Annotated in this window: 100 protein-coding genes and 2 pseudogenes; 35 read left to right on the top strand and 67 right to left on the bottom strand. The window is 35.6% G+C overall.

Annotated elements, in window-relative coordinates; all coding sequences use genetic code 11:
- Positions 1 to 661 precede the first annotated feature (661 nt).
- The gene (locus tag ILS93_RS24305) at positions 662 to 3,706 is read left to right on the top strand and encodes an efflux RND transporter permease subunit (protein WP_222661551.1); all 3,045 of its coding nucleotides are present in this window, start codon (positions 662 to 664) and stop codon (positions 3,704 to 3,706) included.
- Positions 3,707 to 3,749: 43 nt separating this feature from the next.
- On the opposite strand, the gene ILS93_RS24310 is transcribed toward ILS93_RS24305, so the two are convergent.
- The 4 genes from ILS93_RS24310 to ILS93_RS24325 all read right to left on the bottom strand — a co-directional run bounded on the left by ILS93_RS24310 (position 3,750) and on the right by ILS93_RS24325 (position 7,197).
- On the bottom strand, positions 3,750 to 4,274 hold the full coding sequence (locus tag ILS93_RS24310) for a P-loop nucleotide/nucleoside kinase family protein (protein ID WP_098849865.1): 525 nt from the start codon (positions 4,272 to 4,274) through the stop codon (positions 3,750 to 3,752).
- A gap of 135 nt (positions 4,275 to 4,409) precedes the next feature.
- Positions 4,410 to 5,330 carry a phosphate ABC transporter permease PstA gene (gene pstA, locus ILS93_RS24315; protein WP_098275264.1) on the bottom strand — a complete coding sequence of 307 codons (921 nt, stop codon included), beginning with the start codon at positions 5,328 to 5,330 and terminating at the stop codon, positions 4,410 to 4,412.
- Positions 5,331 to 5,332: 2 nt separating this feature from the next.
- Positions 5,333 to 6,223, bottom strand: a complete 891-nt coding sequence (pstC, locus tag ILS93_RS24320; RefSeq protein ID WP_000676675.1) for a phosphate ABC transporter permease subunit PstC — start codon at positions 6,221 to 6,223, stop codon at positions 5,333 to 5,335.
- 71 nt (positions 6,224 to 6,294) lie between these two features.
- Entirely contained in the window at positions 6,295 to 7,197 is a 903-nt protein-coding gene (locus ILS93_RS24325) for a phosphate ABC transporter substrate-binding protein PstS family protein (RefSeq protein ID WP_000245097.1), read from the bottom strand.
- A gap of 509 nt (positions 7,198 to 7,706) precedes the next feature.
- Here ILS93_RS24325 and ILS93_RS24330 point away from each other — a divergent pair.
- Genes ILS93_RS24330 through ILS93_RS24340 form a run of 3 tightly spaced genes read left to right on the top strand, consistent with a single transcriptional unit; the run spans position 7,707 to position 10,061 of the window.
- The gene (locus tag ILS93_RS24330; protein ID WP_000252989.1) at positions 7,707 to 7,964 is read left to right on the top strand and encodes a FeoA family protein; all 258 of its coding nucleotides are present in this window, start codon (positions 7,707 to 7,709) and stop codon (positions 7,962 to 7,964) included.
- Entirely contained in the window at positions 7,961 to 8,683 is a 723-nt protein-coding gene (locus ILS93_RS24335) for a FeoB small GTPase domain-containing protein (protein ID WP_046953769.1), read from the top strand. The genes ILS93_RS24330 and ILS93_RS24335 overlap by 4 nt, the downstream gene beginning before the upstream one ends.
- Positions 8,661 to 10,061 (top strand): nucleoside recognition domain-containing protein, encoded by a 1,401-nt coding sequence (locus ILS93_RS24340; RefSeq protein WP_222661552.1) that lies wholly within the window; start codon positions 8,661 to 8,663, stop codon positions 10,059 to 10,061. Before ILS93_RS24335 ends, ILS93_RS24340 begins: the two co-directional genes overlap by 23 nt.
- A 60-nt stretch (positions 10,062 to 10,121) precedes the next feature.
- On the opposite strand, the gene ILS93_RS24345 is transcribed toward ILS93_RS24340, so the two are convergent.
- The 8 genes from ILS93_RS24345 to ILS93_RS24380 all read right to left on the bottom strand — a co-directional run bounded on the left by ILS93_RS24345 (position 10,122) and on the right by ILS93_RS24380 (position 17,811).
- Positions 10,122 to 10,259 carry a hypothetical protein gene (locus ILS93_RS24345; RefSeq protein ID WP_000493996.1) on the bottom strand — a complete coding sequence of 46 codons (138 nt, stop codon included), beginning with the start codon at positions 10,257 to 10,259 and terminating at the stop codon, positions 10,122 to 10,124.
- 11 nt (positions 10,260 to 10,270) lie between these two features.
- Positions 10,271 to 11,437: a spore germination protein GerLC gene (gerLC, locus tag ILS93_RS24350; protein ID WP_222661553.1), complete on the bottom strand. Its 1,167-nt coding sequence runs from the start codon at positions 11,435 to 11,437 to the stop codon at positions 10,271 to 10,273.
- The gene (gene gerLB, locus ILS93_RS24355; protein ID WP_098275262.1) at positions 11,421 to 12,545 is read right to left on the bottom strand and encodes a spore germination protein GerLB; all 1,125 of its coding nucleotides are present in this window, start codon (positions 12,543 to 12,545) and stop codon (positions 11,421 to 11,423) included. Before gerLB ends, gerLC begins: the two co-directional genes overlap by 17 nt.
- Complete coding sequence (gene gerLA / locus ILS93_RS24360) at positions 12,546 to 14,024, bottom strand: spore germination protein GerLA (protein WP_222661554.1); 1,479 nt, start codon at positions 14,022 to 14,024, stop codon at positions 12,546 to 12,548.
- A 101-nt stretch (positions 14,025 to 14,125) separates the two neighbouring features.
- On the bottom strand, positions 14,126 to 15,598 hold the full coding sequence (locus ILS93_RS24365) for a sodium:solute symporter family protein (RefSeq protein WP_222661555.1): 1,473 nt from the start codon (positions 15,596 to 15,598) through the stop codon (positions 14,126 to 14,128).
- Complete coding sequence (locus ILS93_RS24370) at positions 15,595 to 15,792, bottom strand: DUF3311 domain-containing protein (protein ID WP_087983279.1); 198 nt, start codon at positions 15,790 to 15,792, stop codon at positions 15,595 to 15,597. The genes ILS93_RS24365 and ILS93_RS24370 overlap by 4 nt, the downstream gene beginning before the upstream one ends.
- Before the next feature lies 1 nt (position 15,793).
- The gene (locus ILS93_RS24375) at positions 15,794 to 16,969 is read right to left on the bottom strand and encodes an amidohydrolase (protein ID WP_222661556.1); all 1,176 of its coding nucleotides are present in this window, start codon (positions 16,967 to 16,969) and stop codon (positions 15,794 to 15,796) included.
- A 131-nt stretch (positions 16,970 to 17,100) separates the two neighbouring features.
- Positions 17,101 to 17,811, bottom strand: coding sequence for a C39 family peptidase (locus ILS93_RS24380; protein ID WP_088046958.1), 711 nt, complete (start codon positions 17,809 to 17,811; stop codon positions 17,101 to 17,103).
- 401 nt (positions 17,812 to 18,212) lie between these two features.
- Between ILS93_RS24380 and ILS93_RS24385 the strand changes: the two are divergent.
- From ILS93_RS24385 to ILS93_RS24420, 8 genes and pseudogenes are all read left to right on the top strand, one after another.
- Positions 18,213 to 18,427 (top strand): annotated as a pseudogene (locus ILS93_RS24385) (amino acid permease); the annotation flags it as partial.
- A gap of 288 nt (positions 18,428 to 18,715) precedes the next feature.
- A complete protein-coding gene (locus tag ILS93_RS24390; protein ID WP_001176181.1) occupies positions 18,716 to 19,591 on the top strand; it encodes a cytochrome aa3 quinol oxidase subunit II in 876 nt (291 codons plus the stop codon).
- Positions 19,592 to 19,624: 33 nt separating this feature from the next.
- Positions 19,625 to 21,559 (top strand): cytochrome aa3 quinol oxidase subunit I, encoded by a 1,935-nt coding sequence (qoxB, locus tag ILS93_RS24395; protein ID WP_048562936.1) that lies wholly within the window; start codon positions 19,625 to 19,627, stop codon positions 21,557 to 21,559.
- 13 nt (positions 21,560 to 21,572) lie between these two features.
- Positions 21,573 to 22,175, top strand: coding sequence for a cytochrome aa3 quinol oxidase subunit III (gene qoxC, locus ILS93_RS24400; RefSeq protein WP_048562935.1), 603 nt, complete (start codon positions 21,573 to 21,575; stop codon positions 22,173 to 22,175).
- Positions 22,176 to 22,487, top strand: coding sequence for a cytochrome aa3 quinol oxidase subunit IV (qoxD, locus tag ILS93_RS24405; RefSeq protein WP_063263756.1), 312 nt, complete (start codon positions 22,176 to 22,178; stop codon positions 22,485 to 22,487).
- Positions 22,488 to 22,708: 221 nt separating this feature from the next.
- A complete protein-coding gene (locus tag ILS93_RS24410; RefSeq protein WP_137051869.1) occupies positions 22,709 to 24,538 on the top strand; it encodes a monovalent cation:proton antiporter family protein in 1,830 nt (609 codons plus the stop codon).
- Positions 24,539 to 24,591: 53 nt separating this feature from the next.
- Positions 24,592 to 24,849 carry a DUF4022 family protein gene (locus ILS93_RS24415; protein ID WP_000926994.1) on the top strand — a complete coding sequence of 86 codons (258 nt, stop codon included), beginning with the start codon at positions 24,592 to 24,594 and terminating at the stop codon, positions 24,847 to 24,849.
- Positions 24,850 to 24,863: 14 nt separating this feature from the next.
- A complete protein-coding gene (locus ILS93_RS24420) occupies positions 24,864 to 25,301 on the top strand; it encodes a GNAT family N-acetyltransferase (RefSeq protein ID WP_064477058.1) in 438 nt (145 codons plus the stop codon).
- Positions 25,302 to 25,355: 54 nt separating this feature from the next.
- Here ILS93_RS24420 and ILS93_RS24425 read toward each other — a convergent pair whose 3' ends face one another.
- The 3 genes from ILS93_RS24425 to ILS93_RS24435 form a co-directional block, all read right to left on the bottom strand.
- Positions 25,356 to 25,769: a hypothetical protein gene (locus ILS93_RS24425; protein WP_222661557.1), complete on the bottom strand. Its 414-nt coding sequence runs from the start codon at positions 25,767 to 25,769 to the stop codon at positions 25,356 to 25,358.
- A gap of 4 nt (positions 25,770 to 25,773) precedes the next feature.
- Entirely contained in the window at positions 25,774 to 25,974 is a 201-nt protein-coding gene (locus ILS93_RS24430) for a helix-turn-helix transcriptional regulator (RefSeq protein WP_000301181.1), read from the bottom strand.
- 137 nt (positions 25,975 to 26,111) lie between these two features.
- Positions 26,112 to 27,404 (bottom strand): NCS2 family permease, encoded by a 1,293-nt coding sequence (locus ILS93_RS24435; protein WP_097815105.1) that lies wholly within the window; start codon positions 27,402 to 27,404, stop codon positions 26,112 to 26,114.
- 280 nt (positions 27,405 to 27,684) lie between these two features.
- On the opposite strand from ILS93_RS24435, the gene ILS93_RS24440 reads away from it, so the two are divergent.
- Together ILS93_RS24440 and ILS93_RS24445 are read left to right on the top strand one after the other, a co-directional pair.
- The gene (locus ILS93_RS24440; RefSeq protein WP_064477060.1) at positions 27,685 to 29,076 is read left to right on the top strand and encodes an amino acid permease; all 1,392 of its coding nucleotides are present in this window, start codon (positions 27,685 to 27,687) and stop codon (positions 29,074 to 29,076) included.
- Between the two features lie 181 nt (positions 29,077 to 29,257).
- Positions 29,258 to 30,805: a DNA-binding protein gene (locus tag ILS93_RS24445; RefSeq protein WP_088046961.1), complete on the top strand. Its 1,548-nt coding sequence runs from the start codon at positions 29,258 to 29,260 to the stop codon at positions 30,803 to 30,805.
- Between the two features lie 35 nt (positions 30,806 to 30,840).
- On the opposite strand, the gene ILS93_RS24450 is transcribed toward ILS93_RS24445, so the two are convergent.
- Positions 30,841 to 32,562 (bottom strand): DUF2339 domain-containing protein, encoded by a 1,722-nt coding sequence (locus tag ILS93_RS24450; RefSeq protein ID WP_222661558.1) that lies wholly within the window; start codon positions 32,560 to 32,562, stop codon positions 30,841 to 30,843.
- A gap of 132 nt (positions 32,563 to 32,694) precedes the next feature.
- Positions 32,695 to 33,996, bottom strand: coding sequence for a branched-chain amino acid transport system II carrier protein BrnQ1 (gene brnQ1, locus ILS93_RS24455; protein ID WP_064477063.1), 1,302 nt, complete (start codon positions 33,994 to 33,996; stop codon positions 32,695 to 32,697).
- A 252-nt stretch (positions 33,997 to 34,248) separates the two neighbouring features.
- Here brnQ1 and ILS93_RS24460 point away from each other — a divergent pair, with 252 nt between their 5' ends.
- Positions 34,249 to 35,634, top strand: a complete 1,386-nt coding sequence (locus ILS93_RS24460) for a peptide MFS transporter (RefSeq protein WP_088046963.1) — start codon at positions 34,249 to 34,251, stop codon at positions 35,632 to 35,634.
- A gap of 30 nt (positions 35,635 to 35,664) precedes the next feature.
- Here ILS93_RS24460 and ILS93_RS24465 read toward each other — a convergent pair whose 3' ends face one another.
- From ILS93_RS24465 to ILS93_RS24480, 4 genes are all read right to left on the bottom strand, one after another.
- Positions 35,665 to 36,297, bottom strand: a complete 633-nt coding sequence (locus tag ILS93_RS24465; protein ID WP_064477065.1) for a class A sortase — start codon at positions 36,295 to 36,297, stop codon at positions 35,665 to 35,667.
- 116 nt (positions 36,298 to 36,413) lie between these two features.
- Positions 36,414 to 36,887 carry a hypothetical protein gene (locus ILS93_RS24470; protein WP_061675087.1) on the bottom strand — a complete coding sequence of 158 codons (474 nt, stop codon included), beginning with the start codon at positions 36,885 to 36,887 and terminating at the stop codon, positions 36,414 to 36,416.
- On the bottom strand, positions 36,880 to 37,098 hold the full coding sequence (locus ILS93_RS24475; protein ID WP_000154014.1) for a helix-turn-helix transcriptional regulator: 219 nt from the start codon (positions 37,096 to 37,098) through the stop codon (positions 36,880 to 36,882). The genes ILS93_RS24470 and ILS93_RS24475 overlap by 8 nt, the downstream gene beginning before the upstream one ends.
- Before the next feature lie 112 nt (positions 37,099 to 37,210).
- On the bottom strand, positions 37,211 to 38,476 hold the full coding sequence (locus tag ILS93_RS24480; RefSeq protein WP_064477067.1) for a 3D domain-containing protein: 1,266 nt from the start codon (positions 38,474 to 38,476) through the stop codon (positions 37,211 to 37,213).
- 646 nt (positions 38,477 to 39,122) lie between these two features.
- Between ILS93_RS24480 and ILS93_RS29145 the strand changes: the two are divergent.
- Positions 39,123 to 39,641: pseudogene (locus ILS93_RS29145) on the top strand (methyl-accepting chemotaxis protein); the annotation flags it as partial.
- A gap of 134 nt (positions 39,642 to 39,775) precedes the next feature.
- Positions 39,776 to 40,588, top strand: a complete 813-nt coding sequence (locus ILS93_RS24490; protein WP_000434544.1) for an undecaprenyl-diphosphate phosphatase — start codon at positions 39,776 to 39,778, stop codon at positions 40,586 to 40,588.
- A gap of 118 nt (positions 40,589 to 40,706) precedes the next feature.
- Here the strand turns inward: ILS93_RS24490 and ILS93_RS24495 are convergent, their stop codons facing one another.
- Positions 40,707 to 40,910 carry a hypothetical protein gene (locus ILS93_RS24495; protein ID WP_001268332.1) on the bottom strand — a complete coding sequence of 68 codons (204 nt, stop codon included), beginning with the start codon at positions 40,908 to 40,910 and terminating at the stop codon, positions 40,707 to 40,709.
- 172 nt (positions 40,911 to 41,082) lie between these two features.
- On the opposite strand from ILS93_RS24495, the gene ILS93_RS24500 reads away from it, so the two are divergent.
- The gene (locus ILS93_RS24500; RefSeq protein WP_064477069.1) at positions 41,083 to 42,234 is read left to right on the top strand and encodes a VanZ family protein; all 1,152 of its coding nucleotides are present in this window, start codon (positions 41,083 to 41,085) and stop codon (positions 42,232 to 42,234) included.
- A 7-nt stretch (positions 42,235 to 42,241) separates the two neighbouring features.
- On the opposite strand, the gene ILS93_RS24505 is transcribed toward ILS93_RS24500, so the two are convergent.
- From ILS93_RS24505 to bdhA, 6 genes are all read right to left on the bottom strand, one after another.
- Positions 42,242 to 43,555, bottom strand: coding sequence for a D-arabinono-1,4-lactone oxidase (locus ILS93_RS24505; RefSeq protein ID WP_064477070.1), 1,314 nt, complete (start codon positions 43,553 to 43,555; stop codon positions 42,242 to 42,244).
- Entirely contained in the window at positions 43,543 to 44,715 is a 1,173-nt protein-coding gene (locus ILS93_RS24510) for an amino acid deaminase/aldolase (RefSeq protein ID WP_098102284.1), read from the bottom strand. Before ILS93_RS24510 ends, ILS93_RS24505 begins: the two co-directional genes overlap by 13 nt.
- 111 nt (positions 44,716 to 44,826) lie before the next feature.
- Complete coding sequence (gene sph / locus ILS93_RS24515) at positions 44,827 to 45,828, bottom strand: sphingomyelinase C (RefSeq protein WP_098537750.1); 1,002 nt, start codon at positions 45,826 to 45,828, stop codon at positions 44,827 to 44,829.
- A gap of 74 nt (positions 45,829 to 45,902) precedes the next feature.
- Complete coding sequence (gene cerA / locus ILS93_RS24520) at positions 45,903 to 46,754, bottom strand: phospholipase CerA (protein ID WP_000731009.1); 852 nt, start codon at positions 46,752 to 46,754, stop codon at positions 45,903 to 45,905.
- A gap of 264 nt (positions 46,755 to 47,018) precedes the next feature.
- A complete protein-coding gene (locus ILS93_RS24525; protein WP_000948235.1) occupies positions 47,019 to 47,363 on the bottom strand; it encodes a potassium channel family protein in 345 nt (114 codons plus the stop codon).
- A 118-nt stretch (positions 47,364 to 47,481) separates the two neighbouring features.
- The gene (gene bdhA / locus ILS93_RS24530) at positions 47,482 to 48,534 is read right to left on the bottom strand and encodes a (R,R)-butanediol dehydrogenase (RefSeq protein ID WP_000645834.1); all 1,053 of its coding nucleotides are present in this window, start codon (positions 48,532 to 48,534) and stop codon (positions 47,482 to 47,484) included.
- 226 nt (positions 48,535 to 48,760) lie between these two features.
- On the opposite strand from bdhA, the gene ILS93_RS24535 reads away from it, so the two are divergent.
- Positions 48,761 to 49,939, top strand: coding sequence for an MFS transporter (locus tag ILS93_RS24535; RefSeq protein ID WP_222661559.1), 1,179 nt, complete (start codon positions 48,761 to 48,763; stop codon positions 49,937 to 49,939).
- A gap of 283 nt (positions 49,940 to 50,222) precedes the next feature.
- On the opposite strand, the gene inhA2 is transcribed toward ILS93_RS24535, so the two are convergent.
- The 10 genes from inhA2 to ILS93_RS24585 all read right to left on the bottom strand — a co-directional run bounded on the left by inhA2 (position 50,223) and on the right by ILS93_RS24585 (position 61,506).
- Positions 50,223 to 52,622 (bottom strand): M6 family metalloprotease immune inhibitor InhA2, encoded by a 2,400-nt coding sequence (gene inhA2, locus ILS93_RS24540; RefSeq protein WP_222661560.1) that lies wholly within the window; start codon positions 52,620 to 52,622, stop codon positions 50,223 to 50,225.
- A gap of 317 nt (positions 52,623 to 52,939) precedes the next feature.
- Positions 52,940 to 53,587 (bottom strand): fructose-6-phosphate aldolase, encoded by a 648-nt coding sequence (gene fsa, locus ILS93_RS24545; RefSeq protein ID WP_000667669.1) that lies wholly within the window; start codon positions 53,585 to 53,587, stop codon positions 52,940 to 52,942.
- A 34-nt stretch (positions 53,588 to 53,621) separates the two neighbouring features.
- Complete coding sequence (gene rbsB, locus ILS93_RS24550; RefSeq protein ID WP_064477075.1) at positions 53,622 to 54,548, bottom strand: ribose ABC transporter substrate-binding protein RbsB; 927 nt, start codon at positions 54,546 to 54,548, stop codon at positions 53,622 to 53,624.
- A gap of 14 nt (positions 54,549 to 54,562) precedes the next feature.
- Positions 54,563 to 55,498 (bottom strand): ABC transporter permease subunit, encoded by a 936-nt coding sequence (locus ILS93_RS24555; protein WP_001074641.1) that lies wholly within the window; start codon positions 55,496 to 55,498, stop codon positions 54,563 to 54,565.
- Between the two features lie 2 nt (positions 55,499 to 55,500).
- Complete coding sequence (gene rbsA, locus ILS93_RS24560; RefSeq protein WP_064477164.1) at positions 55,501 to 56,985, bottom strand: ribose ABC transporter ATP-binding protein RbsA; 1,485 nt, start codon at positions 56,983 to 56,985, stop codon at positions 55,501 to 55,503.
- Between the two features lie 18 nt (positions 56,986 to 57,003).
- Entirely contained in the window at positions 57,004 to 57,399 is a 396-nt protein-coding gene (gene rbsD, locus ILS93_RS24565) for a D-ribose pyranase (protein WP_098103201.1), read from the bottom strand.
- Complete coding sequence (gene rbsK / locus ILS93_RS24570) at positions 57,396 to 58,292, bottom strand: ribokinase (protein ID WP_064477077.1); 897 nt, start codon at positions 58,290 to 58,292, stop codon at positions 57,396 to 57,398. The genes rbsD and rbsK overlap by 4 nt, the downstream gene beginning before the upstream one ends.
- A 13-nt stretch (positions 58,293 to 58,305) precedes the next feature.
- Entirely contained in the window at positions 58,306 to 59,277 is a 972-nt protein-coding gene (gene rbsR, locus ILS93_RS24575; protein WP_000104028.1) for a ribose operon transcriptional repressor RbsR, read from the bottom strand.
- A 137-nt stretch (positions 59,278 to 59,414) separates the two neighbouring features.
- Positions 59,415 to 61,028, bottom strand: coding sequence for an MDR family MFS transporter (locus ILS93_RS24580; RefSeq protein ID WP_064477078.1), 1,614 nt, complete (start codon positions 61,026 to 61,028; stop codon positions 59,415 to 59,417).
- A gap of 19 nt (positions 61,029 to 61,047) precedes the next feature.
- Complete coding sequence (locus ILS93_RS24585; protein ID WP_001132358.1) at positions 61,048 to 61,506, bottom strand: MarR family winged helix-turn-helix transcriptional regulator; 459 nt, start codon at positions 61,504 to 61,506, stop codon at positions 61,048 to 61,050.
- A 272-nt stretch (positions 61,507 to 61,778) separates the two neighbouring features.
- Here ILS93_RS24585 and glpT point away from each other — a divergent pair, with 272 nt between their 5' ends.
- The 6 genes from glpT to opp4A all read left to right on the top strand — a co-directional run bounded on the left by glpT (position 61,779) and on the right by opp4A (position 69,036).
- Positions 61,779 to 63,128: a glycerol-3-phosphate transporter gene (gene glpT, locus ILS93_RS24590; protein WP_048562905.1), complete on the top strand. Its 1,350-nt coding sequence runs from the start codon at positions 61,779 to 61,781 to the stop codon at positions 63,126 to 63,128.
- Positions 63,129 to 63,412: 284 nt separating this feature from the next.
- Positions 63,413 to 64,432, top strand: coding sequence for an ABC transporter ATP-binding protein (locus tag ILS93_RS24595; RefSeq protein ID WP_000795364.1), 1,020 nt, complete (start codon positions 63,413 to 63,415; stop codon positions 64,430 to 64,432).
- Positions 64,419 to 65,345 carry an ABC transporter ATP-binding protein gene (locus ILS93_RS24600; protein ID WP_222661561.1) on the top strand — a complete coding sequence of 309 codons (927 nt, stop codon included), beginning with the start codon at positions 64,419 to 64,421 and terminating at the stop codon, positions 65,343 to 65,345. The genes ILS93_RS24595 and ILS93_RS24600 overlap by 14 nt, the downstream gene beginning before the upstream one ends.
- A 14-nt stretch (positions 65,346 to 65,359) precedes the next feature.
- Positions 65,360 to 66,325 carry an oligopeptide ABC transporter permease gene (gene opp4B, locus ILS93_RS24605; RefSeq protein WP_033657692.1) on the top strand — a complete coding sequence of 322 codons (966 nt, stop codon included), beginning with the start codon at positions 65,360 to 65,362 and terminating at the stop codon, positions 66,323 to 66,325.
- Positions 66,326 to 66,342: 17 nt separating this feature from the next.
- On the top strand, positions 66,343 to 67,248 hold the full coding sequence (locus tag ILS93_RS24610) for an ABC transporter permease (protein WP_000880734.1): 906 nt from the start codon (positions 66,343 to 66,345) through the stop codon (positions 67,246 to 67,248).
- Between the two features lie 12 nt (positions 67,249 to 67,260).
- Complete coding sequence (gene opp4A, locus ILS93_RS24615; protein ID WP_098275233.1) at positions 67,261 to 69,036, top strand: oligopeptide ABC transporter substrate-binding protein; 1,776 nt, start codon at positions 67,261 to 67,263, stop codon at positions 69,034 to 69,036.
- Between the two features lie 100 nt (positions 69,037 to 69,136).
- On the opposite strand, the gene ILS93_RS24620 is transcribed toward opp4A, so the two are convergent.
- The 4 genes from ILS93_RS24620 to ILS93_RS24635 form a co-directional block, all read right to left on the bottom strand.
- Positions 69,137 to 69,262, bottom strand: a complete 126-nt coding sequence (locus ILS93_RS24620) for a DUF4027 family protein (RefSeq protein ID WP_000453509.1) — start codon at positions 69,260 to 69,262, stop codon at positions 69,137 to 69,139.
- A 208-nt stretch (positions 69,263 to 69,470) separates the two neighbouring features.
- Entirely contained in the window at positions 69,471 to 69,893 is a 423-nt protein-coding gene (locus ILS93_RS24625; RefSeq protein WP_000277996.1) for a universal stress protein, read from the bottom strand.
- 65 nt (positions 69,894 to 69,958) lie between these two features.
- Positions 69,959 to 71,410, bottom strand: a complete 1,452-nt coding sequence (locus tag ILS93_RS24630; protein ID WP_000487883.1) for a SulP family inorganic anion transporter — start codon at positions 71,408 to 71,410, stop codon at positions 69,959 to 69,961.
- 155 nt (positions 71,411 to 71,565) lie between these two features.
- Positions 71,566 to 72,819 carry a cell wall-binding repeat-containing protein gene (locus ILS93_RS24635; RefSeq protein ID WP_222661562.1) on the bottom strand — a complete coding sequence of 418 codons (1,254 nt, stop codon included), beginning with the start codon at positions 72,817 to 72,819 and terminating at the stop codon, positions 71,566 to 71,568.
- A 174-nt stretch (positions 72,820 to 72,993) separates the two neighbouring features.
- Here ILS93_RS24635 and ILS93_RS24640 point away from each other — a divergent pair, with 174 nt between their 5' ends.
- Positions 72,994 to 73,671 (top strand): response regulator transcription factor, encoded by a 678-nt coding sequence (locus ILS93_RS24640; RefSeq protein WP_222661563.1) that lies wholly within the window; start codon positions 72,994 to 72,996, stop codon positions 73,669 to 73,671.
- An 11-nt stretch (positions 73,672 to 73,682) separates the two neighbouring features.
- The gene (locus tag ILS93_RS24645) at positions 73,683 to 75,068 is read left to right on the top strand and encodes a sensor histidine kinase (protein WP_222661564.1); all 1,386 of its coding nucleotides are present in this window, start codon (positions 73,683 to 73,685) and stop codon (positions 75,066 to 75,068) included.
- A 19-nt stretch (positions 75,069 to 75,087) separates the two neighbouring features.
- Here ILS93_RS24645 and ILS93_RS24650 read toward each other — a convergent pair whose 3' ends face one another.
- Positions 75,088 to 75,609: a dihydrofolate reductase family protein gene (locus ILS93_RS24650; RefSeq protein WP_154131419.1), complete on the bottom strand. Its 522-nt coding sequence runs from the start codon at positions 75,607 to 75,609 to the stop codon at positions 75,088 to 75,090.
- Between the two features lie 108 nt (positions 75,610 to 75,717).
- Here ILS93_RS24650 and ILS93_RS24655 point away from each other — a divergent pair, with 108 nt between their 5' ends.
- Entirely contained in the window at positions 75,718 to 76,668 is a 951-nt protein-coding gene (locus tag ILS93_RS24655; RefSeq protein ID WP_222661565.1) for a helix-turn-helix transcriptional regulator, read from the top strand.
- 41 nt (positions 76,669 to 76,709) lie between these two features.
- On the opposite strand, the gene ILS93_RS24660 is transcribed toward ILS93_RS24655, so the two are convergent.
- The 16 genes from ILS93_RS24660 to ILS93_RS24735 form a co-directional block, all read right to left on the bottom strand.
- A complete protein-coding gene (locus tag ILS93_RS24660) occupies positions 76,710 to 78,128 on the bottom strand; it encodes an anti-sigma factor (protein WP_222661566.1) in 1,419 nt (472 codons plus the stop codon).
- Positions 78,094 to 78,651, bottom strand: a complete 558-nt coding sequence (locus ILS93_RS24665; RefSeq protein WP_064477084.1) for an RNA polymerase sigma factor — start codon at positions 78,649 to 78,651, stop codon at positions 78,094 to 78,096. Before ILS93_RS24665 ends, ILS93_RS24660 begins: the two co-directional genes overlap by 35 nt.
- A gap of 179 nt (positions 78,652 to 78,830) precedes the next feature.
- Positions 78,831 to 79,316, bottom strand: coding sequence for an HIT family protein (locus tag ILS93_RS24670; protein ID WP_098103693.1), 486 nt, complete (start codon positions 79,314 to 79,316; stop codon positions 78,831 to 78,833).
- Between the two features lie 11 nt (positions 79,317 to 79,327).
- A complete protein-coding gene (locus ILS93_RS24675) occupies positions 79,328 to 79,705 on the bottom strand; it encodes an OsmC family protein (RefSeq protein WP_064477086.1) in 378 nt (125 codons plus the stop codon).
- On the bottom strand, positions 79,689 to 81,107 hold the full coding sequence (locus tag ILS93_RS24680) for an amino acid permease (protein WP_064477087.1): 1,419 nt from the start codon (positions 81,105 to 81,107) through the stop codon (positions 79,689 to 79,691). Before ILS93_RS24680 ends, ILS93_RS24675 begins: the two co-directional genes overlap by 17 nt.
- Before the next feature lie 204 nt (positions 81,108 to 81,311).
- The gene (locus tag ILS93_RS24685) at positions 81,312 to 81,956 is read right to left on the bottom strand and encodes an amino acid ABC transporter permease (RefSeq protein WP_064477088.1); all 645 of its coding nucleotides are present in this window, start codon (positions 81,954 to 81,956) and stop codon (positions 81,312 to 81,314) included.
- Positions 81,957 to 82,613, bottom strand: a complete 657-nt coding sequence (locus tag ILS93_RS24690) for an amino acid ABC transporter permease (protein ID WP_222661567.1) — start codon at positions 82,611 to 82,613, stop codon at positions 81,957 to 81,959.
- Positions 82,614 to 82,713: 100 nt separating this feature from the next.
- On the bottom strand, positions 82,714 to 83,541 hold the full coding sequence (gene glnH / locus ILS93_RS24695) for a glutamine ABC transporter substrate-binding protein GlnH (protein ID WP_222661568.1): 828 nt from the start codon (positions 83,539 to 83,541) through the stop codon (positions 82,714 to 82,716).
- A gap of 12 nt (positions 83,542 to 83,553) precedes the next feature.
- The gene (locus ILS93_RS24700) at positions 83,554 to 84,285 is read right to left on the bottom strand and encodes an amino acid ABC transporter ATP-binding protein (protein ID WP_064477165.1); all 732 of its coding nucleotides are present in this window, start codon (positions 84,283 to 84,285) and stop codon (positions 83,554 to 83,556) included.
- A gap of 132 nt (positions 84,286 to 84,417) precedes the next feature.
- Positions 84,418 to 85,878: an alanine/glycine:cation symporter family protein gene (locus ILS93_RS24705; RefSeq protein ID WP_098103386.1), complete on the bottom strand. Its 1,461-nt coding sequence runs from the start codon at positions 85,876 to 85,878 to the stop codon at positions 84,418 to 84,420.
- 159 nt (positions 85,879 to 86,037) lie between these two features.
- On the bottom strand, positions 86,038 to 87,009 hold the full coding sequence (locus tag ILS93_RS24710) for a phosphotransferase enzyme family protein (RefSeq protein ID WP_064477092.1): 972 nt from the start codon (positions 87,007 to 87,009) through the stop codon (positions 86,038 to 86,040).
- 23 nt (positions 87,010 to 87,032) lie between these two features.
- Positions 87,033 to 87,719, bottom strand: a complete 687-nt coding sequence (locus tag ILS93_RS24715; protein WP_064477166.1) for a CPBP family intramembrane glutamic endopeptidase — start codon at positions 87,717 to 87,719, stop codon at positions 87,033 to 87,035.
- Between the two features lie 202 nt (positions 87,720 to 87,921).
- Positions 87,922 to 88,521 (bottom strand): TasA family protein, encoded by a 600-nt coding sequence (locus ILS93_RS24720; RefSeq protein ID WP_064477093.1) that lies wholly within the window; start codon positions 88,519 to 88,521, stop codon positions 87,922 to 87,924.
- 258 nt (positions 88,522 to 88,779) lie between these two features.
- Positions 88,780 to 93,021, bottom strand: a complete 4,242-nt coding sequence (locus tag ILS93_RS24725; protein WP_222661569.1) for a S8 family serine peptidase — start codon at positions 93,019 to 93,021, stop codon at positions 88,780 to 88,782.
- A gap of 390 nt (positions 93,022 to 93,411) precedes the next feature.
- Entirely contained in the window at positions 93,412 to 94,053 is a 642-nt protein-coding gene (locus ILS93_RS24730) for a response regulator (protein ID WP_000590680.1), read from the bottom strand.
- A gap of 1 nt (position 94,054) precedes the next feature.
- Entirely contained in the window at positions 94,055 to 95,878 is a 1,824-nt protein-coding gene (locus tag ILS93_RS24735) for a GAF domain-containing sensor histidine kinase (protein ID WP_154131414.1), read from the bottom strand.
- A 352-nt stretch (positions 95,879 to 96,230) separates the two neighbouring features.
- Here ILS93_RS24735 and gerKA point away from each other — a divergent pair, with 352 nt between their 5' ends.
- The 3 genes from gerKA to gerKC are packed head-to-tail and all read left to right on the top strand — an operon-like array spanning position 96,231 to position 99,925.
- Positions 96,231 to 97,733: a spore germination protein GerKA gene (gene gerKA, locus ILS93_RS24740; protein ID WP_098103384.1), complete on the top strand. Its 1,503-nt coding sequence runs from the start codon at positions 96,231 to 96,233 to the stop codon at positions 97,731 to 97,733.
- Complete coding sequence (locus tag ILS93_RS24745; protein WP_088046980.1) at positions 97,714 to 98,820, top strand: GerAB/ArcD/ProY family transporter; 1,107 nt, start codon at positions 97,714 to 97,716, stop codon at positions 98,818 to 98,820. Before gerKA ends, ILS93_RS24745 begins: the two co-directional genes overlap by 20 nt.
- On the top strand, positions 98,801 to 99,925 hold the full coding sequence (gene gerKC, locus ILS93_RS24750; RefSeq protein ID WP_064477098.1) for a spore germination protein GerKC: 1,125 nt from the start codon (positions 98,801 to 98,803) through the stop codon (positions 99,923 to 99,925). Before ILS93_RS24745 ends, gerKC begins: the two co-directional genes overlap by 20 nt.
- A gap of 32 nt (positions 99,926 to 99,957) precedes the next feature.
- Here the strand turns inward: gerKC and treC are convergent, their stop codons facing one another.
- From treC to treR, 3 genes are all read right to left on the bottom strand, one after another.
- Positions 99,958 to 101,619, bottom strand: coding sequence for an alpha,alpha-phosphotrehalase (gene treC / locus ILS93_RS24755; protein WP_064477099.1), 1,662 nt, complete (start codon positions 101,617 to 101,619; stop codon positions 99,958 to 99,960).
- 13 nt (positions 101,620 to 101,632) lie between these two features.
- A complete protein-coding gene (gene treP / locus ILS93_RS24760; RefSeq protein WP_088046982.1) occupies positions 101,633 to 103,060 on the bottom strand; it encodes a PTS system trehalose-specific EIIBC component in 1,428 nt (475 codons plus the stop codon).
- Between the two features lie 244 nt (positions 103,061 to 103,304).
- Positions 103,305 to 104,015, bottom strand: coding sequence for a trehalose operon repressor (treR, locus tag ILS93_RS24765; protein ID WP_088046983.1), 711 nt, complete (start codon positions 104,013 to 104,015; stop codon positions 103,305 to 103,307).
- A gap of 449 nt (positions 104,016 to 104,464) precedes the next feature.
- Here treR and ILS93_RS24770 point away from each other — a divergent pair, with 449 nt between their 5' ends.
- A complete protein-coding gene (locus ILS93_RS24770; RefSeq protein WP_064477102.1) occupies positions 104,465 to 105,862 on the top strand; it encodes an amino acid permease in 1,398 nt (465 codons plus the stop codon).
- A 28-nt stretch (positions 105,863 to 105,890) separates the two neighbouring features.
- Here ILS93_RS24770 and ILS93_RS24775 read toward each other — a convergent pair whose 3' ends face one another.
- Together ILS93_RS24775 and ILS93_RS24780 are read right to left on the bottom strand one after the other, a co-directional pair.
- On the bottom strand, positions 105,891 to 107,597 hold the full coding sequence (locus ILS93_RS24775; RefSeq protein ID WP_064477103.1) for a putative bifunctional diguanylate cyclase/phosphodiesterase: 1,707 nt from the start codon (positions 107,595 to 107,597) through the stop codon (positions 105,891 to 105,893).
- A 493-nt stretch (positions 107,598 to 108,090) separates the two neighbouring features.
- Positions 108,091 to 108,432 (bottom strand): hypothetical protein, encoded by a 342-nt coding sequence (locus tag ILS93_RS24780; RefSeq protein ID WP_064477104.1) that lies wholly within the window; start codon positions 108,430 to 108,432, stop codon positions 108,091 to 108,093.
- 388 nt (positions 108,433 to 108,820) lie between these two features.
- Between ILS93_RS24780 and ILS93_RS24785 the strand changes: the two genes are divergently transcribed.
- The 3 genes from ILS93_RS24785 to ILS93_RS24795 all read left to right on the top strand — a co-directional run bounded on the left by ILS93_RS24785 (position 108,821) and on the right by ILS93_RS24795 (position 113,258).
- Positions 108,821 to 110,350, top strand: coding sequence for a cardiolipin synthase (locus tag ILS93_RS24785; protein WP_064477105.1), 1,530 nt, complete (start codon positions 108,821 to 108,823; stop codon positions 110,348 to 110,350).
- Between the two features lie 127 nt (positions 110,351 to 110,477).
- Positions 110,478 to 111,371 (top strand): ATP-binding protein, encoded by an 894-nt coding sequence (locus ILS93_RS24790; protein WP_064477106.1) that lies wholly within the window; start codon positions 110,478 to 110,480, stop codon positions 111,369 to 111,371.
- A 3-nt stretch (positions 111,372 to 111,374) separates the two neighbouring features.
- Positions 111,375 to 113,258, top strand: coding sequence for a vWA domain-containing protein (locus tag ILS93_RS24795; RefSeq protein ID WP_064477107.1), 1,884 nt, complete (start codon positions 111,375 to 111,377; stop codon positions 113,256 to 113,258).
- A 39-nt stretch (positions 113,259 to 113,297) separates the two neighbouring features.
- Here ILS93_RS24795 and ILS93_RS24800 read toward each other — a convergent pair whose 3' ends face one another.
- From ILS93_RS24800 to ILS93_RS24810, 3 genes are all read right to left on the bottom strand, one after another.
- A complete protein-coding gene (locus ILS93_RS24800; protein ID WP_064477108.1) occupies positions 113,298 to 113,720 on the bottom strand; it encodes an NUDIX hydrolase in 423 nt (140 codons plus the stop codon).
- Positions 113,707 to 114,249: an orotate phosphoribosyltransferase gene (gene pyrE, locus ILS93_RS24805; RefSeq protein WP_142315095.1), complete on the bottom strand. Its 543-nt coding sequence runs from the start codon at positions 114,247 to 114,249 to the stop codon at positions 113,707 to 113,709. Before pyrE ends, ILS93_RS24800 begins: the two co-directional genes overlap by 14 nt.
- A gap of 111 nt (positions 114,250 to 114,360) precedes the next feature.
- Positions 114,361 to 115,326: an L-threonine 3-dehydrogenase gene (locus ILS93_RS24810; RefSeq protein WP_222661570.1), complete on the bottom strand. Its 966-nt coding sequence runs from the start codon at positions 115,324 to 115,326 to the stop codon at positions 114,361 to 114,363.
- Positions 115,327 to 115,343 lie beyond the last annotated feature (17 nt).

Raw genomic sequence — 115,343 nt, forward strand, 5'->3', positions numbered from 1 at the left:
GTCTGCCGCTCCAGAAGCGACTTCATCATATTAACATCTTCGTTTTTTGATGTCAACTAAGTTTTAAAATTTCTTTTTTGTCGTTTTCTGCGTTTCCGCATCAGCGACGTTTATTAATATACCATCATGATTTTTAAATAACAAGTGTTTTTTAAAAAAAACAAAAAAATATCCATCCTACTTTCTTCTATATAGAGACACCTCATCCCATCTATGGAAAACAGCTATTTAAATTGCATACCAATACACTCTAGTTAACCAAACTGTATTTCATAACCCCTTCCTAGCTTTTCATTCTCTTCTATATTAAAGCCTTGATCATTTACTTCTCTATAGACTAACAATATACAAAACAAATCAATCCAACCTTTTAAAAAATAGATTCACCACTTCCTACATAAAGCAAACATGCCGATTTTTAGTTTTGTTCCTCCACACAAACTATTAATTGAACGAATCGGTTGTTTACAGACAGCTCGATTAGGTAATAATCTTATCGCTCGGCGAATAGCGGAATAAATAACGAAATTCCAACAAAAACATTAACTTAAGATTATTGTTAGAATTTTTTTACATTTAATTAATGAAAGATATCCATTTTTTGTTATATAGTAAGAAAGGACGTACTCAACTATAAATAAACCAATGGAGGAATTACTTTATGGATAGGTTAACAAAGTTTTCATTAAAAAACCGCGCCGCTGTTATCATCATGGTTTTTCTCATTTCCGTACTTGGCGTTTATTCCGGATCTAAATTACCTATGGAATTTTTACCAAGCATCGATAATCCAGCAGTCACTGTCACAACCTTATCTCAAGGACTCGATGCTGAAGCGATGACAAAAGAAGTAACTGATCCCCTCGAAAAACAATTTCGCAATTTAGAACACATCGACAGCATCACCTCTTCTACGCACGAGGGATTATCACGTATCGATATCGCGTATACATCCAAAGCAAACATGAAAGACGCGGCACGCGAGGTTGAAAAGGCCATTAACACAATTAAATTACCTAAAGATGCAACGAAACCCATAGTTAGCCAATTAAATACTTCTATGATTCCACTCGCTCAAATTGCTATCCAGAAGCAAAACGGATTTTCAAAAGCAGATGAAAAACAAATCGAAAAAGAAATCGTACCACAACTCGAAAACATTGATGGTGTTGCCAACGTTATGTTTTTCGGAAAATCAGCCTCTGAATTATCTATCATACTAGACCCAAACCAATTAAAAGATAAAAACGTAACAACAGAACAAATATTAAAAGTTTTACAAGGAAAAGAAACTTCCACTCCAGCTGGAGCAATTACCGTTAATAAAGAAGAATATAACCTTCGTGTCATTGGGGATATAAAAAATGTAGATGATATTAAAAACATAACCGTTGCACCTCAAGTAAAATTGCAAGATGTGGCTCAAATCGAACTTAAACAACACTACGATACAATCTCGCATATAAACGGAGAAGAAGGAACCGGATTGATCATCATGAAAGAGCCAAGTAAAAATGCAGTTACAATCGGAAAGGAAATCGATAAGAAAATCAAAGATATAAGTAAACAATATAAAGATCAGTTTTCTATTAAACTTTTAGCCTCAACTCATGAGCAAGTTGAAAATGCTGTTACTAGCATGGGCAAAGAAGTAATTCTTGGAGCAATTGCTGCAACTCTAATTATCTTAATCTTTTTGCGTAACTTCCGAACGACACTCATCGCCGTTGTCAGTATTCCATTATCTATTTTATTAACACTCTTTTTACTACACCAATCTAACATCACACTTAACACCTTAACGCTTGGTGGTTTAGCAGTTGCAGTTGGACGTCTCGTTGATGATAGTATCGTTGTCATCGAGAATATTTTCCGTCGTTTACAAAAAGAATCTTTCTCTAAAGATATTATTCTTGATGCAACGAAAGAGGTCGCCGTCGCAATTACTTCTTCTACTTTAACAACAGTCGCTGTTTTCTTACCTATTGGCCTCGTATCAGGAGTAATCGGAAAATTAATGTTACCTATGGTATTAGCAGTTGTATATTCTATACTATCGTCCTTAATCGTTGCACTAACAGTTGTTCCACTTATGGCTTTTTTACTACTCAAAAAAACAAAGCACAAAAAGCCAAGTTCTTCACCACGATATGTCGCTACATTAAAGTGGGCTCTTTCGCATAAATTCATTATTCTACTTACTGCTTTTTTATTATTCGCAGGATCGATTGCAGCCTATGTATTACTACCGAAAGCGAACATAAAATCTGAAGACGACACAATGTTATCTATTAATATGACTTTCCCAGCTGATTACGCTCCTGAAACGCAAAAACAAAAAGCCTTCGATTTCGAAAAGAAATTACTTTCTAATTCGGATGTAACGGATGTTATTTTACGAATGGGATCTAGCGCAGAAGATGCACAATGGGGGCAAACGACAAAAAATAATCTTGCCAGTATATTTGTAGTCTTCAAGAAAGGCTCTGATATTGATCAATATATTAAAGAGTTAAAGAAAGAACATAAAGCTTTTGAGCCTGCTGAACTAGATTATATAAAAACGAGTTATTCAAGCTCTGGTGGTGGCAACAATTTGCAATTCAACGTAACAGCTACTAACGAAACGAATTTAAAAGAGGCTGCTACTATCGTCGAAACAAAACTAAAAGATATGACTGCTCTCTCTAAAGTAAAAACAAATTTAGAAGACTCTAAGAAAGAATGGCAAATCCATGTTGATCAAACAAAGGCCGAACAACTAGGCTTAACACCAGAATTAGCAGCACAACAAGTAGCATTCCTTATGAAGAAATCACCTATTGGTGAAGTTTCAATCAATAATGAAAAAACAACTATTATAATAGAACACAAAAAAGAAAACATCACTAAACAAGAAGACATTTTAAATACAAACATACTATCACCTAGCAATGGACCAATTCCTTTAAAAGACATTGCGACTATTTCAGAAAAGCAACTTCAAACAGAAGTCTTCCATAAAGACGGAAAAGAAACGATTCAAATTACTGCTGAGGCCTCAAATGAAGATTTAAGTAAAGTAAGCACAGAAGTAAACGAAACGATAGCTAACTTAGACTTACCTAGCGGCGCAAAAGTAACTATTGCAGGTGCAACTGAATCTATGCAAGAGAACTTCACAGATTTATTCAAAATTATGGGGATTGCAATCGGGATTGTATATTTAATTATGGTTATCACCTTCGGACAGGCACGCGCTCCTTTTGCAATTTTGTTCTCCCTGCCATTAGCTGCTGTTGGCGGTATTTTAGGATTAATCATTTCAGGAACACCCGTTGATGTAAATTCCTTGATCGGCGCATTAATGTTAATCGGTATTGTCGTTACAAACGCTATTGTATTAATAGAAAGAGTGCAACAAAATCGGGAACACGGAATGGAAACAAGAGATGCCTTACTAGAAGCGGGATCCACTAGATTACGTCCAATTATTATGACAGCTATAACGACAATCGTCGCTATGCTTCCTCTCCTATTTGGTCAATCGCAAGCAGGAAGCATGGTATCAAAAAGTCTTGCCGTCGTTGTCATCGGTGGTTTAGCAGTCTCAACCGTCCTTACGTTAGTAGTCGTTCCAGTTATGTATGAACTATTAGATAAAATCGGGAGAAAAAGACGCTCTCGTAGAAAGATAAGCACTTCCACAGAAACACCTGATATTTAAAGAAAAAGGCGTTATCTTCAAGAACGAAGATAACGCCTTTTCTCTACTTACTCATATAATCCATCATTTTTTGAGCATATCGCTCTAGAGGTTTACCAGAATCTACAATAAGACATTCACTATTTAAAGGTCTTTTACTACCATCTAACCACTTTTTAAAAGCTACTTCCGAATCGACTTTTCCAATCTGACTGATCATACGTTTACGTGTTTGTAACCTATTATTAATCTCCTCCATATCATTAAGATAGCATTCAATATATTTATATTTCACATCATGTTTATTAGACAGTTTCATTCCTTTTTCAACCATCCCTTCATATAAACATGGACTATCCAATATAACACTATGCCCTTGTTCTAAATAAGAATCAATCAATGCCCATTCAACATCGTATGATACTCCTCCAACAATTGTCGATTCAATCCCTTTCATTTCTAATGATTGTAACAATGCCGATTTCAAAACGTCATGATTTACAATTACAGCACCCGTTAACTTCGCTATATACTTAGAAACTGTCGATTTTCCCGATCCAGGAAAACCTGACATTTGCAGAAAAAACAAATTAACTTCTCCTCTCACCTGTACCTATTCATCTATATAATCAATTACAACTTCAACAATCATTACATCCATTCCTTCTATATTAAAATACAAAAAGAACTCTCTACTTATAAGTAGAGAGTTCCTCTTTATAATTTATGCCGCTTTTGCTTTCTTCGTCGTTTTATTTTTTCTTTTCGTTCCTGTAAAACGCTTGTGCAATATAGATGCTACCAAGCGTGAAATAACATTGAATAGTAATACCATAATAATTAATACAGCTGCAGATTTTGTCGCAATCAACTTTGCATCCGGAATAACTCCTTCAGAATTTAACTTCCAAATGTGAACCGCTAACGTTTCAGCTGGTCTAAATGGATTTAAAGGATGCGCAGGACTTGAGAAGTCCGCTGCTGAATTTAAAATCGGGGATGTTAAACCCGCTGTGTAAATTAACGCTGCCGCTTCACCAAATATACGACCCGCCGCTAAAATAATACCTGTAATAATTTGCGGTAATGACGACGGAATAATAATACGAGCAATTGTTTGCCATTTCGTTGCACCTAATCCAAGACTCGCCTCTTTTACATTATGAGGCACTTCTGAAATCGCATTTTCACAAACACGTGTTAAACCTGGTAAGTTTAAAATTGTTAAAGCAAGAGCACCGCCCATTACTGTGTATCCCCAACCTGTCATGGTAACGAACACTAACAAACCGAATAAACCAACAACAATCGAAGGTAAAGACGCCATTGTCTCAATACATAAACGAACAAAATTTAAAAAGCGCCCTTGTTTTGCGTACTCTGCTAAATATATTCCAGCACCTAACCCAAGAGGAATAGATATAACAAGCGTTATAACAAGCATGTAGAAGGAATTGAATAACTGTGGACCAATCCCACCACCAGCTCTTGTATTACTTGGTTCTCCAAACAAGAAATTAGGATCCCAAAATCCCCATCCCTTTTGCAGAATTTCAAACACTAAGAATACTAGCAGAGCTACAACTAAAGCTGCAACTGCATAAAAGATACCTGTCCAAATTTTATTTACCGTTCTTGCATTCATTATTATCGCTCACCTCTTTGCCCAATCGCTCGAATTACTAAAATAAACAGGAATGAAATAACAAGTAAAATCATTGCTAAAGTCCATAGCGCATTATTCCAAGCAGTTCCGTTTAATGTATTTGTCATGTCCATTGTCAAAATACCAGTTAACGTCGCTGTCGGGCTATATATTCCTTCTGGTAATTTAATTGTGTTCCCGATTACCATTTGAACCGCTAATGCTTCACCAAAAGCACGCGCTAAACCTAAAACAACACCTGTTAAAATCCCTTTTTTCGCAGCAGGAACAATCACTCGGCTAACCGCTTGCCATTTCGTTGATCCTAGACCATAAGAAGCTTCTAAATAATCAAATGGAACAGAGCGTATTGCATCAGAAGCGATACTAGCAATAGTAGGTAAAATCATAATACTTAATACAACAATACCCGCAATTAGACTAAATCCCACTCCCCCGAACGAATCACGTAATAGCGGCACTAAAATCGTAACCCCTAATAATCCGTATACAACCGACGGAATACCAACTAATAATTCTAAAACGGGCTTCAATACTTTATTTCCAAACTTCGGCGAAATTAAATTCATGAATATAGCAAGAGCTATAGCAATTGGCGCACTAATAATAACCGCACCTAATGAAACCACCGTTGAACCTACAATGAAAATCAAAGCCCCGAAGGTTCCTTCGTCAGCATTTGGATTCCATTTTGTCGATGTTAACATTTCAGTAAATGAAATACCACTTTGTGTAAAAGATTGAATACCTTTACCGCAAATAAACGCAATAATAGCTAATGTAATTAAAACAATAAAAATACCACAAAACGTAACAAGCGATCTTCCTATATATTCACTTTTTACGTAATTAATTTGTTTTTTCCCCTTCATCACAGGTCAGACCCCACTTCATAGATTGAAATGAACAGGACTGGCCTTGCAGCCAGCCCCATAAAAATTTATTACTTATTTAATTTAGACATTGGGATGTAACCCATATCTTCTACTTGCTTTTCAAAGTCTTTGCCTTTTACATAATCAATGTAAGCTTTCGTTGCTTCTTTCGCTTCACCTTTTGTTACCATGTACTCGTAAGACCAGAATGGATATTTACCAGACGAAATATTTTCAACTTTTGGTTCAGAACCATCAATTTTCACTGTTTGTAGCGCACCTTTTTTATCGCCAACCATGTAAGACATTGCTAAATAACTTACTGAACCTGGAGTAGAATTGATCGCTTGCTCTACTGCACCGTTAGAATCTTGTGTTGTACCAGTTCCATCATTAATTTTCGCTTCTTTCATAACTGTCTTTTCAAATGTAGCACGTGTACCAGATGAAGCCGGACGGTTAATTACGTTGATTTTTTCATCTTTCCCGCCTACCTCTTTCCAGTTTGTTACTTTCCCAGTGAAGATATCTTGTACTTGTTGCACTGTTAAGTTATCAACTTTTACATCTTTATTTACGACAAGTGCGAATGCAATACCCGCAACCTTGTTATCTACTAATTCTTTCGCTTTTTCAGCATCTTTTATTTTATCTCCCGACGGAACATCTGAATTACCAATTTGTACTGCACCCGATGCTACTTGGTTAATCCCAGTTCCACTACCGCCACCCTGCACTTGAATAGAAACTTTTGAATTTTTCTCCATGAATTTCTTTCCAGCTTCCTCCGCAAGAGGTAGAAGAGCTGTAGAACCAGCTGCTGCAATCGTACCTGATAATTCTTGTTTTGTATTATCGCTTCCTTTAGCAGTTTCTTTACTAGCTGTATCATCTGCTTTCCCACATCCAACTAACGCTCCTGCCACCACTAAAGCCGCTAAAGAAAATTTAATACCTTTTTTCATAACCATGTCTTGTACCCCCATTTGGATTATCACTTTTCGAATTCATTTTCTTTCGAACACAAATTCATTGTAGGACAACAATATTATGTGAGTGTTAAGCAATTTTTAATTTTAAGTAAATGACGATAATAATCCTTAAAAGCTAGGAATCCCAACATTTATAGTTAAAGATTCCAACAAAATCCACACGAATTAAGCTGTAATGTAAATTTATTCTTAACAATGTAAATTCAATGTAAATGTTTTTCGCTCTTTTCCCCTTTTAATTAAAAATACATTTACAAATCCATTGTATCTTTTAACTTTTACACTCTTACTTTATTTACATTCAACAGAATTTCAGTAATATTTTTTAGTACAACTAAATAAATTGGAACAATTCTAAAAATAAATGAATATTTTTAAAGTACCAATTGACAGCATCATTCAATGTAGTCTACTATATTACTAACAAAAAGTTTACCTAAGGAAACTTTTTAAACTTAAACTAACAATATAGAGATGAGGTAACTTTTATGGTATCGGCTAATACAAAACCACTTTCCGAATTTAAGACAGGAGAGTTTGTACAAATTGAGAAGATACAATTAGAAGGAACTATGAAACGACGTTTATTAGATTTAGGATTTATCCCTGGGGCAACGATTAAAGTATTACAACGCAGTCCACTTGGAGATCCGGTCGCTTATCAAGTAAGCAATACAACTATTGCACTACGTAAGGAAGAAAGTTCCCTTATTTTCGGGGTATTAATAGGAGATGATTTCAGATGAGCAAACATCGTATTGCTTTAGCTGGCAACCCGAACACCGGGAAAAGTACATTATTTAATACTTTAACAGGCTTAAAACAACACACTGGAAACTGGACGGGAAAAACTGTTTTAAAAGCTGAAGGGGAATATGAACATAACGGAAGTAAATATACATTAATAGATTTACCTGGAACTTACTCACTATATTCAAATTCTGCGGATGAAGAAGTAGCGAGAGATTATATTATATTTGAAAAACCAGAAGTAACTGTAGTTGTTATAGATGCAACTGCAATGGAAAGAAATTTAAATTTAGCCCTCCAAGTGATGGAAATGACAAGCAATGTAGTCATTTGTATTAATTTAATTGATGAAGCGGAGAAAAAAGGCATCGTTATTGATGAAAAGAAATTAGCAAAATCGCTCGGTGTACCTGTAGTTAAGATTTCTGCTCGTAACCGAGTAGGTATTGGGCATTTGCTAAGTGTTATCGCTAAAGTAGCAAATAAAAAATTAATTCCAACACCAATTAAAATTTCTTACAGTGAAAAAATCGAAAATATGATTCAGGAATTAGAACCACAAATTTACAAAGTGTTCGGTGATACGTATCCAGCACGTTGGATTGCGTTACGTATATTAGATGGAGATAAAAATTTCTTAACTACACTTCAAAAACACCATAATGAACCACTTGTAAGGGAGGTCGTAATGAATGGAATCTCACTCAGCCAGTAAAGCTCTTCCATTAGACTATATTATTCAACATGCACAAGCACTCTCAAAACAAGATATACGAGATGATATTGTCGGAGATATTTATCGAACATCTGCAAGCATATGTAAAGAGTCTGTCCAATATACAAATACTGATAAATTGTATCGTTCTGAAAAACTAGATAAAATTTTCACATCTCCAATCTGGGGATTTCCAATTATGCTCGGTATTTTATCTATTATTTTTTATCTTACAATTGCAGGCGCTAACGTACCATCTGATATGATTGCTGAGTGTTTCGGATGGGCCGAAGGATATTTAACATCTTGGTTCCAGGCAGCACATGCACCCGAATGGCTACATGGCATTTTAATACTTGGTTTATTCCGTGGTATCGGTGCTGTTATTAGCGTTATGTTACCACCTATGGCAATCTTTTTCCCTATGTTCGCACTATTAGAAAACTACGGATATTTACCACGTGTCGCTTTTAATATGGATCGCTTATTCAAACGCTCCGGTGCACATGGCAAACAATCTTTAACAATGGCAATGGGATTTGGTTGTAATGCAGCCGCTATTATGTCAACGCGTATTATTGAATCACCACGTGAACGTATGCTTGCAATCTTAACAAACAACTTCGTTCCTTGTAACGGTCGCTGGCCTATGTTAATTTTAATGGCTTCATTATTTATGGCTGCTGGTTATACAGGTAGTATGCAAACATTAGTTACTGCTGGCGTTGTAGTTGGAATGGTTGTAATTGGTGTTATTATGACATTAACTGTTTCTTGGGTACTATCAAAAACAGCTTTAAAAGGTGTACCAACTCACTACACTCTTGAGTTACCACCGTACCGTAAGCCAAAAGTTTGGAATACAATTGTACGTGCAACACTCGATAAATCAATTTATGTTTTAAAACGAGCTATCGTTGTAGCTGCCCCTGCGGCTGCATTAACTTGGTTACTAGCTAATATTTTCATCGGTGACACAAGCTTACTTATGTATTTTGTAAACTTCCTAGATCCGTTCGCTAAAATGTTAGGACTTGATGGATTTATTCTAGCTGCGTTCATTCTTGGACTACCAGCGAATGAAATTGTTATCCCTATTTTATTAATGTCTTATTTATCAACTGGAGCTTTAACTGAAATAGACGATTTTAATCAAATTAAAAATCTATTCTTAGAAAATGGTTGGACTTGGTTAACAGCGTTAAACACAATGTTGTTCTCACTTCTTCATTTCCCATGTGGAACAACACTGGTTAACATATATAAAGAAACAAAAAGTGCAAAATGGACATTCTTATCGTTTGCAATCCCTACCGTTATCGCCATTGTTGTGACATTCCTCTCTACACAATTGGTACATTGGTTAGGGCTTGTATAAAAGCAAAGCATACATAGAAGGTATCCCCCTTCATTTGCTTTGCACGAAAGAAACCTGAATTTATTTAGGTTTCTTTTTTTGTGCATCAGTATTCCAAGGCTGTGCTCCATACGTTGTAAGTTTCTTATGAATAAAGTATATGGTTCCCGGAAGAACCGCCATTAATATCGTGCAACTAATTCCTAATCCAGTAAACAACTTCCATCACCTTATTTCACTCTTTTGGGTAAAGCTGAACCAGAATGTTCAATTGTCGGATGAACATGAACAGTAATTTTAGCATTACTAAAGTAATTTTCGCCTTGATCCCAATTCTTACTTATCTTTTTCCACTCTTTATAATTATGCCGCTTATATATTTCCCCTAATTCTAATACATCTACCTTATATTTTTTTTGAACAAGCTTAATCGATTTTTGGATGCGTTTCTCCATTTCCTCCGAGATGTCCTTCTCTAAACGCTTTTCATTCAAAACCTTTTTATGATCACTAAAGTGTAACTCAGCCAATGTACCTTCCAAAGACAAGTGAATATTAAACTCTGGTTTTGTGACATTCGTTGTAGATACTTTAATTTTCCGATGCAACTTATGAATTTCATATGTAATAAGTTGATTTTTTTTACGAATGGTAAAAAAACCTCCAATTTTTTTACCTATTATATAATTCATTCCTAATGTTTCTTCCCCACTCAAACTGCCTACACACTTATTATCCTTTCCACGAAACAACGCTGCCCCGTTCATTTGTACCCCTTGTTTTGTTAGTTCGAGAATAGGTAGTACAAAACTTCGGTTGGAAATCATCTTTTCCTGGACTTCACCAATTCTTGCAGCCTCAACCATTTGGGCATTTTTCGGAGGGTGCTCAGCTAACATATCAATATACTGCGCCGGTAAATTTTCAGGTTTGGCACTCTGCTTTAAAATAGCCTCTGCATTTTTCGCAGAAACGAACAAACGAATATTTCTTCTCATCTCGTGATCGCGAATATATACATCTAACGTATTTTGTAAAACATATGGATTCGATAATAAATCTTTAGAAAAAATGATCACTTGTATGTGCGGAAAGAATAATGAGCGACTAATTTTTTTGGCGATAATTCGTATTTGCTCAAAGACACTATCTGCTTTCGCACTAACATTAATATAATTTTCACTATCTCCACCGCCTTGGCCACCTTGCTGCGCTAGCTTACTGGGAAGTACCATCTGATACGTCCCTTTCATAATTGGATTCGCTTTCTTTTTTTTCACAATATCATAAGCTGCGCCTACTACAAATCCTCTTTCTTCTATTTCTTCTAGCTCAGAGCACCCACTAATAGATCCAGCTAAAACCATAAGCATGATAATTTTAAGAAGGTGTTTCATTTCTACCATTCCTTCTTTTTATTTTATATACAATAAAAACGAGCAAAGGCGCTAACACAACAAACCCCATATCTATCCAAGCTAAATAAGTACCGTAATTTGACAAATCATTTAAATTACTCGGTATCATATTCACCATAAAAATAATAGGGGCACTTACGAAAATAAAAATATGTTTCTTCACTTTCGGAAACATAGCACAAAACAATAAAGATGCGACGTCATAATACATTGCTGTCGTGTTATAAATAGTAATAATCCAAGTCGTAAAAAAAATCGCATCAAATCTTTCTAAAAATCCTCCACCAATTTCAATTTCTTTCCCTAGTTCAATTGTTGGATATGTCAATCCACGTGTTGTCATATATGTAAAAACACTAATACAAGTTACATAAATTAAAATGTATGACAACACGTTTACTATCACCGCTTTCGCAACTGCCATTGGAGCTTTTTTCGCTGTTTTATCGTTTAACAACACCGCATAAAACAGAGCTACCTCAAATCCGATGAATGTAAAAATAGAATTTTTAACTCCTACAGCATATTGACTGACATTCGTTTGAAAAGCCGGCAGTAAATTATCTATTTCCATTAAGTTCACATTCAATAAAGAAAGAAGCACTATCGCAATTAAAACAATTGGCAAGAATAGAACATTTAACCTTAATAAAGCCGCTCTCGATCCTGCTACTCCATAAATAACAACTAATAAGAAGAAGAAAGACAGTAGTTGTATTGGTGTATCACTAAATAAATACGTTTGTGAAATAATTGCAATCATTCGTGACTCATATGCTGTCAAAGCAGCAAACGTTAATACTAAAATGCTACTAATTGTGTATGCAACAGGCTTTGTTAAATGCACACTCGTATATTGAACAAAGTTTTGTTTCGGGAATAAAATAGCTACCCTCGTTACAAACCAACCTAAAACTGCACATATCAATCCACCCAGAAGCAAAATAATCCAACCGTCTGAAAATAAAGTTTGGTTAGCTATATCTCTTGGCATAGACAATGCCCCTATACCAATAATTGTTGAAGATACCGCAAACCCAATTTCCCGAGATCCAATCTCTTCATCGCCATACTCAAATGGTTTCAATTACTCTCGCTCCTTTGGACGTAATGTAGCGTCTTTCGTTTGTAAATATTCCGGTCTCTCTTTCAACATCGATTTTGGCATACGAATAAGTTCTTCTTTCCAATCTTTATAAAATGCAGGAGCAATAGGCGTTGTGTACGGCACCCCGACACTCTTCAAATTCGTAATATGAACCGCAAGTGCAATAAGAGCTAAAATAATTCCATATAGCCCAAAAGCAGTCGCTGCTAATACAAAGACGAAAAGTAAAATCCGAAACGTAATTGTAATGCTATATACAGGGAGAGAAAAGGTAGCAATTGCAGTAACTGCAATAATAATTACTAAAAATGGATTTACAATCCCTGCGTTCACCGCAGCTTCTCCAATTACAAGACCACCTACAATCCCAATTGTTTGCCCCATCGGTTTTGGCAACCTAATTCCCGCTTCTCGTATTAACTCCATCGTTAATGCCATCATTAACGTTTCTATATATGCCGGAAATGGTACCCCCTCTCTCGCTCCCGCAATAGAATAAGCTAATTTAGATGGAATAAGCCCTTGATGATACGATACAAGTGCTACGTACATGGCAGGTAATAAAACAGCAGCAATCCCCGAACCCATCCGCAAAATTCTTAATAAAGTCCCAATTACCCAACGCTCATAGTGATCTTCCACAGATTGAAAAATATCAACAAATACTAGCGGAGCTATAAGGGCAAACGGTGATCCATCCACCAAAATAGCTGCCTTTCCTTTCGCTAATGAGGCCACAATATTATCAGGCCTTTCTGTATTCAAAAACTGCGGAAACGGTGACAAATTATTATCTTGAATTAATTGCTCAATCGTACCTGTCTCAAAAACGACATCTGTCTCTATTGATTGAAGACGCCGATCTAGCTCTTTCACAATATAAGGATTAATAATATCTTCTATATATACTAGGGTTACTTCTTTCTGCGATCGCTTCCCCATAATATAAGATTGAAACCGTAACTTCGGATCACGTAAACCACGGCGAATTAACATTTTATTCACATTAATATCTTCATTTAATCCAACTCTTGGTCCACGGATTAAATCTTCTGTTACCGGCGGTTCTAAACTTCTTTTTTCCCACGCTCTACTATTAATCACGATAGCGGTTGGAATATTATCAATTAATATAACTGTATCTCCCGCTAAAATCGCATTTATAATATCCGGAAACGTTGTCTTCTTACCAACTTCCGCAATAGAAATAAAACGATCCAATAATGTTTGAACAACAGCTTCTTCTTTTTGTACTTCTTCATATTGAAGTGTACGAACTACATATTTATAAACATTGTCCTTATCTGTTAACCCACATAAAAAAATAACAGCACAGCGTGTAAAACTACCAGCAAGGGCAACTTCCCTAATTGTTAAATCATTAGGCGAACCTAACTCATTCCTAATTTCTTTCATAACTTCAAATAAGTTACTTTTTAACTCTAACAATTCCCCCACCTAACTTCCTTTTCAACACGTTTTTAGTTAGATTCCGCTAAAAAAAGAAAATATATACAAAAAAGAGCTATCTCTTTTCAAAGATAGCTCTAGTACACGGATTACTTTTCTACTATTATATTGTCTGTCCTTATAGACACATTTCTCGTGAACCCACTAACGATAAACATCACAATCATATTCATCAACAATGCAACTATACCTACATTTAAATCTTTTATATATTGAGGGGAATCCGGAAACATCGTAGCTATAGTTGAACCCGATAAAGTAATATACGCGACCACTAACAACCCAATCCCCATTCCTGCAATTGCCCCTTGCTTCGTAATGATTTGACGTGGAAACAAACTACATACAAGTGCAGGGAACAGTTGTGTTACTATACTGTATCCCATTAAAAGAAGAGCCCCTATCGTTTCTCCACCTTTAAAAGTAAACAAAACAGCTACAAGCGTTACTACAGGCACAAATAATTTTGCAACTTTAGCAACTTGTCTATCTGAAGCTGATGGGACCATTGTTCGGTAAATGTTTTTTGCTAACAACGTAGATGCGGCCATTACAAGCATGGAACCTGGAACTAATGCTGTTAATACTCCTGCGCTACCAATAATACCAATAAACCATGGGTCAAAGGTTTGAAGAGCGAGACGGAATAACGAAAGGTCTACATCCCCTCCCTTTAACCCTGGAACTTGCAGTATTGCAGCAAAACCTGCAAAGAATACGAAAAGCAATACTAAAGAATAAAGAGGCATGATTGCCGCGTTTTTCCTAAATACTTTTTCATTTTTTGCAGAGAAAGCAGAAGCAAATGTATGGGGCCACATATAGAAACCGAGAGCTGTTAATACAATAGTAGAAACAAACCAAGAAATACTCATTCCTTCATCGGGTAAAGATAAAAATCCCGGTTGCGCCGCTTCCACCGCTTCGAACATCGGCTGAAATCCTCCGTAATAATGGTACGGTAAATATATACCTAAAAACATCACGATAAACAGGATCATAATATCCTTCAAAGCGGCTGTCCAAGCAGAGCCGTGTATGCCTGAAACCATTACATATATCGTTATGACAATCGCACCAATCCACACTGCAATAACTGGTGATACCCTTCCATAAGATGCTTCCGAAACGATAATACCTAATCCTTTTAACTGTAAAACAAGGTATGGGATAATCGAAATAACTCCAATGACAGAAACGATAATGCCAAGTGTCTGACTCTTATATTTCTTCACAAAAAAATCCGGCTGCGAAACAAGATTATGCTCTTTCGCATACTTCCAAACTGGCGGCAATAAAAAGTAAGATAAAATATAAGCTAACGCACCATAACCTAAAATATAGAAAGTAGGCGCTCCTTTACTATATGCCCATCCACTTCCGCCTAAAAATGTGAACGTCGTATAAATTTCACCTGCCATAAGAAGAAAAACAAAAATGGTGCCAAAACCTCTTCCTCCAACTGACCATTGCTCTAAACTCATATCTTTTCCATGTTGCGCCCGAATTCCTAAAAATAGTGCAAGAAACAAAAATAATATAATGATAAGTAATGCGATCATTTTACATCCCCCTTATTAGCAGGATCAAATACGTATACAAGTCCCATACAAAGAGACGTAATGAGCACCGATAATAATACCCAAAACAATAAAAATGGCATTCCTAATACGTAAGGAGTAACTGAATTAGCAAATACAGGTCCAATGACTAAACAAAAAACTGGAATAAGCGCTAATACGTGTATTTTCTTCATCTCATTCTCCTTTACTTATAAAATTCATAATGGATGATACGAAGACTTCCACGCCAATCGGTAATGCATCTTCATCAATCGTAAAACGAGGATGATGGTGAGGATATATAATCCCTTTCTCGTTATTTCCCGCTCCAATAAAAAAGAATGTACCTGGGGCCTTTTGTAAAAACGCTGAAAAATCTTCTCCAGCCATCGTCGGCTGTAAACGAGTAACTTGCTCTCTTCCATAAAGCTGTAATGCTGTTTGCTCAATAATCTCTGTAACTTCATAATCATTTACTACTGGTCGATATCCATATTCATAAGAAAATGTATATTTCGCCCCGTAAGATTCCGTCACATGCTTCACAATCCGTTCAATCCTTTTCTCTGTTTCTTCTCGCAACTCATGTCTTAAACTCCGCACTGTCCCTTCAATCTCCGCTTGTTCTGGAATCACATTATGGGTTATCCCAGCATGAAATTGCGTAACAGATACTACAAGGGAATCTAACGGATTCGTGAGGCGAGATACAATGTGCTGAAGTTGCGAAACGACTTGTGTACCGATTGCAATACTATCAACCGTTTCATGAGGGATTCCAGCATGTCCACCTTTTCCTTCTATCGTAATTTTAAAAACATCTGGGGCAGCCATTGCAGGACCATAAATTACACCTATTTTACCAACCTGTAACGATGCCCAAAGGTGGGCACCAATAATATAATCCACACCTTCCATTACACCCGCTGCAACCATTTCCTCTGCACCGCCAGGAAAGTTTTCTTCTGCATGTTGGAAGAGAAAGCGAATCTCTCCTTTAATCTTCTCTCTTTTTTCTACTAATTTATGTACGACCCCAAGTAATATCGCTATATGTCCATCATGGCCACATGCATGCATCACACCTGGATATGTAGAAATAAAATCAAACTCATTTTCTTCATGAATAGGAAGAGCATCCATGTCAGCACGAACCGCGATAGTTTTACCAGGTTGCTTACCAATTAACCTTGCCATTACACTATATTTAGTAGGTCTGGAAACTTCTAAATATGGGATTTTTCGAAGTATATCAAATACAAACTGTGACGTTTTTTCTTCTTGAAAAGATAGCTCTGGATACTTATGAAAATGCCTTCTCCACTCAATTAATTGATTTTTCGATAAAACCAGTTCCTTTGCAACATCCATTTTCCTTCGCCCCTTCTTCACCAAGTTAAATGTTATTATAACGTGAATTGTTTATTTTTGAAAGAATCTTCTGAATTTTCTATTATAGTAAATTAAAAATAAAAAGCCATCAAAAAGATGACTTTTCATTATTATAAAATAGTAATCGCTTGTTTCCCCATTTGCTCCCAAGCTTTCTCAAACTCTGCACGCGGAACAGCAAAACGTGGATTATTTTTAAGTGGATCATTTACATATATAAAGTTTTGATCATAGCCAACTATTACTACACTATGTTCATAATATGTAATTTTCACTTCGCCAGAGCTTGTATTCCATGTTTCAAAACTACTCTCGGCTAGTGGCTTAAACGTTGTATTAATAATGACCCATACTGGCGAACCGGAACTAACTACTTTATACATATCTTGCACGTCTCTACCTGTTAAATTAACTACTTTTTCAGGAGCATATTTTTCTGCTAAATTAAAAATGGGTTGATTATATACACCATATCCTGGCTTTGCCTTCGTATAAATATTTCCAACGAACCCCTCATAAGGATTTCCACGTAAACCATTTTGTTCAAATGGAACACGATGAATTTCGCTAGCAAGTTGCATCTTATCTACTTGTATACCTTTGTATTGTAGCAACATAGCCAAACTTGTAACTTCACATCCACGAGGTAATTCTGGTAACTGCTTTATAAATGGAACATTTTCAATCATAGTCGCTTCTTTCATTTCAGATAGAAACTCTAAACGGAACACTTGCGCCTTTTGTATAATTTTATCTTTCCCTATAAAAAACGCGGCAGCAAATATAATTCCAAAAACAAAAAGATATTTTAACTTTTTCATTTTAAACAAAACTCCATTAATTATTATTTTACAGACATACCTCTTATCATTGTACCTTTCTTCTTACTAGTTTGCTAGAAAGATTCTGTGAATTATTGTTCACACTTTAATTGTTATAAAAATCTAATTATTTTTAATAAAAAGAAAAAACAACATGCTTTTCTGAATCGTTTTGCTGAAACCAAAATAATTAACATAATTAATATATCATACCATTAACAAAAAGCACACTTAGAGCATTTAGTCATAGTTCGCATTTTTACATACTCCATTCATTTCATAATAAATAAGCCGAATATGTGTCACATCCCCCACTAATGTTTAAAAACTCGGAATAAACATCAGTTCATACATACAAGAAAATAACGGGGGAGGGACATATGAATCAACAAGTAGAACAAAATGATTTAAATTATCGCCACCATTTTATCCAATAGTTCCAATCTTAGCATTTTCACTCAATTTCATTACATTTGTTAGTTTAGCTTTCATTCCAGATTAGAGAATTGCTCTTTATTGCGGTATTCCATTTATGATCATTTGTTGCATTTTATACCAATTAAAATATAAAAAAGTTGTCACATTTGAACAACAAATAAATCTAAAAAAAGAAGTAAAATTAATATACAAAATATTCAGCTACCTTTCTTATGATAGGATAGTTTTTTTCTATTTCTTGGATATCTTGGTATAACTTTATTTATCTTAAAATTTCCACAATCACGTTTTTTACTGGAAAATGGTTTACAATGTTATCAAGTTACAAATGATATTCACCTTAAAAAGTGTGCATTTGTGTCTATTTTTTAACAATATCACAAAAACTATTGCCATCTATAAATTAATAGGTTTATATTGTTTTATTGGCATAGTTTCAATCCAAGGAGAAAGGAGATTTTCAATCGTGCAACTAAAGAAAACGTTTTGGAAGCTGGCTTCGCTTCTTCCGTTATCATTACTTCTGTTCCTCGGTGGCTGTGATAAGAAACTCGCAGTATTAAATCCGCAAGGACCTGTTGCAAAAGCACAGTATGATTTAATTGTTTGGTCATTCTTGCTTATGTCATTAATTATCGCAATTGTATTCATCTTGTTTACAGTCATCTTGATTCGTTATCGTGAAAAACCAGAGAATATGGACTACGAGCCACCTGAACAACACGGTAACACATTATTAGAAATTATTTGGACGCTTGTTCCTGTTATTATCGTTATCGCATTATCGATTCCAACAGTAAAAGCAACTTATGCTTCGGAAGAGGTTCCGGAAGAATCCAAACATATTAAACCAGTTGAGATTTATGTTACATCTGCAAACTGGAAATGGTTATTCAGTTACCCAGAGGAAAAAATTGAAACCGTTAACTATTTAAACATCCCAGCTGGTGTACCAATTCAATTCAAACTGACTTCTGTCGGTCCAATGAATGCTTTCTGGGTACCAGAACTTGGTGGTATGAAGTACACTATGGATGGCATGATTATGGATCTTTATTTACAAGCTGATAAGCCTGGTTCTTACCTAGGCCGTAGTGCGAACTTCTCTGGTGAAGGATTCACACATATGGAGTTCGAAGTTGAAGCAAAAACTAAAGAGAAATATGACAAGTGGGTTAAAGAAGTACAACAAACTGCTCCTAAACTAACAGAAGATAAGTACAACGAAATTGTTAAACCTGGTGTAGTTGGTCGTATGACATTCTCTAGTCACCACTTAAGTTATGTAGATCCAAAATCACTTGAATATTGTGATTACAACTACTACAAAAACAAAAAATAATAGCTATTATTCCAACAGATTGGAGTGAACACAGTGAAGCTTGATGAATTCTTTGTCACAGGTGACCCGATTATTTACGGTGCAGACGCTTCTATCGTTCTTGTGACATTAGCAATCATTTTCGTACTAACAAAGTATAAAAAATGGAAATGGCTTTGGGACGAATGGTTAACAACTGTTGACCATAAAAAGATTGGGGCTATGTATATTATTTCTGCGGTTATCATGTTATTCCGTGGTGGTATGGACGGTTTAATGATCCGTGCACAGTTAACATTCCCAGAAACAACTTATTTAAATGCTGAACACTATAACGGAATCTTCACAACACATGGTACAGTTATGATTCTTTTCATGGCGATGCCATTCGTTATGGGATTAATGAACCTTGTAGTACCATTACAAATTGGTGCTCGTGACGTTGCATATCCGTTCTTAAATGCTTTAAGTTTCTGGTTATTCTTTGTCGGAGCAATGTTATTCAACATCGCTTTCGTAATCGGTGGTTCTCCAGACGCTGGGTGGACTTCTTACTTCCCAATGGCAGGTACAGAGTTTACTTCTGGTGTAGGAAATAACTACTACGCAATTGCATTACAGATTTCAGGTCTCGGTACGCTAATGACCGGTATTAACTTCCTTGTTACTATCTTAAAAATGCGTACACCTGGTATGACTTTAATGAGAATGCCCATGTTTACTTGGTCAATCTTAATTACAACAGTTATCATTATTTTCGCTTTCCCAGTATTAACAGTTGCTCTTGCATTAATGACATTTGACCGTCTATTCGATGCTCACTTCTTTACGATGGCGAGCGGCGGTATGCCAATGTTATGGGCCAACCTATTCTGGGTATGGGGTCACCCTGAAGTATATATCGTTATTTTACCGGCATTCGGTATTTTCTCTGAAATCATTAGTACATTCTCACGTAAACGTCTATTCGGTTACAGTGCGATGGTCTACTCAATGGTTGCAATTTCTTTACTAAGTTTCGTCGTATGGCTTCATCACTTCTTCACGATGGGTGCAGGTCCAGCGGTTAACTCATTCTTCTCGATTTCGACAATGGCGATTTCGATTCCAACCGGGGTTAAGATCTTTAACTGGTTGTTTACACTGTATAAAGGACGTATTCGTTTTACAGTTCCAATGCTTTGGTCATTGGCATTTATTCCAAACTTCGTAGTCGGTGGGGTTACAGGGGTTATGCTTGGTATGGCAGCAGCTGATTATCAGTACCATAACAGCTACTTCTTAATTGCTCATTTCCACTACGTATTAATCGCAGGTACAGTATTCGCTATGCTTGCTGGATTCACATTCTGGTATCCAAAAATGACTGGTCATATGTTAAACGAACGCCTAGGTAAATGGACATTCTGGATCTTTATGAGCGGATTCAACATCTGTTTCTTCCCAATGTACTTCTTAGGTTTAGACGGCATGACTCGTCGTATGTACACTTACTCTGAGAGTCTTGGATGGGGATGGCTAAACCAAATCGCATCTGTTGGTGCGGTAATGATGGGTATTGGTTTCCTAATTCTTTGTTACAACGTAATTTGGAGTGCTCGTCACGGTGAACGTGACACAACTGGAGATCCATGGGATGGCCGTACACTTGAATGGGCAACTCAATCTCCTGTACAACATTACAACTTCGCGAAACTTCCTGAAATCAAAGAAGCTGATGCTTTCTGGTACATGAAAAAACGCGGAGAAACAGTTACACCAGCAGCAGAAGATTTAAAACCAATTCACATGCCAAGTAACTCTGGCGTGCCTATTATTGCGTCTTTATTCTTCGGTCTTGCAGGTTTCGCATTAGTATTTAGCTGGTTCTGGCTTGCAGCAATCGGCGGCGTTGGTATTTTAGCTTGCTTAATCTATCGTTCATTCGATTATGATGATGGCTACTACGTAAGCGTTGATGAAATTAAAGAAACAGAACATATAGCATGAGAGGTGAAATGATATGGCGGCTTTAGATAAAAGCTTACCTTTGGAATATCAATCCGAGCAAAGTAGATTGAATATCCTAGGATTCTGGATTTTTCTTGGGGCTGAAATTATGCTGTTCGCAACACTTTTCGCCTCTTATCTAGTACTTGCTGGTCGTACGGCAGATGGCCCAACTCCAGCGCAACTGTTTGAACTTAAAACGCTTTTAATTCAAACATTACTACTTTTAACAAGTAGTTTCACATGTGGTATCGTAATTCACGAAATGCGTAAGAACAACCAAAAAGCAATGCTTGGATGGTTCATCCTTACATTACTTTTAGGTGCAGGTTTCCTATTCTTTGAAATTGAAGAATTCATTATGTACATTGGTGAAGGCGCAACGCTTCAAACAAGTGCTTTCCTATCTGCATTTTTCGTTCTTCTTGGAACACATGGTGCCCACGTAACAGGTGGTATCATTTGGGCAATTTGTGTTATTATCCAAATTTTAAAACGAGGTTTAACACCAGTTACAGCTCGTAAAGTATTTATTATCAGCTTATACTGGCATTTCCTCGATCTTGTTTGGGTCTTTATTTACACACTAGTTTACTTGAACGGGATGGTGGCGTAAATGAGTCAAAATAACAATCAAGCAAATGGGCATGCGCATAGCGGATTCCCATGGTCACACGTTTTCGGATTTATTTTATCGCTTGCACTAACGTTCCTAGCTTTATACGTGGCACTTTATACAAACTTGCCACTTTCAACGATATTAACGTCCATTATCGCAATGGCTGTTGCGCAAGCGTTGTTACAATTAATTATGTTCATGCATTTAAAAGAAGGAGAAGGAAGAGTTCAAGTCCTTACAATGATATACAGTTTCTTCGTTGCAACTGCAACAGTTGGTTTAACTGTATGGATCTTCTTCTCAATGTAATGTACATGAAAAAGACTGCTGAGATTCCTCGGCAGTCTTTTTTTTATCCCCTCCCCTATTACATCCACATTACGGAATTAACAACAGAATCATGAAAAATATACTTATTATGACAAATCTTAAGAAAACTCTTTCTTTATGAAATCGAATCCATATGCGTTGCTTTTCTACCTATTATATGGCTAAATAGGTACTATATTTATTTGAAGGGAGAGAACGCAATGGAACATCATACTTCTGTTCTATCACTTATGGTTGTCGTTGCAATCGCGTTTTTCGTTCCCCTTTTGTTACAACGCTTTAAATTAAAAGCACTTCCTGTCGTTGTTGCAGAAATCATCGCAGGAATCTTTGTAGGTAAAAGTGGGTTTAATATTATTGAGCCAGATATGTGGCTTCAAGTCTTATCGACACTAGGATTTATCTTCTTAATGTTCTTAAGCGGTTTAGAAATTGATTTTTCTATCTTTAAACAAAAAGGGAAAAAGAATACGACAAACGAACCAAACACATTCCAAGCAGCGAGCATTATCTTCTTATTTATTTTCATCTTATCTTATGCCCTATCATTACTGTTCGTATGGCTAGGATTCGTGGATAATGCAATGTTTATGACTTTAATTATTTCAACTATTTCTTTAGGTGTTGTCGTACCAACATTAAAAGAGAATAACTTAGGAAAAACGGCAATTGGACAAATCATTTTATTAGTCGCTGTTATTGCAGATTTAGTTACAATGATTTTACTCGCTGTATTCGTCGGATTAAATTCCGAAAGCGGCCAAAGCATGTGGCTCCTTCTTCTTCTATTCGGCGCTGGTATTGTTATTTACTTCGTTGCAAAACGCTTTAAAAACATTCCATACTTAGATAGCTTAAAAGCTGGTAGTGTACAAATTGATACACGAGCTGTTTTTGCACTCATCTTAATATTAGTTGGGTTATCTGAATCTGTTGGAGCTGAAAATATTTTAGGTGCCTTCTTAGCGGGTGTACTTGTATCGTTATTATCACCAAATGAAGATATGGTTGAAAAACTGGATTCCATCGGCTACGGTTTCTTCATCCCTATTTTCTTCGTAATGGTTGGTGTGAATCTAGAAGTTTGGTCTATTTTTAAAGAACCTTCTAGCATGCTAATGATCCCAATTTTAATTGTGGGACTCTTTATTTCAAAGCTGTTACCATCACTCGTCTTACGAAAATGGTATCCACGTAATATCGTACTAGGAAGTGCCATCTTATTAACATCGACACTTTCTTTAGTTATTGCAGCTGCACAAATTGGTGAAAAACTAGGAATCATCAGTCCAAGTTTATCTGCTTCCCTTATTTTAAGCGCAGTTATTACTTGTATTTTTGCACCTATATTATTTAAAAAAATGTTCCCAAAAGTAGAAACACCAAAACCAAAAGTTTCTATTATTGGCGCAAGCAGAATTACCCTTCCGTTATCACTTGATTTAAAACGAGAAGATTATGACGTAACACTTTATATGATGCGTCAAAATAAAATAAATGATGAGGAAGCAAAATCACATGACTTCCCTATCGTAAAATTAGATGACATCACGATCGCATCATTAACTGAACAAACAGCATTTAACGCAGATCGCGTTGTTGTTGCAACAAGCGATGATGAACAAAACTTATTATTAGCAGAACATGCAAAAGAACTAGGTGTTGAACATGTTATTGCAAGTGTAGAAGATCCACTTCTACAAGAAAAAGCAACGCAAGAACATATCGCCGTATTCTCAACAATTAACTCTACACGCATTCTATTACGTGCACTAATTGATAAACCGAGTCTCGTTCGTTTAATTACAACAGCAAACGAAACAGTCCGTGAAGTGGAACTACGGAGTAATAAATATAACGGCGTTGCACTTCGTCGCCTTCCGTTTTTAGGCGATGTACTCGTCATTCAAATTTACCGCGGTAATAAAGCATTGATCCCGCATGGTGATACAAGCCTACAACACGGCGATACATTACTTGTAACTGGCTCAAAAGAACATATCGATACACTAAAAAGCATATTAGAATAGAAAAATGCCCCTCACATAATTGAGGGGCATTTTTTTCCATTTTATATGGTAAAATGTTACTATCACATATTATGAGGATGGATCACATTATGTCTATTGTAACTTTAGCTCTTTTATTATTAGCAGAAATACTCGTTGCCATTATTCTCATCGGTGTTAGCATTGAAATTTGTAGCTACGGATGGAAAAAATCGAATGGAATAAAATACTCCTGCCTCTTACTTTCACTCCTTCTCGGAACTGCTAGCATACTCGGACTTTTCGCCGCACCTGCCTATTTCTTTATACAACTAACAGAAAACGCCTTATAAGAAAGGATGTTAATATGATTACCGTGAAAAATATTGAGGGATCTGAAACTTACGTATTACGTCAAAAAATTTTACGCCCGAATCAAACATTAGCAGATTGTAAATACTCTTCCGACTATGAAACGGACACCTTTCACTTAGGCGCATTTATAAACGATGAACTAATTAGTATCGCTTCCTTCTCAAAAGAGATATACCCTGACTTACTAGCAGGTATTCATTATCGTCTACGAGGAATGGCCACATTACCTGAATTTCGAAACAAACGTGCTGGAAGCTCCTTAATTCAGAAAGCGGAGCAAGTCTTGCAAGAACGCCAAGCAAATATATTATGGTGTAATGGCCGAATTACTGTAGCTGACTATTACAAGCACTTAGGCTTCCAGGAACATGGTGAAATCTTTGAAATTGAACCGATTGGTCTTCATAAATTACTGTATAAAAGAATATAAGAAAAGCTTTCCCCATATTGGGGAAAGCTTTTCTTATATTTCAATCTTCACTTTTTATTTTTTCATATATATGTATATAAACAAACTAGGAACTAAAAAACAAGCAAACATAATAAGTCCTGTTATACTAATTTCTTTTATCGAAATACCCGGTGTTACAACGATACAAATAGCTAAAATCCCAATAACAATACCTACTGGAATGAATAATAGCTTCCTAAAATAACTACGAGATACTCCCCCTGTATGCTCATACACTTCCACCGAGTTTTTTAAGTTTAAAAAGTTAATAACTATTATCCCGACCATAAATACCATTAATAAATCTGAAACACTTTCATATCCTGCATCTTGCAAAACGTACCGATAAAAAACAACACCTAGTATGACGATATTTTGTAAGATGAAAACGAGTCTAATATGTTTGAGTCCCTCAATCATTAAACGTTCATCTTTCACGATCCTCATCCCCTCACTCCTCTTCCTCCCAAAATAAATCATTCAATGTTTTGTCTACCGCATAACAAATTTTCAAACATAAATCTAAAGACGGGTTGTATTTCCCCTTCTCAATTAAACTAATCGTTTGCCTTGTAACGCCTACTTTTTCTGCTAATTGTTGTTGCGTTAAATCTAACTGAACACGCGCGACTTTTATTTTACTTACAGCCATTCATGTTCCTCCTCTACCTATATTGTAACATATATATTCCATTAAGTAATTTATATTTTACGCCATTAATTTGATTTTCACCTTATTATACACAAAAAAGGAGCCTCTCATAAGAAGCCCCCTTTCCTATATCTATATTATAAGAATAAATGACATCCAAATAAAATTGTAAATAAGTATAGTAACGGATGTACTTCCATCCCTTTCCCCTTCACAATCTTTAAGACTGGATACACTAAAAATCCAATTGCAATTCCATTCGCAATGCTAGACGTTAACGGAATACCAACGAAAATTAAAAATGCTGGTAATGCATCTTCAAATTCATTCCAATTAATATCACGAAGACTTTGCGCCATTAAACTACCTACAATAATTAATGAAGGAGCTGTAATAGCGGCTACACTTGATAAAGAAGCAATCACAGGGCTGAAGAATGCCGTTATAATCGTTAGACCGACAACTACAATACCTGTTAATCCTGTTTTACCACCTGCAGCAATACCAGCTGATGATTCAATCGTCGCTGCTGTTGGGCTTGTTCCAAAAATAGAACCTGTAGTCCCACCAATTGCATCTGCAATAAACGCTTTACCAAAACGTTTCTCTGTATTATCTGTAATTAAACCCGCTTGTTTAATTAAACCGAGTAATGCACCTGTTGTATCAAATAACAGTACAAGTAAAAATGAAAATACAACACCATATAATCCGTATTCAATTACATCTGAAAAGGCATTGATTGGGTTTGAAACGATAATTCCCTCTGGTAAATGAGGCATCGCAACAATTTTATCCGTAAACTTCAGTTGCCCTGTAAAGAAGGCGATAACTCCTGTCACAATCATACTAATAAATAATGCACCGCTCACACGTAATGCCATTAATACCGCCGCTAATATTAAACCAATTAAAGTTAAAATAACGGCTGGAGAATGAAAATCACCAATCGTAACTAAATTAGATGGATGATCAACAATAATTCCAGAAAGGCGTAATCCAATAAAAGCAATAAATAGTCCAATTCCCCCTGCAATTGCATGTTTTAAACTATCAGGAATTGCGACAATTAGCTTTTGCCTAAATGAAGTGAAAGATAATAAAAGAAAAATGATACCTGTTACAAATACTGCTGAAAACGCAATGACATATGTAATCCCCTCTGCCTGTTGAACAACAGAATAAGCAAAATACGCATTCATTCCCATAGCTGGAGCAATAACAATTGGATAGTTAGCTAAAAACGCCATACATAGCGTCCCTATAACAGTCGCAATAATAGTTGCTGTAAAAGCTTGATCAAATGGTACACCTGCATCAGATAATATTTTCGGATTGATGACAAGAATATACGCAAATGTAAAAAAAGTTGTGATGCCAGCTAAAAGCTCTTGCTTCACAGAAGTGTTATATTTTTGTAATTGAAACATGGTTATGTACCCTTCCTACATCTGAATTATTATCACATATTCTTTTCTTACTAGTATATGAGAAAATATAATACTTAATCTTAACAATCAATAAAAAGAAGAGTCAATATATTCACTAATAGTTCGAATTTTAAGTTTAAGTCTGACAAGTACAGATATAGTACAGTTAATCATGTTTATTTTTGTAGCATAACAGATAGAAATGTTTTATAATTTGAAATAGTTAAACATTTAGCAAACGCATTCAAATATCGTTCACTCTACAAGGGGGATTCTTCTTATGCAGCACACAAACAAATCTGAAACTTTAAACCGTGGTTTAAAAGAACGACATATTACTTTAATGTCGCTCGGCTCCGCTATTGGCGTTGGACTATTTTTAGGATCCGCTTCTGCTATTAAGCTAGCTGGCCCTTCTATTCTACTAGGTTATATGATCGCCGGACTCGTTATTTTTTTCATTATGCGAGCACTCGGAGAAATGGCAATTGAACAACCTGTTGCCGGTTCTTTTAGTAAATATGCTTCTGATTATCTTGGACCACTAGCTGGCTATATTACTGGCTGGAACTACTGGTTTTTATGGGTTGTTACTTGCATGGCTGAAATTACAGCGGCTGGCATTTACATGCAATACTGGTTCCCAGATATCCCGCGCTGGACTTGGGCGTTACTCGCTCTATTATTAATGAGTGCCTTCAACTTCTTATCCGTAAAAGTATTTGGAGAACTTGAATTTTGGTTTGCTCTCATCAAAATTGTCACAATTATCTGTATGATAATTATTGGAGCTGGTATTATTTTATTCGGATTCGGAAACGGTGGTATCGCTACTGGTATTTCAAACCTTTGGTCACATGGTGGCTGGTTCCCAAATGGTTTTTCTGGGTTACTACTCTCTTTACAAATGGTGTTATTCGCTTATTTAGGCGTTGAATTAATCGGTGTTACAGCGGGTGAAGCTCAAAATCCGAAAAAAACACTCGCAAAAGCAATCGATAACGTATTTTGGAGAATATTACTGTTCTACGTTGGGGCTCTATTCGTTATGATGGCAATTTATCCATGGAATGAACTTGGTGAGAAAGGAAGTCCATTCGTATTAACATTCCAGCAAATCGGTATCGCAAAAGCAGCAGGTATTATTAACTTTGTCGTATTAACAGCAGCTCTTTCTTCCTGTAATGGTGGTTTATTTAGTACAGGCCGTATGCTATATACACTAGCTCAGCAGAAGAAAGCTCCTGAAAGATTCGGTCGTTTAAATAAAAATGGCATTCCGAGTCAAGGAATTGTAGCAACAGCTATCGTTTTACTCGTTGGTGTTATATTAAACTATCTTGTGCCCGCAAAAGTATTTACATGGCTCACTAGTATTTCAACTTTCGGGGCAATTTGGACTTGGGGCATCATTTTAATCGCTCAAATTAAATTCCGTAAAGGATTGCAAACTGATAAAAAGGACAAGCTAACATATAAAATGCCTTTACATCCATTCAGTTCATATTTCTCACTCGCTTTCCTTGCACTAGTATTAGGTATAATGGCGTATTCAGAAGATACAAGAATTGCATTAATTGTTGGTCCTATTTGGCTTATTGGTTTAGCTATCGTATATTACATGAAAGGGTTCCATAAAATTGACGAAACACCTAATTCAAAAATTAGTTAAACAAAACATCCCTTCCTTATTAATTGGAAGGGATGTTTTTATATCTATATAAATATTTCTCAACAAAATTCACGGTATTTTTACAATTTTTTAATATTTTTTACGTTTTCTGTCTTTATTTTTTCAGAAAAATAAATTACATTATTAAAGCACATATATTTATTATTAGGGGGATTCTTCTATGAAGAATAAAAAATGGATTACATTTTCTTTAGCAACAGCAATTACACTAAGTATAGGGGCTTCGTTCATACCGTCTACTTATGCAGAAAGCTCTGTAGACCCAGCTCCTGAAATTGCTGCAAAAGTTGTAAATCAAAACAATGGGAAGAAAGTATTATTCGATAATACACACGGTCAAACTGCTGGGACGGCTGACTGGGTTATTGATGGTGGCTTTTCTGATTTCGGAAACGGCATTGCCCAAAACGGATATCATGTAAAAGAACTACGTAAATCAACACCGATTACATACGAAGATTTAAAAGACTACAATGTGTTTATCGTTCCAGAAGCAAATATTCCTTACAAAAAATCTGAACAAGATGCTATGTTACAATACGTGAAAAGTGGCGGCAGTATCTTCTTCATTGCCGATCATTATAATGCAGATCGTAATAAAAATCGCTGGGACTCTTCTGAAGTATTTAATGGATATAGACGCGGTGCATGGGATAATCCTGCAAAAGGAATGTCTAGTGAGGAAGTAAATTCACAAGCTATGCAAGGAATAGAAAGCTCTGATTGGCTATCTAACAACTTCGGTATTCGCTTCCGCTACAATGCAATCGGTGATGTTGCAGCTAAAAATATTGTGTCACCTGAACAATCATTCGGAATTACAAAAGGTGTTTCATCTGTAGCAATGCATGCTGGCTCTACTCTAGCCATTACAAACCCAAAACTAGCAAAAGGACTTGTTTATCTTCCAGAAAACCCGTCAAAATGGAATAATGCTGTTGATAGCGGTGTTTATAACGGCGGTGGTGTTGCAGAAGGCCCTTATGCTGCTATCGCAAAAGTAGGACTTGGAAAAGCTGCCTTTATCGGTGACTCTTCTCCGGTGGAAGATGCGACGCCAAAATACGTTCGTGAAGATTCTGGCCAAACAAAGAAAACTTACGATGGTTATAAAGAAGAAAACGATGCTATCTTACTAGAAAATATCGTAAATTGGCTATCGAATAAAGAAACATTTACAAGTTTAGATCAAGTAAATGGTTTACAACTTGATTTACCTACCACTTTACAAACATTTGAACAACCAAGCTTATCAACTGAGCCACAACCTGAACCTTGGAGTGCACCAAATGCAGGTTATCAATGGTTTAATACAAATACTTTCAAACCAGGTTCATACGGTTATAACGGTGCTATAACAGCAAACGACTACGTAGTTACACACCCTAGCACTCTACCAAACAATGAAGTGTTCCAAATCAAAATTCAAGTAAATAACTTATTACCAAACACAACATACACTAATTACTCTTTAGGTATATTCACTACTGGCGGTACACAAGTAGCAAAAGTTCAAAATACAAATGGTACTTGGCCATCTACTTTCGGATACAGTAGTGCGTTCTCTTTCACAACAAACAGCTTAGGTTCTGCTGAGAGAATTGTGAACGTACAAATCGATTCAAATACAGCTGGACAAGCAACGCTTCGTCTACGCCAAAATACAACAGCGAAATACAATGAAGCTGTAATAATTGATAAGAAATAATGAAAAAGGCAATCCGCATACGGATTGCCTTCTTTTTACTTCTCTTCTTTTGAGAAAAACATCCTTGAAATAACGATACCTATACTACCTACAATTAAGAATAACACTGCCCTGATCATCATCGATACTTCTGGTAAGTCCAGAAGGAATAGCTTCCCTATCGTTACGACTAACACGACTAAGCCGGCATACAATATTTCATTCATATTTTTATTCCGTCCAAGCCAAACTGCAAATAATGCATATACCATCCATAATAACGATACAGATACGCTTATTATACTTCCATCTGTAGAAAGCACTTCACCGACTCTAGTAATTGCAATAAATACGATAACCATAAACCAATAGAGTGCTATAGAATAAACATATTTTCCAAAGCTCATTAACACATCTTTCGCTTGTTTCATGCAGTAATAAAATGTACCTATTAAAATAATATGAGCAACAAACCCAGCTGAAATGAAATGATCAAACGGACTAAAAATAGTTTGTATCATTCCAATCGCGTAAATCGTCGCACTAACATACAATTTCACCTGTTGTTTTACTTTAATAGCAGTCATCATACCGAGGAAACCTTGTAATAATAATACAATCGCTGCATTCACTAAACTATACTCATATAAAATCGCTAAACTAAATGCACCCATTGCGAAACCAAATAAAAGATTTGTAAATGTAGAATGTCTATTCTTCCTATATTCAAACACGAACATAGTAGCGTGCACGAGTGCACTAATCATTAATCCCCATGTTGTAAATTCAGGTATTTTTGAAATGGCTAATATAAAGAGAACTGCATTCGCACTAAATATCGCCAAGCGTGGCTCTAATATAAAGCTTCTCTCCGTAAACATATGCCAAAATAATAGTAAGTGAATCAAACCATAAACAACCGTTAACTGTATTTGCAAATCCTCCACTAACATTGACATAATAGCAAAGAAAACAAAAAGGACAATAACAGCAACAGCATAAGAAATCATATATAAATACTGATAACGATTTTTCAACGCATACCATAATAAGCTAAGTGTTAGTATCGTCTCATATCCAAAGAAAATATATGGATTAGGAGTCGTACTATTTAATAAGAATGGCACGAAGAAAGCTCCTACGGCTACGAATATAGTAAGATATTCCGATTGATACCTCTTCGCTACATAAATACCTAAAATGACCCATGCAATGTTACATACAAACGCAACACTTGCTGGAATAAATCCATATAAATAATGCGCCGCAAATGTCGTTAAAACTATACCCGTAATACTTCCTCCTGCTAATACTAAACCCAACGCTTGCCGCTCTCGTTTAATTTGAATATCACCTATATAATAAAAACCGATTGATAGGACAATACCAAACACAATTCGTATTACAGGTGTTAATAATCCAGCATCTACCCCTGCTTTAAATAACCAGATTACTCCAAGTAACATAATGCCGACAAATATACGTGGCAACCAAGTTTGGCAAAAATTAATAATATTAAATGGTTCTGGTTTAAATGCAGATATATCTACTTGTTTTACCTCACGTTCTTGCACGGGCTCCTTTATTGTAACTACTTCTTCTTTTTGCTTTTCCTCCATTACCGTTTCAATATATTCTTTCTTTTCTTTACTAACATGTTGCTGAGCATTTTCTACTTCTATTTCTCTTTGTTTTGCTTTCAATTCAAAAAGCGCTTCTTGAATCGTTTCAATTGCCGTTTCGAGCGCTTCTATTTTCTTATTTAAATCCTCCTTCATACGCTCCCCCCTCATCATCTATTCAAAATCTATATATTACCAATTACCTTTATCATACTCTTAGTCTATTCATTTTCAATACTATTTTTCCAAAAAAAAGGTGTTTTCCGAAATAGGAAAACACCTTTTTACTCATTTATTCTTATTTAGAACAACACTAACGATGACACCAATACAAGCACCTACAATAGCTGGAACAATCCACCCAACACCTTCTGTATAAAACGGAATGTATTTCAATATTGACGTCCACTGATTCATCATTACATTTTTATTAAAAATATCGATTGCACTAAATACCGCTACAATCCCAACAGTTACTGCATATACGTATGCATACTTTCCAATATATTTATGGAATAACCCTAGAATAATGAGTGTTAATGCAACTGGATAAATAAATCCAAGAATCGGTACTGATACTTTTAAAATTTGTGTTAATCCTAAATTAGCTAAAATCATACTAACAAAACTTAATATAAATGCCCAAACTTTATAAGTTACTTTCGGAAATGCACTTGCGAAAAATTGACTACAAGATGTAACAAGTCCAATTGAAACACATAAGCACGCGATTGTAAAAATAAGACCTAATAAAACGACTCCACCTTGTCCAAATAACGTCGTCATCACTTGTGCTAATACGTTCGCCCCATTATCAAATGTACCTAACGAACCGCTAATTGAACCAACATATCCAAGTATGACATAAATAATAGATAATAATAGTCCTGCTCCAATTCCAGCAATACTCATATATTTCGCTAAACCTTTATCATCTTCAATACCTTTTGCACGAAGAGCATTTGCAATAACAATCCCAAAAATTAAAGCTGCTAATGCATCCATCGTTAAATACCCATCTAAAAACCCTTGGAACATAGGAGCTTGTCCATAGTTTCCAGCAGCCTCTTTCACACTACCTACTGATGTAAACTTGCTCTTTATAAAGATAAGGGCAATCATGCCTAATAATAACGGTGTTAAAACCTTTCCGAACAACCCCATTAATTTAGAAGGTGATAAACTTAACCAGTACACAATACTAAAGAAAATAACCGTGTAACATAATAAAACTATGCTTCCCGCTTCTGAGAAGAACTGACCTGGCCCCATTTCAAAAGCTAAACTTCCTGCACGTGGTATACCAAGTCCTGGTCCAATAAATAAATACACGATACACGGAAAAATAATGGCGAATGAAGAATGAATCCTACCCGCTAACGTTTGAAAGCTTCCTGCTTTTGCAATCGCAATAACTCCCAATATAGGAAGACCTGTTGCTGATATAATAAACCCTACTAATGAAATCCACACATGTTCTCCTGCTTCATACCCAAGGAAAGGTGGGAATATAAGATTCCCCGCTCCAAAGAACATCGAGAATAACATAAGACTAATCAGTAAAATTTCTTTTTTCTGTAACAATTTCATTTCTTTCTCCTTCTTTAATTTCATCTTTTATGAAATCAATTTCACATATAAAAAAGTGCAATAACCCGCTTCCTTACAAAGAAAACATAGTCCATAGTCTAACATAAAAGAAACACCCATTCTATAGCTATATCTCTTTTCCAATTTCTTCTGAAAAATCAACCTTTATTGACTTATAATAGTTAATAAGGTAAAATATTAAATGTACAAAATTATTAACTTTGTTTTTGTTTGTGTCAGGAGGAAAATAACATGGAATCAGCGATACAACTAGAAAGAGAACAACAAAGAAAAAAGAAACATCCTCCAGGTTTATACTTACTCTTCTTTACAGAAATGTGGGAAAGATTTAGTTACTATGGATTACGAGGATTATTAACATTATATTTAACGACAGCTTTAGTAAGCGGTGGTCTTGGGTTTAGTCCCGCATGGGCACTCTCCATTTACGGATTTTATACTGGAGCCTGTTATTTCACACCAATGATTGGTGGATACTTAACAGACCGGTTCCTAGGTAGACGAAAAGCCATCACAATTGGTGGTATAACAATGGCAATCGGTAACCTTACACTATTCGCCATGCAAAACCAAGTCGGCCTATACCTCGGATTAGCGCTTATTATTATCGGTAATGGATTCTTCAAACCGAATATCTCTACACTTGTTGGCGAATTATACGAAGAGAATGATCCAAAACGTGACAGTGCATTTACCATTTTCTATATGGGTATTAACGTCGGATCATTTTTAGCTCCACTCGTTTGCGGATTTTTATCAGAAAATTTATTCAAAACAACGGTTGATGGCGTTGTACATTACGGATTCCGTTACGGTTTCTTAGCCGCTTCAATCGGAATGATCATTGGACAAATTTTATTTACAACACTATCAAATCGCTTCCTTGGTGATCTCGGTAAAAAACCAACTCGCGATTTACAAACAACAGATGGACAACCATCAGTAGGAGATACACCGTTAACAAAAAAAGAAAAACAACGTACCGCAGTTATCGTCATTTTAACATGCTTCGTTGTCTTCTTCTGGGCTGGCTTTGAACAGGCTGGTAGCTCATTAACATTATATACAAACAAATTTGTAGACCGCTCTGTGTTCGGATGGGAAGTTCCAACATCTTGGTTCCAATCGGTCAATCCATTATTTATTATTTTACTTGCTCCAGTCATTTCAGCATTATGGGCAAAACTTGCAACTCGCAAGCGCGGGGATTTAAAAATCCCAACCAAAATGGGACTTGGTATGATCTTGCTTGGTATCGGTTATATCATTCTCGTTATCGCTACATTAAAAACAGGTAGTGATGAACATAACATTACAGAAAAAGCAAACTTACTATTTATCGTCTTTACGTATCTTTTCCATACGTTAGGTGAGCTATTCTTATCACCTGTTGGACTATCAATGGTTAGTGCACTTGCACCAGTAAAACTTGCTTCTTTATTAATGGGAGTATGGTTAGCAAGCTCAGGAATCGCTAACATTTTAGGCGGACAACTTGCAAGCTTCACAACTTCACTTGGATATGCTGAAGTATTTACCGTAATCGGAGCTGTAGCAATTGTATTAGGTTGTGTTTTATTACTAATTTCTAAGAAATTAGTGAAATGGATGGATTAAAAAAAGATGAGGGAAATCCCTCATCTTTTTTTATTTCTTCGCCTTCGTTCCTACTAAATCACCAGCAACAACGTAACGCTTAGAGTTATCCTTAACAGATACACATGTAATAAGCGTTATTTCATCTTTCCCATGATCCTCAACAACTTCCCACTTATCAGGAGTTACTTCAGATACACCAGTAACCGCATATTCATATTCGTTTTCATTATCATACAAATACATTTTGTCGCCTTTTTTTAAAGAGGCTACATCACTAAATAAAACACCTTTTTTAGACATGTTATGTCCTGCTAATGCATAATTCCCTTTTCCCATTACTTGATTTTCTTTTACTGTTGCTGCACCTGATAATAGGTTTTTCTCAGTAGAAGATTTTAAAACAGGGAGTTCTAATGAAACACTCGGGATTGAAATACGACCAATTACTTGTTTCTTATCTAATGATGCATTCGCTACTTCTGCCAAGTCTGGTTGATCAATTTTCGAAGCATCTACAAATGTCGTCTCATGTTTTTCATAATCCATTTTTTGAACAGCCTGTACATTTTCAGTCTGTTTCTTTTCAGCCTGATATCCATCATAAAATGGCTTTCCGATTAACACACCACCTACAACAAATAGAAGGATTGCTACTATACTATAAATTCTTTGCTTATTCATATACAATTCCTTTCCCTTACAAAATCTTACTCTATATAAAATGATAAGATAATATTGCTATATGTACAAGTGTAAGCTAAAAAGAAACCTTCTTGCTAATGCAAGAAGGTTTCTTTTTAAGCGATTTTATTTCGATATAAGGATACGTGAAAAATTGTCATTTGAATAAAGAAAATACTAAATGCAATATATATTGGATATGCAGGAACATATAGATTAGCAATTGGAGAAAGAGTTAAAAAACCAACCGCACAAGGCAACACGTACCATAGTGACATAAATGTAGTACGACAAGCCTTTTCTGTAATTGCCTTTTCCCTCTCATCCTCTTGAGGAAATAATAGTGGAAACATCCAATACGAGAGCTCTTTATATTTTTTCTTTTGAATTTTATAAAGAACAGTCGATACAATACCAAATATTAAAAGTAATCCTAGCGGCATTAAACTCAGTGAAATTTCAGATGGTACTCTCTCCGTTTGAATAAAATTAGCGACTTCAATAGTAAAATAATACAACTCAATAAACGCCCAACCTGCTAATACCATTAAAAGTACATTTAGCATATAAGAAAATACGAGTCTATTCATCCTCTTTCCCCTCCTTATTCAAAACAAACACATCTTCCATCTTTAACTGAAATACATCGCAAATCGTAAGTGCTAATAACAGTGAAGGGACATAATCCCCTTTTTCAATTGCCGCGATTGTTTGTCTTGTCACTCCAACCTTTTCTGCTAATACACTTTGCGAAAAATTAAACCGAGCTCTTAATTCCTTCACTCTATTTAAAATGGTCAATTTTACCACCTCTCACCGTCATTGTATGCTATCCTTAACAAAATGTAAACTTAACTTAACATTATAATTACAAAAAAATCCAACTTTACATATTGTAAAGTTGGATTACATGTTAATTTAAAATTGTAAGCTTAACATTTTTTCTGCCCCATTTACTAGATGAAGCTTTATCTGGCATTAAAACATCAATTTTGTGACCTTTAATCGCGCCACCAGTATCTGCTGCAATTGCTTCTCCGTATCCTTCAACATATACGCGAGAACCTAATGGGATAACAGATGGGTCCACTGCAATTAATTTCATTCCTGGGTTTGCAGTTAGGTTATAGCCTCCCCATGCAGAATATACTTGTTGACCTGGTGCATAGCCATTTTCACCTGGATCTGCTGTATAAGCTGTTGCATGTACATAGATTTCTCTTCCACCAGCAGCTGGTTTAGATGGTTGTGCAGGTTCTACACTTGAATTATTATTTTTAGTTTGAGCTGGCTTACTAGCTTGCTCTTGCTTTTGCTTTTGTTTTTCAGCAACATCTGCCTGTGCCTTAGCTAAAGCTTCTTGCTCAGCCTTTGCAGCTGCTTCTGCTTTTGCACGCTCTTCTGCAGCAATTCTTGCTGCTTCTTGCTCACGAGCAATTGTTTCTTGAACTGCTTTCATATTTGATTCGATTTTAGCTTTTTCTTCTGCTGCTAAATTAAGTTGGCTTGCAACCTGATTATATTTAGCTTGAACTGTTTGTAAGTTAGCTTGACGCTTTTTCAAGTTATCTTGCAACTCAGCTTGTGCTTTGGCTAATTTTTGTTTGTCTACTACTAAAGATTCTTCTTTTTCATCAATTGTTTTCTTATCTTCTTCAATTTGACGAAGATCTTGTTCTTGTAGACGTAAAATTTCTTTATCTGCTTCTAGAATAGTAGAAACTGCGTTCATACGTTGTAAGAAATCTGCAAAGTTTTTTGACTCTACTACAACTTCTACTACTAAACTTGTATTTGAACTGTTTTGAACAGAAACCATACGTTTTCTCATAATATCCTTACGAGCAAGGACTTTATCCTCTAAAACGACAATTTCATTCTTTTTTTGCTCAATCTGCTTATGTGTTTCATCGATTTTACGTTGAATAGCAGCTTGATCCTCTTTATTTTTTGCAATTGTATTATTTAAATTATGTAGTTCGTTTTCGATACCTTGAATTTCTTTATTAACAGCTTGCTTCTCTTGCTCTTTCTTTTGCATCTCTGCATCGTTTTGCTGCAATTGCTGTTGCATGTTGTTAAGTTTCTCGTCGTTTGACTCTGCTTTTACAGCGACTGTACTAGAAAGACTGATAATGCCTGCTAATACTAGACTACTGATTCGCTTAAAATAGTTCATAATCCGACTCCCTTCTTATACAGTTATACATGATTTATTTTACAGTTTGTTTACAATACCATTAAATACAGTTTATTTTTCATGACGAAAAAAAGGGAATTATGCATAAAATGTAATAGATTCTTAAATATTTAACAATTCCTATATTTAAAAATTATAAAAGATGCTAAAATCCAAATATAGAGAAAATATAACTTCTAAAGGCGGTTGAAATAAATATATGTTTACTCAAAAGAAATCACTCCAACATAAAATTGATCAATTAGAAAGTCGTATACAAGAACTAGAAGCAGAATTAAAACAAAAAGATATTGAAAAACAAGAGATCATTTCTTCTATTCACGACCGTGTGCAAAGCGTCGTTCAAGAGCATCAACTCGTAAATAATCAACACCATACACTTCAAAATTTAGTTCAACAATTAAATTCATGTTTCGAAAATGTTTCAACGCGTACAACACATTCCAATGAATTGAATAATGAAATGTTACAAAAAGAACAAAGCTTAATTCAGTCAATTGAAGAAATCATTGACTGTTCTAATGAAGGAAAAGAATCTGTTCATCGTTTACTTATTGTAATTAATAAATTAGGTGAACAATCTCAGCGCACGTCTAATAGTATGAATCATTTAAGTGAGCGCTCAAAAGAAATCGAGCAAATTGTAGAAGTCATCCAAAACATTGCAGCACAAACAAATTTACTTGCTTTAAATGCGAGTATTGAAGCTGCACGTGCTGGAGAGCACGGTAAAGGATTCGCTGTCGTTGCCAATGAAGTAAGAAAACTAGCGGAAAGTACAGCCGAAAGTACAAAAAACATTGGTAACTTAACGAAAAAAATTCAAGAAGAAATTGAAAAAGCATACGATAACACAAAAGATAATTTGCATTTAGTCGATGAAGGTGTAGAAATGAGTGCCGATACAAACGCTAGAATTGAAAACATTTTAATTATGATTCAAACGTTACAAAGCGGTGCTACAAATGTTATTAAAGCTATCGAAAACCAAAAATCTTGTAATGATGATATATTACGTGAATTCGCTAATACACAACAAATGTTCCAAAAATTAAATACTACTATTATGAACCACATTCATGATGCCGAAAAAGTCGATGTTCAATTGACTAAAGGTCTTCAAGAAACAGCGGCTTCTCATTAATAATAAAAACCCCTTATAGCGCGCTATAAGGGGTTTTTATTATATTTCGAATATTTATTTCTTCTCAATATTCATCCGTATCTTTGTTATAATGAACAAGTTGTTTCTTTCGACTAATAAACAAGGAGGTTTTTATGGAACAATTTCATTACATTTTAAAATATTTAATTCTTGGTCTGTTCCAAGGACTAACAGAACCAATTCCGATTTCTTCAAGCGGTCACCTCGTTTTAGCACAACATTTGCTAGGACTAAAAATAGAAGGGTTTAGCTTCGAACTACTTGTTAATTCAGCTTCATTATTAGCTGTATTACTTATTTATAGAAATGATTTAATTCGTCTAACGAAGAATGGTCTATCTTATATATTTACAAGAGCAGAAGATGCAAAATCAGATTTCTTCTTTATTATTTACCTTGTTATTGCGACCATTCCAGCAGGCGTTATTGGTGTTTTATTTAAAGACTATATCGACCAGTACTTAAAAGGCGTGAAAATGGTTGGGATTTCCCTTCTTATTACTGCTGTCGGCCTTTGGATTATTAGAAACTTGCGTGGACGTAAAAATGATGGCGATCTTTCTATGAAAGATGCAATTATCGTCGGATTAGCACAAGCTTGCGCACTAATTCCTGGAATAAGCCGATCAGGTGCAACAATCGTCGCAGCGATGTTACTTGGTATGAAGCAAGAAACAGCTCTTCGTTTCTCATTCTTACTGTATATCCCTGTTAGCTTAGGTGGTTTATTACTAAGTATTACAGACATTGCAAAAGATCCAAACCTAGATACATTATTCGTACCATATGTCGTTGCATTTATCGCAACATTTATCATGACGTATATTTCTTTAAAATGGTTTATGAACATTATGGCAAAAGGAAATTTAAAATATTTCTCTTTCTATTGCATTATCGTAGGTGTACTTACTCTTATTTTCTTATAAAATGAAACTTACAAATCGAAAAGAGAGTCATTCTATTAAACTAGGATGACTCTCTTTTTTATATTTTTATAATGATAAAGCCCCTCTTACCTTTCTGTACAGTAAGAGGGGGCCCCTTTTATGCGTATACTTTCTTTTCTTGACAATACAAACGAATAACATGTTTATTTTGTTGAAATACATCATGCGTTAGGCGGATAATAATAAAATTTCGTTTTGTTTGATCATCATGAACAAAAATCTGTTCTCCCTCCTGAAAACGCCATGCACTTTCAAAAGTTGTAATATGATCCCCACTTACAGAAAAAAGCTCATACCGCATATCTTGTACCCTCTCTCAACTTATAATAATCACAATATCCTTATATTAAATTTAGTATAACTTAATCCCGTTTAAATTTGAAATTTTTTCTATTTAGAAATATTTTAATTTTGTTTTAAAGTTCTTTTAACGTTATAATGATAAACGAATTTTCATTGAAAGGAGCTTCATTTTGACTGCATATTTATTTCCAGTAAAAACAGCATTTATTTTATTTCCTATTTTAGCAATGTTTCTGTTAATCCCATTTTTAATATTTAATTATCGAAAATACGGTTATTTAAATAAATGGCGCTCATTTATTTTGTATTCATTACTACTCTATTTATTAAATGCCTATTTTCTTGTTATTTTGCCGTTACCACAAACGTATGATACTTGTAGCCTACAACCGGCTAATACACAGCACATGCAACTCTCACCATTTTATTTCATACAAGAGATTAGTAATCATACATCGGCAATTTTAGCGAAACCAACTACTTATTTCTATTTATTAAAAGAATCTGCGTTTTTACAAGTAGCATTTAACGTTCTATTAACCGTTCCATTCGGTGTTTATCTACGTTATTATTTCCGACGTAGTTTCTTACAAACAGTTTGTATTTCTTTTTGTCTTTCACTATTTTTCGAACTGACACAGGTGACTGGACTATACGGTATATACAATTGTGCATATCGCTTATTCGATATCGATGATCTATTTTTAAACACATTAGGCGGCGTAATTGGTTTTATCATTGCACCAATATTTACGTACTTCCTTCCGAAAACAAGCGAATTGGATAGTCATATTGATTTGGAAACAAAACCAGTCGGATTCGTTCGTCGTCTTATCGCTATGCAAATTGATTGGCTGTTCTTATCTATCGTTGTGCCTGTCATTAAAAATAAAGGAAATTCTCTATTTATTTCTAATGTCCAATCTTACACAAATGTATACGAACTCTTTTTCATTACATGTTCAATCTTTATTTACTTTATTATCATTCCATACTTTACGAATGGAAGAACAATAGGAAAAGCGTTGCTTCGGATTTACATTAAAGGACAAGCAGAGCGTATTACACTAAAAGAATTATTCATTCGTTACGGGATATTCTATTTCATTTTAGGCGGAATCAATTATATTCTTTCGAGTAGCTCTATCTTAAATCATACAGAGCCTTTAGTATTACTAGTTATACTATTATTCCAATTTGTAATTAACGGTCTATTTATTATTCATGTTTTATTACATGTATTTAGTCGTGATAAATTACTATTTTACGAGCGTATTAGTCAAACAAGAAATGCGATCATACTAAAAAAAGCTGACAAGTAATACTTTGTCAGCTTTTTTTCATAATCGTAAATAATTTTTCTGTGTAAGGATTTGAAAATATTTCTGCTTCATCTAGTAACTTCCTCGCCTTTAGAAACGAATGCATTTCTGGATATATATTTTGTAATTTTTCGTACGTTAACGTATGCATTTTCCCCCAATGCGGGCGTCCTTCATACTTTAGAAAAATTTTCTCTACCTCACCAAAATAAGCAGCATACTTCATACCTTTATACATATGAACAGCAATATACGCTGAATCCCTTCCATACGCTGGACTGAGCCATATATCATCCCTTTTCACATAACGGCATTCAATTGGGAAGTGCACTTTATATTTTTTCTTTTCAATAAGGTTTGAAATCTCTTCTACAACGGCCCGCATATATTTTGAAGGAACACTATACTCCATTTCATAAAATGGAACCGCACGCGATGTAGCAAATACTTCATAACTCGGACCAACTATCTTTGTATTCGGTACAGCTTTAGCCGATAATCGACTTACTCCTTTACTTATAGAAGGAAACCATTTACATCCTTTAGATAACAAAGAGAACATCTTATTTTCAAGCAACTCTACCTTTAGTTTATGCCATTTCAAGTCACTTTTTTTACCCGTTGTTTCGTTTGTAAATTTTACTTGCACTTCATCTGAATAAGGAAAAACGAAAAATTCAAAATGGCGATTCTTCTTATATTCTTCTAGCTTGTTCATTACCGTAGATAATGACTGTTTTTCACTTTTATAAACGAGTGAATAGGCTGGAATAACCTTCAATTTTATTTTTACAATGATACCTAACATTCCAAGCGACAACTGAAAGGCTCTCCAATATTCCACATTCTCAGTTTCCGAACAAACTATACTCTCACCTGTAGATAAAACTGCGGTAATCTCTATAACTTGTGTTGATAAACTTCCAAAGGTAATCCCCGTTCCATGAGTCCCTGTACTAATCGCTCCTGCAATAGATTGTGAATCAATATCCCCTAAATTTTCTTGTGCATAACCTTTTTCTTCAAGTAACTTCCCTAAATCATGTAACTTTGTTCCTGCCCATACTTCGGCAACCATCTTCTCTGCATCAATATCCAAAATACCTTTCAATTTATCTAAAGAAACTAAAATTTCTTCCGTTTGCACAAGAGGTGTAAATGAGTGTCCTGAACCGACAACACGAATTTTCTTCCCTTTTTTTCGAGCAAGCCCTACAACTTCTACTACATCTTGTATACTTTCTGGATACATCGTATAATGCGGCGTTCCTTCTACATTCCCTGTCCAATTTCTCCATTTTTGTCCCTTTATAGAAAGCATTGACCATCCCCCCGATATGTTGAATACTCCCCAACAATCTCTCCTTCTTTCACACGGTATAAAAAAGGAAAACGCTCACATAACTCACCAGCTTTACTATGGCGAAACAAGATAGAATCTCCTATCTCTACTCGTTCCTCACCGTTATAAAAAATCGGTGTTTGCACTTCGCCAGCGCCTTCTAAAGCTAATAGTTTGGCACCATTTGGTCTCCAAATCTCAGGTTCTTTATCTTTACCAATTGCACCTGAGGCAATATATCCACCACCTAGACAAGTGTAAATAGATGGGGCTGGTTTACGCACAACTGGTAAAGCAAATCCGACAGCTGGATGAAATTGCACCTCTTTATAATAATCAAACAGCTTCGGGGCATAAAAAGCAGAACCTATTGTAATCTCCGAAACCGCATTATCTTTCTCGGTTGTTTTTATACTTCCTGTGCCTCCCCCATTTATAAACCTTAGTTCAATACCTAGGTTTTGTATTTCTTTTACGATATGTCCTCTTCTGTCTTTAATTTCTAAAACCGATTTCTTCTTTAAATACGAAATTACTTTACTTTTCACTCGCTGATTCGGTATGTGATCTCCTACCCCAGCAATTTGGGCTTCATATCCCATTACACCATCTAGTATTAAACATGATGATTCTTTCACCCTTTTTACTATTTTCAAAGCACCTTGCACATCTTTTACTGGTGATCTTTTGACCCCAAAATGAAATTGAAAAAAATAACTACTCATATCAATATCCAAACAAACACGAAAACACCCTTTAGATTTCTCAGCAATTTTTTCTAAATAAACAATATGGTCTTCACAATCCACCATACAAGTTATAATGAGCCCTTGCTTTGTTAGCAAACTTATTTCATGTAAAGCTCTTTCATCATAAGCAGGATATCCGAGCAATAAATCATTGAATCCTTGTTCAATTAAAAACAAAGCCTCCCTAGGTGAAAAACACATAATACCTTGAAATCGATCATTTGCAGCTAAAACCTTTCGCATAACCGGAACAGAACGTAACGATTTACTCGCTATACGAATCTTCTTATTTCCACTTAATTCTATAATCGATTGAATATTTCTATCTAAAGCCACCTCATCCAAAAATGCACACGGTAATGGAACTTCTTTAAAAATTCCTCTATCCACATTTTTTCTCTCCTCTTCTCTATATGTCTTATACATATTGGAAAGAAAGTTTAAATTTCCTCTTACAAAATAAAAAAGTTTCTTCCTATTTAAGAAGAAACTTTTTTAGGACTACTTCATAGAAATAGTCGCCTCTACTGGATAATGATCAGAATAATCATCATACGTATATTTTTTGAGCCATGATGTAACAGTCCACTGTGGAGATTTCGGTTGTAATACTTTATTCTCTATAAATGATGGATTCGCATGATCTTTACTTGCAATAATATAATCTAAATGTTCAGCAGGGCTATCAGGGAAATTATATTTCGCAATACTGTTTGTCGTCGCATCCCAAGTTGCTGTATGTCCTGTATAAGATGGAATAGAAGCGTGCAATGTTTTGAACATGGATGCGTACTCTGAATCACTATTGTTCTCTGCATTTATTTTGTTCACGTTCATATCACCACCAAATAGAACGTACTCGTTATTTGGTATATTCTTATTTTTTATAAAATCTTGAATTTCTTTTAACTGATTTGTACGTACAGATGCAGGTGAAGTTTTTCCGCACATACTATCTTCAGCCTGCAAATGCGTCCCAATTACATGAACGAAACGATCATTTTTCTTAATTTTCGTGTATACAAATCCTTTATTCGATAAATTATCTGGCCCGCATCCTTTTGCAAATACATATTGAACCTTTTCAACGATCGGCCATTTGCTCACGATTGCAACTCCCCCATCTTCAGGAGTTGAAGATGAATAGCTACCTAACGTTTTATCCCATTCGTTTCCGTTACTACGGCCTAATACCGCTGTTTGATTTGGATATTCTTTCTTCAAATTCCCTAACAAACGATCTGATGCGCTATTATCAAACACTTCATTTAATATAACTACATCCTGATTCTTAATATAATCCGCTGCCCCAATTAAATCAGCACGCTCGCTTTGTCCCCAGTTCGGATATAAGTTTGTTGATAGCATGTACACGTTATGCGTCATCACTTTCAAAGTGTTATTTTGATCTGTAGACATCTCTGCCTGAGCTGAAGATCCTCCGTATAAAACTCCTAAACCAATTCCAAAGCTAAGTACACCTTTTAGCAAATTACCTTTCACGTTTCATACCTCCATGTGTATAGTGATAAAAAGGCCAAATACTCTATTATGAGATTTGACCTTTTTTTAAATACTTAACGATCTCCGTACGTATCAAACCAAAGCTGAATGTATCCGGCAGTAACACGTTGTGCATCCATTAATCGCTTACCTGTCATTGGTGTAACTTCAGCGCGCCATTTATCTGCATATTCTTGTGATACAGCTGCTTTTACGAACCAATCTTTCGTATTATCATTTACAATTCCAGAGTAATCTTGTTTCGCTGCTACTGCCGCTCCATGAATCCACTCTTCTGGATTTGTACCTTTCCAGTTCCAATATCCATTTCCATCCGTTACTTTATAATTATCTTTTATCGTATCTACAAAGTTTTCATATTTAGAATGGAATCCTTGTGGGTATGAAAGATTTGTAAAGTTTGCCGCATGCATCGGTTGGTTTACATCTCCTAAATAATGAAGAGATAATCCTAAATAGAAGAATGCTTGTTTCATATCTTTATTTTTGTATGACTCACCAGCTAATTTAAAATATTTAGCCCCAGTTTCTTTTGCCTGCTTTGCAAATGGAATATATGTTTTTCCATTGTCTGGATCATAGAAATGTGAAGCAAATGTGCTATTATCATAATAAGGATTTTCATAGTCAGCAGCGTAAATACCGTTCTCTAACTCTGTACGCCATTCATTTAATTGTGCAACTCGATCTTGTTTTACAAGTGTTGTATTGCGAGACATAATATCAATGGCACGGTTTACAATCCATAAATGAGAGTTTACGCCTTCTTTATGCTTATCTTCAGCAGACCAGCGGTGAACTATTTTTATTTTACTTCCCCCATCATTTTCATGTGCAAATGCAACACTTTGTAATGGCGCTACTAATGTAATAGCTGCTGCTAAAGCAAGTACTTTCTTTTTCATCTGAAATCCTCCATTTTATAATTGAATTATTGTAAACTTTTTGTTAGGATCCTAAGATGTCGTCCGGTTAACCTATGACTAGAATATCCCACCTTTCATGAAATTTCTATCAATAAATTAAAATATGCAAATTTTCATATCATTATAACTTTATACATAGTGAATATAATGAATGAATGCACTTATATTGTAATAAAGTATTGTTAAGCTACTACGAATGATTGTCAAAACTAATGTAAAAAAAGAGTAAAGCATTCACATGCTTTACTCTTTTTTTCTATTCGATAATATACTTGGCAGTTGTACATTAACTGCCAACTTATGAATAAATCCAAACACTAATCCAATCCCAATAAATATGTATAAGATTGTAAATATCTTTCCGAAATCAGTTTGCGGACTAAAATCCCCATCACCGACAGTCGTCAACGTGACCACACTAAAATATAAAGCGTCAAGAGGACGTAATCCTTCAACTGTACTATAAAAAATTGTACCAGATGTTAATGTTAAAAATGTTAATACGAATAACACTTGAAATTCTTTATCTTTCCACGCTCGTAAACAAGCTTTTAGCATTCGTTTCAATGTCAACATAAATGAAAGCATTAGACTACCCCTTCCAAACAAAATACCTGTAGTTAAAGGAAAGTCTATCACCTTTCTGTATAGAAAAAAAGTAGCCCTCTTCTATTTCTAGAAAAGGGCTACTTTTTACTATTCTCTATTATTTAGGTGAAACAAGAATTTTCACTTGTGTTTTATCTTTTACAAGTGCTTCAAATCCTTCTTCAACAACTTGATCTACTGTGATTTTTTTCGTAATTAATTTCTCTGCTTGAATTTGGCCAGAGCTAATTAATTTAATAACAGCTGGGAAGATATGACGGTATCCAAGAATACCGATAACTTCTTTTTCTTTTAGTACAAGGTTGTTTGGCGTAATTGTCGCATCTTTTTCCCACACACTAACAATTACAGTTTGTCCTTCAAAGCTTGTACTTTCAATCGCTTGACGAAGTACTACTTCGACACCTGTTACTTCAAAGCTCACATTTACACCTAAACCATTTGTTAAGTTACGAATTTCTGCTAGTACATCTTGAGTAGCTGGATTTAATACATAATCCGCACCTGCTAATTTTGCTAACTCTTGACGTTCTTTAGAAAGTTCTACTGCAATAACAGGAGTTGCTCCTGCTGCTTTAGCTGCTTGAATGACAAGAAGTCCAATTGGACCACAACCAAATACTGCTACAGCTTCCCCTTCTTTTAATTTACTTTGACGTACTGCATGAACTGCTACCGCTGCTGGTTCTACAAGTGCACCTTGTTCATACGTCATTTCATCAGGAATATGGTGGACCATATCTTCTGGTACTACTGTATATTCAGAGAAACCGCCGCCTTCTCCGCCAAGACCGTGGAAAACAAGTTGTTCACAAACATTGTAATGTCCATGTTTACAAGCTTCACATTTACCACAAGAATAAATTGGTTCTACAACGACGCGATCTCCCACTTTATGAGAAGTAACGCCTTCACCGATTTCAACTACCTCACCACTAAACTCATGACCTAAAATAACCGGTGCTTTTACGTGTGTTAATGGGTGCTCTTCGGTTGGAATAAAAATAGGTCCTGCTAAATATTCATGCAAGTCTGTTCCGCAGATACCACACCATTTCACTTTAATCTTAACTGCTCCTGGTCTTACAGTTGGTTCTGGTACTTCTTCTACTCGTACATCGCGTTGATTATGCCAAAGTAATGCTTTCATTTTATACATCCCTCTCTACGTATATACTTAACCTGGTGAAGTTTACAAATCTATTATAATACTTCTATCCATATATTTCAAAAAAACAATATCATTTCCACTAAATTTTAACAAATAACGTTCAATATTTTGTCACTTTGTACTTTTTTCCACATCTGTTAATGCTAATTTCATTGCGGTTGAAATTAGCATTATGCCATAATAGCAGAGGAGAGGTGAATATCGCTTGAAATATTTTATTTACTTTATTGTTATCGTAGCGTTTCTAGATACATTTTCACAATTACCTATTATGAGTACGTTCGCTCAAAGTCTTGGAGGATCTCCTCTTATTATTGGGCTAGTTGTCGGTATGTACTCATTCGCTAATATGATCGGTAATATTATTGCTGGCGCTGCTGTCGATAAATTTGGTGCAAAAAAAATACTTTATATAAGCATGGGACTTACGAGTTTCATAGTCTTGTTATACACCGTTGTTCAAAGTGGTGAACAACTATTAGTTGTGCGCTTTATGCACGGCTTTAGTGACGGATTTTTAATTCCTGCTGCCTTTACGTTTTTATCAAAACAAACAAGTTCAGCAAGACAAGGTAAGGCAATGGCTCTATCTGGTGCTGCTGTTGGAACAGCGGCAATTGTAGGACCTGCTTTCAGTGGAATTATGAAAGCAACTGCTGGTATAGAGTGGGTGTTCATTACCATTTCTATTTTAATGGTCCTTGGTACAATCGTATCTCTATTCTTCTTACCAAATAACGTATCAAGAAAAGATACTTCAAGAACACAAATGGTGAACAAAGAAGATATGATTGAACTATTGAAATCAGAACCGTTATTGCAAGCATATATTGGTGCTTTCACGCTAATGTTTTCACAAGGAATTGTCACGTATATGCTACCAGTGAAAGTTGAGGCATTAGCACTTAAAGCATCTACAACAGGCATGATGTTAAGTGTATTCGGCATTACCGCTATCCTCTTCTTCTTGCTGCCAACAAACCGTATTTATGATCGATTTAATCGTTCAAAACTCATGCTAATTGGTATTGCAGTAATGGCATTTGCGTTATCATTACTTGGATTATTCGCAACAAAAGGTATGCTCTTTATCGTTATGATGATTTATGGCATTGGATTTGCTATCCTTTTCCCATCGATAAATGCATTACTTGTTGAAAATACGACAGATAATAAGCGCGGAAAAGCATTCGGATTGTTTTATGCTTTCTTCTCATTAGGAGTTGTTGCTGGATCCTTTACAGTTGGTGTAATCGGGGCATCCCCTAGCGTCAGCTTCGTTATCGGAACTGCATTCTTATTAACATTCGCTGGAATGATTTATGTAAGAAGCAAAATAAAAAGTAAAGCAAAAAGCAAAGTAAAAAAGACAATGATGGGATAACTCCATCATTGTCTTTTTTCGCCTAATCTATATTACTTTTGTATATAAACAAGTAATACTGTAAATAAACTTATGTATAAAGACAATACTACATTTCTCCTTTTACAAAAAAAGTGTATAAATACCGATGATACTTCGACAATTTCCTCGGAAATATTTCCTATCCCCACATAATTTGATACACTACATATGAACAGAAACTTGTATTACATAGGCTAAAATAATAACTTACTGTACAAATTAAAAAGCACATTCTCCATAGGAAGAATGTGCTTTTATATTATTAACGTTTAATCCAAACAGCGCCTGCCGATTTATCGTCTGCCTGTCCAACAACTTGGAATTTAAGTCCAAGGTTTGGAACTTTTCTTCCTGCGTCTGCAATTTGTTTGTTACTATATACTTTTGAATCATCAAAAGTTGTAACACCTTGTAATCCAGGATAGTTAAACTGTCCACGTGTTAATGAATTTACACTCCATGCTGGTGTTTGATCAAATGAAAATGCAGCGTCTGCAATTTGCATGCCTGTATTACCATACGCTGGTTTCCCGTTTAAATTACCAACAAGTGCTTCTGGATGAGAGTCTACAACACCAAGGAAGCCTTCACCTGGATGCACCCCAACCCAGTTATCTTTAAAGCTATCATCTGCATACCAAACGACAAGACCTGTATTATACACTGGACCTTTTCCTGCTTTTAATCCGTTATCTGACCCCGCATAGTTTCTCCACTCTAGGTAGTAATAATGAGCTTTCTTCTCTGTTCCATCAGAAACAACAAAACCATTTACATTCATTTTAGCCTGTCCTTCTGTATCATCAGAAAATACAACTTGTCCATCAACAGTTACATTTACATTATCCATCGCAAAACCTTTATATGTTACAGCAGGATCTGTAATATAATCGAATTGCAGTTTCACCTTTTTCCCTTTAAATTGACTTAAATCATATGATTTATCCATCCATTTCCCATCTGTTGTATCTTTATCTTCTTGGACTACTTTTTCTCCAAGTCTCTCAATTAATGTTTTCGTTCCATCTTCTGTTACTGCATGTACTTCAACAAAATCACACTCTGCTTCTAACTCATAATTTGCTTTATAATCGAATTTTGCATTTGTTCCTTTTGTTAAATCAATGAATGGTGTTTCTAATGTTGTATGCATATCATCGCCTCTTGTACTATAATATGCATGCTTTCCAAACTCCGGTTTAATCGTTTCAACACTTTTACCTGGTAAGTTAACACGTACAACGCCTGGACGATTGGATTTTGTAACACTTTGATCAATATATGTAGGAACTCCTACTCCACGCTTAATTTTATCGTAATCTACTTCTAAAATTTTTGCCCAGTTGCCACCCATATTCTTTTGTAAGAAGTCTTTATTTTGTGGTGAGAAACTAGTTGGCTCTGTTCCTGCAATTTTCCCTGTCCAACTACCTCCACTCATTAATGACCACGCTTCGACAGGTGAACCAGTTCCAGTATATTTCGTGTCATATTCATCAGGTAAGCCAAGATCATGTCCAAATTCATGCGCAAATACACCTACTGCTCCATCCTCTGGTTCAATTGTATAATCATGCGCCGCTACTTTTCCACCAAAGTAATCTACCTTTGATTTTGTACCTTCAACCGCTACTGGATCTATTGCTAATTTTGAACGATGTGACCAAATTGCATCATCACCTAATTTACCGCCACCAGCTTCTTGACCAACGCCAGCATGGATTACCATTAAATGATCAATTACACCATCAGGTTCATTTTGATTTCCATCACCATTTGTATCATATCTATCAAATTGATCAAATTGAGATAAATCTAGCCCTTTCTCAGCAGCTGCATGTAAAGCTTCTTTCACTAAATCACGTGCGCCTTTTGGCCCTTTATTATCGTGACCACTACTACCATCAGCACCGTAGTCAGACGCTTTTCCTGGAACAGTTAGCCATTCCGTTACATATCCATCCGTCTTATAACTTCCGCCTGATTGCTCTTCATAATATTGTTTAAATGTTTTTACTTTCGAACCATCAAATAATGTGTACGGTTCATTACCAAATAACATTTTTTGATAATGCTCTCTACTAAAGTCATTCGAATACATATACCCTGGTGTTTGATCAATATTATTATGTTTATAATCACTAAATTCAACGAGTAATACTAATACTTTATCAGTTCGAACTGACCCTTTATATGGCGCTTGCTTTGCTTTAGAAGTTGGGACTTGCCCATTCAATTGTTTTTTATTTGGTTCTGGCTTTTGCTCAGGGCTAACATTTTTTTCAGGTTTTTTTACCTTTTCCTTTTCTTCCATTTTTTTCTCTTTTACTTTTTTCACAAAATCAGATGCCTCTTTAGCAGTATCCGCTGGTAGGATTTCTTTATTTGCCTGATCGCCTTGTTTCTTTTCAATATACTTTTCTACAGCCTTTTTCGTCTCTTCTTTGGAAGATGCTGGATTAATTGTTCCTCTTTCTTTCAACGCTTCCGCTAAACGATCTTCTTGAATTAAATTGTAATCAATTGGTGTTGTAGATACATTATCTTTCTCTTTTGCTGGCGTTTCTGCGTATGCTAGCGGAGTACTCATTACAGATGTGCATCCGATAATTGCCGCAATTGCTAAAGATGATAGCACTTTAAATGGCGCTTTTCTTCTCATTCTATTTCTCTCCTTTTATAAAACTTAAAATTCAGATAAATTAGTGCATTTAAATCGAAATCCCTACTTTCTGCCCTCCCTATATAAAAAGGCATAATTCTATAAACGTTAAGCTTTCTGTTATAGAATCATGCCCCTCCAGTTTTCTGGTCAGAACCTCTACCTTTTTATGTCGAAATATGAAAAATAAAAAGTGATTTGATATATATTAAATAGCTTATATAACAAATTTAAAAGACAATATGCAAAATTGCATGAAAATTCTTTTAAATAAAAAAAGAACCCTAGTCAATTAAACTAGGATTCTCGATTTTCTATTATTTCTCTTGTGTTTTTTCCCAATCAGCTAAGAATTTCTCAATTCCTTGATCTGTTAATGGATGTTTCACTAATGAAGCAATTACGTTTGCTGGGATTGTTGCAATATGTGAACCGTTTAATGCTGCTTCTGTTACGTGAACACTGTGACGTACAGATGCTGCAATGATTTCTGTTTCAATGCCGTGAATTGCAAAGATTTCTGCGATTTGGCGAATTAAGTCCATACCGTTATGACCGATATCGTCTAAGCGACCTAAGAATGGTGAAACGTATGTTGCACCAGCACGAGCTGCAAGTAATGCTTGAACTGCTGAGAATACTAATGTAACGTTTGTACGAATTCCTAAGTCAGAGAATGCTTTTACTGCTTTTAAACCTTCTGTTGTCATTGGAACTTTTACAACAACGTTTGGAGCAATTTTCGCTAATTCTTTTCCTTCTTCAATCATTTTATCAGCTTCTAAGCTAATTACTTCTGCGCTTACAGGTCCTTCTATAAAGCTGCAAATTTCACGAATACGCTCGTGGAAATCTACGCCTTCTTTTGCTACAAGTGATGGGTTTGTCGTTACTCCAGCTACTACGCCTAATGCATTTGCCTCTTTAATTTCATTAATGTTTGCTGTATCAATAAAGAATTTCATTTATTATTCTTCCTTCCTAATTTTCATTTTATATTTATTTATTTTTCTTAATAAGCTCTAATTCAATCGGAATAGATTTGTCCACTTTTTTACCTTGCGTGATCTCTTTTGCTGTTTGCATCGCCTTCTCTCCGATTAATTCCGGTTTTTGAGCAACTGTTGCAGCCATACGCCCATCTTTAACCGCTTTTACAGCATCTTCTGTCGCATCAAACCCAACAACGACTACATCCGTTTTTCCAGCAGATTTCAATGCTTCAAGTGCACCTAATGCCATCTCGTCGTTATGCGCAAACACAGCTTTAATATCACCATTTGCTTGTAAAATGTTTTCCATAACAGATAATCCTTTTGCTCTATCAAAATCAGCCGCTTGTTTGGCAACTACTTTTAAAGATTTATCAGCTACGTTATGGAATCCTTTCCCACGTTCACGAGCAGCAGAAGACCCAGGGATTCCTTCTAACTCAGCAACGTTTGCTCCCCCGCCAACTAATTCACGAATGTAATCACTGGCCATTTGACCACCTTCGATATTATTAGAGGCAATGTGAGAAACAACCTTACCTGAATTCGCAACGCGGTCTACTGTAATAACAGGAACATTTGCTGCATTTGCCGCACTTACTGCTGAAGCAACAGCATCTGAATCGGTCGGATTAATAACAACTACATCGACACCTTTTTGAATTAAATCCTCAACATCGTTCGTTTGCTTTGCTGCATCATTTTGTGCATCAACAGCAATCAATTCAATACCGCTTGCTTTCGCTTGCTTTTCTGCACCCTTTTTCAAAGTTACAAAAAATGGATTATTTAAAGTTGAAACAGAGAATCCAACTTTAATAGTTTTATTTCGACCTTTATCGCTAGAATCCTTTGCCCATTCTGGTGGTTCCATTGAACAACCAGCAGTAATGACCATAATACATGCAACGAGTATAAGTAACCATTTCTTCATGAACTTTCCCTCCATTACGCTTCTTTTCGACGATCAATTAATACAGCTAGTAAGATTACAAGCCCTTTTACAACTTGTTGGAAGAAAGAAGATACACCTAATAAATTTAAACCATTATTTAGTACACCGATAATTAGTACACCGATGAATGTACCAACAATCCATCCTCTTCCCCCAGAAAGACTTGTTCCACCTAATACAACTGCTGCAATTGCATCTAATTCGTAAGAAGTACCTGCAGTTGGCTGTGCAGAATCTAGTCGTGATGTTAAGACAATACCTGCAAGCGCTGCCAAAATTCCGGAAAGACCGTAAATCATTACTTTAATTCTCGTAACATTAATACCTGATAGTGCTGCTGCTTCTTCATTTCCACCAATTGCAAATGTACGGCGACCAAATGTCGTTTTCTTCAAAATGAAGTACAGTACTGCGAAAGCGATCATCATTGTAACAGCTGGTACCGGAATACCAAGAAAATAACCGCGGCCAAACATTTGGAACATTAAATGATCACCAAGACCAGTGATCGGACGTCCGTCCATATAAACAAGCGTCAACCCACGAAAAATAGTCATTGTTGCTAAAGTTGCAATAAATGGAGCTACTTTTCCCTTCGCTATGATGATACCGTTTACAATTCCCATTACAAGACCAGCTAATAATCCAACTGCCATCGCAAGGAACGGGTCCATGCCACTTGCCATCATTCCAGCAACAAGTGCACTTGATAATGCTAAAATAGAACCTACCGATAAGTCAATACCCCCTGTTAAAATTACAAAGGTCATTCCGAATGCAATAAGCGCATTAATCGATACTTGACGCAGTATATTAAATAAATTTGGAATTTCAATAAATGCTGGATTTAAAGCTGTAATTACTACAATAATTAATACTAGTCCAATTAAAGACCCAAGTTGTTGTAATACATTCCCCTTCTTAGCCATCCTTACTCTCCCCCTGTAGCTAGTGCCATAATAGACTCTTGTGATGCCTCATCTTTCTCTAAAATGCCGCCGACTTTTCCTTCATGAATAACAAGAACACGATCACTCATCCCTAAAACTTCTGGAAGCTCAGATGATACCATAATAACGGCATCTCCTTGCTCAGTAAGCTTATTCATGATAGAGTAAATTTCTTTTTTCGCTCCAACATCAACACCTCTTGTTGGCTCATCTAAAATAAGTAACTGCGGGTGGATACCTAGCCATTTCGCGATTACAATCTTTTGCTGATTTCCACCAGAAAGAGATTTCACCGCTTGCTCTCCACTAGATGCTTTCACATTAAGTAGCTTCATCATATCCGCTGTAAACTGTTGTTCTAGTTCGTTACTAAGGACACTTCCCTTTGAAAGACTTTCTAAATTCGGTAAAGCTAAATTTTCTCGGATTGAGAAATCTAAAACTAACCCTTCAGATTTTCTATCCTCTGTAATGAAAGCTATTCTTTGTCTAATCGCATCTATCGGACTATCAATCTTTACTTCTTGTCCATTAATAAAAATTTGGCCAGAATCTAAAGGTTCGTATCCAAATATCGCTTTCATAATATCTGTACGGCCAGCTCCCATCAAGCCAGCAACACCAAGGATTTCACCTTTTCTAATTTGAAACGAAACATTTTCAAACTTCCCTTTTTTCGTTCCGTTACGCATTTCAAAAATAACATCACCAATTTGACTATTTCGCTCCGGGTAACGTTCACCAATGCTGCGCCCCACCATCATACTCACTACTTCATCAAACGATGTTTCCGGAATTAATCTCTTTCCTACGTATTCCCCATCACGTAAAATCGTAATGGCATCACATATTGAAAAGATTTCTTCCATTCGGTGTGAGATATAAACGAACGAAACGCCTTCTTTACGTAATTTATTAATGACAGTAAACAACGTTTCAATTTCACGATCTGTTAATGCAGCTGTCGGTTCATCCATAATAATAACGCTCGCGTTTGTCATTAACGCTTTCGCAATTTCGATAATTTGCTGTTGTCCAACCGATAACTCTCCTGCCAACATAGCACCTTTTACATGTAACCCTAACTCCGCTAGTTGCTGCTGCGCAATCGCGTTCATTTGACGCGTACGTAAAATACCTGTCTTCCCATACATTAACTCTTTACCGAGAAACATATTTTCAGCTACTGTTAAATTCGATAATATGTTCAATTCTTGATGTATAAATGCAATACCGTACTCTTCAGCTTCTTTCGCATTTTTAAAAGTTCGTTCTTGTCCATCAATCGTGATGGTTCCACCATCTTTTTTGTATACACCTGTTAAAATTTTCATAAGCGTTGATTTGCCCGCTCCATTTTCCCCCATCAATGCATGGACTTCCCCTGTTTCAATCATAAACTGTGCATTCTTCAAAACAGGATTACCATTGAACGCCTTTGAAATATTTTTCATTTCAATACGCATTCCCATCACTTCCCTTTATTAAAAAATCACGCCTGCATGTAAAATTACATTGGCATAAGGCGTAGCCTCTCCTGTACGAATAATCGCCTTCGCTTTCTTCGTGTGCTCTTTAAATTGTTCATGCGATACATATTCAAATGCTGGTCCTATTAATTTCAGCTCGATTTCTTTATTTACTTCCGCATTATTGTTAATGATTTCTTCTGCTAACGTTACTTTTTCAATTGCCATATCATCAGCTACCACTTGCAATACGTCTAAAAAGCTAGGTTTTCCAATCTCAACTGCTAAATCAATTCGTTTTACTCCGTGAGGAATTGGTAACCCGCAGTCTGCGATTACAATTGTATCTGTATGCCCAAGTGAAGCAAGGACTGATGCAATCTCACTGTTTAATACACCGTGCTTTTTCATCCGACAATCACCTGCACTTCACGTACTCTATCTCTCGTTGGCATACCGCCCTGTGCTCCAAGTTTCGTTACAGAAAGGCCACCAGCAATATTCGCAAAACGAATTGCTTTTTGAAGTGTTTCTCCTTCAGAAAGCGCAACTGCTAATGCACCATTGAATGTATCACCAGCTCCAGTCGTATCTACTACATCAACAGCGATGCTAGGAACATGCACAATCTCCGTACCATTATGGAAACGAACACCTTTAGAACCTTCTGTCATCAATAGTTTATTTGGATATTTAGCCAGTAAATCTTCAATTGGTGATGTGAAATCATCTAATACGATGCGGCACTCATGTTCATTTGGCGTAATATAAGTTGCCTTTTTTAAAATATCTTCTGATAACACTTGTGCTGGCGCTGGATTTAACATAACTGGAATATTATGCTCCTCACAAATAGCCAATACATATTTTACTGTTTCAAGTGGAATCTCTAGTTGAAGAACAACCATATCTGCTTTTATAAGAAGATCTTTTGAACGATCTACAACCGACTCATTTACATGAGCATTCGCCCCTTGCACGACAACAATACTGTTATCCTCTTCTGCTAAAACGATATGAGCAATTCCTGTCGCCGCATCTGTAACCGGTACCACATAGTCGATAAAAACGCGTTCGTTCTCTAAATTGCTCCTAACTACAGTTCCATAATTATCGTTTCCAACTGCTCCAACCATTGCTACATTTGCGCCTAATCTAGCTGCAGCAACCGCTTGGTTTGCCCCTTTCCCTCCCGGGATTGTATGAAATGCTTCACCAATTACTGTTTCTCCTGCTTTCGGACGTTTTTTTGAAACAGCCACTAAGTCCATTGAAATACTACCTACTACTGCAATATTTGGCATCTGTTTCATCTCCTTACTTCGTTGTATTTCGTTCTATAATTTCAATCGGTAAACGATAGTGTTTCTCTTCTAATACGTTTCCTTCCATCTGCTCTAACAACAGCTCTGTTGCAATTTTCCCCATTTCATAAATTGGCTGTGCAACAGTTGTAATAGATGGATACATCATTTCTGTTAAAGAAATTCCATCGAATCCGATAATTTGTAAATTATCCGGAATAGAAATCCCCTTTTGAAGTGCAGCCTTTACAATACCTATTGCAATTAAATCATTTCCAGCAACAATTCCATCAATATGTGGGTATTCTTCTAATAATTCCACCGCTACACGCTCACTATTAGCTGGATCAAATGTACTCTCTGCAATCATATAAGAAAGATTATTTTGCGTAATAACGTCTACAAAACCTTCAAAACGCTCATTAGCCGTGCTTACGTCACGCGGTCCGCGAATATGAGCAATATGTTTACAGCCTTTATCTATTAATAACTTTGTCGCTGCCTGACTCCCTGCATAGTTATCTGCATATACAGTAGGAATACGCTCATTAAACATACGGTCAATTGCAACAACTGGAACAGACAACTTCATGTAATTAACACTATTTTGTGGATTTGTTGCTACAATAAATCCATCCACATTATTTTGCCTAAGTACATCAATATATTGCTTTTCTTTCTCTAAGCTCTCATCAGAGTTACAAAGGACAACTGTGTATCCTTGCTTATGCGCTACATCTTCTACGGCACGTGCAACTTCTGGAAAGAACGGATTCACGATATTTGGAACAACTAAGCCAATTAAACGAGATTTTTTGTTATACAGTGAACGCGCTACTGTACTAGGTTTATAATCTAGCATCTCAATTGCTCGCTCTACTTTCTTTAATGTATCTTCATGAACATATCCATTTTTATTTAACACTCTGGAAACGGTCGCAACAGATACTCCCGCTAATTTTGCAACGTCTTTAATCGTACTCATTCTCTTCCCTCTCCATTTCGTGTAACCGTTTACAGAAAATAATATAACGTATTTCTAGAAATACGTCAATCATTTCTCACGAAAAAGCTTTTAAGGTTATACTCAAAAAAGCACCGCCATAAGGCGATGCTTTTTCATTACGAATACGATACAGTTTGTTCTTTGTCCTCTGCAGCTGGCTCTTCAGCGTCTTTTTTACGATCTGACAGTTTAATCTTCTGTAAGAAAATCGTAAAGATAGCACCTACTACGATAAATACTAATCCTGTTAGGAATACAGTATGAAGTGAGTCTACTAAAGAGTTTTTCAAAATCGGTACAATGCTGTTAGCGAATGCTTCTGGCATTTGTTTTAATGCCTCTGGACTAAATAGCATCGAATATAAACCTTGCGGGTCTGTATGAATCATATCTTTAAATTTCGTTACCATTTGTCCCGCTTCTTTCGGGAACGTATCTAATACAGGTACTAATTTATTTGTTAATGTTGTACCTGAAGTGTTGTTCATAATTGACCCTAAAATTGTAATACCAAATGTTCCACCGATTTGACGGAAGAACTGACTTGATGATGTTACGACTCCAAGATCTTTTTTCGGGAAACTTTCTTGTAACGCTAATGTTAATGTCGGCATAACAAGACCCATTCCTAAACCGATAATACTCATATAAAAAGTAGCAGTAAGTTTAGTCGTGTGCATATCCATCGTTGTTAATAACCAGAAACCACCAGCCATAATAAGCATCCCTGTAATAATTTGTGGTTTCACACCAACTTTTAATACAAGTTGACCACCGATAATACTCATAACAATCATTGTAATCATCATTGGTGTCATAATTGTTCCTGATTCAGCAGCACTTACTCCTACAATTCCTTGCATGAAGAATGGTACAAACATAATCGCACCGAACATTCCGATACTCATAAAGAAACCAATCGCATTCAGTATTGTAAACGTGCGATTTTTAAAGAAATGCATCGGTAAAATTGGTTCTTCTGCTTTCGTTTCAACGATAACAAAGCTAACAATACCAATTAGAGCTAATGCAAATAAACCGATAATTTGCCAAGAATCCCACGGATAATCTTTTCCGCCAAACGTTAATGCAAGTAATAAACTTACAACACCGAGAATCATCGTAAAGATTCCAGCGATATCAATTTTGATCGGTCCTGTTTGTTTATGTGACTTTAATCCCATTGCAATAAAGATTGTTGCTAAAATACCAACTGGTAAGTTAATGTAGAATACCCATCTCCAGTTCACTGCGTCTACAATCCAGCCACCCACTTGTGGTCCAATTACAGAAGCAAGACCGTATAACGCACCAAAAATACCTTGCCATTTCGCACGTTCTTTTCCCGTAAACATATCTCCGATAATAATCATAGCCATTGGCATCATAATACCGCCACCAAGACCTTGAATACCACGGAAAATAATTAATTCTGTCATACCATTTGCCATACCACATAACGCCGAACCAACCATAAAGATAACTAGTCCCGTAATATATACGTTACGACGGCCAAGTAAATCCGCTAATTTACCTGCAATTGGTACAACTGTCGTTGATGTTAACATATAAGCTGTTGTTAACCACGTCATTAAGCTTAATCCGCCTAGTTCACCGACGATACGCGGCATTGCTGTACCAACGATTGTTCCATCTAATGCAGCAAATAGCATCGCGATTATTAAACCGATTAACAGCAACTTTCTATTTATGTTTTCTTGTTGCTCCATGTAATCTCCTCAATTCCTCTTAGTTATTCTCTTTTTTCTCTTGTGTCCCGCAAATAATTGTTTCTAACTTCTCAAAGAGGCGTAACAAATCTTCTCTTTCTTGTAATTCTAAATGTGAGAAATATTTTGCAATATGCTCATTACGAGCGGTCATTGCCTCTTCTACTCTAGCTTTCCCCTTTTTTGTTAACTCAATGATGACAACACGACGGTCATCTTTGTCGTGATAGCGTTCTACAAGCTCTTGGTCAATTAGGCGATCAATCATCACTGTAATTGCACTAGGCTTTACATACATCTTTTTTGCTAATTTTGTCGCTCTTGAAGCACCGTAATGATCCAAAATCTTTAAAATATAAAACTGCGGTGGTGTAAGTCCTGTTGCTTGCATTTGTTCTAATAACTCCGTCTGCATTTTCTTTCCAATCGAAAAGGCAAGAGCTTGAATTTTATCGATATGCGTCATATCATTTGGCATGTTATCCACCTCTTATTTAAGCAATAAAATATTTAACGTATTTAAATATTAATCCCACAAACAAAATCCGTCAACACTTTTTATTTATAAAAACGTTTACATTTTTGTCACAAAGTTGTATAATTTTCGACGAAGTTAATATTGACAGTCACGGAGAATCGGAGTATACGGCTATGAATCATAAAAAAGGAAACTTTTTTATATTTCATGGCCTTTTTATATTCTCTCTGACTTACAACATTTCGAATTCATTAGGGGAGGATTTTCATTTTATGTTTTTTACACAATTATTTAAACCTGCGCCCCACGCGGAACGCTTACCAGCTGATCGCGTTGATAGCGAATACCGTAAATTACGTTTACAAGTATTCTTAGGTATCTTCATCGGCTATGCAGGTTACTACTTTGTTCGAAAAAACTTTTCACTAGCAATGCCATACTTAATTGAACAAGGCTTTAGTAAAGGGGAACTTGGGGTTATCCTTTCAGCAGTATCTATCGCTTACGGATTAAGTAAATTTCTTATGGGTATCGTATCCGACCGTTGTAATCCTCGCTATTTTTTAGCAGCTGGGCTATTTTTATCAGGTATCATTAATATTATTTTCGGCTCATTTTCTTTCATTACAACGAGCATTATACTTATGTTTGTCCTTCAGTTTTTAAATGGATGGGTACAAGGTATGGGCTGGCCTCCTTGTGGTCGTACGATGGTTCACTGGTTCTCTATTAGTGAACGTGGTACAAAAATGTCTATTTGGAACGTCGCTCATAATGTCGGTGGCGCACTTATGCCTTCTCTTGTAACATTAGGGTTATATTTCTTTGCAAATGACTGGCATAGTATTTTTTACTTCCCAGGTATTCTTTCAATTTTAGTTGGTATTTATGTATTAATTACGATGAGAGATACACCTCAATCTTGTGGATTACCTTCTATTGAAGAACATACTGGAGAATATCCAGCAGATGAAAAAGTAAAAGATCGAGAACGCGAACTTTCAGTAAAAGAAATTTTATTTACATACGTACTAAACAATAAATTTTTATGGTACATCGCTATTGCGAACGTTTTCGTTTATTTCGTACGTTACGGCGTTGTAGACTGGGCTCCTACTTATTTAGTAGAAGAAAAAAGTTTTACTCATAGTAGCTCTCGCACAGCTTATGCTCTATACGAATGGGCTGGTATTCCAGGTACACTTCTTTGCGGATGGATGAGTGATAAACTGTTTAAAGGGCGCCGCGCACCTGCTGGTATTTTATTTATGGTTGGTGTATTTATCGCCGTTCTTGTTTACTGGCTAAATCCTCCTGGTAATCCAATGGTTGATAGTATTGCACTTGTCGCAATTGGATTTTTAATTTATGGACCTGTTATGTTAATCGGCCTACACGCACTAGACTTAGCACCAAAAAAAGCTGCTGGAACTGCAGCTGGTTTAACTGGGTTCTTCGGTTACCTAGGTGGAGCTACTTTTGCTAGCGCAGCTATGGGCTTTATCGTCGATGCATTCGGATGGGATGGCGGATTCATCTTGTTACTTGTATCTTGTGTACTTGCAATGTTCTTCCTTGCTCTTACTTTAAAAACAGGATCTGCAAAACCAAAACAAGCTTAAGTACTAATATTATTCTTATCAAAAAAAGAGAGACTGTTCTTTCCAGAACACCTCTCTTTTTTCTACATATAAATCTTTTTTCTTACAAAAGATTTATTTTCCTCTCACATATATGTTAGCGTTTTCAAAACACTTCAACTACTAATACAACTGCATTCAATTTTTGTATAAAAAGATTTTTGAATATTTTCTCAACTTATACTTGTCAAACATTGTCATTTTATATTAAAATAACAACAACATACAAAATATTTAGTCTTTTCTGAAAAGATGGAGGGATAGCCATGAAGAATCCACTTCTTCGCATTGAAAACTTACAGACTTCCTTTCGCATACAAGATCACTATCATGCAGCAGTAGATGATGTTTCGTTAACTGTCCATGAAAATGAAATTGTCGCGATAGTTGGTGAATCAGGTTGCGGAAAAAGTGCACTTGCCCTTTCTATTATGCGATTGCATAATGAAGCAAATACAAAATTACAAGGGCAGCTTAACTATAGAGATAAGGATTTACTAACTATGTCAGCCGCAGAGATGAATAAAGTACGCGGATCAAACATCGGTATGATTTTCCAAGAACCTCTTACAGCACTCGATCCTCTCATGACAGTTGGAAAACAAATCGAAGAAAACTTAGACTACCACACAAGCCTTTCAAAAGTTGAAAAAAAAGAACGCACCTTAGAACTACTTCATCAAGTTGGTATTCCAAAACCAGAACTTACATATAAACAATACCCACACGAATTATCTGGCGGAATGAGACAAAGAATTGTTATCGCAATTGCAATTGCTTGTAACCCAGCACTCATTATTGCGGATGAGCCAACAACGGCTCTTGACGTAACCATCCAAGCACAAATTTTAGACTTACTAAAATCTATTCAAGAACAAACGAAAATGGGCATCATTTTAATTACTCATGATTTAAGTGTTGTCGCAGAAACAGCCGATCGTATCGTCGTTATGTACGCTGGACAAGTTGTAGAGACAGGAAAAGTTGAAGAGATTTTTAACAATCCTCTTCACCCATATACTCGTTCTCTATTAAACTCCATTCCATCTGCGTATGGTGAAAAAGAAAAATTGCATGTAATTCAAGGGGTGGTTCCTTCGTTAGCGAAGCTTCCTCGCACAGGTTGTCGCTTCCAAGCTCGAATTCCATGGATTAGACCTGATCAACACGAGGAAAATCCAATTTTACATGAAGTAAAACCAGACCATTGGGTACGTTGTACTTGCTACAAGCATTTCAACTTCCAAGATAAGAAAGGAGATGACGTAACTCATGGCACTGCTTAAAGTAGAAGATTTAAAAGTACATTTTCCAATTAAAGGTGGCTTCTTCGGCCGCACATTAGATTACGTGCGTGCTGTCGATGGTGTAAGTTTTGAATTACAACCGGGTGAAACATATGGGATCGTTGGTGAATCAGGAAGTGGCAAATCAACAACGGGTAAAGCAATTATGCATTTAACGAAAGCAACAGAGGGTAGCATTCATTTTAATAATAGAGATTTAACAAAATTAAGTCGCTCTGAACTACGTGAACAACGAAAAGATATTCAAATGATTTTCCAAGATCCTTATTCATCATTAAATCCGAAGAAACGTGTTCTCGACATTATTGCTGAGCCTCTTCGAAATTTTGAGAAGCTCTCACCTGATGAAGAACGTAGAGCGGTTCAAGAATATCTTGATAAAGTTGGTCTAAATCCAGAGTCAATTTATAAATATCCACATGAATTTTCCGGCGGGCAAAGGCAGCGGATTGGTATTGCACGCGCTCTTACATTAAAACCTAAGCTTATTATTGCTGATGAGCCAGTATCTGCGCTTGATGTCTCTGTACAAGCACAAGTATTAAACTTCTTGCAAGATTTACAAGCTGAGCTCGGACTAACATACTTATTCATTAGTCATGATTTAGGTGTAATTCGTCATATGTGTGACCGTATCGGTGTTATGTATCGCGGACGCATCGTCGAAGAAGCAACTAGTACAGAAATTTATAGTAATCCGCAACATATTTATACGAAGCGCCTAATATCAGCAATTCCTGATATTCGTCCTGAAAACAGAGAGAGACAGCGTAAGCTCCGTCAACAAGTAAGCTCTGAATACGAGAAATCATACGAAAATTATTTCAATGAAAACGGTCGTGCTTATGACTTAAAAGCAATCTCGCCAACGCACCGGGTGGCATTACCATAAGGGAGTGATAAAACATGTGGAAGTTTATATTACGGAGATTTTTAGTGATGATCCCGCAATTATTCGTGTTAAGTGTACTTGTCTTTCTACTAGCTAAGGCAATGCCAGGCGATGCCTTAACTGGCAAAGCAATGAATCCAAAAGCGGATCCAAAAGTGATTGAAGAACAACGTGAAAAGCTTGGATTAAATGACCCAGTTCCAACACAATATGTTCGCTGGATTAAAAATGCAGCCCAAGGTGACTTTGGTATTTCCTATGCACATAAAATGAAAGTAACCGATTTAATTGGAGAACGACTTGGAAATACAGTATCTTTAGCACTTGTCATTCTTATTCTTACTTATTTAATTGCCATACCACTGGGAGTTATAAGTGGGCGTTGGAATGATACATGGGCTGATCGACTCATTACCCTTTACAACTATCTAGGTTTTGCTACACCACTATTTATATTTGCACTAGTTATGCTCTTCCTATTCGGATTTAAGTTTGCAATATTCCCAACCGGCGGTAGCGTAGATCCTCAAGTTGCAACAGGTACATTTGCTTACTATTTAAGCAAATTGAATCACATGCTACTACCAGCTTTATCCGGGGCATTAATCGCAACAGTTGGTACTGTTCAATATTTACGAAGCGAAATTATTGATACGAAACATAAAGATTTTGTTCGTACAGTAAGAGCAAAAGGTGTTCCAGAATCAAAAATCTATTCTAGACATATTTTACGAAATTCATTCTTACCAATTGCAGCCTTCTTAGGCTATGAAATTACAGGATTAGTTGGCGGTGCCATCTTTTTAGAAAGTATTTTTAGCTATCCAGGAATTGGACAACTATTTATACAATCTATCTCTCAACGTGATTTTAGTGTAATAACTGCACTCGTTATGTTTACTGGATTTGCAACGTTACTTGGAACTCTCCTTTCAGATATTATTCTAAGCATCGTCGATCCACGTATTCGTATTGATTAAAGAAAGGAGATGACGTTATGTTAGCAAACCCTGAAAAACAAACTGAAGTTATTCATTACGAAAAAAGCCCTTCTGGTTTCTCTATTATGTGGCGAGAACTTCGTAAAGATAAATTAGCAATGTTTTCACTTATTTTCCTAGCAATCTTATTACTAGCAGTCTACGCAACATCTTTTATTATGAAACAAGAAGATATTGTACGAGTTGATTTATTCGCTATTTATGCTCCCCCCTCTGCTGAACATTGGTTAGGAACAGATTATGGAGGACGCGATATTTTCGGCCAACTTATTATTGGTACACGGAACTCTTTTACAATTGGATTAGCAATTACTATTCTTTCTTGTTTAATTGGTCTTTCAATTGGATTAATTGCCGGGTATTTTGGAGGAGCTATTGATAATATCATTATGCGCATTATCGACTTTGTTATGGTTTTACCATTTTTAATGCTTGTAATTGTATTTATTACACTTGTCCCTACATTCAATATTTTTACTTTCATTTTAATTATGAGCGTGTTCTTATGGACAGGAAAGGCCAGATTAATTCGCTCAAAAGTATTAACTGAAAAAGAACTAGATTATGTCTCTGCATCTAAAACTTTAGGAACACCAAACTGGAAAATCATTCTTTTCCAAGTACTACCTAACTTAAGTTCAATTATCATTGTTAGCGTTACATTAAATCTTGCTGGAAACATCGGTATTGAATCTGGTCTAACTTTCTTAGGATTTGGTCTACCAGAAAGTACACCAAGCCTTGGTACACTTGTTAGTTATGCTAGAAATCCAGATGTATTACAAGAAAAATGGTGGATTTGGTTACCCGCATCAGTCATGATTTTAACATTGATGCTGTGTATAAATTTTATTGGTCAAGCGCTACGCCGCTCGGCCGACGCAAGACAAAGAAAAGGATAAGGGGTGGAAGAAATGACAAATAAGCCAAAATTTTTCAAAGTATTAAGTACACTTGCCGTTTCAACATTACTACTTTCAGCATGTGGGGGCAGTGGTGGTAGTGAAAAAACGAGCAGCACAAAAAAAGTAGATACAAATAAATTTAGTGCATCTGTTAAAAATGATAAAAAGGAAATTAAAGATGGTTCATTAACATATGGTCTTGTTTCTAACACACCATTTGAAGGACTTTTGAACTTCGCTGTATATGAAGGAGATCCTGATAACCAAGTCATTACAATTTTCGATGAATCTTTATTATCAAATGACGAAAACTGGGAATACACGAATGATGGCGCTGCTACATATGAAATTTCTAAAGATAAAAAGACAATTACATTAAAAATCAAAGATAATGTAAAATGGCATGATGGAAACCCTGTTACCGCTGAGGATTTAGAATACTCTTATCTAGTAATTGGTAGCAAACAATATGCTGGTTCTCGCTATGACACTCAAATGCAAATGATTGAAGGTATGGAAGATTACCATAATGGAAAAGCCGAAAAAATTTCGGGTATAAAGGTAACGGATCCAAAAACAATTTCGATTACATTTAAAGAACCGAATCCTTCAGTGAAAACTGGACTTTGGACATATCCTCTTCATAAGAAATACTTAGGAGATGTACCAATCGATAAATTAGCAGAATCTGATAAAATTCGTAAAAACCCAATTGGTTTCGGGCCTTTTAAAGTGAAGAAAATTACGCCAGGTGAAGCCGTTGAATTTGAACGTTTTGATGATTATTATGGTGGAAAACCAAAACTAAAAAGTATGGTTTTAAAAGTTGTTAACCCTTCCGTTGTTAACGCGTCCTTAAAAAATGGTGATATTGACATTGCTGAAGTAAGTGCAGATCAGTATCCAAATGTAAGTAAATTAAAAAATGCACAATTAGTCGGTAAAACTGATTTATACTATAGCTATATCGGTTTTAAATTAGGCCATATGGATAAAGAAAAAGAAGAAGTAGTGATGGATAAGGAGAAATTTAAAGATGTTCGTGTACGTCAAGCAATGGCGTATGCTATCGATCGAAAAGAAATTGGTGAAAAATTATATCACGGCCTACGTTATCCGGCTAACTCACCAATTCCACCATCTCTACCAAAATATCATAACAATAAAGCTGGTGCCTATGATAAAGATATAGAGAAAGCTAAAAAATTATTAGATGAAGCTGGCTATAAAGATACGAACGGAGATGGATTCCGTGAAGATCCGAATGGTAAAGAATTTAAAGCTAATTTCTTATCAATGAGTGGTAGCGATGTAAGTGAACCACTTGCAAAATTCTTTATTCAATCTTGGAAAGACATCGGCCTAAAAGTAGAGCTTCTTGATGGTCGCTTACATGAATTTAACTCATTCTACGATATGATTAAAAAAGATGATCCAAAAGTTGATCTTTTCGCGGCAGCTTGGGGAACTGGATCTGACCCAGATCCTTCTGGTATTTGGGCTAAAGATGCAGCGTTCAATTACCCACGTTGGGCTACTGACAAAAACACAGAATTATTAAAACAAGGTATTTCTCCAGAAGCTGCTGATGAAAAGTACCGTAAAGATGTCTACGATAAATGGCAAAAATTAGTTCATGACGAAGTACCATTAATTCCACTTCATTATAAATTTGACTTAAAAGGTGTAAATAATCGCGTAAAAGATTATAAATATACACCAGAAGATCAATACAAGTGGGGTAAAGTTAGCGTAACAAGCGATAAAGCAGAAACAGAGAAATAAGAAAATAGCTCCTAGCACTAAGATACATGCTAGGAGCTATTTTCTATTTATAATACTTCTCTTGCTATTAATAACAACCAATTCCTTCCCTACTCTAAAATTAAAAGATTTGATGAACCATCTTTATTAAAATAGCTAACGTAACAGATGCAGCAAATCCGCCTAAACAAATTAAGCTTACCCCTTGACTATATGATAAATTTTGCAATGATTTCATTACTTCCATCCTCCCTATCTCCCCTTTGATACTCTTATTTTACCAATGGGAAAAATTTCATAACATCGATTTTTCTGACAACAAACTTACAAATTTGTAAGTTAACATTTTCTAAAACTTATGTATCTAGTATGTCCATACCTTCCCCTTTTATACGCCAAAAAGGACCTTGAATTATATCAAAGTCCTGCTTACACTACAGAGTATCTCACTCAATTTATTTAATAATCATCACCGGGCATTTCACTCGTTTTGCTATTTTATGACTTACACTACCAAGCACCATCTCTTGCAGTGTATTTAATCCTCTACTTCCAGCGATAACAAGATCTATGTCTCCTGTATTTACATATTGAACAATCGTATCTCCTGGATCGCCATGTAATATCGTAATTTTATAAGAAATGTTCTCTTTCTTTAATAAACCTTCAATCTCTTTTAATTTATCTTTTCGACTAGCCGATATTGTTTCTAGATCTGTTTGACCTTGTATAATATCTGATTTTGCCGTTCTATTATCTACTACGTACACAACTTCAACATTTGTTTCTTCGCTACATTTCGCAATATATGTTGCATGTTCCGCTGCTCGAAGTGCATGTTCAGAACCGTCACATGCTAATATAATTTGTTTGTACATATGCTGAATCCCCTTTTCGTTATCCTACCCGTATTATATAATAAAGCCCCCTAAAAAGGAGGCTTCTAACTAGCAATTCTTTTATTATAAGTAGCTAAATTTGAAATAATCTTCGAGCTTCGTTCATTTAATCCCGTTATACTTACTTTCACGCCACTTTGTTCATACTTCATGATAACTTTATCAATTGCAGCTACTGCTGAATCATCCCATATATGCGCATAAGTAAAGTTCAACTCAATTTCTTCCACATCTTCATTGAATGAAAAATTATTTATAAAGTCTGCTGTAGATGCAAAGAAAAGTTGACCATGAATTTCGTATATTTTCTTATTTTCAATATATAAATGTTTCACGTGAATCTTTGCCATATTGAATGCAAATAAAACCGCACTAATTACTGTTCCAATAATTACACCTAATGCTAAATTATGTGTAATTAAGACAATCACAACTGTTACGATCATAACAAACGCATTTCCTTTTGGTACTTTATGAATCGTTGTTACAGAGTTCCAATCAAATGTTCCGATTGAAACCATAATCATTACTGCAACTAAAGCTGCCATTGGAATATGAACGACATAGTCACCTAAAACAAATAGTAATACGATTAAAAATCCGCCCGCTACAAATGTGGATAAACGACCTCGTCCACCTGATTTAATATTAATAACAGATTGTCCAATCATTGCACACCCTGCCATTCCTCCGAAGAAACCAGCCACAATATTTGCAATACCTTGCCCACGTGCTTCTTTATGTTTATTACTTTCCGTATGCGTCATATCATCTAAAACTGAAGCTGTTAATAATGACTCTAGTAAACCGATAATTGCAAGCATAACTGCGTACGGTAAAATAATCCCTAACGTCTCAAGTGTAAAAGGTACGTCAGGAATGCTAAAGAACGGTAATTCTTTCGGCAAGCTTCCCATATCTCCTACTGTTTTTAACTGCAATCCGCTCATAAGTGCAATACTTGTCACAATAATAATAGAAATAAGTGTAGACGGTACAGCCGTCGTAATACGTGGAAATACATATATAATTACAAGTCCTAATGCGACAAGTGCATACATTTGCCAAGTTGCATGTTTAAAATGTGGTAATTGCGCTGTAAAAACTAAAATTCCAAGTGAATTTAAAAAACCACTCATAACAGATTTAGGTACAAACTTCATAAATGAGCTCAGTTTGAACACGCCAAAAATAATTTGGACAATACCGGTTAATATTGTTGTAGCAAATAAGTATTGCAAACCGTGATCTTTCACGAGCGTGACCATTAATAATGCCATTGCACCTGTTGCAGCTGAAATCATCCCAGTTCGTCCGCCAACAAATGAAATGGTAACTGCAATACAAAAGGCTGCGTATAACCCAACGGTCGGATCCACGCCTGCAATAACTGAGAAAGCAATCGCTTCAGGAATTAACGCTAAAGCAACAACAATTCCTGACAGCACATCCCCTTTCACATTGGAGAACCAGTCATTTTTTATCGTTTGAAACAAAATACCACTCCTCTACTCTTTTATCATTTGATTTTCTCCATAAGAAAACCTAGGCCGACTGCACGAAGGCTATTATATAACGAGTAGAGGATTTTGCGCTATGTAAAAGTTTCCTAAAAAAAGACGCTACCTTCATAGCGTCTTTTCTCATTTCATTAATGTCCACCGTGCCCTTGACCACTTTCCTGAACAATCTCTAACCTTTCATCCAGTATACCTTGTGTTTCAAATGAAATATCACTCGTACTTCCTAATAAGAAGCCGTGGTTATACGGTCCAAGTGTTGGGTCATCTTTAAACTTCGGCTGAATACTAGCAAGGAATTCATACACTGGCTGTGAAGCTTTCCCTTCTTCTAACAATACAACAGGTGCGTGTTTACCCATATGTGAAAATGGTGCCCCTGCAACTGCTAAGTCTGGTGTTTTGCTTGAAACAAATGATAAACCGTGATCTGGTTTTGTAAACCCCCATCCAAATTTCGTTTTTTCATCTTTAAACTTCGCAAATGCAACCGAATTTTCTGTTGGAGTCTCTCCACTAATACGCGTTATTTTTCCGTATTTACTTAACTCTTTTTCTACTGCTTTTGAAATGATTTTTTCTGGTCCTAATACATATATATTCGCTTTATCTTTTCTCATCTTTAATGCCTCTATCGTCGCTTCTGGCACTTTATCTTTTTCTGTATATAAAAGCGGTTCTGGCATATGAGAAATCCAATTTACAGCTGGTGTTGTATATAAACGCCCTTCTTCTTCAGACGAACCGATAATAACACTATTTGGATAGCTACCTGTTATATCGGCATATTCTTTATCCACCTCTTTAGCAAATTTAGCTGGATCCGTTTCTTTTATTTGCTTTACTTTATAATCTTTTAATTGCTCAAGGATAGATGGACCTACATCCCCCATCAACATAATTTGTGTTCCATCTTTCGTTCCGAGCGGATTTAATCGTTTTATTTCTTTTAACGTCATTTCGGGTACCTTTTCTTTTTCTATAAATAAAATTGGCCCGTTATTCGGATGGTGAATAAGATCCGCACTTGCAATACCTAATTGCCACTCGTTTACTGGTACTAAAATAACAGCGCCTGGCTGATTCTCTTTATGCGTTGCTGGCCATATCGTTTGCGAAGTTAATACTGCCATTTGCATAGGGTCATTTGTATTTAATCTCGTTACATTTTTTAAACTCGTCGTTAATACATCATTCGATGCCCCTTTATTCATTTCTTTCGGCGCACTTACCTCCTGCTTCATTTTCATTTTCATTTCCTTTTGCTCTGTTTTCTTCTCTTCTTTAGATTCATGATTTTTATGATCTGTGTTCGTTTGCCCACACGCCGCAAGACCAGCCGCCGCAATTATTGTTATCCCTAAAATTCGGGTCATCTTTTTCACTATACCGCCTCCGTATGAATCGTTTTCGAGCCAATATGATTACCTAAAATGAAATTTCAACTTTACAATAACAAGCAATTCTGAAGAAATTATGCAGATGCATGATAATCTGCACCATTTCTTCATGATTTTGACTTACAATTTAGGTAATAACTACAAATGCGGAGGTACTCTATGGTCGATATACTACTCGTAGATGATGAGCCGAGAATGCTTGAATTATTAACGCTTTATCTTACTCCAATCGGATACAACTGCGTATGTGCAGTATCCGGGGAAGAAGCTATTTCACATATAGAAAATCGAAACTTCAAATTTGTTTTACTCGATATTATGATGCCAAAGATGGATGGGTGGGAAACGTGCAAAAGAATTCGATCCTTTAGTAACGTTCCCATCATTATGGTAACGGCTCGTGATCAAACGGTAGATGTCATCCAAGGGTTAAAACTTGGAGCGGATGATTATGTAACGAAACCTTTCCATGAAGAAGAGCTTTTCGCAAGAATTGAAGCTGTTTTAAGGCGAACGAATCAACACGCTCAAATCCAATATCACGGCATTTTATGGGATGAGGCAAAGCATTTCGTTTCTGTCTATAATGAAGAACTTCTTCTCACTCCAATCGAATTCTCTTTACTCGGATTATTTTTACATCATGTGAACTACGTGTTAAGCCGCGATCAGCTCATTGAACGAATTTGGGGATTAAATACAAATACAGAAGATAGAACAGTCGATTCACATATTCGTAATTTGCGTGATAAATTACGAAAAGTAAATTTCCCTATTGATCACCATTTAAAAACTGTTTACGGAGTCGGCTATCGATGGATTGATACTGTAGATTAAGGAGCAAAACGATGAAGCGAATCTCTATTCAACTCGGATTTTATTTTTTAATTGTTACACTTTTAATCGAAAGTGTTCTATTTGTCTTGCTTTATTATAGCCTTGTCAACAATAGAGTAAATGAAGAAATGACAGCTTTATTAAAGCGTGGAAATAGTCACCGAGATGTCCTTGAAAAGTATTTTGATAAGCAAACAATCTCCCATGTTGCACTAATGGAATCTGAAGCCGAAACCACTGTCGTTATTACAAATGCCAATAAGGATGTGCTAGCTAAATCTAATGAAATAAATACTACTATAAAAAAGCATATTGAAAAGATGCAAACACGGACAGATCATGACGGAGCAATTATAGAAAATCATTGGAAAACATCTAATTATATATGTACAGTTAGTCCTATTATAGTGGCAGGCAAAACAGAAGGCTACGTATATATGTTTCTCGGAACAGAATCAATCGAGGAACTGGTTAACGGGCTAACAAGACAATTCATTATTGCCGGAGTCATTACGTTTCTATTAACAGCCATCACCATCTTTCTCTTATCACGGTTGTTAACAAAACCATTGTTACACATGAAACATGCCACTGAAAAAATGAGTAAAGGCGATTTATCTGTTTCATTAACAACTAGTCGAAATGATGAAATTGGTGAACTAGCATCATCTATTCAAACGCTCGCTAATGATTTACATTATATGAAAACAGAGCGAAGTGAATTTCTGGCAAGTGTTGCTCATGAATTACGAACACCGTTAACATACGTAAGAGGTTATGCTGACATCGCTTTAAAAGAAACCACATCTCCTGAGCAACGTTTGCGATATTTATCTATTATAAAAGATGAGTCTGATTACATTACGAACTTAGTTCAAGATTTATTTTCACTTGCACAAATGGAACAACATAACTTTTCTATTCAAGTAAAGGAAGTACATTTACATACCTTCCTTACTCGCATAGCCGAAAAAGTAAATACCATATATAAAGAAAGATACATTAAAGTTTCTTTCTCTTGTCCTCCTACACTGGTAGTAAACTTAGATGAACAGCGATTTGAACAAGTTATAATAAACATTTTAAATAACGCTTATAGACATTCAAAAGAACATTCTCATATAAACATTTCTGTTACGGAAGAACATAAAAGTATCTCCATTACAATTGAAGATGAAGGCGAAGGTATTCCGCCTGAAGATCTCCCTCACATTTTCGAACGTTTTTATCGAGTTGATAAAGCAAGATCACGAGCTACAGGTGGAACTGGTTTAGGACTATCTATCGTGAAAGAAATTGTAGAACTACACGGCGGGAATATTACTGTAACAAGCGAAGTCGATCATGGGTCTTGCTTTATCATTTCATTGCCATCTATACAAAAACACGACTACTGATGGTAGTCGTGTTTCTTTATCATTTTACTTTATAATATAAATTTACAAATTGCCCAAAACGTTTCGTATCCGTTAGAGTTAAATTAATTTCTGGATTCTTGTCTTGAAATAACGGAACTCCAGAACCTAATATATGCGGTGTAATCGTAACGATATATTCATCAATTAGATTATTCTTAAAGAACTCTTTCAGTAAACTCCCTCCACCGACCATCCATATTTTAGATCCTTCTTGTGCTTTTAACCTTTTAGTAAACTCCGCTACATCTTCATTTATAAACTCAACGTTTCCGTCTGAGCCTTTTTCTGAACGAGAAAAAACATAACATGCTTTATCTAAGTAGGGGAATGTTTCTGTATGTTCTACTACATAATCGTACGTTCTTTTCCCCATAATTATTGTATCAATCGTTTCATACATTTCTGTATAACCGTTATCTCCCTCTCCTTCGGTTTCCATTAACCACTTTAAATCATCATTTTCTTTCGCAATATATCCATCCAAACTAGCGGCTATAAATAAAACAACTTCACGTGACATCTCTTTTCCTCCTTGCAACGTATATTGATAAAATGACCTTATACACACTATACTAACCTTAAAACATGACAATTCATGTCATGTTAAAAAAAGAAACGAGTGAGATAGTTGTCAAAAGCAAAACGTTTACTAGACATTCTTATATTCGCTTCTGCGAAAAGAACATTTACAGCTCAGGAAATAGCTGATGAATTTAATATTTCCGTTCGTACTGTCCACAGATACATTTTAGATTTAAGTGATATGGGATTACCTATTTATGCAGAACAAGGTCGTAATGGAGGATATAAAGTATTAACGAATAAAGTCATTCCCCCTATTTTATTTACTGAAGAAGAAGCGGTATCCATCTTTTTTGCTTTTCAATCTTTAAGTTACTATCGAGACTTACCTTTTAACACAGAAATCAATTCCGTTACGCATAAACTGTATAGCTCTCTACAACATGATGCGAAAGCGAAAGTTGATAAAATACGCTCTTATATTGCTTTTTGGAATCCAAAGAGAACAATTGATACACCTCTTTTAAACGAAGTGCTAACCGCGGCTATTGAAAATAAAAATTTACACTTTCAATACGAATCTAAATCGGGGATAAAAACAAAACATGTTCATCCTATCGGTGTATATGCTCATGATGGGCTATGGTACTTACCATCCTATGACTTCAGCAGAAAAAAAGTATTACTGTATCGCGTTGATCGTATTCTTTCTATATTATCAACAGAAGAAACTGAAGATACATTCATGAATTTAGAAGAATGGTTCGACTCGAGCTCTAACGTAGTACACATTCCTACCCAGTTACATGTCTCATTAACAGCAGAAGGCGTGCGCCAATGTAAAAGTGCTCCTTACCTTGAAGAATTCGTGGTAGTAAACGAAGACGGGACAGGATATATACATTCAACAATTGATAAAGGTGAAATTAACTTTATTACCCCTTTATTTTATAGACTTGGAAAAGATGCACGAGTTTTAGAGCCGAAAGAATTGATAGATGGTTTACGTATGCGCGCGAAAGAAGTTTTACATATGTATGACGAAAAAAGCTGCTAAATATAAGCAGCTTTTTTCGTCCCGTTGTTCCTATTGTTTTATTATTGACGAATGTCAAACCACCAACGATTTTTCGAATTCATATTTTCAGTGTCACCAATCCCTCTGTAATTGAAAGCATCCAAAAAGATTGAATCTAGTTTATCCTCATCTACAAAATAACCTAATTTAACTTTTACCGTTTCGCCTGAGCGGATGCTGCCAATATTATAAAAGCTTTTTCCATCTCCGTGAGGCTCTAAATAATCAACTTCGCTTGTCATAATATTTTTTTCTGCAATTCCATCTTTCCCAGCATAATTCCATACATTTCCTTTACCTTTAAGCACTTGTATGGATGGATCCATATAAATTTCTTCTGTCTCCTGTTTACCTATATTTTTCACTGTTGTTGTCAGGTAGACAAATTTAGGACGAATTAATTTTGACTCTACTAATGTATCAATTGAATCTTTACCATTTCCAACTTTATATTCATCCCGTCTATATGGTATCAATTGTCCCGCTTGATCCAAAGCTTGATTCTCGCTTAGTCTTCCTAATCCCATTTCATTAAAGTTTTCTTGCTTAAAATCTTTGATTGAATCAAAAGTTTCAACTTTTTCTATCACATATTCAATTTGGCTCTGATCCATAGATATCGTTACTGGAACCTTTTGCCCTATATGAAATAGTCGTTTGCTATCTTTTTTCAAAGGAATCACCTTAGTTGTTTTACCTTCTTGGCTAAAATACTTTTTATCATAATCGCTTATATGTGATGACTTTTCTTTTGACGTGGGCTCAAGTGAAATGCTCCCTAACACATCTATCATTTGCTCTTCGTTTATATCGTTTCCAATATAACTTTGTAACATAATTCCCTCTTCCTCAAAATAGAGAAAAATCACTCTATTAAACATTAAATCTTTATTACCAGTTTCTCTATGGACAATTACTGCCTTCTTACCATTTATCTCTTTTTCTTCATAACTTTTCGAGTACAGAGTTGGAAAATCTGAATTCTCCCCTACTCTCCAAAGTGCGAATGAAAATCCACCCATTGCGTAGTTATCTTTAAACGAATATTTCATAGCAGAGTCATCAATTGCCTCCATATTTTCTGGTAATTTATCGATTTTCAATTTATACCACTTACCAGCCTTTTTCGAATCCTTGTTTGTTACCGAAACATTTACTTCATAATTTTGTTTTTGAACAATCATATTATAGACTTTCACTGCTCCAAAAACGGTTGTCGGCATGCCGATTAATAAGCAAGCAGCAGCGATTAACATACGATGTCTTTTACGCTTTTTCTGCGGTTGTCCATCTTTCAGCTTCATTTCCTCCATAAACAATTTCCTTTTGCGCGTATATGTATGTGAAAATTCATGTCTTTCTTCGAGTTTATCAAAATCATCTAAAGCAATTTTTTCAGCAAGTTCATATATTTCTTTGGAGTTCTTTGAATTCGTCATGTTGTATACCTCCTATCATATTTTGGATTCGTTTTCGAGCGCGTTCAAACTGCTTGCGGACATTAACCTCGGTTATTCCCATAACACTTGAAATCTCTTGATACGTTAAGTTATAGAAGACTTTATACTTAAACACCTGTCTGTTAGATTCACTTAATTCTGTTAGCAATGTATCAATTTGAACCTCAGACATTTTACGTTTTTCCCACTCTTCAATATTTTCATCTACCGCTTCTATTGATTCTCTTTCATATTCTTCTAAAAATGTTTCATGTCGTTTATTTTTCCGGTAACTATCAATCGCCTTGTTTTTCACGACCCTCAAAATGTAACGTTTAAGCTCCTCAGTGCTCAAGCTATGGAGCTTTTCCAAGTTCTTATAAAGTGTAATAAACGTCTCTTGAACCGCATCTTCAGCCTGCTGAATATTATTTAAAATAGAATACGCTACATAATAAATTTTTTGTTCGTACAACTCATATAGCCCTTCCATCTTTTCATAATCGTTGTTTGTGACTTTCATATAATTCCTCCTCTCACTCTATATAACGAATGGTCGATATACTTTGTGACACTGCATAATCTTTTTATATATAAAATTTAATAACAGAATAAACAAAAGCCCAATTTCTCTATTTTAACTGAGAAATTGGGCTTTTGTTTATTAGAATTTTCCTGACTGTTCCCTTAAGAACATTCCTCTTACGCCTTTTTAGTAAGCAGTATTTGCTCTATCGCTTCTTTTAACAAATTCTGTGTCTCTTCAAAATTATAATTCTTCTTTTCTCCCGATTGTACCGTATAAAACTCAGCAAATGAGCGCCCTTTATATCTTGGTACGACATGCATATGGTAGTGTGTTAGCTCGTTAAATACTCCACCATTTTGACAAATCGTAATTCCGTCTGGTTTATATAATGATTTAATCGCTTTTGCAATCAGCTTAGAAGCATCCATAATTGCTTTCGCTATAACATCATCTAATTCGTCCACTTCTACAACATGCTGCTTTGGCACAATTAAAGTATGTCCTGGATAGAAAGGTTCATGATCTAAAAAGCATGTTACATACTCATCTTCATATACTTTATATATTTTTTCCTCTCCGCTTGCTAATTTACACCCTAAACATTCCATCATATTTCCCCCTTTATTAAAAACATAAAAACGTGAGAGCCGTATTCTCACGTTTTTATGTTTCACTTTATTAGTTCAATTGTTTCCGTAACCTTTATACTATCTTTTACAGATTGAACAATCGTGCAATTTTTCACTGCAAGTTGCAGTGCTTTGTCCAACTGCTCTTCTGTAATGTTTTGCGCTTTAATTTTATAGTGCAAATGAACACTTTCAACTGGTTTTGATAAAGCTTCACTTCTACCAATTTCCGTTTCGATTGTAAACGTATCGTATATAATACGTTTCTTTTCTAAAATTGTTTGAAAGACAATTGCACTACATCCTGCGATAGAAGAAACGAGTAATTGTAACGGAGAATACCCATTTTCTTTTCCAATCGCTAATGGACCATACGATAAATCTGCCTCTATATCATCATGCTTAATTTTTATTTTCATACTTCGCTTCCATCTCCACTTTCATCGGCTTCTTTCGTTTCTTACTCATATAATAATATATATAGCAGAAAATGATAAATGGAATACCACAGTATAACGCCATTCTTTGTTCTGGAATAAACGCTAAACTAATAACAACGATACTATTTGTAATTAAAGCTAAAATAGGAACAATTGGATATAACGGTGTTCTATACTTTAAGTCCTCTAACTTTCCTCCACCTTTTATATACTGACTTCTAAAGCGAAGTTGAGATAGAGCAATAATGATCCAACTTGAAACAGCGGATAAACCAGCTATAGATAATAAGTACATGTATACTGTATCTTCTGCAAGGAAACTTGTGAATAAAGAAAGACCAGCTACCGCAATCGTTACAACTAGTGCTGTAATTGGAATGCCACGTTTATTTACTTTCTTGAAAGAAGTTGGTGCCATTCCTTCATTTGCAAGTGACCATAATATACGAGTTGCCGCATATAATCCTGAATTCGCTACAGATAGTAACGCTGTAATAATAACGAAGTTCATAATATCAGCTGCGTATGGAATACCGATTTTATCAAATACGACTACGAATGGACTTTCAATTACCCCTGCTTCTTTCCAAGAAATCAATCCTACTAAAATCGTCATTGTTAAAATGAAGAATAACATAATGCGCCATACTGTATTACGGATCGCACGTGGAATTGTTTTTTCTGGATTTTCACTTTCTCCCGCTGCAATCCCGATTAACTCTGTTCCTTGGAACGAGAAGTTAACTGTAATCATTGTAAGTAATACGGCAGCTAGTCCATTCGGGAATAATCCGCCATCGCTTACAAAGTTAGAGAAAAGAGGTGCTGCTTCTTTTCCGTCATATGATATAAATCCTAATAATGCACTACCACCAAGAACAACAAATGCAAGAATTGTAACTACTTTAATACTAGAGAACCAAAACTCTAATTCAGCATAACTCTTCGCTGATATTGCATTTGAAGCATATAAAATAACTCCGAATACGAGACACCATACCCAAACATCAACATTCGGAAACCATCTTTTCATCATTAAACCAATTGACGTTAATTCTAAACCTACCGTTACTGCCCAGCCAAGCCAATATAGCCAGCCGATCATAAAGCCCGTTCCTGGTCCAATAAACTTCGTCGCATACTTTTGGAAAGAACCTGAAACCGGCATTGCTACCGTTAGCTCTCCAAGACAAAGCATTGTTAAATACATAATAAATCCGCCCACTAAATAGGAAAGGATGGCTCCCCCTGGTCCAGCCTGATTAATGGTGTAACCTGAACCTAAGAAAAAACCAGTCCCGATTACACCACCTAGTGCGATCATAAATAAATGTCTACTCTTCATCGTACGATGTAATTTCTCATTCGTTGGTTGCTGCATCTAAATCCTCCCCCTACCGATACCCCTATATCTTGTTAAAATTTTCTGATAATAAAAATATACACGAAAGCGATTACAATTTCTATATAAAATTAAAACTTTTCTGATAAAATAATATAAAAAATCGAATTATCGCGAGTTTTAGATTCTAATTAGAGGAAAATAAGGTTAAACAAGGAAAAACCTTTACATATATTGTAAAGGTTAACGAAGTTCTAATCTTCTCGATAAAATTGATAAACTATAGTTTACGATAAAGTACATACAAGCTACTACTATAAACGTTGGAATCATATAATTTACATTCTGTCCGCTAATAATTTGAGCATTATGCATAAGCTCTGGCAGTGATATAGCAACTGCTAATGATGTATCTTTCAGCAATGAAATAAACTGACTAACAAGCGGCGGGACCATTCTTCTTAATGCTTGTGGTAAAATAATATGCCAAAGCGCTTGAACATACGTTAATCCTGAAGATCTTGCAGCCTCAATCTGCCCTTTTTCAATAGATAATAAACCACTTCGAACAATTTCAGATATCATTGCTGCTTCAAATATTGTTAAGGCAACAATTACAGCTGTTATAATTTCTAATTTTAAGCCTGCTTCTGGAAGTGCAAAATACGTGAAAAATATAATTAAAAGTAGTGGTAAATTTCGAATTACTTCAACAATAATTCCTAATATTTGTGAGACGACAGGTATTTTCATGTAGCGCAATATTCCTATTACACTACCAATAATAAAGCTAAGTACAATTGCTACGAGCGCTACCTCTAACGTTATAAGTAATCCTTTTAATAAAAACAGAATATGATCTCCTGTAATTGCTCCCTTAAAATCCATTTACACCGCCTCCTTTGCTAAGCGTTTTTCTAAATAACGCACTAGCATACTGAGCGGAATTGTTAATATTAAATAAAACATCCCGACAAATATATACACATCGAACGTAACAAAAGTCTTCGTTGAAATTAAATCTCCTTGATACATTAAATCAGTACCCGCGATAATTCCGAGTATGGAAGAGTTTTTTACTAAATTGAGAAATTGATTTCCTAGAGGAGGGATTACGATTTTCATCGCCTGGGGTAAAACAACATAATACATTCCCTGTACATACGTTAATCCTGAAGACCGTGCTGCTTCCATTTGCCCTTTTGCAACGGATAAAATACCAGCGCGAATGACTTCCGCAATAAACGCTGCCGTATATACAGTAAGCGTAACTGTTCCTGCTACAAAACCATTTAAAGTAATTCCTATTACAGGTAAAGCGAAATAAAATATAAATGCAATTAATACGAGTGGAATATTTCTTACAAACTCCAAAAAAGCTGACCCTATCCAATTTAAAATACGAATAGGTGAAATACGCATTACAGCCAAAATTACTCCTAAAATAAAGCTTCCTATTAATGCAATTACACTAGACATCACTGTATATTTAAAGCCTTCTAAATACATATCAATGTTATTCGTTAATATAGAAAAATCAGGCACATATTCTCCCCTCTTTCTTTACAAGAAGAGGATGAGCGTCCCTCATCCTCTTACTATTTATCAATGGGAATACAGCTCCGCTCATTAAAATATCACTTTACTACTCTTGCTTTTGCCCAATCCATTTCTCATACAATTTGTCGTACTCCCCGTTCGCCTTCATATCTTTTAGCAAGCTATTAATCTCTTTCGTTAAATCACCTGCACCTTTTTGCACTGCAATTCCGTACGGTTCATCCGTAAAAATTTTCCCTACAACTTCATAATTTGAATCTTGTTTTGCCATGCCGTAAAGAATTGCATTATCTGTCGTTAAAACATCGCCTTTCCCTGCTTTTAACGCCGTAAATGCCTCACTATAATTTTCAAATTCTAATACAGTCGCTTCTGGTGACTTTTGACGAATATTATTTGTAGACGTTGAACCTTTTACAGCTAACACTTTCACACCCTTTTTCACATCATCAATACTTTTAATATCGCTTCCTTTTTTCACAAATAATGATTGCCCTGCTTTAAAATATACATCTGAAAAATCTACTTCTTTTTTACGCTCCTCCGTAATTGTCATTGTTGCGATAATTGCATCAATATCACCATTTTTCAGTAGTGGAATACGCGTTTTAGACGTTACTTCTTTTAATTCTAGTTTCTTTTCATCTCCAAGAATTTTTTTCGCAAGCGCCTTTGCGATATCAACATCAAATCCTTCTACCTCCCCTGTCGAAGGATTTTTCAAGCCAAATAAGTTCGTATCATTCTTCACTCCAACTACTAGTTTCCCGCGCTTTTTAATTTGCTCAACAGCCCCGCCTTGCTTCGTATTCGTTTCTTTCGCCTCATCTTTTTTACTTCCGCACCCGGCCACGACAAGTACGAATAAACATAAGAATACGATTAACGTAAACAACTTTTTCATTTTAAGCATAAAATTCCTCCTTTAATGATTTAACACTCTTCTTAAAAATAGACGCGCTCTTTCTTGTTCAGGACTTGCAAAAAATTGCGCCGGTGTTGTATCCTCAATGATTTTGCCATCATCCATAAATAAAATTCGATCTGCTACTTCTCGCGCGAACCCCATTTCATGCGTGACAACGACCATCGTCATCCCTTCTTTAGCTAGCGTCTTCATAACATCAAGTACTTCCCCGATCATCTCTGGATCAAGAGCAGACGTAGGCTCATCGAATAGCATAATTTCCGGCTGCATTGCGAGCCCCCTAGCGATCGCTACCCTTTGCTGTTGTCCTCCGGATAATTGATGCGGGTATACACTAGCCTTCTCCGGAATTCCTACTTTCTCTAAATAAAACATCGCTGTTTGCTCAGCTTCCTCTTTTGAAACTTTATTTACTTTAATAGGTGCTAGTGTAATATTTTGAAGAACCGTTTTATGTGGATATAAATAAAAATGTTGAAAGACCATCCCGATATTTCGGCGTAATTCATTCATATCTGTTTTGACATTGTGTACCTCTGTATTCTGTACAATTAACTCTCCATCTGTAATTGTCTCTAGCTGATTTATACACCGAAGCAACGTGCTTTTTCCTGATCCTGAAGGCCCAACAACTACTACCACCTCACCTTTTTTCACTTGCACATTAATATCTTTTAAAACTTGAAAATTGCCATAATATTTATTTACATTACGAAACTCTATCAACATACTCCCCCTTCCACTAACAAAGCATGTACATTCTTTTTATATTCAAAAATAGGAAAAAAAATAACTTCCAGCCTCATTTTGTCCATAAAAAAAGCAAAGGGATTTTCCCTTTGCTTTTTCACTTCTATTCTATTAAGATACTTCTTCTTTCTTATCTTTTCCGTATTCATGCTCCCAGAAATCAGCATTTTTAATTCCTAATGGCCCTGGATCGAATACTGGATCTTTTCCTTCTTTTTTCTGCTTTTCATAATCCTTTAATGCGACTAATGCAGGTTTTTGTAATAATAAAATCGCAATGATATTTACCCATGCCATAATTCCTACACCGATGTCACCTAACGCCCACGCCGTTGCTGCTGTTTTTATACAGCCGTAGAATACAGCTCCTAAAAATACAAATTTTAATATCATAGACAGCCAAGGGCGGTCTTTATCACGATTTAAGTACGCAATATTCGTTTCTGCAATGTAGTAATATGCCATAATTGTTGTAAATGCAAAGAATAGTAACGAAATTGCAACGAAACCGTTTCCAAATCCAGGGAAAACAGATTCTACCGCTGCTTGTGTATATCCCGGTCCTGGCTGAGCACCATTTAATTTATTTACGATAAAGTTTTTTCCGCTTGCATCAAATACGTTATACATGCCTGTAATAATCATCATAAATGCTGTTGCTGAACAAACAAATAATGTATCAATGTAAACGGAAAATGCTTGCACTAAACCTTGCTTAGCTGGATGTGATACTTCCGCAGCAGCTGCTGCATGTGGTCCAGTTCCTTGCCCTGCTTCATTGGAATAAATACCTCGTTTTACTCCCCAAGAAATTGCTAAACCGATAATACCACCGAAAGCCGCTTCTAATGCAAAAGCACTTCTTATAATTAGCATAAATGCTTCTGGCAACTTTTCAATATTCATAGCAACAATAACGCAAGCTACTAAAATATAACCAACTGCCATAAACGGTACGACAACTTGTGCAACGTTAACAATTCGCTTTACACCACCGAAGATGATAATAGCTAGTACAACAACTAATAAAGCCCCTGATACGGTAGTGTTAATTCCAAAAGCTGTTTCTAAACTTACAGCAATACTATTTGCCTGCACACCTGGCAGTAAAAGCCCCGTTGCAAGAATTGTCGCTGCAACGAATACTAATGCATACCATTTCACACCTAAACCTTTTTCAATGTAATAAGCAGGTCCACCACGAAACTGTCCTTGATGTTTCGTCTTATATATTTGCGCTAATGTAGATTCTATATAAGCTGATCCTGCTCCTAAAAAGGCCACTGCCCACATCCAAAATACAGCTCCTGGTCCACCGAAGGCAACCGCTGTTGCTACCCCAGCTATATTCCCCGTCCCAACGCGTCCTGATAACGAAAGCGCTAACGCTTGAAATGAAGAAACACCAGCCTCTGATTTTTCACCTTGAAATGTCAGCTTCACCATTTCTCCTACATGCCTTACTTGTAAAAACCTCGTTCGAATGGAAAAATATAAACCTACTCCTAAACATAAATAAACAAGTGCTGGACTCCAAACAATATTATTTAACCAATTCACGAAAGCTTCCAACATTCCCCCTCCTTCTTTATAAAGAATATTCAGAATATATATAAAATTATAAGTGTATACTGAATCTAGGACAATATTATTTTAATAAAGTAAACATATTTTTGTATAAAAAAACAAAGTATATATTTGTTTTATATACTTTGTTTCGAATTAAATGTATTATATATTCACAATTGCTTCTCTTTTTATAATTCTTTCATATAGCTCTTCTGATAATTCTCGGAAGTTATCTGGCATATCTTTCCCCTTAAACTTCTTTTGAAGTGTACCGTATAAACCAACATCACGTAGACGTAAAAACAACGGTAACGATTCATACCAACTATCCGCCAGTCTGTGCTCATGCTCATAGCCTTTTCGTAACACTTGTAGCTGTTTACGAGCAAAGTCTGTCTTCTCTTCCGCTGTCCATGGTGTAAATAGAACAGAGTAATAGAGAACCATCGCTAAATCATGTATAAAGTAATTATAAGCCGCATCATCAAAATCAAAGATTGTTAGCTCTTTACCATCATAATGAAAATTACCGGGATGGATATCACCGTGCATAAGGCCGAACGTTTCTCTTTCAATTGGAAGAACCTTTATTTCATCCATTAATACCGCTGCAATCTTTTTCACTTGATCATCTTCTAATTCATTAACAATCCCACTTTCGTCTTCTTCCCACGTATCACGATAGTCTGTTTTAGGATAGCTCATTGTTAGGCGATGCAGTTGTCCAATCGCTTTTCCCCATGCTTCAAAATAATCATCTCCCCAATAAGGCGATCCTTCCCCTTTTACTTGCTCACCTTTTGCATATGTAAATAAAGAAGCAAAAAAGAAAGTGCTATCTTCCGCTCCAATTTCTTCTACAAGATTTTGAGAAGTTGAGTTAAGAGGTCCTGCTACCTTTGCCCCATGCTCCGCAACATATCGTAAAAAATCTAGTTCAGCTTCAACTTCTTTTTTAGAGCGATGCGAAGAATGCGTTAAACGTAATACATAGTCCTCATCATTATCTCCCTTCGCCTTAAAAATATAATTTTCAAAATCTCCAAGCGGCTTCTCTTCCACTGTTACATGAAATGCCTTTGCCGCTCTTCTTAAGATCTCTTTCGTAAAAACACGTTCTACAGCTATTTCCATATGTATCCCTCCTATATATCTTCTTAATTCGACATAAATGTGAGAAGTACTGCTATAAAATTGAATAATGCGTGGGCAATCATAGCTGATAAAATAGAATTTGTTTTCTCATATAACCACGCAAATACTACTCCACTAAAAAAATTCACTGGTAATGTGTTATATGTTGGAATATGAACAACGGTAAATATTATGGAACTTATAAGCACTCCGCCCCATATACCATATTTATCACGAAAAAACGTATAAAAAACCCCTCGATACAAAATCTCTTCATAGATTGGTGATATAACTGCTGCTCCAATTACCGCGATACAGAATGAATATATTGATTTATCATTTTGGACCGTTTCTGTTTTACTATTTTCAAAAGAAATACCCATTTTCTCCATTATCATTAATACAGCAATACTAACTACAATTAAGAAAATAACCGCTCCAAATGTCCATAAGAAATCTTTCCATGAAAGCTTCCGAATTCCAATATCTCTCCACGAGATCTTATATCTTTTTATACAAAAAAGATAAACTACAGTAGTAAATATCACTGCCATTATAAATCCCATTAATACTCCAGCATATAATGAGTTCCCTATTATTTTTAAAGCATAGTCATAAAAAAGAGATTCAACAGTTACTGGAACAATAATAAATACAAACACAAATAAATATAAAATTTCTTTCCATCCCCACATACTTTTCAAAATTATATACACCATCCCTCTACTCCTTGTTTCCTTAAGTATAAAAGATGACGTAACGTAACTTTCAAGCTTATTTTTTTTCAAATAATCCAAGCATAATTTTCTCTCAAAACACAAAAAAGGTTGATTCACTAAATCAACCCTTACACTATTAAAAATTTTATTTCTCAATTCTTCATCAATTTATTCTTATATATAACATTTATCTTTATCTCTCTTCACCTTTTGTCTGCATTGAATTGAAAGTCCAATTTAATTTTAATGAATCTCCTTGAAATACATTTTGCTCTTCATTGCTATCTACAAATGTGAACATTACATAGAAAGTATCATCATTACCAGGAGCAAGTCCATTTCCTTCTCGGTCTACAACACCTTTTTGTACAAGATCAGGAATACTTCCGTTTTGCGTAGCTACCTTTAATTCAGATAATGTAGTAGACCAAATTGGAACCTCATTTTTATCCAAATTCCATAAGAAATCGACACGGATATGATCACCAAAATCAGCACTTCCATTATCTCCTTTAGCATCGATTACACTATAATCTGTAAGAAGTTTCACGTCTCCTATCGCTAAAGTTCCTTTGTTAACTAATTGAAAACCGCGTTCCATTTCATCACCTGGTTTAATATTGTCGACATTAATAACAACTTCAGGATTAACACTCAAATCTAAAGTACCCGCTGCAAACGTGTTTTGTGATACTTCCTTATCACTAAAATACGCATATGTCCCCCCGCCAATTAAAGATAAACCAAGCCCTGCAGTTACAACACCCATACCAAGTTTTTTCTTAATACTCATTTCACAAGTCCCCCTATTTTTAAAGTTCAAACTCCAAACCTTATTTCCATCCCACAAACAATACTAATTAAACAAATAATATTCCCCATAACGAAACCTAACCAACGTTAAACTATTTACTTCATGTATACAAATAACTATCACTTTAAGAATAGCCGGTAATGTTACATCGAATCATTACCGGTCCATTGTTAGTAAATCCTATTTAATTCTATACTCATTGTTTTATCACTTAGTTTACTCTAGAATTGTGCCCACTTATTTTTTTGGCTCTAATCCAATGGAACGTAAGATTTTATCTAACGTCACTGGCCCTACATTTTCTTTCGGTTTCTGATTTTCTTTGGCATCTGGACCCTTTTTCAAGAAATTCTTCTCAATAAAACGAATATCTGTTTCATTTACAACACCATCTTGATTGACATCTCCATCTTTTACAGCCACTTTTCCTTTTTCATATGAAAGAGCTGCTATTCTAGCATCTTGAATATCTACCATTCTATCGCCGTTTACATCACCTGCAAGGCTGTCATCCATATCAGCTCTAAAGTTTTGTCCCACTAATTCTCCATCCTGCATTTTCCCTATTTTTGTAGTTAATTTACTATTTAAATGACCTGGCATTTCTACGAAAATATTATATTCTGTATCACTTACTGGAACACTATGAATTTCAAATTGCCCATTATCATCAACCGTTCCTGTATATTTCTTTCCATCCTTACCAACTGCATACACTTTTGCTCCTAGTTTTGTGTAGTCATTCTTACCTAAATACCCCTCTTCAGTTAAGAAAGCTTCTGGTCCAATATATCCTGTAACCATTGCATGTTTCGAAATAATAGAAAAGGATTTATCTTTAAACACAGGAATCTCAACGCCTTCTGATGCACCTGTTTTTGTATAAGAGAATTTATCTACTCCAAATGCTGTTAAATTATTAAAATACTCGTCACTCGTCATCTCAAATGTAACATCTACAAATGGTGCGTCTCCATCTAGACCTTTAAATTCTGTTCCTTCTAAAGATGCACCAACTTTCACCTTGTTTTCCCAGTTTTCTTCTTCATTTATCACTGGATCTTCTAATTTAATATTTAATCCATGTTGTTTTGCATATTCTGCAAGTGCTGGGTTTGGTTTAACATCTACAAATTTAAACAACTGTTTACTATAAGGAATCTCAAATGTACCTGACATAAGTTGTTTCACATTATTAAGATTTAAAGTTAATGTAATTTTTTCTCCTAGTTTAACTTTATCCTTGTCATAGCTTGGGACAGCGTATTCCGTTCCCTCTTTAACAAAGACATAATCTTTAAATCCATTTACCATATTTGATGCAGTTGCAAGATCATATCCAAATAACCTTAAATTAAGCGGTTCATTGATTTCCTCTGGAAGTACACCAAATTTAAAATCACCATTGGCTTGAATTGTATTCAACCAACCTGACGGAAAAGCAGAGTTTTGGTAATATACAATTTCATTAGTTTTTTGGTCATACTGAAGGCCTTTTGCCTTTAATACATCTATCGTAGAATCATAAATGTTACCATGTACCCATAATGCACGCTGACCATCTTCTTCTTTGAACATAGATTCATTTACCTCATGAACGCCAGGTTTTACATCGGTAAATTTCATTTCAGGTTTGATATTATCAATAATTACGCTATCTCCTTTTGTATAAGGTTTCCCTTCTTTGTCATATCCAATGAAATCAAGTTGGTAATCTCCATCAGGCAACGTAACTCGCTTGTCTCCAATTGGATGATTTGGATCTCCTGTAAACGGGAATACATAGCCACCCATACCATCGAACATGATATATTCAATATTTGGTGTTAGACTGCTAGCATTAATTGTCCCCACAATTCCTAATGCCTTTCCTGTTTTTCGATCCTTCACCACTGCATCGATAGTTTCAAGTGGACTGTTCAATTTAAATGTCAGCGGTGAACTCGGCCTTTCCATAAATGGATGGAAGTTAGATGTATCTGTTGCCATTGCATCTCTCAGCAAATCTACAGATTCAATTCCTTTTTCTGTGAATTTAACTGCAAATGGCACTTGATATACTTCTTTTTCATTTTTTTTATTTGAAATATGAATATATCCCTCATATCTACCAAATTCAGCGTTTTCTGGAATGATAATTTCAGGGCTAATTTCCCCTGATGTACTAGGAGCTACTTTAATAGAATCTTGTACGTTCAGCTTCACACCATTCTTCGCTGCATCTTGCACACCTACACTTGTTGTTGAAAACTCTACTTCTAATTTAAACTCTTTCTCGTCTGTTTTATTGCTGTTCTTAATTAAGACTTTTCGACTATCTTTAATAGGTCCATTTCCCAATTGGTTTTTATACCCGAATGCAATAGACCCTGTTTTTTCTTCAATTTCTACTTCTTCATCATTTACAACGTTTGATGTTTTATCGATAACCTCGATAGCTGTATCTGCATGAACTGCACGATACGCATCAATTCGGCCTGATCCTACCTCAAATACAGAGCGTGCCTCTTTTAAGTCAACTGCAGTATTCATAAGCGCTTCTTTTACTTCAAACGGACTATAGTTTGGATGTTCTTGTAAAATGAGTGCCGCCACCCCCGCTGTATGAGGAGTTGCCATAGATGTACCTGACATACGTCCATACGCTACCGGATAATTTTCTCCATCCTTTGGATCATTAATATATTCAGGAACAGTTGAGAAAATAGAAACACCTGGCGCTACAATATCCGGCTTAATATCATCTGTTTTACTTGCAGGACCGCGAGAGCTGAAATCAGCTAAGTGATCTCCTTCTGTTTTTGTGTTACTCAGTTCTCCAAATGTTAAAGAGACATCTCCTTGGACAGCTTTTGCTTGCAATTTCTCACCATCTGCCTTTGTTAAGCGGAACGATGGAATAGATGAAGTACTTTCCCCAAGGTAACTTGTAATTTCACCATCTACATTGTTATATACAATTACCGCCTTTGCACCTGCTTCCTTAGCATTTTTAATTTTTTCATCGAATGTAATCTCACCGCGCTGGATGAGCGCTAACTTTCCTTGTACATCTTTCCCTTTAAAATCATCTATTTTCCCAAGACCTGTATATACAACAGATAATGATTGACCTTTCAAATCTTCAATCTTATCAGTAAAGCTTTTTCCAAGTAGCATCATTTTATCCACATGTAAATCAGCTGCATCGGCGGAAAATGTCGGGATAGTCATCGCAGCGTCACTTGCTCCAACTGTAATTGGAAGTGCTGCTGCACTAGGTGATCCAAGGGTACCTTCTTCTGGACCACTATTACCTGCCGCTACTACTGTAACAACACCAGCTAACGTCGCATTGTTTACTGCAATAGAAGTAGGATATAAAGGATCATTAATAGACGCACCTAATGATAAATTGATAACGTCCATATCGTCTTTCACTGCTTTATCAATCGCAGCAAGAATACCGCTTGTTTGTCCACTTCCATATGGACCTAATACACGATATGAATATAAATCTACATCCGGAGCGACTCCCGTAACTGCATAATCCACACTATTCTTTTTGTCTGCAGCAATTGTCCCAGCTACATGAGTACCGTGGGATGTATAGTATGCACTTCCATCATAAATTTCAGGATATCCTCCAGAATTTTGCCAATCCTTATACGTTGTCTCCATTGGATCAGCATCATTATTAACAAAATCCCATCCTTTTATTGAGTTCGGATCTATTTTGCTTGCATCTTCACCTTGCTTTGCACGATACCCTTTATAAGCATCTTTTAAATCAGGGTGGTTATAATCAATACCTGTGTCCAGTACACCTACCTTAATTCCTTTTCCTGTTATTTTTTCATCATGCAGCTTGTCCACACCAATTTGTGGTACACTATCTGCCATTTTGGGTTCGGCAGCCGTCTTAGCTGTTTCTTTCGGTAAATCAATTTTGACCTCACGATCTTCCCATACACGCTTAACAATACCAGTGCGAACTAAATCTTCGATCATATTCGCAGGTAACGACATTGCCACACCATTAAAAGCATTCTTATATTCTCTTGTTATTTTGGCAGTTTTAAAATCCGGCCCCTTATCTTTCTTTTTTTGAAGCTGTTCAAGCTCAGTTTTAAATCCTTTATGCGATGCTTCCACCTTTTGTTCTGCAGTTGAAAGAGCTATTTTTTTCCCTTTAGCTGCTTGTTTTAACATCTCGATTTTGCTAGGTGCTTGCTTAAATTCTACAATCACATTCACATTATCAGGACTTGCTGTATTAATGCCTGGTGAAATAACAAAACCAGGTTTTGTATCTAGTGTTTTTAAAGCATTACGTTGTTCCTTTGTAAGTCCTTTCAATATAGAACTTGCATCATCAATTCCAGTTAAAGTAGATGTATTTACTTCTTCTGCCAATACGTTATATGGAATTCCTTGAGACATTAACATACCAACAGTTAGCGTTCCGATAAGTATTCTTCCGAATTTCCCCTTCTTCATAGCGCATCTCCTTATTATTAAAATTATTTTTTCTAAAATAAATCTTCTGAGCTCCTATGTAGCATTGGCAATTCTATCAACCTTGGATCTATTTAAAAGGATCAAAAATCTCCAACACTACTACCGCCATCCCCACACTTCTAATCTTCTTTCTATAAAAGCCCCCATAAATTGTTTCCAACTACAATGATTTACAACATGAATTATTAGTAGCTTTAAGCAATAATTCTATTTTTATTATTCCACATTCTAACTTTTCTGAAAATTAAACGAAAGGCGTATCTTTTTTCTAATGATTCTATGTCTACATAGTACAAAAGAACTATCTTGCTCTTTATTCTTTGTAATATAGAATAAAGAAACACGATAGTTCTTTTAAACATCTCTTATTTAATCCAACGGAACCAATTGATTTCGAACAGCATAAATCACCGCTTGCGACCGACTTTTCACATTTAGTTTTTTAAAAATTTTATTGATGTGAATTTTAACTGTTTTATCACTAATATACAGAGCTTCAGCAATTTCTTTATTACTAAGTCCTTTTACTAATTCAAAGAGAATTTCCTTTTCACGTTCCGTCAGTTCATTTTCATTTGATTCTACTTTCATTTTTTGCTGATGATATGTAATTAATTTTTTAGTCATACGCGGATGAATAACTGAATCACCTCGATATAACATCCGAATTGCTGCTACTACCTGCTCCGATGATGAATCTTTCAATAAATACCCATCAGCACCAGCTTGGAGTGCATCCATTAAATACTCATCATGCTCATACATTGTAAACACAAGTACTCGGCAATTCGGATAATTTTTTTTCACCAACTCTGTAGCTTCAATACCATTTTTCCCAGGAAGATTAATATCCATCAAAATACAATCTGGTCTGCATTCTTCTACTTTTTCCAATACTCCGTCCCCAGAGCTAGCTTCTCCAACCACGTTCATATCAGATTCATCCTCTAGTATGCTCCGAATTGCGTCTCGTAAAAAAGCATGATCATCCACTACTAATATTTTAATCATTTTACGCACCCCTTGTTTGTGAATCTGGAATTAATAGTGTAATTTCTGTCCCTTTCCCTACAGAACTATCAATCTGTAAAGTAGCCCCTAATTGTTCAGCTTGTTCATTCATATGTAATATACCATAATGTGGCTCATTCTTCGTTTTAACCATAGACTCAAATAGTGAAAAACCAACCCCATTATCCTTAACCCTTAAAAGCACGTGCTCACTTTGATAGCTAAGTAAAACATCAGTCTTGTCTGCTTGTGCATGTTTTACAATGTTTTGCAAACTCTCTTGTAATGTATCAAAAATAGCTCTTTCTTTTGAAAAGCTAAGTGCACGTGCATGACCTCTTTCATGATATGTAATATCTAGTTCATATTCTTGTTTTAAAGACTTTATTTTACTTGCTATCGCCTGCTTTAGCCCTAATTGTTGTGTCGGATATGGTTTTAAAGCATAAATAGAATAGCGAACTTCTCCTAAGCTTCCTCTTAAATCTTTTATACTTTTCTCTACTATTTGTTGCATATCTATTGGTTTATCACGATATTTTTTCTGTGCGGATTCTAGTTGATATATCACCCCTGCCAATGTTTGCGCAATACCATCGTGAATTTCGCGTGCGATTCTATTTCTTTCTTCTAAAATCATTCTTTTTTCCTGTTCAGAAATCAATATCCTTGTTTTAACTACGTTAGCTAATTGATTAGAAAACGTAGCTAAAGACTGTACATCTTCCGGGAAAAAACCCGCAGTTCTACTTTTTCCTGCAACAAACATTCCGACTAGTTCATCATTTACAATAAGAGGAAAATATACAAGGGAGCGTATGACACTATCAAATATTTCATCTCCAGGAGCCGTACCAGTTTTCCAATCATTAAACACAAGATTTTTAGAGATTCCCTCAAACTTTTCCGAATGATCAGAAATATCGAAACGGACTTTCCCATCTTTTAATAGAAGATTCCAGTTTCCATCATCTTTTGTCCATATTCCATATGCTTGTATGCCAAAAAAACCTTTAAGTGCTTGTTTAATATGTTTCAGGTTCCCTCCGGTTAGTCCACGACTAATTTCTGTCGTAATAAGAAACAGCTCATATAATCGTTCCTTCTCCATCCTTATCCGTACAGAAAAAGAGCTAATAACTGAAATTGCTACAAGTGGAAAAAAGAAAAAAAGTACTGTAATCTCATTTACTTCCACACTATATTTACTAATTAATACATGCATCAAGGCCGCATAAGAGAAACCAAAAGTTTCGCAAAGGAATACCGTTACAGTTTTTTTATACCACTGATAGATTGAATATGGCTGTGGAAGGAGTATCATTAACAAATCGTAAAAGCGGTTGTTGAAAAAACAAAAAAACACGCAAAATAATAACAAAGATATTAAATTTTCATACAGAACTGACATATCTATATTGTTAATTAATAAGTGCATACATTTATTTGAAAACCATTCGGCCAAGATCAAGCTAAGCGCATGCTGAGTACTATTAAATAACATTCTTTGTATTGGTGAACGACGATGCAGGTGAATGATTAACGTTACGAGTACAATAGCAATAATAGTTATATGGATTCCAAACTGCCAACTCATAGCGTAAATTATGGGAAAGGTAAGCGAGCTCGTTCCTCTCCAAAATCGTACAGGAAAATACTCTGCAATCCCCATAAATATTAATAACAATATTAGTATTGTTGAATGAGAAGGGATTTTAATTTCAAGTAAAGATATAGTTATAGTAATCAAACCAAGAAAAGAAATAAAATAAAGATAAGAACTAGCAATCTTTTCTCTTATAAAAATAAAATTTACATCCTTCAAAACAACCCCTTCTTTCTTTATAAAACTTCATTTTCTCTATTATCCAATAAAAAACCGGCACTGGCAAAATGGAAGAACCTCCACTAGCCAATCACCGGCTGTGTACTGCACCTAAAAAGGCAAGACACAATACTATTATTATAAATCGCTTTTCTTAAATTTCATATTCATCGAATGATGTAATTATACATACCGCTAGGTTTACCCACTTATAGTACAAAAGATATATATTAATATCGCAAATACATACTTTCTTCCCATCACCCTACCTTTTCCAAATAAACCAAGCATAATTTTCTCACAAAAAGCAAAAATTAACAGAAATAATTCCTATGTAAAGGAGATGGAAAGTATGGCCGAACAGAAGAGTTCACAACAAGATAATAGCAAAAAGCATATGTTTCCATCACTTCCGGAGAACATTAATTACATTGAAAATAAACTTTTCCATTCTGATGATATAAAAAAATTAGATCTCCCTTTTCAAAACGGAAAAGGAACGATCTTATATATCGAATCTTTATCAGATCCAAATTTAATGCATCAATTAGCTCTTGAGCCATTATTAACGCGGTCTGATTTGTCTTTAGATAAAGCTTTTTCCACATTAAATATGAAAAAAGAAACAAATTTAAATTATGGTGTACAGCTTTTATTACAAGGTAAATCCTTATATTTTCATGAACAGGTCGACAGTTTTTGTATTTTCGAAACGGCTTTATCTTTAAAGAGAGATATAACAGAACCTGATAATGAAGGCATTGTACGTGGACCGCATACTGGTTTCGTAGAAGATTTAGCAACCAATTTAGCTTCTATTCGTAAACTCATAAAAAGTCCAAATGTCGTCGTTAAATATTTCACACTTGGTGAAGAAATGCACACGAAAGTGGCAATTGCTTATATGCAAAATATAGCGAATGACGATTTAGTTGCAGAAGTGAAAAGAAGATTAGAAACAATTAAAACGGACGCACTTATGCCTCCCGGATACATACAAGAATTTATAGAGGATACGTCTTTCTCACCCTTTCCGCAACAATTAAATACAGAGCGTCCAGATAGAGTCGCAGCAAATTTAATGGAAGGACGAGTTGCTATTTTATCTGATGGAGATCCAACTGCACTTATCGTTCCTGTTACGTTATTTGCTTTCTATCAATCACCAGATGATTATAATAACCGCTGGATTGTCGGTTCTTTCATCCGAATGATTCGCTTAGTCAGTTTCTTGATTGCCTTTCTCTTGCCCGCTATATATATCGCAACAGTTGCTTTTCATCCTGATGTGTTGCCGCTCGAACTTGTTTATACGATTAAAGCTTCATTAGAAAAAGTGCCACTTCCTCCTATTTTTGAAGCTCTCTTAATGGAATTAATCTTTGAATTATTACGGGAAGCTGGTATTCGCTTGCCGAGCCGAGTTGGACAAACAATCGGTATTGTAGGTGGTTTAGTAATTGGTGATGCAATTGTAAAAGCCGGTCTCGTTTCTTATACAATGATTATCGTTGTAGCTTTAACTGCAATCTCATCTTTTCTTGTTCCATCAAATGATATGAGTTCCGCAGTTCGGATTCTTCGTTTTCCGTTAATGCTCCTTGCTGCCATATTCGGCTATGTAGGAATATCATTCGGTCTCATTATAACTTTCGTTCATTTATGCCAGTTACATTCATTTCATACCCCATATCTTTCTCCTGTTGCTCCGATGCGGATAAAAGATATGAAAGACTCTTTTGTACGACTACCAATTTGGTCGTTTTGGGAACGACCACATGATTCAAAACCGAAAAAAATGCAACGACAACATGTAACGAGAGAGGATGAGAACGGTGACAAACACGCAAAGTAAAATTTCACTTGTTCAATTTACCTTTTTCGTTATTCAATGCCAAATCGGAGTTGGTATACTTTCTCTACCAAACCGTCTTCACCCAATAGCGAAAGGTGGCGGATTGATTTCTGCTCTCATCGCTGGTCTTGCAATTCAACTTATTATTTTACTTATGTGGCTTTTCTTAAAACGATTTCCTGATGCAGATATGTATGAAAGTGTTTGTATGCTATTTGGGAATAAGTTTGGAAAACTATTAGGTTTTGCTTATGTTTTTTATTTTACCCTTATCGGTATGACGGTTATGTTAAATGCTTGTAATGTCATTAAAGTTTGGATATTACAAGCAACTCCTTGGTATGCCACCCTCATGCTATTTACAATAGCTTGTTGTTACATAGCTTATAATACGTTCAAAGTCATCGTACGGTTTTACGTCATGGCTTCTATTCTCATTTTACCAATGGCTCTTTTAATTGCCCTAGGGCTTACACGAGCTGATTTTTCTTACATTTTTCCAATTACAGAAGCCGGATGGTGGAATATTATTCAAGCATCAAAAGAAACCATTACAGCTATGTATGGTTTTGAGATTATTCTTATCGCTTTCCCAAAAGTAAACGGGAGTTCTGTGGCAAAACTGAAAGCAATTTCTATCGCTAATGGATTTGTAACTCTTTTTTATACTTTTACTGTTTGGATTTGCTTTATCGTATTTAGTCCAAAACAAGTTGAACTTATTCCAGAGCCAGTTGCTTACTTATTGCGTTCTCTACATATTGGGATTATAGACCGAACCGATTTACTATTCATCCCAATATGGATGATAACTGTTGTAGCTTCTATTGCTAGTTATTACTGTGCTGCTTCTATAGGAATTGGACATATCTTCAATCTGGCTAATCATAAAAAGGCTGTTCCAATCGTTGGTATTATTGCTTTTAGTGTAGCCCTATTTATAGATACACCTGAAGAATTAAAAGTAATTGCAACTTTTACTGATAAGTTCACGTATATTTTCATAGTTGTCCTCCCTCTTTTATTTCTACTTTATTCAGTAATAAGGAATAAGAAAGGAGAACAGTATGTTCCAAAAAAGAGTTAAATTACTTTTTATATTATGTACTAGTGCATTCCTTTCTGGCTGTTGGGATCAAGAACCATTAAGAGAAGCGAGATTAGCTTATAGCATTGGATATGATATTACGGAAGAAAATAAACTTCAGCAAACGCTTGAACTCGTAAAAAGTTCAAGCGGAGAGCAATCTTCATTCGAGAATGAAATACATTCAGCAAACGGGCATAACATAAGGGATACAAGCGATGCCCTAAAAAAAAATGTGACTGGGAATATTCGCTATTTTAAATATGGTGTTCAATTACTAGGAACCAAAATTCTAAAAAAAGGTATACTCCCCTATTTAGATGTCAGCTTTCGGGACCCAACAAACCCAACTGCTTTAGTAAAACTTATTGCAGTAGATGGTGAAACATCCGAGATACTAGAAAAAAAGAAGGTAGGAAATTTACTAATTGGAGATTTTCTAAAGAAAAAAGTGAAAAGCTTAGAAGATATGAGTGTATTTCCAAAAGAAACTTTAGAAACAGCTGCTACAAAAATGTTAGATCCAGGTAAAGACTTTACCCTCCCTTCTATAAAAATAAAAGGAAAAGAAGTAATTACAAACGGGTTAGCTTTATTTAACAATGATAAATTAACTGGGCATTTACCTTTGAAACAATCTATTTTATTCGTATTATTAACCGGAAAAATGGGAACAAGTGCCCGTATAACCCAAAAACTTACTAGCGATGAATCAGAGAAGACATCTGATTATTTAACAATGGAAGTTAGTAATCGAAAGTTAAAGCGAGACTTAAAAATAACAACAGATAGAAAAGGAAATGTATATGCTCACATTAAGCTTCAACTAAAAGTTATAGCCCTTGAGGCTCCAAGAGATAATATTTACAAAATGGAAGAAAGAAAAAAATTAAATGAAAAATTATCTAAACAACTTACAAAAGAAGCAAAACAAATAACGAACAGGTTACAAAAAGCAAATTGTGATGCTTTCGGTATCGGAAGACATCTTATCGCATATCATCCTGACTTATGGAAGAAAAAAAATTGGAATAAAGATTATGCAAAAGTAAAATTTAAACCGGAAGTAGAAGTAAAGATTTTATATAGCGGCGTTTTAAAATAAAAAGGTTGGATACCCGCCGGCATCCAACCTTTTTATTTCATATAACGATATACAATTGACTCATACGGTCTTAAGTTAAGATTGGTAATCTCTTTACTTGAATCTTTGTAATTTGATAATAATACTTCTTGTTTCATTCCATCCAATTGAACATCCACTGGTGCAGAATACGTTATTTCTTCTCCATAGAAGTTGTTGATAACAAGTAATACCTCTTCATTTACAGTACGTGTATATGCCCAAACTTTAAGATGATTTTCATCTAAAATAGCATATTCTCCTTCTGTAATTACATCATACGTTTTTCTAAGTTCTATTAACTTTTTATAATGATAAAATACAGACTCTTTATCTTCTAATGCCTTCTCTACGTTTATTTCTGTAAAGTTTTCAGCCACTGAAATCCAAGGTGTACTTGTTGTAAAACCACTGTTCATCTCTTCATTCCACTGCATCGGAGTACGAGAGTTGTCACGAGATTTTTGTTTTAAAATCCCGATAATCTCTTCTTTTGATAATCCTTCTTCTCGCTTTATATCGTGTATATTTAACGATTCCACATCGCGATATTGCTCGATGGACTCGAATTTAGGATTCGTCATACCGATTTCTTCGCCTTGATAAATGTAAGGTGTTCCTTGCAACATATGCATAGCTGTCGCTAACATTTTCGCAGATTCATTTCGGTACTTTCTATCATCACCGAAGCGTGACACTATGCGAGGTTGGTCATGATTACACCAGAACAACGCATTCCAGCCTCCGCCCTTTTGCATTTCAATTTGCCAATTAGACATAATCTCTTTTAATTTAATGAAATCAAAATCAGCTTGCGTCCACTTATCTCCATTCGGATAATCCACTTTTAAATGATGGAAACTAAACGTCATACTTAATTCATTACGCTCAGGGTTTGAATATTTAATACAATTATCAATTGTCGTAGATGACATTTCTCCAACTGTAATTACATCTTTCCCTTCAAAAACATTTCGGCTCATCTCTTGTAAATATTCATGAACGCGCGGGCCATCTGTATAATATTTACGCCCATCGCTTGTCGCCGTACTTCCATCATCATTTAAGAACTGTTGATCTTTTGAAATTAAATTAATAACATCTAATCGGAATCCAGTTACCCCTTTATCAAGCCAAAAACGCATCATATCATATACTTCTTCACGAAGTTTTTCATTTTCCCAATTTAAATCCGCTTGCGTCTCATCAAATAGATGTAAAAAATATTGCTCTGTCTTCTCATCATATTTCCAAGCAGACCCGCCAAACTTAGATTGCCAATTATTTTTTTCATCACGCCAAATATAGTAATTACGATATGGACTATTTTTATCTTCCTTCGCTTCCTTAAACCACTTATGCTCCGTCGAACTATGATTTACCACGATATCCAGCATAATTTCAATATTACGTGCCCTTGCTTCTTCTAAAAGCTCTTCAAACTCTTCCATCGTTCCGTAAGATGGATCAATACTGTAGTAATCACTTACATCGTATCCATTATCATTTTGTGGTGATTGGTATATCGGTGTTAACCAAATATAATCTACTCCGAGTTCTTTTAAATAATCTAGTTTCTCTGTAACCCCTTTTATATCACCGGTTTCTTTATTGTAATAGCTATTAAAGCTCTTCGGATAAATTTGATAAACTACACTTTTATGCCAATCCTTCATGTTTAACTTCCTCCTACTTCTGTTTTACTCGTTTTGCAAATAACCATGTTAACGTAAATGGGATTACAACAGCGATAATCATTCCTACAATAAATATTGGAATCGATTTCGGAATGATAGAAATAAATGCTGGTAATCCGCCAATTCCGATAGCAGGTGCTAATACACCATTTAACGTAATAAATATAGCTGCAGTAGCTGATCCTATAATCGCTGCATAGAACGGAAATTTATTTCGTAAGTTCACACCAAACATAGCTGGCTCTGTAATACCGAAATATGCTGAAATTGCTGATGTAGATGCCATACTTTTATCATTTTGATTTTTAGAAATCCAGAACATCGCAAGTGCCGCACTACCTTGCGCAATGTTAGAAAGAGCAATCATTGGCCAAATGAATGTACCACCGTGCTGTGCAATTAATTGTAAGTCGATAGCAATAAACATATGATGCATACCTGTAATTACAAGCGGTGCATATAATGCTCCAAACAATACTGCTCCAACTACTGGTACTGTTTCATATACACCTACTAATCCAACTGTTAATAAATCTCCAATATGACGTGTAACTGGACCAATAATTCCTAATGCTAACACACCTGTTACGACAATCGTTGTAATTGGTACAACTAATAATTGAATTGCATTTGGTACATGTTTCTTTAAGAAGATTTCCACTTTACTTAGTACGAATGCTGCTACTAAAACGGGTAGAATTTGACCTTGATACCCTACCTTTTCAATTTGAAATAATCCTAAAATATCGAAGTACTCAATCTTTTGTCCATCTAAACCAGTTGCTGCTTTACCATAATCCCACGCGTTTAATAAGGCTGGATGCACAAGCATTAATCCCATAACGATCCCTAATATCGGACTACCACCAAAACGCTTCGTTGCTGACCAACCGACAAGTGCTGGTAAGAATACGAATGCTGTATTCGCCATCATATTAATTAAATCCCAAAGCCCACTTAAGTTTGGATATACATCTAATAAATTTTTACCTTCAAAAAATAAGTCCTTCGCCCCTAATAGATTGTTAATTCCCATTAGTAAACCAGCTGTTACGATCGCTGGTAATATCGGCATAAATACATCTGAAAATACTTTTACAAACTTTTGAACTGGGTTTAACTTTTGGTTTCCAGAGTCTTTCACGTCAGCTACTGTCGCTTCCTTCATACCTGCAAGCGTTATCAATTCAGCATATACTCGATCAACATCTCCTGGACCGATTACAATTTGAAATACTCCAGCGTTATGAAACGCTCCCTTCACTAATGAAACAGACTGCAATTTATCGTTATCTATTTTACTTTCATCTTTTAAAGCGATACGGAGCCTCGTGACACAGTGCGCAGCTTGTTCAATATTGTCTTTCCCACCAATATACTGCAACACTTCCTCTGCTGTTTTACGATAGTCTTTCCCCATATTCCCGTCCCTCTTTTCTTTTTTTGATACCGTTTACAATTACATATTAACTCGTATATATAAGTTAGTCAACACTCGTATATACGAGTTTATAATTTTTTTATAAAGTGAAACTTTAATCAGTGGGGTTTTGTTCATCCCGCACTGATTATCAGCCCTCACCAATCGGGCGTTTACGGACAGCACGCCTCCCACAAATAGCAGGATAAAAAAAAGAGATGAAACGTTATTTCGTTCCATCTCCTTATTTTCTCCGCGCCACATCCGAAAAATGAAAAATATCTAAACGATGGCGTGATTCTGTATATTCGAACTGACTTCCATCATAAAAATGCGTAAAGTTTTTCACAACGACAACATAGTCTGTTCCATTTAAATCTAAATACTTTCTATCGTCCTCTGTACATGGCTGCACTTCAATTACCCTCTGTGAGTAACTAATATGAAGACCTAATTCTTTCTCAATGTATTTATAAATGGACTTTGCTGCAATTTCACTCGTTAGCCCAGGAATATATTCCGATACAAAATGATTAATATCCAAAATTACTTTTTCTCCATCAATATTTCGTACGCGTTTAATATGATCTATTTCTGTTTTCTCTTTCACATTCAATAGCTTTGCAACCTCTTTTGTCGCTTTTACTTTCTCTATTTCCACGACTTCTGTAATACAATGGCGTCCTAAACGTTCATTTTCTTCCTGGAAGCTTACAATACCACCAAAGTTGAATTCAATGTTTTTTCGCTTTAAAACAAAGACACCTTTTCCATGTATTTTTTGAACATATCCACGCTCTTGTAATAAATCTACAGCTTTTCTTACCGTACCTCGGCTCGCTTCATATTGCTTCATTAATTCAGTTTCTGATGGGATTTTGCATCCCTCTTTTAATTGTTTATTATCAATAGACTTGCTGATTGCTGTATAAATTTGTTCATACTTACTCATCATCTACAATAGCCCCTTGTCACCTTCTAATTCTATATGTATTATACCATGCTACACTCTTCTGCCAATCTCTCACTTATTTTCCAGTATAGGAAAAATACAGGTAAATATTTAATCTCTAAAACTTATTTTTATAAAAATTTTTATATTTTTCTTTTCATTCAAAAAAACATGTAGTATACTAACTTCAAAATCAGAGGAGAAAGGGAGCAAAGAACTATGCTTACTTATACAACAATTGTAGTTACATTTGCACAAAAACATCATCATCATACGTAACCCTTGAAACCTAGCGGAAAAATTACGCGTAGGTACAAGGGTTATTCCCGTTGTACCTACGTCAGGCGAAGAGCCATGTAGGTATTTTTTATCTACATGGCTCTTTTTTTATTGCCAAAAAGCTAGTAAAAAATGATGTTTAAGCAAAACTTACTACAAAGGAGTTAACAAAAATGGAAACGAAAAAATGGGGATTATGGATTTTAACAGCTTTTGTGATTGGAAATATGGTTGGCGGTGGCGTATTTATGCTCCCAGCAAATTTAGCACACGTATCAGGTCCAATGGGTTCTACACTTGCATGGAGTATTACAGGTCTTGGCGTATTTATGATTGCACTCGTATTTGGAAATTTAGCAGTTCGCAAACCAGAATTAAAGGCAGGACCACAAAGTTACGCTCAAGCAATGTTCCCTTCAAAAAAAGCGGGCAAAGTTGCAGGATATAGTATGGCCTGGGGATATTGGGCTGCGAACTGGGCTGCAACCGCATCTGTTATTATTTCCTTTGCTGGATATTTATCAACATTCTTTCCAGTTTTACAAAGTAAGCAAATTCTCTTTTCTACGAACGGATTTTCACTAGAACTCGGAAAAGGACTAACTTTCCTCGTATGTAGCCTTATGCTATGGGGAATTCAATATATTCTTTCTCAAAATATTGACCAGGCTGGAAATATGAATCTTCTTGCTACCATTGCAAAAATTATCGGATTTACAATGTTTATTGTAATCACATTATTCATTTTCAATGCCTCTAATTTTGGAGACGGTCAAACATTTATGAATGAAGCTGGACAATCCATTTCGTTAGGTGGACAAATCAATTCAGCTGCTATCGCAACACTTTGGGCGTTTATCGGTATTGAATCTGCTGTAATGCTTTCTAACCGTGCTAAATCTCAGCGCGATGTAAAAAAAGCTACCATTTTCGGATTAATTATCGCTCTTCTTATTTACATGTCAATTACTTTACTTACAATGGGAGCTCTCTCGCAAGATGCTTTAAAAGAGTCTCAAAAACCATTAGTAGACGCATTAAATTTAGCAATTGGCAATAAAGGAGCCTATATCATGGCTTTACTTGCACTTGTATCTTTATTTGGCTCTACAGTTGGCTGGATCGTTGTTAGTTCAGAAGTACCTTATCAGGCAGCCAAGAATGGACTTTTCCCTAAGTTTTTCGCGAAAACAAATAAAAAAGGTAGTCCTTCAAAATCATTATTTATTACAAATGTGATGACGCAAATTTTCTTATTCTCAACGATTTCTGGTACCGTATCAGAAGCTTATAATTTCGCTATCGTTGTAGCAACATTAGCTTATTTAATTCCATACCTTGTTTCTACGCTGTACCAATTCAAATTGGTTATTACAGGAGAAACGTATGATATAATGCCTGGTTCTCGAATAAAGGATGGGGTCATTACTACATTAGCATTTGTATACTCTATTTGGGTTATCAAAACGGGAACTGCTGATTTAAAAACGTTCTTCTTAGGAATCGGATTGTTCGTACTAGGTCTTATTCTTTACCCAGTATTAATGAAAGACTCACAAAAAACGAATTAAAAAAAGAGAAGCTACCGGCTTCTCTTTTTTATTCAAAATCTGTAATTAACTTTTCTTTTAACTCTCCTACAGATAAAGGTTTCGCATAATAAAATCCTTGTACATAATCACAACCCATAGATTGTAATAAACTTTCTTGCTCTACTGTTTCTACCCCTTCAGCAACTACTGCTAAATTTAAGCTATGGGCAATTTCAATAACAGATTTTACAATCGTTCGCTCTGGCTGTGCATGATCATAATGAAATTCACGAATAAAATTACGATCAATTTTCACTATATCCAGTGGTAGTTGTTTTAAATAATATAAGGAAGAATAGCCCGTTCCGAAGTCATCTAAAGCAATTAAAATACCCATATTTCTTAATTCTTGTAATGTAGCAATAATATAATCAAAATGGCGAACAGCGATACTTTCCGTTATTTCTAAAATTAAACGATTCGGTGGAAAGCCCGTTCTCCTTAAAATGCTACGTACAGATAAAATAAAACGCTTTTGCATTAATTGTTGTATGGATAAATTCACAGATAACCTTAATCCTTCTTCGTAATCTGGCAATGTTTTAAACAAGCGACATGACTTTTCTAATACCCAGTCTCCTAATTTTATAATAAGTCCAGATTCTTCAGCTACTGGAATAAATTCGCCTGGTGAAATAGGCCCTTCTTCTATCGAACAACGTGCTAAAGCCTCAATACCAGTATATTTCTTCGTTTTCAAATCAATAATAGGCTGCAGTGCCACGTCTAACTCTTCATCACGAATTGCCTTTTGCAAAGCGAATTCAATTTTCATTCTACGATTTATTTTCGCACGTAACTCATCTGTAAAGAAACACGCGGCATTTCTGCCTTGTTCTTTCGCGCTATACATAGCTAAATCCGAATTCTTTAATAGAGTTTCTACATCTTGACCATCTTGCGGATATGCGCACAGTCCTAGACTAGCTGAAATGTATACTTCATGACCTTCAAGCATAAATGGTGCCTGAAAACATGACAACACAGATGTCGCTAGCTGCCTCATCGCATCTTGTGTATGACTTTTTGTTAACAGCACAAATTCGTCGCCACCCAGCCTAGCCAGAACGTCTTTCTCTCCTAGCACATAATGCAACCGTGAAGCAACTTCGCTTAAAAGTAAATCCCCTATCATATGACCTAGCGTATCGTTTACTAATTTAAAACGATCCAAATCAAAGTAAATCATACCAAATTCTTTTTTTCCTGCAATCATCTCGTTTACAGTCGTTATTAGCTGCAATCGGTTCGGTAAACTCGTTAAAGCATCATGATACGCAAGCTCCCTATAACGACTTTCACTTAACCGCAACCTCTGTTCTGCTTCTTTCCTACTACTAATATCATTTCGGATCGCGATAAATTGATATGGCTCTCCTTTTTCATTTAAAAACGGAACAATTGTTGTTTTAACCCAATAATACGTCCCATCTTTTGCTTGATTTCGAATCTCACCTCTCCATACTTTTCCGTTCAAAATACGCTTCCATAGAATTTGAAAAAATGTTTTCGGGTGATATCCTGAATTTAAAATACGATGATCTTTTCCTATTAACTCTTCTCGTGTATATTTGGAGATTTCACAAAACTTATCATTTACATATGTAATAAGACCATTTCGGTCTGTAATTGCAACAATTGAAGACTCATCTAATGCTAACTTTAAATCTCGCAATGAAGAGTCATATAATGCATGACCTCTTTGTTCTAGCATGCGCATCTCTCCTTGCTTCCTATCTGACTAAAACACAACTTGTTTCTCTTCATAGAAATAGAGATATTTCATTTCTTAATAATGGCTATTTGCATTCATCACATTTTGAAATATGCCGATTAAAATAACATAATATTATTTGTAATAAAAAGCAATATAATACCGTTTCAATTATAAATAGTGGTTTCTTATCGCTATAATTAGCTTACTTTATTATACATTATTCATTCTCTTACATTCCTTTATAGCTAGCTCTATACAATGCCTATTCCCTATTAATCCCGCTCATATCTAACCTCTTTACTTTACTAGCGAAATAGAAGTTCGAGCACACTATACAACTATTCACGGATAATAATATAAAAGTTAAAATTAGTATATATGTTTTTGAATTACAATAATAAAATATTAACATATTTTCACCTTTATTTTGGAAATATTTTATAAATAATTACTTTATTAAACTAAAAAAGAGGAAAGCCTCTTTTTTAGTTTAATACGGATATGGTATTTGCTGATACCCCGGATATGGAGTTGGATATGGTGCTGGGTATGGCGCTGGATAAGTTACTGGGTACGGTGCTGGATAGTAGCCTCCACTTGCTGCACCCGTTAATGCGCCAGCTGTAAGTCCACCTAACACACCTCCAGCAAAACTTCCTGGGAAAAATCCACCGCCCCATGAGCCGCCACCCCAGCCCCATCCACCTCCGTGATGGTGGTGATGATCATGGTGATTGTGCCCTCCATGGTGGTGATGTCCGCCGTTATGGTTGTGCCCTCCATGAGGATGATGATTACGATAATACAATCCGTTATTTTCTATATAATTCATTATTCCCCTCTCCTTTTCCATTTTCTCATCTTAATAGGTATTGTATGAATAGTACGGACCTTGTTAGTAACCTATATAATAAGAAAGAATCCGTATAATACGAATAACCATATCCTCGGCTTCATCATGTACCTGTTACAAATCCATGATATGGTTATCCCCGTTCCTATATAAAGGACAAATGTTTTGTCCCCCTACACTGTTTATTAACCAGCAAATAGCAGGATAATAACGTAACAATATACTGTATGTAGGACAAATGCGGAAAGCATGGGGAAAATGTCTATATTTTGTAAAAAAAACAAAACACTTTATAATAAGAATGTCGGATTATACCTTTTTATATAAGAAGTCTATATTTAAGAAAGATTAGAGGAATTTTATAAAAATGAAGAAGCCTATCGTTCAATTATTATTGGTATTTACAATTATATCTATCGTACTCTTACTTTTAGATACGTCTATCCTCTCACTATATACCTTTGTCGGTGCATTATGGTCTCTTACAATCATAGGGATATCTTTCGTTATTTTTATTGAAAATAGATCCCCACAAAGCACTTTAGCATGGTTTTTAGTACTAGCACTTCTCCCTGTTGTTGGTGTGCTTTTATATGCGCTTTTCGGACGTAGCCGTTGGAGAAGAAAAAAACATCTACATCGTTCAGAAGAGCAAAGAAAATTATTCCGTGAAATATTAGAAGGAAGACGAGTAGAATTGTCACTCACAGTCCCCTTACATGAACGTTCTATGCATTTAACAAAAGTCGTACAAAAATTTGGAGGCGGACCTGCCGCAGATAAAACAACTACAAAACTTTTAACAAATGGCGATCAAACCTTTTCAGAAATTTTGCAAGCTATCGAGCAAGCAAAACATCACATACATATTCAATACTATATTTATAAATCTGATGAGATTGGTACGAAAGTTCGAGATGCTTTAATAAAAAAAGCAAAATCTGGTGTTATTGTACGCTTTCTTTATGATGGACTCGGAAGTAACACTTTAAGAAGACGCTTTTTAAAACCTATGAAAGAAGCTGGTATTGAAATTGTAGAATTTGACCCTATTTTTTCAGCTTGGTTACTTGAAACTGTCAATTATCGTAACCATCGAAAAATCGTTATTGTAGATGGAGAAATCGGTTTTACTGGTGGACTCAACGTCGGTGATGAATATCTTGGCCGTTCAAAAAAATTTCCCATTTGGCGTGATAGTCATTTAAAAATAGAAGGAAAAGCGTTATATAAATTACAAGCAATTTTTCTAGAAGATTGGCTCTATGCCTCTAGTGGATTGAATACTTATTCTTGGGATCAATTTATGAATAGACAATACTTCCCAGGTAAAGAAATTTCAAGTGCAGAAGGTGCTGTGCAAATTGTAGCCAGCGGGCCTAGCTCAGATGATAAAAGCATTCGCAATACATTATTAGCTGTTATGGGATCTGCAAAAAAATCGATTTGGATCGCTACACCTTACTTTATTCCAGATCAAGAAACTTTAACATTATTACGTTTAAGTGCAATATCTGGCATAGATGTACGCATTTTATATCCTGGTAAAAGTGATAGTATTATTAGTGATCAAGCATCTCAGTCCTACTTCACTCCGCTTTTAAAAGCTGGTGCTTCCATTTATAGTTATAAAGATGGTTTTATGCATGCAAAAATTGTACTCGTTGATGATAAGATCGCGACAATTGGAACGGCAAATATGGACGTACGCAGCTTTGAATTAAATTATGAACTTATTAGCGTACTATATGAATCAGAAACCGTTCATGATATTAAACATGATTTTGAAGACGACTTTAAGCATTCCACTGAAATTAAATGGAACGCATTCCAAAAAAGAAGTATCAAAAAACGAATATTAGAGTCTTTCATGCGACTCATTTCTCCTTTACTGTAAGCAATCAATGTAATATTGATTGCTTTTTCTTTTCCATTTCCCCTCTCTCCTTTTCTTTGCATACCATATTAAAACAAGTTATCATAAGATGTATTACTTTATGAAAATAATGTTAGGTGGGAAATACATGTTAGAACAATTTCATATACATGCTGATTTAAAACAACAGCTCTCAACCATTCACGAAAAAAATAAACAAGAAGCTGGTGAAAATGCACATTTAATTGGAAAGAAAATATATAAAGCATCTGATAACAGCATTATTGAAGATGCTATTACAGCGCTTCTTCTTGGCAAAAATATTCTATTAAAAGGGCCGACTGGTAGTGGTAAAACAGTACTAGCTGAAACTCTTTCTTCTTTATTCCAAAAACCAATGCATAGCATTAACTGTTCTGTTGACCTAGATGTAGAAGGTATTTTAGGATACAACACACTACAAACGAAAGATGGTGCATCTGAAGTTACATTCGTTAACGGCCCTCTTATGAAAGCAATGAAGAACGGTCATTTCCTATATATTGATGAAATCAATATGGCAAAACCTGAAACGTTACCACTTCTTCACGGTGCATTAGATTACCGTAAAATGATTACAAATCCGTTTACACAAGAAGTTGTATATGGCGATGAGGAGTATCGTGTAATTGCAGCAATTAATGAAGGTTACGTTGGAACAAGTGAACTAAACGAAGCATTAAAAAACCGTTTCGTTATTATTGAAGTTCCATACATTCAAGGTGACACATTAAAAGAACTATTACTATCTGAATCAAAATTAAATGATGTTGCAACAATTGAAAAGTTCGTTGCATTTGCAAGCGACCTTATGCCTTTAGCTCGTGATGGGCGTGTAAGTGAAGAAGCAGCAAGTATTCGTGGCATTATCGACGCATGTGATTTAGGTGTATATATTCCTGTTATGCGTGCAATTGAACGTAGTATTATCGCAAAATTAAACGATGAAACAGAACAAATGACTGTCCGTGAATTAGCAGAAAGTTATTTCTTTGAGGGATAATTCATGAGACAAATTTTTAGTGACAAAAAAATTGATGCGTCGCTGTTTCTACAAATGGAAAACTTAATGTATGCTCTTCTAAAAGAAGACGATGCCTACCTTGAGTATGGCTATAAAGCATACTACGACGAAATTGAAAAAAAGGTTGTCATTAGTCACTTTTGGGATGATCGAAAAGAAGAGGATACAGTAATCGGATTAAAAAGCGAAGTGTTTTTAAAAGCACTTGGTAATAAACATTACTCGGACATGACTTTAATTCGTTCTTATGCGATTGAATTACAAGAATCACCCTTAAAAAAGTTTTTAACACAATTATTTGTTCTATTAGAAGATTTACGTGTTGAGGAAATCGTAAAAAACTTACGCCCTGGCACAAAGCATGTTTTTAAAAGAAGAAAAGAAATGTATCGCAATTACTTTGGTTCACAAAATGAAATCAATCGTGTTCGTAACTATCACGGTGATCGTCTATTTTGTCTCTGCTATCTTTCATTAACGAGCGATAAATATGAAATGTTTAATAATGAATATTTCGAGCAAATTGAAGCAATTTTGCATGAAACATTCCAAGCTCGTAATACAGAAGACATTATGTATATCGTTGAAAAAATTCGCTATCGTTTAGAAGGACTTCTTGAAAGTGATATGCTTAATAATTATTTCGGACATGCACCGCTTTATTTATCTGTTATTACAGATGAGAAAGACAGTCGCGCTGAAAAATTAGCAAATGATGATACGCAGCTCATAGATGACGATGATAGCAAAAATAAAATGGATGAAAGTTTCTCCACATGGCACCGTGAAAATAAAAACAATGAAAACGAGAACTTTTTACGCTTTGATTTAGAAAGCGGAACGAAAACAAATATGATGGGTGATACTGCTCGTGAATCAGAAGATGGCGACCAAGCACTTGGTTCTGTACAAGGTACTTCTCAAAAAAGTACACAATCCAACTTTGATGGCGCTGATACAGAAGAAGCAAGAGCTTCACACGCTTCTAGCCAAAACGAGGGTGCATACGGTAAGTATAACGTTGGTGCTTCTCATATATTTAAAGAAGCTCGCAAATCAAATCCTGATGAAAAAAAGGATTACCAAGCTATCAAATCAGTTGTTAATAAAGATGTAAAAGAATTAAAGAAAATTATCGAAAAAACGATTGAAAATAAAACGAATGCAAATAGTGATAAATATTACGGAAGACTTCGTAAGAAATTCCTTCGTATTTATACTGAAAAGCAGCCGCGCATGTTTTATAAAAAAGGCCAGGAATCACAAGAACTTGACGTTGCATTCCAATTACTAGTGGACTGCTCTGGTTCTATGTATAACAAAATGGAAGAAACGAAAAAGAGTGTGGTCCTATTCCATGAAGCGTTGAAATCTTTAAAAATCCCGCACGCTATTAGCGGATTTTGGGAAGATGCTTCTAGTGCTAAGCCTGAAGATAAGCCAAACGTTATCCATGAAGTTGTAACGTATAAAAACTCAACGTTACCAAACGTTGGTCCAGAAATTATGCAGCTTCGCGAAGAAGAAGATAACCGCGACGGATATATTATTCGTATCGTTTCTGAAAAACTTGCAAAAAGACCAGAAAAGCATAAATTCTTACTTGTCTTTACAGACGGTGAGCCTTCTGCGCTAGACTATCAACAAGACGGTATTTTAGATACGCATGAAGCTGTCAAACTTGCTCGTAAAAGTGGTATGGAAGTAATCGGAATCTTCATCGAAGAAGGCGAAGCAAAAGAAGCAACTTATCAATTAATGAAGAATATTTATAACCATCACTTCTTAGTTGCAAATCATGCTGAAGATTTACGTCTGAAGATTAAACCACTATTGAAAAAGTTATTACTGAAGACGATTGAATAGAAAAACAGGAGCGTTGTCGCTCCTGTTTTTTCCTTTCAATCACTTTGTTTCTGGTTGAAACTTGTATGGAATAGCTACTTCTAATAATGCCTCGAATCCGCCATCATAGAATGGGAATCGTTCATTTGCGATCGTTCGATCCACCCACTCTATTGCGGAAATTTCTTCGTCATCTTCCGCAATCAATTCACCCTTTACTACATTTGCTCGGAATGTAAAAAATAGCGCATGATTCCCTGATTCTTCAAAGAATTTTTCATTAATCGCAACAAGTCCACCTGCCACAGCAGTTAAACCTGTCTCTTCTTTTACTTCTCTTATTAGTGCTTCCTCTAATATTTCACCTTTTTCCACAGCCCCGCCTGGCAATGACCAAACATTTTGTTCTACATTATGTACCATTAATATTTTATCTGTTTCTTCATCATGTATTAGTGCATATACGACGTCAACTCTTTGCATGTTGCTTTTCTCCTTCAATTAACTCATCCATTGTAAATAAAGAATGTAGCTGTAAGCCATCTTCTAATAAGTTATCGCTTCCCTCTTTCGTTCGTTCAATGACGCCTAGAACATGATGTACTTTCGCACCTAGTTCTCTTAAATCTTTCGTACTTAATAATATTTGACCACCTGTCGTAATAACATCCTCAACGACACAAACATTTTTCCCAGCAATATTAACGCCTTCTGCTAACTTACATGTACCATACTTCTTCGCTTCTTTTCTTACAAATACAACAGGTATACCTGTTTGTAAAGATAATGCTGTCGCTACTGGAATTCCTCCCATCTCTAAACCCGCGAGTACTTCTGTCTCAGGAGGAATGAGCTCTTTCAATTGTTTAGCAATTTCTAATAACAGTACTGGATTAGATTCAAATAAGTACTTATCAAAGTATTGATTTGATACTTGTCCTGATCGAAGCTTAAATGTTCCCGTTAAACGTGACGTATTATAAATTTCCTTTGCTAACTCCCATTTCTCCATTGTATCTCTCCCCTTTATGCACAAATTAACTCATTCTATCACATTTGCAATTATTTCTATATTCCCAAATTACAAATAAAAGGGTCAATTCCTAAGAATCGACCCTTCCTATTAATTCATCACTAACTCAGCTGTGAGCTTTTTTTTTAACTTAGCCAACATGTCCGTTGTCATTTTGTCTAAATCATATTCTGCTTTAAAGTCCCACTCTTTCATTGCTGCTGTTGCATCAATAGAGTTTGGCCAGCTATCAGCGATTGTTTGACGAGCAGGATCTACAGCGTAATCCATTGTAAACGTCGGGATGTGTTTACGAATGGATGCTGCGATTTGCTCTGGCTCAAAGCTCATCGCTGTAATATTGAACGCGTTTCTATGCACAAGTTTACTTGGATCAGCTTCCATTAATGAAATGATCGCTTGTAAAGCATCCGGCATGTACATCATATCCATGTATGTTCCTTCTGCAATGTATGAGGTGTATGTGCCTTTTTTAATCGCCTCATAATAAATTTCAACCGCATAATCAGTTGTTCCGCCTCCTGGAGGAGCTACGTAAGAAATTAAACCTGGGAAACGTACACCGCGCGTATCAACGCCAAACTTTTGATGATAATAATCACATAGTAATTCTCCTGCTACTTTGTTTACCCCATACATCGTAGTAGGACGCTGAATTGTATCTTGTGGCGTATTATCTTTCGGTGTTGATGGACCGAATGCACCGATAGAACTGGGCGTGAAAAACTTACAGTTTAATTCACGAGCTGCTTCTAATGCATTTACAAGTCCACCCATATTTAAATTCCAAGCAAATAACGGATTTTTTTCTGCTGTTGCTGAAAGTAAAGCTGCTAAATGAATAATTGTATCTACTTCATTACGCTGTGCAATATCATGTAGTTTTTGTCCATCTGTTACATCTAACGTTTCAAATGGACCAGACGTTACTACTTCACTATCTGTTTCACGAATATCTGTTGCAATAACATTTGATGCACCGTATACATCACGAAGTTTCATTACTAGTTCAGAACCAATTTGCCCTAAAGAACCGGTTACTAGAATTTTTTTCATTTTCCCCACTCCTCATT

This window comes from Bacillus sp. 16GRE42, assembly GCF_019837435.1.
Classification (GTDB): domain Bacteria; phylum Bacillota; class Bacilli; order Bacillales; family Bacillaceae_G; genus Bacillus_A; species Bacillus_A wiedmannii.

What these genes read in the sequence shown, in the direction of transcription:
- qoxD (WP_063263756.1), top strand. Translation starts at nt 22,176, where the DNA reads ATGAGTCAAAATAACAATCAAGCAAATGGGCATGCGCATAGCGGATTC.
- pstA (WP_098275264.1), bottom strand. Translation starts at nt 5,330, where the DNA reads ATGAATGCAAGAACGGTAAATAAAATTTGGACAGGTATCTTTTATGCA.
- opp4B (WP_033657692.1), top strand. Translation starts at nt 65,360, where the DNA reads ATGTGGAAGTTTATATTACGGAGATTTTTAGTGATGATCCCGCAATTA.
- ILS93_RS24490 (WP_000434544.1), top strand. Translation starts at nt 39,776, where the DNA reads ATGGAACAATTTCATTACATTTTAAAATATTTAATTCTTGGTCTGTTC.
- ILS93_RS24645 (WP_222661564.1), top strand. Translation starts at nt 73,683, where the DNA reads ATGAAGCGAATCTCTATTCAACTCGGATTTTATTTTTTAATTGTTACA.
- ILS93_RS24370 (WP_087983279.1), bottom strand. Translation starts at nt 15,792, where the DNA reads ATGAAGAAAATACACGTATTAGCGCTTATTCCAGTTTTTTGTTTAGTC.
- ILS93_RS24720 (WP_064477093.1), bottom strand. Translation starts at nt 88,521, where the DNA reads ATGAGTATTAAGAAAAAACTTGGTATGGGTGTTGTAACTGCAGGGCTT.
- ILS93_RS24450 (WP_222661558.1), bottom strand. Translation starts at nt 32,562, where the DNA reads ATGAAGGAGGATTTAAATAAGAAAATAGAAGCGCTCGAAACGGCAATT.
- inhA2 (WP_222661560.1), bottom strand. Translation starts at nt 52,622, where the DNA reads ATGAGAAGAAAAGCGCCATTTAAAGTGCTATCATCTTTAGCAATTGCG.
- ILS93_RS24710 (WP_064477092.1), bottom strand. Translation starts at nt 87,009, where the DNA reads ATGGAAATAGCTGTAGAACGTGTTTTTACGAAAGAGATCTTAAGAAGA.
- cerA (WP_000731009.1), bottom strand. Translation starts at nt 46,754, where the DNA reads ATGAAAAAGAAAGTACTTGCTTTAGCAGCAGCTATTACATTAGTAGCG.
- ILS93_RS24640 (WP_222661563.1), top strand. Translation starts at nt 72,994, where the DNA reads ATGGTCGATATACTACTCGTAGATGATGAGCCGAGAATGCTTGAATTA.
- ILS93_RS24790 (WP_064477106.1), top strand. Translation starts at nt 110,478, where the DNA reads ATGTTAGAACAATTTCATATACATGCTGATTTAAAACAACAGCTCTCA.
- rbsR (WP_000104028.1), bottom strand. Translation starts at nt 59,277, where the DNA reads ATGAGTACGATTAAAGACGTTGCAAAATTAGCGGGAGTATCTGTTGCG.
- ILS93_RS24420 (WP_064477058.1), top strand. Translation starts at nt 24,864, where the DNA reads ATGATTACCGTGAAAAATATTGAGGGATCTGAAACTTACGTATTACGT.
- pyrE (WP_142315095.1), bottom strand. Translation starts at nt 114,249, where the DNA reads ATGGAGAAATGGGAGTTAGCAAAGGAAATTTATAATACGTCACGTTTA.
- rbsD (WP_098103201.1), bottom strand. Translation starts at nt 57,399, where the DNA reads ATGAAAAAGCACGGTGTATTAAACAGTGAGATTGCATCAGTCCTTGCT.
- ILS93_RS24380 (WP_088046958.1), bottom strand. Translation starts at nt 17,811, where the DNA reads ATGAAAAAGTTAAAATATCTTTTTGTTTTTGGAATTATATTTGCTGCC.
- qoxC (WP_048562935.1), top strand. Translation starts at nt 21,573, where the DNA reads ATGGCGGCTTTAGATAAAAGCTTACCTTTGGAATATCAATCCGAGCAA.
- ILS93_RS24775 (WP_064477103.1), bottom strand. Translation starts at nt 107,597, where the DNA reads ATGCTAGAACAAAGAGGTCATGCATTATATGACTCTTCATTGCGAGAT.
- ILS93_RS24610 (WP_000880734.1), top strand. Translation starts at nt 66,343, where the DNA reads ATGTTAGCAAACCCTGAAAAACAAACTGAAGTTATTCATTACGAAAAA.
- ILS93_RS24780 (WP_064477104.1), bottom strand. Translation starts at nt 108,432, where the DNA reads ATGAATTATATAGAAAATAACGGATTGTATTATCGTAATCATCATCCT.
- bdhA (WP_000645834.1), bottom strand. Translation starts at nt 48,534, where the DNA reads ATGAAAGCATTACTTTGGCATAATCAACGCGATGTACGAGTAGAAGAA.
- ILS93_RS24620 (WP_000453509.1), bottom strand. Translation starts at nt 69,262, where the DNA reads ATGGAAGTAATGAAATCATTGCAAAATTTATCATATAGTCAAGGGGTA.
- pstC (WP_000676675.1), bottom strand. Translation starts at nt 6,223, where the DNA reads ATGAAGGGGAAAAAACAAATTAATTACGTAAAAAGTGAATATATAGGA.
- ILS93_RS24665 (WP_064477084.1), bottom strand. Translation starts at nt 78,651, where the DNA reads ATGAAAGTCACAAACAACGATTATGAAAAGATGGAAGGGCTATATGAG.
- ILS93_RS24525 (WP_000948235.1), bottom strand. Translation starts at nt 47,363, where the DNA reads ATGCTTTCATTTATGTTGACATTGAAACGAATGCTAAAAGCTTGTTTA.
- ILS93_RS24470 (WP_061675087.1), bottom strand. Translation starts at nt 36,887, where the DNA reads ATGAATAGACTCGTATTTTCTTATATGCTAAATGTACTTTTAATGGTA.
- ILS93_RS24730 (WP_000590680.1), bottom strand. Translation starts at nt 94,053, where the DNA reads ATGATTAAAATATTAGTAGTGGATGATCATGCTTTTTTACGAGACGCA.
- ILS93_RS24365 (WP_222661555.1), bottom strand. Translation starts at nt 15,598, where the DNA reads ATGATCGCATTACTTATCATTATATTATTTTTGTTTCTTGCACTATTT.
- ILS93_RS24660 (WP_222661566.1), bottom strand. Translation starts at nt 78,128, where the DNA reads ATGACGAATTCAAAGAACTCCAAAGAAATATATGAACTTGCTGAAAAA.
- ILS93_RS24555 (WP_001074641.1), bottom strand. Translation starts at nt 55,498, where the DNA reads ATGGCTAAGAAGGGGAATGTATTACAACAACTTGGGTCTTTAATTGGA.
- ILS93_RS24785 (WP_064477105.1), top strand. Translation starts at nt 108,821, where the DNA reads ATGAAGAAGCCTATCGTTCAATTATTATTGGTATTTACAATTATATCT.
- treC (WP_064477099.1), bottom strand. Translation starts at nt 101,619, where the DNA reads ATGAAGGATTGGCATAAAAGTGTAGTTTATCAAATTTATCCGAAGAGC.
- ILS93_RS24375 (WP_222661556.1), bottom strand. Translation starts at nt 16,969, where the DNA reads ATGGATGTTGCAAAGGAACTGGTTTTATCGAAAAATCAATTAATTGAG.
- ILS93_RS24810 (WP_222661570.1), bottom strand. Translation starts at nt 115,326, where the DNA reads ATGAAAAAAATTCTAGTAACCGGTTCTTTAGGGCAAATTGGTTCTGAA.
- ILS93_RS24435 (WP_097815105.1), bottom strand. Translation starts at nt 27,404, where the DNA reads ATGTTTCAATTACAAAAATATAACACTTCTGTGAAGCAAGAGCTTTTA.
- ILS93_RS24415 (WP_000926994.1), top strand. Translation starts at nt 24,592, where the DNA reads ATGTTACTATCACATATTATGAGGATGGATCACATTATGTCTATTGTA.
- glpT (WP_048562905.1), top strand. Translation starts at nt 61,779, where the DNA reads ATGTTTTTTACACAATTATTTAAACCTGCGCCCCACGCGGAACGCTTA.
- ILS93_RS24305 (WP_222661551.1), top strand. Translation starts at nt 662, where the DNA reads ATGGATAGGTTAACAAAGTTTTCATTAAAAAACCGCGCCGCTGTTATC.
- ILS93_RS24480 (WP_064477067.1), bottom strand. Translation starts at nt 38,476, where the DNA reads ATGAACTATTTTAAGCGAATCAGTAGTCTAGTATTAGCAGGCATTATC.
- ILS93_RS24725 (WP_222661569.1), bottom strand. Translation starts at nt 93,021, where the DNA reads ATGAAGAAGGGGAAATTCGGAAGAATACTTATCGGAACGCTAACTGTT.
- ILS93_RS24430 (WP_000301181.1), bottom strand. Translation starts at nt 25,974, where the DNA reads ATGGCTGTAAGTAAAATAAAAGTCGCGCGTGTTCAGTTAGATTTAACG.
- ILS93_RS24505 (WP_064477070.1), bottom strand. Translation starts at nt 43,555, where the DNA reads ATGCTTTCTATAAAGGGACAAAAATGGAGAAATTGGACAGGGAATGTA.
- ILS93_RS24700 (WP_064477165.1), bottom strand. Translation starts at nt 84,285, where the DNA reads ATGTTGATAGAGTTTCGTAATGTAAATAAATATTATGGCAATTTTCAA.
- ILS93_RS24650 (WP_154131419.1), bottom strand. Translation starts at nt 75,609, where the DNA reads ATGTCACGTGAAGTTGTTTTATTTATAGCCGCTAGTTTGGATGGATAT.
- ILS93_RS24675 (WP_064477086.1), bottom strand. Translation starts at nt 79,705, where the DNA reads ATGAAAATAAAAATTAAGCATGATGATATAGAGGCAGATTTATCGTAT.
- ILS93_RS24340 (WP_222661552.1), top strand. Translation starts at nt 8,661, where the DNA reads ATGGAATCTCACTCAGCCAGTAAAGCTCTTCCATTAGACTATATTATT.
- ILS93_RS24595 (WP_000795364.1), top strand. Translation starts at nt 63,413, where the DNA reads ATGAAGAATCCACTTCTTCGCATTGAAAACTTACAGACTTCCTTTCGC.
- gerKA (WP_098103384.1), top strand. Translation starts at nt 96,231, where the DNA reads ATGGCCGAACAGAAGAGTTCACAACAAGATAATAGCAAAAAGCATATG.
- rbsB (WP_064477075.1), bottom strand. Translation starts at nt 54,548, where the DNA reads ATGAAGAAATGGTTACTTATACTCGTTGCATGTATTATGGTCATTACT.
- ILS93_RS24445 (WP_088046961.1), top strand. Translation starts at nt 29,258, where the DNA reads ATGAAGAATAAAAAATGGATTACATTTTCTTTAGCAACAGCAATTACA.
- ILS93_RS24795 (WP_064477107.1), top strand. Translation starts at nt 111,375, where the DNA reads ATGAGACAAATTTTTAGTGACAAAAAAATTGATGCGTCGCTGTTTCTA.
- glnH (WP_222661568.1), bottom strand. Translation starts at nt 83,541, where the DNA reads ATGCTTAAAATGAAAAAGTTGTTTACGTTAATCGTATTCTTATGTTTA.
- ILS93_RS24625 (WP_000277996.1), bottom strand. Translation starts at nt 69,893, where the DNA reads ATGTACAAACAAATTATATTAGCATGTGACGGTTCTGAACATGCACTT.
- ILS93_RS24800 (WP_064477108.1), bottom strand. Translation starts at nt 113,720, where the DNA reads ATGCAAAGAGTTGACGTCGTATATGCACTAATACATGATGAAGAAACA.
- opp4A (WP_098275233.1), top strand. Translation starts at nt 67,261, where the DNA reads ATGACAAATAAGCCAAAATTTTTCAAAGTATTAAGTACACTTGCCGTT.
- gerLC (WP_222661553.1), bottom strand. Translation starts at nt 11,437, where the DNA reads ATGAAACACCTTCTTAAAATTATCATGCTTATGGTTTTAGCTGGATCT.
- fsa (WP_000667669.1), bottom strand. Translation starts at nt 53,587, where the DNA reads ATGAAATTCTTTATTGATACAGCAAACATTAATGAAATTAAAGAGGCA.
- ILS93_RS24335 (WP_046953769.1), top strand. Translation starts at nt 7,961, where the DNA reads ATGAGCAAACATCGTATTGCTTTAGCTGGCAACCCGAACACCGGGAAA.
- ILS93_RS24440 (WP_064477060.1), top strand. Translation starts at nt 27,685, where the DNA reads ATGCAGCACACAAACAAATCTGAAACTTTAAACCGTGGTTTAAAAGAA.
- rbsA (WP_064477164.1), bottom strand. Translation starts at nt 56,985, where the DNA reads ATGCGTATTGAAATGAAAAATATTTCAAAGGCGTTCAATGGTAATCCT.
- rbsK (WP_064477077.1), bottom strand. Translation starts at nt 58,292, where the DNA reads ATGCCAAATATTGCAGTAGTAGGTAGTATTTCAATGGACTTAGTGGCT.
- ILS93_RS24580 (WP_064477078.1), bottom strand. Translation starts at nt 61,028, where the DNA reads ATGGAGCAACAAGAAAACATAAATAGAAAGTTGCTGTTAATCGGTTTA.
- ILS93_RS24325 (WP_000245097.1), bottom strand. Translation starts at nt 7,197, where the DNA reads ATGGTTATGAAAAAAGGTATTAAATTTTCTTTAGCGGCTTTAGTGGTG.
- ILS93_RS24465 (WP_064477065.1), bottom strand. Translation starts at nt 36,297, where the DNA reads ATGAATAAGCAAAGAATTTATAGTATAGTAGCAATCCTTCTATTTGTT.
- brnQ1 (WP_064477063.1), bottom strand. Translation starts at nt 33,996, where the DNA reads ATGAAATTGTTACAGAAAAAAGAAATTTTACTGATTAGTCTTATGTTA.
- ILS93_RS24330 (WP_000252989.1), top strand. Translation starts at nt 7,707, where the DNA reads ATGGTATCGGCTAATACAAAACCACTTTCCGAATTTAAGACAGGAGAG.
- ILS93_RS24680 (WP_064477087.1), bottom strand. Translation starts at nt 81,107, where the DNA reads ATGCAGCAACCAACGAATGAGAAATTACATCGTACGATGAAGAGTAGA.
- treR (WP_088046983.1), bottom strand. Translation starts at nt 104,015, where the DNA reads ATGATGAGTAAGTATGAACAAATTTATACAGCAATCAGCAAGTCTATT.
- treP (WP_088046982.1), bottom strand. Translation starts at nt 103,060, where the DNA reads ATGGGGAAAGACTATCGTAAAACAGCAGAGGAAGTGTTGCAGTATATT.
- ILS93_RS24685 (WP_064477088.1), bottom strand. Translation starts at nt 81,956, where the DNA reads ATGGATTTTAAGGGAGCAATTACAGGAGATCATATTCTGTTTTTATTA.
- ILS93_RS24600 (WP_222661561.1), top strand. Translation starts at nt 64,419, where the DNA reads ATGGCACTGCTTAAAGTAGAAGATTTAAAAGTACATTTTCCAATTAAA.
- ILS93_RS24770 (WP_064477102.1), top strand. Translation starts at nt 104,465, where the DNA reads ATGGAAACGAAAAAATGGGGATTATGGATTTTAACAGCTTTTGTGATT.
- ILS93_RS24585 (WP_001132358.1), bottom strand. Translation starts at nt 61,506, where the DNA reads ATGCCAAATGATATGACGCATATCGATAAAATTCAAGCTCTTGCCTTT.
- ILS93_RS24495 (WP_001268332.1), bottom strand. Translation starts at nt 40,910, where the DNA reads ATGCGGTATGAGCTTTTTTCTGTAAGTGGGGATCATATTACAACTTTT.
- ILS93_RS24425 (WP_222661557.1), bottom strand. Translation starts at nt 25,769, where the DNA reads ATGAGGATCGTGAAAGATGAACGTTTAATGATTGAGGGACTCAAACAT.
- gerKC (WP_064477098.1), top strand. Translation starts at nt 98,801, where the DNA reads ATGTTCCAAAAAAGAGTTAAATTACTTTTTATATTATGTACTAGTGCA.
- ILS93_RS24460 (WP_088046963.1), top strand. Translation starts at nt 34,249, where the DNA reads ATGGAATCAGCGATACAACTAGAAAGAGAACAACAAAGAAAAAAGAAA.
- ILS93_RS24410 (WP_137051869.1), top strand. Translation starts at nt 22,709, where the DNA reads ATGGAACATCATACTTCTGTTCTATCACTTATGGTTGTCGTTGCAATC.